The sequence below is a fragment of the Pseudomonas sp. RV120224-01b genome (assembly GCF_003208145.1).
In the GTDB taxonomy this organism is placed as follows: domain Bacteria; phylum Pseudomonadota; class Gammaproteobacteria; order Pseudomonadales; family Pseudomonadaceae; genus Aquipseudomonas; species Aquipseudomonas monteilii.
Window position 1 is genome coordinate 226432 of record NZ_QKMQ01000001.1, and the last position, 115343, is coordinate 341774.

88 protein-coding genes, 14 tRNA genes and 1 pseudogene (2 of these 103 only partly in view) are annotated in these 115343 nt (G+C 60.8%); 83 read left to right on the forward strand and 20 right to left on the reverse strand.

The genetic code is table 11. The features are described from left to right. A protein-coding gene (locus N436_RS01125) for a response regulator (RefSeq protein ID WP_110740216.1) crosses the window boundary here: on the reverse strand, positions 1-2247 show its 5' portion. It extends 111 nt beyond the left edge of the window; the window shows 2247 of its 2358 coding nt (coding positions 1-2247); it begins with the start codon at positions 2245-2247; the stop codon falls past the left edge of the window. A gap of 76 nt (positions 2248-2323) precedes the next feature. Between N436_RS01125 and N436_RS01130 the strand changes: the two genes are divergently transcribed. Continuing rightward, a complete protein-coding gene (locus tag N436_RS01130) occupies positions 2324-3211 on the forward strand; it encodes an ATP-binding protein (RefSeq protein WP_019099437.1) in 888 nt (295 codons plus the stop codon). Beyond that, entirely contained in the window at positions 3212-3694 is a 483-nt protein-coding gene (locus tag N436_RS01135; protein WP_060498725.1) for a GAF domain-containing protein, read from the forward strand. It begins immediately after the preceding gene. A gap of 136 nt (positions 3695-3830) precedes the next feature. Here N436_RS01135 and N436_RS01145 read toward each other — a convergent pair whose 3' ends face one another. Beyond that, positions 3831-4598: a hypothetical protein gene (locus N436_RS01145; protein ID WP_019099435.1), complete on the reverse strand. Its 768-nt coding sequence runs from the start codon at positions 4596-4598 to the stop codon at positions 3831-3833. Between the two features lie 273 nt (positions 4599-4871). Between N436_RS01145 and N436_RS01150 the strand changes: the two genes are divergently transcribed. From N436_RS01150 to N436_RS01170, 5 genes are all read left to right on the forward strand, one after another. Beyond that, positions 4872-4947 (forward strand) — tRNA-Glu (locus tag N436_RS01150). A 4-nt stretch (positions 4948-4951) separates the two neighbouring features. After that, a tRNA-Gly gene (locus N436_RS01155) sits at positions 4952-5027 on the forward strand. A 91-nt stretch (positions 5028-5118) separates the two neighbouring features. Then, positions 5119-5194 (forward strand) — tRNA-Glu (locus tag N436_RS01160). A gap of 4 nt (positions 5195-5198) precedes the next feature. Then, positions 5199-5274 (forward strand) — tRNA-Gly (locus tag N436_RS01165). Positions 5275-5359: 85 nt separating this feature from the next. Then, positions 5360-5435: transfer RNA gene (locus N436_RS01170), tRNA-Gly, on the forward strand. A gap of 107 nt (positions 5436-5542) precedes the next feature. Here N436_RS01170 and N436_RS01175 read toward each other — a convergent pair. The 4 genes from N436_RS01175 to N436_RS01190 form a co-directional block, all read right to left on the reverse strand. Beyond that, positions 5543-6616 (reverse strand): fimbrial protein, encoded by a 1074-nt coding sequence (locus N436_RS01175; protein WP_110740217.1) that lies wholly within the window; start codon positions 6614-6616, stop codon positions 5543-5545. Then, on the reverse strand, positions 6613-9174 hold the full coding sequence (locus tag N436_RS01180) for a fimbria/pilus outer membrane usher protein (RefSeq protein WP_177410863.1): 2562 nt from the start codon (positions 9172-9174) through the stop codon (positions 6613-6615). Before N436_RS01180 ends, N436_RS01175 begins: the two co-directional genes overlap by 4 nt. A gap of 232 nt (positions 9175-9406) precedes the next feature. Next, positions 9407-14551, reverse strand: coding sequence for an RHS repeat-associated core domain-containing protein (locus N436_RS01185; RefSeq protein ID WP_110740219.1), 5145 nt, complete (start codon positions 14549-14551; stop codon positions 9407-9409). Positions 14552-14562: 11 nt separating this feature from the next. Then, positions 14563-15009, reverse strand: a complete 447-nt coding sequence (locus tag N436_RS01190) for a hypothetical protein (protein ID WP_141099588.1) — start codon at positions 15007-15009, stop codon at positions 14563-14565. A gap of 261 nt (positions 15010-15270) precedes the next feature. Between N436_RS01190 and N436_RS01195 the strand changes: the two genes are divergently transcribed. The 7 genes from N436_RS01195 to N436_RS01230 all read left to right on the forward strand — a co-directional run bounded on the left by N436_RS01195 (position 15271) and on the right by N436_RS01230 (position 32322). Continuing rightward, the gene (locus N436_RS01195; protein WP_020424256.1) at positions 15271-17058 is read left to right on the forward strand and encodes a hypothetical protein; all 1788 of its coding nucleotides are present in this window, start codon (positions 15271-15273) and stop codon (positions 17056-17058) included. Between the two features lie 91 nt (positions 17059-17149). Beyond that, positions 17150-19606 (forward strand): hypothetical protein, encoded by a 2457-nt coding sequence (locus N436_RS01200; protein WP_110740220.1) that lies wholly within the window; start codon positions 17150-17152, stop codon positions 19604-19606. A 2-nt stretch (positions 19607-19608) separates the two neighbouring features. Beyond that, complete coding sequence (locus tag N436_RS01205) at positions 19609-22431, forward strand: hypothetical protein (protein ID WP_110740221.1); 2823 nt, start codon at positions 19609-19611, stop codon at positions 22429-22431. Positions 22432-22466: 35 nt separating this feature from the next. After that, positions 22467-26174: an RHS repeat domain-containing protein gene (locus tag N436_RS01210; RefSeq protein ID WP_110740222.1), complete on the forward strand. Its 3708-nt coding sequence runs from the start codon at positions 22467-22469 to the stop codon at positions 26172-26174. A 173-nt stretch (positions 26175-26347) separates the two neighbouring features. Beyond that, positions 26348-28387 (forward strand): hypothetical protein, encoded by a 2040-nt coding sequence (locus tag N436_RS01220; protein ID WP_146232404.1) that lies wholly within the window; start codon positions 26348-26350, stop codon positions 28385-28387. 179 nt (positions 28388-28566) lie between these two features. Beyond that, positions 28567-30756: an autotransporter outer membrane beta-barrel domain-containing protein gene (locus tag N436_RS01225; protein ID WP_105945374.1), complete on the forward strand. Its 2190-nt coding sequence runs from the start codon at positions 28567-28569 to the stop codon at positions 30754-30756. 48 nt (positions 30757-30804) lie between these two features. Next, positions 30805-32322 carry a hypothetical protein gene (locus N436_RS01230; RefSeq protein ID WP_105945373.1) on the forward strand — a complete coding sequence of 506 codons (1518 nt, stop codon included), beginning with the start codon at positions 30805-30807 and terminating at the stop codon, positions 32320-32322. Between the two features lie 8 nt (positions 32323-32330). Here the strand turns inward: N436_RS01230 and N436_RS01235 are convergent, their stop codons facing one another. The 3 genes from N436_RS01235 to N436_RS01245 all read right to left on the reverse strand — a co-directional run bounded on the left by N436_RS01235 (position 32331) and on the right by N436_RS01245 (position 34239). Further along, positions 32331-33059 carry a molecular chaperone gene (locus N436_RS01235; RefSeq protein WP_105945372.1) on the reverse strand — a complete coding sequence of 243 codons (729 nt, stop codon included), beginning with the start codon at positions 33057-33059 and terminating at the stop codon, positions 32331-32333. Between the two features lie 62 nt (positions 33060-33121). Continuing rightward, positions 33122-33661, reverse strand: coding sequence for a fimbrial protein (locus tag N436_RS01240; RefSeq protein ID WP_158261449.1), 540 nt, complete (start codon positions 33659-33661; stop codon positions 33122-33124). A gap of 173 nt (positions 33662-33834) precedes the next feature. Then, positions 33835-34239: a PA2817 family protein gene (locus N436_RS01245; RefSeq protein ID WP_110740224.1), complete on the reverse strand. Its 405-nt coding sequence runs from the start codon at positions 34237-34239 to the stop codon at positions 33835-33837. Positions 34240-34399: 160 nt separating this feature from the next. On the opposite strand from N436_RS01245, the gene N436_RS01250 reads away from it, so the two are divergent. After that, positions 34400-35917 carry a hypothetical protein gene (locus N436_RS01250; RefSeq protein ID WP_146232405.1) on the forward strand — a complete coding sequence of 506 codons (1518 nt, stop codon included), beginning with the start codon at positions 34400-34402 and terminating at the stop codon, positions 35915-35917. A 65-nt stretch (positions 35918-35982) separates the two neighbouring features. Here N436_RS01250 and N436_RS01255 read toward each other — a convergent pair whose 3' ends face one another. Then, positions 35983-38430 (reverse strand): acyl-CoA dehydrogenase, encoded by a 2448-nt coding sequence (locus N436_RS01255; RefSeq protein ID WP_110740226.1) that lies wholly within the window; start codon positions 38428-38430, stop codon positions 35983-35985. Positions 38431-38714: 284 nt separating this feature from the next. Between N436_RS01255 and N436_RS01265 the strand changes: the two genes are divergently transcribed. The 3 genes from N436_RS01265 to N436_RS01275 all read left to right on the forward strand — a co-directional run bounded on the left by N436_RS01265 (position 38715) and on the right by N436_RS01275 (position 41179). After that, positions 38715-39338: a glutathione S-transferase gene (locus N436_RS01265; RefSeq protein WP_110740228.1), complete on the forward strand. Its 624-nt coding sequence runs from the start codon at positions 38715-38717 to the stop codon at positions 39336-39338. Between the two features lie 132 nt (positions 39339-39470). Then, a complete protein-coding gene (locus N436_RS01270; protein WP_016715124.1) occupies positions 39471-40403 on the forward strand; it encodes an ABC transporter ATP-binding protein in 933 nt (310 codons plus the stop codon). Continuing rightward, on the forward strand, positions 40400-41179 hold the full coding sequence (locus N436_RS01275; RefSeq protein WP_105945367.1) for an ABC transporter permease: 780 nt from the start codon (positions 40400-40402) through the stop codon (positions 41177-41179). Before N436_RS01270 ends, N436_RS01275 begins: the two co-directional genes overlap by 4 nt. A 9-nt stretch (positions 41180-41188) precedes the next feature. On the opposite strand, the pseudogene N436_RS01280 reads toward N436_RS01275, so the two are convergent. Next, a pseudogene (locus tag N436_RS01280) lies at positions 41189-41695 on the reverse strand (DUF2062 domain-containing protein); the annotation flags it as partial. A 142-nt stretch (positions 41696-41837) separates the two neighbouring features. Here N436_RS01280 and N436_RS01285 point away from each other — a divergent pair. The 8 genes from N436_RS01285 (at position 41838) to murB (ending at position 48729) form a co-directional block, all read left to right on the forward strand. Next, on the forward strand, positions 41838-44054 hold the full coding sequence (locus tag N436_RS01285) for a DNA internalization-related competence protein ComEC/Rec2 (RefSeq protein ID WP_110740229.1): 2217 nt from the start codon (positions 41838-41840) through the stop codon (positions 44052-44054). Positions 44055-44190: 136 nt separating this feature from the next. Further along, the gene (locus N436_RS01290) at positions 44191-44826 is read left to right on the forward strand and encodes a MotA/TolQ/ExbB proton channel family protein (protein WP_016391244.1); all 636 of its coding nucleotides are present in this window, start codon (positions 44191-44193) and stop codon (positions 44824-44826) included. Continuing rightward, complete coding sequence (locus N436_RS01295; RefSeq protein ID WP_012271149.1) at positions 44823-45257, forward strand: biopolymer transporter ExbD; 435 nt, start codon at positions 44823-44825, stop codon at positions 45255-45257. Before N436_RS01290 ends, N436_RS01295 begins: the two co-directional genes overlap by 4 nt. Then, a complete protein-coding gene (gene lpxK / locus N436_RS01300; protein ID WP_110740230.1) occupies positions 45257-46258 on the forward strand; it encodes a tetraacyldisaccharide 4'-kinase in 1002 nt (333 codons plus the stop codon). Before N436_RS01295 ends, lpxK begins: the two co-directional genes overlap by 1 nt. A gap of 44 nt (positions 46259-46302) precedes the next feature. Next, positions 46303-46488 (forward strand): Trm112 family protein, encoded by a 186-nt coding sequence (locus N436_RS01305; RefSeq protein WP_003247142.1) that lies wholly within the window; start codon positions 46303-46305, stop codon positions 46486-46488. Continuing rightward, positions 46485-47249, forward strand: coding sequence for a 3-deoxy-manno-octulosonate cytidylyltransferase (kdsB, locus tag N436_RS01310; RefSeq protein ID WP_110740231.1), 765 nt, complete (start codon positions 46485-46487; stop codon positions 47247-47249). The genes N436_RS01305 and kdsB overlap by 4 nt, the downstream gene beginning before the upstream one ends. After that, positions 47249-47713, forward strand: coding sequence for a low molecular weight protein-tyrosine-phosphatase (locus N436_RS01315; protein ID WP_105945363.1), 465 nt, complete (start codon positions 47249-47251; stop codon positions 47711-47713). Before kdsB ends, N436_RS01315 begins: the two co-directional genes overlap by 1 nt. Then, on the forward strand, positions 47710-48729 hold the full coding sequence (murB, locus tag N436_RS01320) for a UDP-N-acetylmuramate dehydrogenase (protein WP_110740232.1): 1020 nt from the start codon (positions 47710-47712) through the stop codon (positions 48727-48729). Before N436_RS01315 ends, murB begins: the two co-directional genes overlap by 4 nt. Before the next feature lie 52 nt (positions 48730-48781). Here the strand turns inward: murB and N436_RS01325 are convergent, their stop codons facing one another. Both N436_RS01325 and rne read right to left on the reverse strand, forming a co-directional pair. Then, positions 48782-49570: a hypothetical protein gene (locus tag N436_RS01325; protein ID WP_110740233.1), complete on the reverse strand. Its 789-nt coding sequence runs from the start codon at positions 49568-49570 to the stop codon at positions 48782-48784. Positions 49571-49768: 198 nt separating this feature from the next. Next, positions 49769-53041, reverse strand: coding sequence for a ribonuclease E (rne, locus tag N436_RS01330; RefSeq protein WP_110740234.1), 3273 nt, complete (start codon positions 53039-53041; stop codon positions 49769-49771). Positions 53042-53837: 796 nt separating this feature from the next. Between rne and rluC the strand changes: the two genes are divergently transcribed. Genes rluC through N436_RS01350 form a run of 3 tightly spaced genes read left to right on the forward strand, consistent with a single transcriptional unit; the run spans position 53838 to position 56468 of the window. Next, on the forward strand, positions 53838-54794 hold the full coding sequence (gene rluC / locus N436_RS01340; protein ID WP_025754829.1) for a 23S rRNA pseudouridine(955/2504/2580) synthase RluC: 957 nt from the start codon (positions 53838-53840) through the stop codon (positions 54792-54794). Between the two features lie 3 nt (positions 54795-54797). Then, on the forward strand, positions 54798-55472 hold the full coding sequence (locus N436_RS01345) for an HAD family hydrolase (protein WP_105945359.1): 675 nt from the start codon (positions 54798-54800) through the stop codon (positions 55470-55472). A gap of 6 nt (positions 55473-55478) precedes the next feature. Continuing rightward, positions 55479-56468: a S49 family peptidase gene (locus tag N436_RS01350; protein WP_110740235.1), complete on the forward strand. Its 990-nt coding sequence runs from the start codon at positions 55479-55481 to the stop codon at positions 56466-56468. A gap of 123 nt (positions 56469-56591) precedes the next feature. Here N436_RS01350 and N436_RS01355 read toward each other — a convergent pair whose 3' ends face one another. Then, positions 56592-57170 carry a nucleoside triphosphate pyrophosphatase gene (locus N436_RS01355; RefSeq protein ID WP_110740236.1) on the reverse strand — a complete coding sequence of 193 codons (579 nt, stop codon included), beginning with the start codon at positions 57168-57170 and terminating at the stop codon, positions 56592-56594. A 96-nt stretch (positions 57171-57266) separates the two neighbouring features. Here N436_RS01355 and N436_RS01360 point away from each other — a divergent pair, with 96 nt between their 5' ends. The 17 genes from N436_RS01360 (at position 57267) to N436_RS01440 (ending at position 70973) form a co-directional block, all read left to right on the forward strand. Further along, positions 57267-57794, forward strand: coding sequence for a YceD family protein (locus N436_RS01360; RefSeq protein WP_012313431.1), 528 nt, complete (start codon positions 57267-57269; stop codon positions 57792-57794). A 13-nt stretch (positions 57795-57807) separates the two neighbouring features. Further along, on the forward strand, positions 57808-57990 hold the full coding sequence (gene rpmF / locus N436_RS01365; protein ID WP_003247154.1) for a 50S ribosomal protein L32: 183 nt from the start codon (positions 57808-57810) through the stop codon (positions 57988-57990). Between the two features lie 3 nt (positions 57991-57993). Further along, positions 57994-59004 (forward strand): phosphate acyltransferase PlsX, encoded by a 1011-nt coding sequence (gene plsX, locus N436_RS01370; RefSeq protein ID WP_016715138.1) that lies wholly within the window; start codon positions 57994-57996, stop codon positions 59002-59004. 127 nt (positions 59005-59131) lie between these two features. Next, positions 59132-60070, forward strand: a complete 939-nt coding sequence (gene fabD, locus N436_RS01375; RefSeq protein WP_016715139.1) for an ACP S-malonyltransferase — start codon at positions 59132-59134, stop codon at positions 60068-60070. Positions 60071-60085: 15 nt separating this feature from the next. Continuing rightward, complete coding sequence (gene fabG / locus N436_RS01380; RefSeq protein WP_016715140.1) at positions 60086-60826, forward strand: 3-oxoacyl-ACP reductase FabG; 741 nt, start codon at positions 60086-60088, stop codon at positions 60824-60826. Positions 60827-61028: 202 nt separating this feature from the next. Further along, entirely contained in the window at positions 61029-61265 is a 237-nt protein-coding gene (acpP, locus tag N436_RS01385) for an acyl carrier protein (protein ID WP_016715141.1), read from the forward strand. A 187-nt stretch (positions 61266-61452) separates the two neighbouring features. Then, complete coding sequence (gene fabF / locus N436_RS01390) at positions 61453-62697, forward strand: beta-ketoacyl-ACP synthase II (protein ID WP_016715142.1); 1245 nt, start codon at positions 61453-61455, stop codon at positions 62695-62697. Continuing rightward, positions 62697-63512, forward strand: coding sequence for an aminodeoxychorismate lyase (gene pabC / locus N436_RS01395; protein ID WP_110740237.1), 816 nt, complete (start codon positions 62697-62699; stop codon positions 63510-63512). Before fabF ends, pabC begins: the two co-directional genes overlap by 1 nt. 4 nt (positions 63513-63516) lie before the next feature. Continuing rightward, on the forward strand, positions 63517-64707 hold the full coding sequence (gene mltG / locus N436_RS01400; RefSeq protein WP_110740238.1) for an endolytic transglycosylase MltG: 1191 nt from the start codon (positions 63517-63519) through the stop codon (positions 64705-64707). A gap of 9 nt (positions 64708-64716) precedes the next feature. Then, on the forward strand, positions 64717-65349 hold the full coding sequence (gene tmk / locus N436_RS01405) for a dTMP kinase (RefSeq protein ID WP_110740239.1): 633 nt from the start codon (positions 64717-64719) through the stop codon (positions 65347-65349). Beyond that, the gene (locus tag N436_RS01410; protein WP_110740240.1) at positions 65342-66328 is read left to right on the forward strand and encodes a DNA polymerase III subunit delta'; all 987 of its coding nucleotides are present in this window, start codon (positions 65342-65344) and stop codon (positions 66326-66328) included. The genes tmk and N436_RS01410 overlap by 8 nt, the downstream gene beginning before the upstream one ends. 30 nt (positions 66329-66358) lie before the next feature. Beyond that, positions 66359-67141 (forward strand): TatD family hydrolase, encoded by a 783-nt coding sequence (locus N436_RS01415; RefSeq protein WP_016715147.1) that lies wholly within the window; start codon positions 66359-66361, stop codon positions 67139-67141. Positions 67142-67506: 365 nt separating this feature from the next. Continuing rightward, complete coding sequence (locus N436_RS01420; protein ID WP_003260720.1) at positions 67507-68142, forward strand: TetR/AcrR family transcriptional regulator; 636 nt, start codon at positions 67507-67509, stop codon at positions 68140-68142. 108 nt (positions 68143-68250) lie between these two features. Next, the gene (locus tag N436_RS01425) at positions 68251-69219 is read left to right on the forward strand and encodes a GTP 3',8-cyclase MoaA (protein ID WP_110740241.1); all 969 of its coding nucleotides are present in this window, start codon (positions 68251-68253) and stop codon (positions 69217-69219) included. Positions 69220-69285: 66 nt separating this feature from the next. Beyond that, complete coding sequence (locus N436_RS01430; protein ID WP_019098587.1) at positions 69286-69891, forward strand: DUF4823 domain-containing protein; 606 nt, start codon at positions 69286-69288, stop codon at positions 69889-69891. Between the two features lie 10 nt (positions 69892-69901). Next, positions 69902-70462 (forward strand): DUF1285 domain-containing protein, encoded by a 561-nt coding sequence (locus N436_RS01435; RefSeq protein WP_110740242.1) that lies wholly within the window; start codon positions 69902-69904, stop codon positions 70460-70462. Positions 70463-70571: 109 nt separating this feature from the next. Then, positions 70572-70973: a cupin domain-containing protein gene (locus tag N436_RS01440; protein WP_110740243.1), complete on the forward strand. Its 402-nt coding sequence runs from the start codon at positions 70572-70574 to the stop codon at positions 70971-70973. A gap of 57 nt (positions 70974-71030) precedes the next feature. Here N436_RS01440 and N436_RS01445 read toward each other — a convergent pair. Both N436_RS01445 and N436_RS01450 read right to left on the reverse strand, forming a co-directional pair. Further along, positions 71031-71106 (reverse strand) — tRNA-Asn (locus tag N436_RS01445). 62 nt (positions 71107-71168) lie between these two features. Next, complete coding sequence (locus N436_RS01450) at positions 71169-72365, reverse strand: amino acid aminotransferase (protein WP_016715151.1); 1197 nt, start codon at positions 72363-72365, stop codon at positions 71169-71171. Positions 72366-72652: 287 nt separating this feature from the next. On the opposite strand from N436_RS01450, the gene uvrB reads away from it, so the two are divergent. Further along, positions 72653-74668: an excinuclease ABC subunit UvrB gene (gene uvrB, locus N436_RS01455; protein WP_105945341.1), complete on the forward strand. Its 2016-nt coding sequence runs from the start codon at positions 72653-72655 to the stop codon at positions 74666-74668. A 159-nt stretch (positions 74669-74827) separates the two neighbouring features. On the opposite strand, the gene N436_RS01460 is transcribed toward uvrB, so the two are convergent. Then, positions 74828-76318, reverse strand: coding sequence for an MDR family MFS transporter (locus tag N436_RS01460; protein ID WP_177410866.1), 1491 nt, complete (start codon positions 76316-76318; stop codon positions 74828-74830). A gap of 49 nt (positions 76319-76367) precedes the next feature. After that, positions 76368-77423, reverse strand: coding sequence for an HlyD family secretion protein (locus N436_RS01465; protein ID WP_110740245.1), 1056 nt, complete (start codon positions 77421-77423; stop codon positions 76368-76370). 143 nt (positions 77424-77566) lie between these two features. On the opposite strand from N436_RS01465, the gene gltX reads away from it, so the two are divergent. The 10 genes from gltX (at position 77567) to N436_RS01515 (ending at position 83597) form a co-directional block, all read left to right on the forward strand. Then, positions 77567-79048, forward strand: coding sequence for a glutamate--tRNA ligase (gltX, locus tag N436_RS01470; protein WP_060498767.1), 1482 nt, complete (start codon positions 77567-77569; stop codon positions 79046-79048). A 280-nt stretch (positions 79049-79328) separates the two neighbouring features. After that, positions 79329-79404, forward strand: a tRNA-Ala gene (locus N436_RS01475). 72 nt (positions 79405-79476) lie between these two features. Continuing rightward, positions 79477-79552, forward strand: a tRNA-Glu gene (locus N436_RS01480). Positions 79553-79605: 53 nt separating this feature from the next. Continuing rightward, a tRNA-Ala gene (locus N436_RS01485) sits at positions 79606-79681 on the forward strand. 72 nt (positions 79682-79753) lie between these two features. Continuing rightward, a tRNA-Glu gene (locus tag N436_RS01490) sits at positions 79754-79829 on the forward strand. Between the two features lie 172 nt (positions 79830-80001). Continuing rightward, entirely contained in the window at positions 80002-80541 is a 540-nt protein-coding gene (locus N436_RS01495; RefSeq protein WP_016715158.1) for a TetR/AcrR family transcriptional regulator, read from the forward strand. 15 nt (positions 80542-80556) lie between these two features. Then, complete coding sequence (locus N436_RS01500) at positions 80557-81390, forward strand: alpha/beta hydrolase (protein WP_110740246.1); 834 nt, start codon at positions 80557-80559, stop codon at positions 81388-81390. A 69-nt stretch (positions 81391-81459) separates the two neighbouring features. Beyond that, the gene (locus tag N436_RS01505; protein ID WP_110740247.1) at positions 81460-81894 is read left to right on the forward strand and encodes a thioesterase family protein; all 435 of its coding nucleotides are present in this window, start codon (positions 81460-81462) and stop codon (positions 81892-81894) included. Between the two features lie 51 nt (positions 81895-81945). Then, positions 81946-82920: a tRNA-dihydrouridine synthase gene (locus tag N436_RS01510; protein WP_110740248.1), complete on the forward strand. Its 975-nt coding sequence runs from the start codon at positions 81946-81948 to the stop codon at positions 82918-82920. Positions 82921-83153: 233 nt separating this feature from the next. Next, a complete protein-coding gene (locus N436_RS01515) occupies positions 83154-83597 on the forward strand; it encodes an Hsp20 family protein (protein WP_051099848.1) in 444 nt (147 codons plus the stop codon). Positions 83598-83654: 57 nt separating this feature from the next. On the opposite strand, the gene N436_RS01520 is transcribed toward N436_RS01515, so the two are convergent. Then, positions 83655-86951: a PAS domain S-box protein gene (locus N436_RS01520; RefSeq protein ID WP_105945337.1), complete on the reverse strand. Its 3297-nt coding sequence runs from the start codon at positions 86949-86951 to the stop codon at positions 83655-83657. A 62-nt stretch (positions 86952-87013) separates the two neighbouring features. After that, a complete protein-coding gene (locus N436_RS01525; protein ID WP_105945351.1) occupies positions 87014-87889 on the reverse strand; it encodes a LysR family transcriptional regulator in 876 nt (291 codons plus the stop codon). Positions 87890-88019: 130 nt separating this feature from the next. Here N436_RS01525 and leuC point away from each other — a divergent pair, with 130 nt between their 5' ends. The 26 genes from leuC to N436_RS01655 form a co-directional block, all read left to right on the forward strand. Then, positions 88020-89453 carry a 3-isopropylmalate dehydratase large subunit gene (gene leuC / locus N436_RS01530; protein ID WP_105945336.1) on the forward strand — a complete coding sequence of 478 codons (1434 nt, stop codon included), beginning with the start codon at positions 88020-88022 and terminating at the stop codon, positions 89451-89453. Beyond that, complete coding sequence (gene leuD / locus N436_RS01535) at positions 89450-90094, forward strand: 3-isopropylmalate dehydratase small subunit (RefSeq protein WP_105945335.1); 645 nt, start codon at positions 89450-89452, stop codon at positions 90092-90094. Before leuC ends, leuD begins: the two co-directional genes overlap by 4 nt. Positions 90095-90234: 140 nt before the next feature. After that, complete coding sequence (locus tag N436_RS01540; protein WP_105945334.1) at positions 90235-90999, forward strand: class I SAM-dependent methyltransferase; 765 nt, start codon at positions 90235-90237, stop codon at positions 90997-90999. Positions 91000-91053: 54 nt separating this feature from the next. After that, positions 91054-92136, forward strand: a complete 1083-nt coding sequence (gene leuB / locus N436_RS01545; RefSeq protein WP_104835290.1) for a 3-isopropylmalate dehydrogenase — start codon at positions 91054-91056, stop codon at positions 92134-92136. Between the two features lie 63 nt (positions 92137-92199). Then, complete coding sequence (gene asd / locus N436_RS01550) at positions 92200-93312, forward strand: aspartate-semialdehyde dehydrogenase (protein ID WP_016715168.1); 1113 nt, start codon at positions 92200-92202, stop codon at positions 93310-93312. Between the two features lie 178 nt (positions 93313-93490). Continuing rightward, entirely contained in the window at positions 93491-93982 is a 492-nt protein-coding gene (locus N436_RS01555; RefSeq protein ID WP_105945333.1) for an RNA polymerase sigma factor, read from the forward strand. Positions 93983-94047: 65 nt separating this feature from the next. After that, positions 94048-95046, forward strand: coding sequence for a FecR domain-containing protein (locus N436_RS01560; protein ID WP_256589576.1), 999 nt, complete (start codon positions 94048-94050; stop codon positions 95044-95046). Positions 95047-95155: 109 nt separating this feature from the next. Beyond that, positions 95156-98290, forward strand: a complete 3135-nt coding sequence (locus tag N436_RS01565; protein WP_105945332.1) for a TonB-dependent receptor domain-containing protein — start codon at positions 95156-95158, stop codon at positions 98288-98290. Positions 98291-98372: 82 nt separating this feature from the next. Further along, complete coding sequence (locus N436_RS01570) at positions 98373-99131, forward strand: Slam-dependent surface lipoprotein (RefSeq protein ID WP_110740249.1); 759 nt, start codon at positions 98373-98375, stop codon at positions 99129-99131. A 92-nt stretch (positions 99132-99223) separates the two neighbouring features. Next, on the forward strand, positions 99224-100696 hold the full coding sequence (locus tag N436_RS01575; RefSeq protein WP_105945330.1) for a surface lipoprotein assembly modifier: 1473 nt from the start codon (positions 99224-99226) through the stop codon (positions 100694-100696). Between the two features lie 83 nt (positions 100697-100779). Then, positions 100780-101784, forward strand: coding sequence for an aspartate-semialdehyde dehydrogenase (locus N436_RS01580; protein ID WP_105945329.1), 1005 nt, complete (start codon positions 100780-100782; stop codon positions 101782-101784). Between the two features lie 71 nt (positions 101785-101855). Beyond that, positions 101856-104645, forward strand: coding sequence for a FimV/HubP family polar landmark protein (locus N436_RS01585; RefSeq protein ID WP_110740250.1), 2790 nt, complete (start codon positions 101856-101858; stop codon positions 104643-104645). 99 nt (positions 104646-104744) lie between these two features. Then, entirely contained in the window at positions 104745-105599 is an 855-nt protein-coding gene (gene truA, locus N436_RS01590; RefSeq protein WP_105945327.1) for a tRNA pseudouridine(38-40) synthase TruA, read from the forward strand. Between the two features lie 61 nt (positions 105600-105660). After that, positions 105661-106281 (forward strand): phosphoribosylanthranilate isomerase, encoded by a 621-nt coding sequence (locus N436_RS01595; RefSeq protein WP_110740251.1) that lies wholly within the window; start codon positions 105661-105663, stop codon positions 106279-106281. A gap of 214 nt (positions 106282-106495) precedes the next feature. Further along, a complete protein-coding gene (accD, locus tag N436_RS01600; RefSeq protein ID WP_110740252.1) occupies positions 106496-107389 on the forward strand; it encodes an acetyl-CoA carboxylase, carboxyltransferase subunit beta in 894 nt (297 codons plus the stop codon). Beyond that, positions 107389-108696: a bifunctional tetrahydrofolate synthase/dihydrofolate synthase gene (gene folC, locus N436_RS01605; protein WP_110740253.1), complete on the forward strand. Its 1308-nt coding sequence runs from the start codon at positions 107389-107391 to the stop codon at positions 108694-108696. Before accD ends, folC begins: the two co-directional genes overlap by 1 nt. Further along, positions 108680-109345, forward strand: a complete 666-nt coding sequence (locus N436_RS01610) for an SPOR domain-containing protein (protein ID WP_110740254.1) — start codon at positions 108680-108682, stop codon at positions 109343-109345. Before folC ends, N436_RS01610 begins: the two co-directional genes overlap by 17 nt. Before the next feature lie 244 nt (positions 109346-109589). Beyond that, positions 109590-110147: a CvpA family protein gene (locus N436_RS01615; RefSeq protein WP_012271205.1), complete on the forward strand. Its 558-nt coding sequence runs from the start codon at positions 109590-109592 to the stop codon at positions 110145-110147. A gap of 42 nt (positions 110148-110189) precedes the next feature. After that, complete coding sequence (gene purF / locus N436_RS01620; RefSeq protein WP_016715903.1) at positions 110190-111695, forward strand: amidophosphoribosyltransferase; 1506 nt, start codon at positions 110190-110192, stop codon at positions 111693-111695. A 16-nt stretch (positions 111696-111711) separates the two neighbouring features. After that, complete coding sequence (locus N436_RS01625) at positions 111712-112923, forward strand: O-succinylhomoserine sulfhydrylase (protein WP_060498788.1); 1212 nt, start codon at positions 111712-111714, stop codon at positions 112921-112923. Further along, positions 112920-113693 (forward strand): SDR family oxidoreductase, encoded by a 774-nt coding sequence (locus N436_RS01630; RefSeq protein ID WP_110740255.1) that lies wholly within the window; start codon positions 112920-112922, stop codon positions 113691-113693. The genes N436_RS01625 and N436_RS01630 overlap by 4 nt, the downstream gene beginning before the upstream one ends. Before the next feature lie 147 nt (positions 113694-113840). Further along, positions 113841-113916: transfer RNA gene (locus N436_RS01635), tRNA-Val, on the forward strand. 66 nt (positions 113917-113982) lie between these two features. Further along, positions 113983-114059 (forward strand) — tRNA-Asp (locus tag N436_RS01640). Between the two features lie 99 nt (positions 114060-114158). Beyond that, positions 114159-114235: transfer RNA gene (locus tag N436_RS01645), tRNA-Asp, on the forward strand. A gap of 140 nt (positions 114236-114375) precedes the next feature. Next, positions 114376-114452, forward strand: a tRNA-Asp gene (locus N436_RS01650). Between the two features lie 199 nt (positions 114453-114651). Further along, positions 114652-115343, forward strand: the 5' portion of a protein-coding gene (locus N436_RS01655; protein ID WP_105945322.1) for a DUF2242 domain-containing protein. 121 nt of this gene lie beyond the right edge of the window; 692 of the gene's 813 nt are visible here — the first part of the coding sequence; it begins with the start codon at positions 114652-114654; its stop codon lies beyond the right edge, outside the window.

Consider the following 115343-nt stretch of genomic DNA (forward strand, 5'->3'; position numbering starts at 1 on the left):
GGGCATGGCGTTGGCGGTGAGCGCAACGATAGGCAGGTGTGGCCAGCGCCCGCTCTGGCGGATGCGCCGGCTGGCTTCATAGCCGTCCATGACCGGCATGTTGCAGTCCATCAGTACCAGGTCGAATTCATCTTGCTCCAGCATTTCCAGGGCCTCGGCGCCCTGGGTGGCCAGCTGCACCTGGCAGCCGAGCTTGGCCAGCATGCCTTTGGCCACGAGCTGATTCACCGGGTTGTCTTCTACCAGCAAAATCCGCGCTCGCCCTTGCTCCAGGCTAATGGCCGGGGTGGCCAGTGGGTGTTCGGGCTCATGGCCTTGCAAGGTGCGGCGCAGCGTCTGGTACAGGGCGTTACGTGCCAATGGCCGAGCCAGTTGATGCAAGGGCGCCAAGGCCAGCGACTGCTCATTGGGCAGGAAGTTGCCGTAGGCGGTTACCAGCAGAATCGGCGTTTTCAGTGCCGGGCGCAGTTCGAACAGGTGGTCCACGTCGTCGGTGATCAGCAGGTCGATCGCTGTGGTGTCCAGCGTGGCGCTGCTGTCATGGCGCTGGTAGGCCAGGCCCCAGGCGGGCAGCAGGTTCTGCAACAGCTCATTGAGCCCGCTACCGGCTGCACTCAGCGCGGCCACCCGGCCATGCAGCGGTGTTGGCGGGATGGCTTCGGTGTGCACCGGCAGTGGCAGCTCGGCCGTGAAGCAGCTGCCGAAGCCCGGCTCGGAGCGAATGTGCAGGTGACCTTGCATGGCCTTGCACAGGTTGCGTGTCAGCGCCAGGCCCAGGCCGGTGCCACCGTACTGGCGGGTGATGCCGGCACCCGCCTGGGTGAATGGCTGGAAGATCCGCGCCTGGGCTTCTTCGGGGATGCCAATGCCGGTATCACGTACCTCCAGGCGCACGCCGCCGACGATCGTCACCAGGCGTATGTCGACACGGCCGAAGCGGGTGAACTTGAGCGCGTTGGACAGCAGGTTGCTGACGATCTGCCGTACCCGCGTGGGGTCGCCGAGCACGCTGCTGGGGAAGTCGCGGGCGATCAGGCAGGTCAGCTCTACGCTTTGCGCGGTGTTCTGCGACAGCAGGTTGGCGGTGTCTTCCACCATCGAGCCCATGTCGAACGCAATGCGCTCCAGCTCCAGCTGGCCGGCATCGAACTTGGACAGGTCGAGGATATCGTTCAGCAGTTCCACCAGCACCTTGCCCGAGTCGTGGGCAATCGCCAGTTGCTGGCGTTGCTCGCTGGGCAACGGGTTGTCCAGCGCCAGGGCGATCATGCCGAGCATGCCGTTGAGCGGGGTGCGGATTTCGTGGCTCATGTTGGCCAGGAAGGCGGCGCGTGCCTGGGCCATGTCCAGCGCGCGGCTGCGGGCCTGTTCCAGCTCCTGGTTGGACAGGCTCAGGCTGCTGTTGCTGGCTTTCAGCTCGTTGGTGCGTGCCGAGACGATGTCTTCAAGCTCGTTCAGGTACTGGGTCAGGCGGTTTTCTGCGGTGCGCCGTTGTTCGATCTCGGTGGCCATGCTGACGAACTGCTGGTTGGCGACCTTCACCAGCACGCCAATTTCGTCGTGTTCGTGCCCGTGTGGGCATTCAAGGCGGGTTTGCCGGGGTTTGCGCGGGTCGCTGCCGCTGAGTGCGCCGATCACCGTCACCAGTGGCTTGGTCAGCATCATGTAGAACAACGCCAGCAGGATGCCGGTCAGCACCAGGCTGCGGGCAAAGCCGTTGAGGAGGGTGATTCCGGCGCGGTCGAGGAAGCGGCTGCCGAAGGCGTAGGTGTCGACGTCCAGGTACAGGGTGCCGAGGTATTCCTCGGGCATGTGGGTGAGGTACAGGCGTTCCTTGAACTGGCGCTGTTCGCCGAACAGAAAGTCGCTCAGTGGCCGGTAGCGGTCCTCCAGCCTGGGCCGCTCGACGTCGGCCAGCACCGTTTCGTTGTTGTCGATCAGCCGCGCGCGGATGATGGCCGGCGACTGCAGCAGGCCACGGGTCAGCTCCAGCGCCAGTTCCGCGTCGATGTTGTAGGCGATGCGCGAGGCCGGGTTGTGGCTGATTTGCAGCAACGCGCGCACTTCGCGGTTGATGGACGCGTCTTCGCTGGCATAATCGATGCCGATCTGGATGAGACTGAGCAATGTTCCCAGGATGAAGCCGACCAGGACTGTCAACCGGGCTTGCTTGTATGACAGGCGATTGGTGAACTTGATATCCATGAGTCCCGAGCCGGTTTCACGTCCCTTGCGCTGCGCAAGCATAGCCGAATAGCCCCGGCAGCTGGCGGGCCTGTCACACATTCAGCTGGAAATCTCACCTGTCTTGTTAGGAGTCGTCATGGACGCTCGCTTGATTGCTTTCCTGGACCGCGCCGAATCGGTACTGGCGCGCCTCGAACCCCTGTTGCCGGCACAGCGCCCGAATATCGACTGGGGCGTCACCCTGGCCGCCCGCTGGCAGCGCGATGGCCGCAGTGGTTACCTGCTGCCGCTGGACGTCAGCCTGGATATCCGCCTGACCGACCTGATCGGTGTCGACAAACAGCGCGACCAGCTAGGCCGCAACACCCACCAGTTCATCAACGGCCTGCCGGCCAACCACGCATTGCTGTGGGGCTCGCGCGGTACTGGCAAGTCGTCGCTGGTACGTGCCTTGCTGGCCGAACATGCCGGCGCCGGCCTGCGCCTGATCGAAATCGAACGCGACCACCTGGCCGACCTGCCACGGGTGGTCGAGCAGCTGCAGAAGCTGCCGCAACGTTTCATCCTGTTCTGCGACGACCTGTCGTTCGAAGCGGGGGAGGGCGACTACCGGGTGCTTAAAAGCGTGCTTGACGGCTCGCTGGAACAGGCCCCGGACAACGTGCTGCTGTACGCCACCTCCAACCGCCGCCACCTGGTGCCGGAGAAAGAGAGCGACAACGAGAACTGGAAGCGCGTGGACGGCGAGCTGCACCCCAGCGAAGCCGTGGAAGACAAAATCGCCTTGTCTGACCGCTTTGGCCTGTGGCTGTCGTTCTACCCGTTTACCCAAGACCACTTCCTGAATGTGGTCGAACACTGGATCGGCCAGCTGGCGCGCCCTGCGGGCCTTGCCTGGCAGCGTACAGAAGAACTCGACATCCTCGCCGTGCGCTGGGCCACCGGCCGCGGTAACCGTAATGGCCGTTGTGCCTATCAGTTCGCCCGCTACTGGGTCGGGCTGCAATTGCTGGAGCAAAAGTAAATGATCGACCTCAATGCCAGTGGCGCCGGCCTCGACGGCTACAACCTGCTGGCGGCGCAAGTGCAGGCGCTGTTTGCCGACGAGCGTGACTTCATCGCCAATGCCGCGCAGTTTTCGGCGTTTCTGTACAACCAGGTGGACGACCTGAACTGGGCGGGGTTCTACCTCAACCGCAACGAAGAGCTGGTGCTGGGGCCGTTCCAGGGCCAGGTGGCGTGCGTGCGCATTCCGTTCAGCAAGGGTGTGTGCGGGGCAGCGGCGGCCACCCGGCAGACCCAGCGGGTGGAGGATGTGCATGCGTTCCCCGGGCACATTGCCTGTGACAGCGCGTCCAACAGCGAGCTGGTGATCCCGTTGGTGAAGGAAGGGCGGTTGATTGGTGTGCTGGATTTGGACAGCCCGAAGGTTGGGCGTTTCAGTGAGGCGGATCAGGCGGGGCTGGAGCGGTTGGCGGCGATCTTCCTGGAGCTGACTGACTGCTGATTGTTGTGGCCTGTACCGGCCCTATCGCCGGCAAGCCAGCTCCCACAGGTTTGTCTCAGGTCTGGAGGCTTGTGCAGTACCTGTGGGAGCTGGCTTGCCGGCGATAGGGCCATCAAACCCGACGCATGATTCAGGCTTAGTCGTACATCACCTTCTTCTTCCAGGTCTCTTCCTCATCGGTCTTGAGCCCGTCTGTCAGTGCGTTGTGCTCATCCTCCGCCGGTGCCATGCGGTCCAGCACCTGGGCGTTGGCCCGGGCCAGCAGTTTCTCCAGGTACGTCAGCTGCTCTTCATACACCTTCGGCTCCGGCTGCTTGCGCAGGTATTGCACGCCACGCTCGAACGCCAGGCGCGCCTGGCCCGGCTGGTTCTTTTGCAGGGCCTGCTGGCCAAGGTTGTTGAAGAACTCGATATGCAACAGCACCAGGATATGGCGGATTTCCTTGACCCAGTGCTTGGCCTCGGGTGCTGGCAGGAAGCCTTCCTGGGCGGCGCGGGTTACCTGGTTGTGCATCGCCTCCAGCAAAAAGCGTACATCCTTGGCCTTGACCTCGGTGTGGATCGGGTTGGGCGGGTTGTTCACCGGTATCTTGTCGCCCTGGGCAATCAACCCCTCCAGTTCGGCGATGCGCGCCTTCAGCTCGGGGTTGTGCTTGTCCACCGCCAGCTGGCGCTGGTTGAGGTTCAGCTCCAGGCGGGTCAGCAGCAATTTGAGGGCCGGGGTCATGAACTGCCCGGGGAAGGTCTCGGTGATTTCGCCACAGCGGCGCAGGCGGTCGGCCAGCTCGATCCTTGTCCGGACGCGTTCGATCTTGCCGTTCTCGACCACATTGTTGAGGTAGCCGATCACGATCAGCAACGCGATGCCCGCCACGATGAGCAGGGTGATCAGAAGTGGTGTCACCGTTAATGCCTCATTGAAGAAGAATTACAGCTTTGAGTGTAGTGAGTTCGCCGGAGGACGAACAGCGGCTATATGCCGGCACTGGCTTCTCTCTATATCGACAAGCCGCCCCGCATCTGCACCTCCACCCACCCGGAAGTCATTGATTTAAATAAATTTCTACAAAGGGGTTGACGCATCTCTGAACCATCCCTAGAATGCGCGCCACTTGCAGCGTAAAGCACACAGCGAAACGCGGCAGGGAGTGAAAGCAGGCAGCGATGCCAGCAGCGTGTCCCCTTCGTCTAGTGGCCTAGGACACCGCCCTTTCACGGCGGTAACAGGGGTTCGAGTCCCCTAGGGGACGCCAAATTGCGGGAATAGCTCAGTTGGTAGAGCACGACCTTGCCAAGGTCGGGGTCGCGAGTTCGAGTCTCGTTTCCCGCTCCAGTTTCTCCGGCAACGCTTAACGGCGGGGCAGGAAAAGAAAATCCAGGGTGAATCGTGAGGTTCAAGTCTGGTGCACTGAAAAGTGTTGTGTGTCCCCTTCGTCTAGTGGCCTAGGACACCGCCCTTTCACGGCGGTAACAGGGGTTCGAGTCCCCTAGGGGACGCCAAATTGCGGGAATAGCTCAGTTGGTAGAGCACGACCTTGCCAAGGTCGGGGTCGCGAGTTCGAGTCTCGTTTCCCGCTCCAGTTTAAATACTGTGGCGTCTATGCGGTGCAGTGGTGGTGAAGGTCTTCATGGTGCTTCACGCCGTTAGTGGTAAAGCTTCAAATTGCGGGAATAGCTCAGTTGGTAGAGCACGACCTTGCCAAGGTCGGGGTCGCGAGTTCGAGTCTCGTTTCCCGCTCCAAACATAGAAACGAAGAAAGGGACGAAAGTCCCTTTCTTCGTTTTTGCATGTCTGAATTTTTTCCCCGTCCATGCGCCCTATGCTGGGTAGGGCGCGATGGGGCGTGCTCAGCGGTAGCTGATGGTGAAGTGCAGAGCACCTTGGGCTAACCCAGGTGTTACCTTGGGGTCGAGTTGGTAAAATCGCGCCCTGAAGTCCAGCTGAGTAATCCCCACTTGCAAGGGTTTGACCGATACCACTTCCTGTAGGGGTAGCTGCCTGCCATCGCCATGCAGGATCTGAATGCCAAAGCCCGTTGCTGTGGAGCCGGAGCCAAGGCTGAAGATACCGTTCTTGGCATCCACGACAGTAGAGCCTTTTGTTCCATCCAGCTCGATGTGGGCGTAGGCTGTACCCGCTGCGCTGTCATCTTCGCAATCACTAAGCCGAATGCTGAATGGCGTGTCCGTGCCGACCGGGCCAGGGCCCGTGAAGTCGGCCAAGGTGTAGTCGCCGAGCTTTACCGGGTCGGCGCTAACGGGGTTGCCCAGCAGCGTGCATTGCGCTTGCTTGACTCTCGCCTTCAGGGTGTAGTCCAGAACCCGGCCTCTGTCATTGGTGACACCGTGGAACATCTGCTTGTCGACAATGTGTTCCCCAGGGGCTATTGACCCGGTCTTGACCAAGGTCACGCGCCCCCTCAGAACGTCGAGCGGCGCAGCGAAACCCGTACTGGTAAGCATGGTGCCACTGTAGGGCACGCTCTGCGTGCCATCGTCGGAGGTGAACGCATTGGGAGCAGACCCATCATAGGGGAAACCGAGGGTCAGGATGGCCCCGATGCCATCGACGTTGGTGCGTAGCACGCTATCGGCAGAACGTTGCGCGCGGACGGGTATTCCCGGTACCAGGGGGGTGGTGGGTATCATGCTCGTCGTGGTGGGAGGGGTCGCGTCGTAGAAGCACTGCAGCTTGCTGCCCTCACGGTTACGCACCGCCAATGGCAAGTCGGCAATGACTCGCCCTATTTCAGCATCACGAGGTACCCAAAGGCTGCCCAGATCGTGCTCGAACGTCATGTAGGTGGGCAGCCCGCCATCCCATTCGCACCGAGCGTACGCCGGGTTGCTCGACAGCCAGATGGCCAGGCTGCAAGTCACTACGGCAAGAGGCCGCAAGGCTGTGGGGGCGAATATGCTCATGATGCTGCTTCCTGATTCGTGCTTGTTTCAGAAGGTGTGCCGGCCTCGCGGGGGTGGCACGCCAGCGTTTGAATGCGATAGCCGTTGACTGCGGTGATGTTCTCGGGGGTCAGCATTACCTGGCACTCGCGGGTACCTTGGTCCAGCCATCGCGCCTGCAGTCGCTGCTCACCTTGATGTTCGGTGGCCACCAGTGCCTGACCGGCTTGCCCGACCACGGCCACCGCTTGCCCTTGTGCATCCGTCAGTTGTGTACCGAACGGCAGCGGGCGGCCGTCGGGCAGTTGAAGGGTGAGGACCAGGCGCATGACCTGTCGGCTTGGGAACGTAGCCTTGACGATGGCCCCTCGACGCGGTGCTACGCGCTGTACGGCATTGTCGATGATGAACTCGGGGGGCAAATCGTCGGTGCGCAGTACCAGCGGGTTCAGGCGGTAGGGCCGCAGGTTCGGTGCCAGCAGATAGCCGCCCTTGTTGGCCTGGCTTGCGGGTGCATTTTCCAGTGTGATACCGGCAGCATCCGGCACGTGGACCAATGCACTGGTTTCGCTCAGGTAGGGGCCCAGTACCAGGCCGCCGCCGTGGGCCAGCAGCGCGCCGCTGGTATTGAGCGATACGCTGCGGTAATCGGCACCTTCCGTGTAGCCGGCGCCATAACTGGCATTGGTGCCTTGGTAAGCGAGCGACAGTGCGCCGCTGCTGCGCTGCTGCTCGTCATGGCTGAGCGAGACCTGGTAGCCCAGCCGGTTGTTCATCAGCCCGCCGTTCAGGCTGGCCCGCTGGCTATTACGCCCGTCCTGGTGCTGCAGGTCGAAGGTGGTGTTGTGCCGTTGACCGAAGTCCAGTGGCAGTGAAAGGCTCAGGCCAAACAAACGGCTGTCCCCGCCACGTTCTGCCAATGCCTGGGAGGCGAACAGGTTGATGCCCAGGTCACCCCAGCGTGTGTTGTATTGCACTTGGTAATTTCGACGCTGGCCGCTTCTGTTCCAATAGTCATCCTGCGAAAGCGTAAGGCTCACCGAGCTTTTACCGAAGTTCTGGTAGATCGAAGCTTCCAGGCGGCTGCGGCGGTTGCCCAGGTAACGGTCCGACTGGTTGCGATCCTTCACCGCTTCATCGAAATCACGGTAGCCCTCGGTCGAGTAGCGGTAACCGGCAAAACGCAGGTTGGTGCCGGTCTGGAAGCTTTTGCCATAGCGCATGGCAAAACTGTGGCCTTGTACCTGGCCGGCCAGGCCGCCCAGATCGGTGCGTGCCTGGGTTGCATCGAGTGACAGCGCGCCCAGGCCGGCAAAGTCGCGGGCCACGCCAAGGGCGCCGGCGTGGTAGTAGTCGCTGGCGAACGCGCCACCGTACAGCGTACTGTCCCAGGTCCCCCCACGGGCCAGGGTCGCTTGCCAGAACACGGGCCGCTCAAGATCTTCGGCGCCGTTGTAGCGGCCGACCGTGGCGCTGTAGCGCCATACGCCTTCGCGCAGCAGGTTGGCCAATGACGAGTAGGGTTGGGTGAATCGCCGCACCTGGCCATCGGCCTCGGTCAGGATCACCTCCAGTTCGCCGTGGCCAGCGCCGACATTGAGGTCGTCGATGGCATAGGGGCCGGGGGCGACGTAGGTGGAATAGATGGGGTAGCCATTGTGCAGCACTTCGAGCTTGGCGCGCGTCTGGGCTACGCCGCGTATGACCGGGGCATATTGCTGCTCGGTATCGGAGTGCATGTCCAGGTCGGATGCCACCTGTGCGCCGATGAACGGGACGCTGCGAAACACCTCGCCACCGGTGAAGGTTTCACCCAGTGTGAGGTTGGCGCGCAACCCGGGGATATCACGCTGCGCATAGGTGTCGCTGCGGCTCCAGTCGGTCTGGCCATCGGCATTGTCGCGCAGCGCCTGGTTGCTGCGCAGTCGCCAGCCTGCGATGTTGATGCCACTGTTGAGGTACAGGTCGTGGCTGTTGCGGTTGCGGCCGTTGTGGCTTTGGTAATGTTGCGTGGACGCCTGGTAGTTGATGAAGGCGGCATTGATGCCGGCGTCCCATCGCGATTCGGCGATGGTGTCGGACGGTTGTCGGTGTAGCGCTATCTGTGGGATAGACACCGACAAGCGCAGGTTCGACGGGTCGAAGTCGGCGTAGGCGTGGGGTACCAAAGCGGCCAGGTCCAGGCAGCGATCGTCGCTGGGCAGGGGCGCTTCCAGCGCTTGCTCACGCAGGCCCAGGTCGCGCAGCAGGTCACCCGTCAGGCAGGCTTGCAAACCTTGGCCGTCGTTGTTGCGAATGTCCACTTCGCGTGCGTCCAGCGGTGTGTGGTTGACCAGTAGCTGAACGCGGTAACGCCCGGCCGCCAACGGTTCCTGTTCCGCCAGGGCCTGCAATGCCAGCGCGCCGGCGTCGCTGGCCAGGCCGGGTGCCTGGCGCATGAACTCGGCCTGGAAGCGAGGCGAAGAGGGGGTGGCGAGCGCGGGCGTGACTAAAAGCAAGATCAGCGGGCTGCCAAGCAGCGCGGATCGGGCGGGGCGCGGGCGTGACGACGCGGGCCTGCGCCAGTGAAGCTTAGGCATGGAAGGAGTCCTGGGGCGTTATCGCTTGCAGCTGGAGGCGCAAGGGAGGCTTGGTTGCGTGCTTAGGGTGGCGTGCGCCAGGCGCGTGGCTGACGGGGCCGTGTTGCGGGGGTAGATTAGGGGCGGGGGGGAGAGGGGGCTGTAGGAAGAGTCTTGATAACGGGCCGGTGGTTTCGATAGGGGTGATAGAGCTGGGGTGTCAGGCGACACCCCAGCGCGTGATCAGCTAAATTTACCCTTGATTGGGGTGATTCCAATCATCAGCAAGGAGCCTTCCATCTCCGGAGTAGTTGGTAGGAGTAGGCGCACTTGGAGTCAAGTCGGCGGTTAAAACATTCTGGGGTGGTGGTGAATATGCTTGCTCACTAAGTCTCCGGTTTCGATTCATCCCTGCAGCGATGTCAGCAATTTCATTGGCATTGTGCGAACCCCCTGCAGATGAGGCCTGTACGCTCTGGCCTACAGGCTGCGTGTTTGTTGGTACTGAGGCCGTGTTAGGCGTTGTGAATCTATTCAACACCTGCCTAGTCCATCCTCCCCCGCCCGTCGCGGCCTGTGCCTGGGTAGATCCCAACTCAGTCGTAGCTGCCATAATATTATTTTGGGATTGCATTGAAGTTCTGAACAACTCCCGCCACGACGTTTTAGCTGCCGCTTTAGCTGCCGCTTTAGCTGCACTGGCCGCTTTGCCTAGTCCCCAAAGTTTGTAGAGTGATGCCCCACCTACCATACCCGTTAAAACCTGAACCCCGTACCCTACGCCCGATAGCGTATTCGAAAGTTCTGGGTCACTGTTGTAGACAACTGCCGCACCTATCTGCAAACCCAGAGCAACAGCTTGCCCGATAACCGTGATTGAGGCTTTCACGAGGGTGGCGGTCGACGCGATCGCGGCCGCGCCCGCCGCCAGAGGCACTGCCATCATTCCGGCCGATACCAAAAGCGCAATCGCGGCAACACCCACCCCGATCCATGCTGCAATGGGCGTCGAGGCCTTAGGCGGCGGGTCCACGTAATCCGGTGGTACATCTCCACCGGCCACCGAACTAACCCTATGGCCGGTAGGGTCCCGCCATTTCACCGGGTTGCCCAGTGCATACACATAAGGATTGGGGCCTGATACCTCAGGTGGCAGCGAATCCGGGCTGTGGAAGCGCATCAGGTTGGGGTTGTAGGCACGATAGCCGCTGCCAAGCAGGTACCAGCCCAACCCCGCTTCACGCAGTTCACCATTGAACGCCAGCAGGTTGCGCAAGCCATTGTTTTCGGGCTGTTCACCGTACGCGCTGTAGCTGGCATGGCGGGTGCCATCACTGTCTACTTCTGCAATCACGCTGCCGGCAGTGTCGGTCAGCAGCAGCTGGTTGTCGTTCTGGTTCGCGCGTTGCACACCCACTGCCTGGCCATCACCGTACAGGTACTGGGTGAGCAGGTCATTTTCTTGTGTGCTGTCCAGGCTATTGCCCAGATAGCGCCTTTGCACCTGGGCCTTGCCAGCCTGCGTGGCGGCGAACAACTGGTCGTGGCCATCGTACAAGTACTTCATCAACTCGGTGTCGTTGGCATCCAGCACACGCTGCAAGCGGCCATGGCTGTCATATTCCAGCTTGCGCCCTTGTTCGTCGTTGAGCATGTTGCCCCGCGCATCGTAAAGGAACGTCTGCTCTGCGCGGTAATCTGCGAGTAAGGTATGGGTCACCTTGGTCAACTGGAAGCTGGAGTCCTCAGCGTAGGTGAAGCGCGCGGTATCACGTTCGCCATCGGCAAAATCAGTGCGGCAGCGGCTCAGGTTATCCAGTGCATCGAAGTCGAACGTTTGCGCAATGATCGAGCGGCCCGCTGCATTGCGCGGCAGTGCCTGCCAGCGTTCGCCGTCTGCTTCTTCACTGTCCCAGTCGCCTTCGTAGTCGTGAGTGGTCAGGCGGTCGAGTTCGTCATAACCGAACACTTCCTTGCGGATGAAAGCGTCTACATCGTCATCGTTGTCACGGTACAGGGTGCGCGACTCAAGGTTCTTGCCATCACGCCATTTCAGCACTAGCACCCTGATTTCGCCGTTGGCATTGAGCGTACGCCGATGTTGTCGGCCCAGCGGGTCGTAGGTCTGGGTTGTGCGCACATAACGCTCGGCATCGCGGGTGGTCGTGTGTTCCAGCAGCCCTTCGCTGTTGTACTCGAGTGTGCATTCCAGTTGGTCCTGGGAAATGGTCTGAAGCCGCCCAAGTGTGTCGTAGCCATAGTGGCAGGCAATACCGTCGCTGTGCTTGCGGTAAATCAACCGGCCATCCAGCGAGTGCGCATTGTGGATGTCGTACTGCGCTTGATCGTTCACCTTCCAATACTCATGGGCCAGGTAGCCTTGGTCGGTGTAACTGTAGGTACGGTTGCCGTTGCTGTTGGCAGCCGAGGAAATTTGCGCATCGCTTGGGAAGTAGTCGAAGCTGGACGCATCGGGCGCATGAGGCTGCGATACATCCTCGAACGTCGCTGCCACCTTGGAAGGTTGGGTGGTGAGGTTTGGCTTGTACTCGTAATGGGTGACGTGCGTGCGTTTGTCGGTGCCCTTGCTGTTACTGATGGAGCGCTTCTCGACCAGTTGTGTCAGCCCACGGTACTGGTATTTTTCCACGCGCGGTCCTACGGTCATACGGGTCAGGCGATCAAGCCCGTCATACTCGCGCGAGCATACGGGCTGCGCCGGATCACCGCGGGTATCAAGCACTTCCAGCAGGGTAGTCAACTCGCTGACGCTGTGCGCCGCGAAGGTACGCAGGAGTTTGCTGCCGTCTGCCCGAACGGTTTCGCACATGCGCCCCCAGTTATCGTAGGTGTACTCGGTGACCAACGGTTTCTGCTTGCGCGTCTGCGCGGGGCTGAAGGTTTCCTTGATGCAGCGGCTTAGCCCATCGTAGGTGTAATCGGTGCGGTCGATCTCAACCCACGAGATGCCTTTTGTTGCTTCGTCTTCCACCGGCAGCAGCAGGTACTCATACACGGGTTTTTCGGATGTGTTGTATTCCACGACGCGCAGTTGTTGTTTGTCGCCGGGTTTGTCGGGGCTTACGCTCCACATCGTGGTTTTGTTGCCCTTCTCACCGAAAGGCGAGAACTCGGTGATTTCTTTCACGAGGTCCGGGCGGGTGACCTCGCAGCGCTGCCCCCAGGCATCGTAAGCGTAGCTGGATGTCAGCTCGACCACGGTTTCTGCAGGGGTGTCGCTGTCGGGAGGCGCGGGGAGGTAATCGAACTGTGTTTCGCTTGCCACGCGCCCGATGGAGTCATATTGGGTTTTGGACGTTATGCGGGTAATTGTCTTGCTGGGGTCATTCAGGTCTTTCAGTGTGCGCTCCACACGTACCGAGCGTTCGAGCCCGTCATGATAGGCGCGGGTGATGACCTTGTTGGGGTCGGTGATCTGGGCATACCAGAGCGAGCGCTTGTCCTCAATGACCTGGCCATAGTCATAAGCAACTGTGGCAGCATGATCCGGGTCATCTGGCGCCACGGTCTGTTCAAGCAGCCGGTTGAGTGAATCATAGCGGTAACGGGTGACCACGCCGTTGGCATCTTCCTCTTCGATGGCGCGGTTACGCAGCGACGAGTGTACAGAGGCCGACGTTTTCTCGATCGTACCGCCGTGGGGCGAGAACGTGGTTGTGGTCTTCAGGTAAGTTGGTTTTCCCTGCTCGTCGTTTATTTTTTCATAATGCCAGCGGGTTTTCGACGTGCAGGCGCCCAGCGTGGCAGTCTTTAGATCGGAGCGCCCGTGCAGCAAGACATTGTCTGGCATGTTCAGGTGGCTCATCTCGACCCGGCGCAACCGTTGTTCGGTTTCTTTGCCATCATCTTCCAGGGTAACTTCGAGGGTCTCCTCGCTGTCAGCAACCAACCAATAACTTGCCTGCTGCAGCGAGGCTGTTGCGCTCAACACGTCCATCGCTTTGTAGGTGTACCGGGTGCGAGTGATCGTAGCGGGCTTCCCGGTTGCTGCATCGTCAGCCGGGTAAACGGTAATACTTTCAAGGTTGCGCTTGAACCCCTCCTGGTCCGCCGGGCAGCCGTCACTTTTGGTGGCGGGATAATAGGTGCGGACCATGCGTATGCCACTGGCAGTCCGTTCCTCCTCCAGGTTGCCTGCCTTGTCGTAAATGAAGGTGACGAACTCGTCACGGCGGTCGACGGGATTACCAGAAACCGTCCAGGTCTTGGTCATTTTGCTCGGTAGTTGCAGGCGTTCATCCTGTTCTGCAAAACCGCCACTGCGCTCGTGGTACTCGGTTTTCAACGTCTCGGTACAGCCGGACTCTTCGGTGACTTGCTCGGCCAACAAATGGAAGCGGTTGAATGTGCGCGTGACGGTGCGGAGTACCTTGCCTTCGTAGTGGTGCTTGACGGTTGATGTGTAGTTGAATGTACTGCCGGTAAATTTGTACAAGTGGTCCTGGTTGTAGTTTTCATCCCAGACTACACCCGACGCGCCATAACCCAGGAAGTTATTTTTGCTAAAGTCGTATTCGGTCTTTATAAAGGTTGTTTCATCAAGCCGATCGGGCTTCACAACAAGGCTGGTTGCATAGGGGACATACAGCTCCAGGCCGGGTAGTTGGTGCCCCTGTTCTTTGTAAACCAGCTCCTCTTCACCCCCCAGTGGGTTTACCAGTTTCTGCAGGCAACGCAAGGAACCGTAGGAAGTATAGTCAAACGTCCAGCTGTGCTGGTCGGTGGTGGGCATGACTAACGTGCGCAGTTCTTCACCCTCGAGCGCCAGGGTGAAAGACACATGCGCTTCAGTGCCAGGATGAAGGTCCAGCACGGCTTCATGGTCACCGTTGAACGTTACCGTAAGCAGTGTTAGCCCACTGTCGTCATGGATAGAAGCCAGCCGGCCTTTGCTGTCGTCGTAGGCCAATGTGATGCCGTGGCCCGATGGCGTCATGACCCGGGTTGGCAGGCAAACCCGGGGGGCGGCTTTCAGTGGCTCAAGTAGCTCTACCAGGCCCGCTTTATGGGCAATCCGGTAACGTTTGCCTTTATCGTTGCTAATATTCGCCACATGAAAGCTGTCAAATTTGCGCTCATGAACCACAACAGGTTCGTTCGGGCCGTTGTCAGCGATCGCAAAACTATCCCCCGTGTGCAGGTCCAGTACGCCACTGTCCAGGTCGTATCGGCTTAGTTTCAAAGACCAGCCAATACCGAAGCCTGCGTTCGATTCGTTCAAGGGGTTGAAATTCAGGCTCAAAGGCAGTTCCGGGCCCTGAAGGTCATTGGCGTTCAGGGGGGGGATTTCAATAGAAAATGTGTAAAGCCCCGTGCGGGGGTCGACACTACCCTGGGTGTAACTCATGAAGTTACAGGCATTGGACTGTATAGTCATGAATAGCGTCCTTATTCAGTGGTAGGTCGGCGGCCGGCCGATGTCTGCACGATGATTTTCCCCAGCGAGTCGCGTGTTGCCGGGTTTTCGGATTTGTCGACAACGAGGATGCCAAGTGCTGTAGGTATGAAGCTACCCTTGCCGTTGCGGTTTACATATTGGTCGATATCGTGCTGGTCGAGGTCAGAGGGTGCATGCGTTGTCTTCAGCTTAATCCACCACTTAGGTGTACCTCCTTCCATGGCCTTTGATTGCAGTTCAATGGTGGTGGCCGATGGGATATTGATCATGTGTATTTTGCGTGCTGAAAAGTCACCCATTTCAAGCACTTGCCTTTTGTCGCTTCCCGCGCCTTCGACGATCAATGCTTTGGAGTCGCCGCCTCCCTCGTTGCCCACTTTTTCATAAACAGTAATGGTGCCAGTTGCTGATGGTGAATGTTGGCGTGACATAGTCATTGGCTTCCACTTAATTGATTGATGATTGAGGTATGCACGCGTCAGCGTATAGCGTGTCCAGGCAGGGTATGACGATATGGGGTGCCAGGCACCTAGCAGAAATGCCAGGTCCCCAGGTGATGGGGTGCGGTGCTTAGGGGGGGGCGTCGGGGACCTAGTATTTTTGCTAGTTGTTTGGGTTCGGTACCCACTCTATAACGGTATGCACCCGTTGCCCGCTGAGCGCAGCGATGCAATCAATAGAGTAGAGGCCGACATTGCATGAAAACTAATGAAGTGGAGCTGGAGCAGCCGTTAATTTCAGGGCTGACTTCCAGTAACGAAATCGACCTGGATGAATTGGGTGCAAGTGATCTGCTTACGTATATAAAGTATACGGGTATGCAGCCTGACCATGAGGTGGTCATTAGCTGGTTAGGCGCCGACGCGGAAGGGACGGCGTTTGACGATGCAGGGTCAAAGTATTATGTCAGGCCGGAAGATCTTGAGAAAGGCGTGGAAGTAAAAATAGAAAATGCTGTTGTTCGAAGCGCCGAAGGTGGACAAGCTTTTTATTCATACGTGGTAACCACAGTTGGCCAGTCACAGCGCAGATTCTGCCTCGTGGGTATCAGGGAAAAGGGTGATGGTGAAGGTTTAGCGGTCATTCAAGCTGTTCAGTCGCATGACCTGGTCATTAAGCCCGATGAGCTGGACAGTGCTGGCGTCATGTTCATCGTTATGCCCTATCAGGCGATGCAAGTCGGGGACGTGATTAACTTCACGTTCCAGGGCTTTGATGAGGATGGTTATGAAGAGGACCCGGAAACCGAAAAGTTGACGGTTAAAAAAGAGCATTTCGATAATCTACCCTTAATGTTCACCGTGGGTAAGAATATTTTTCGCTTCATTGATCCGGGCACTGCTAAAGTTTCTTACAGTGTCGACTTTGCTGACAGCGGGTCCCTGGATTCTCCCGTTCAGGACTTTGTCATCGATTCTGAGGCCTCGCTGCCAACACCTCTCCCGGCTCCGCGTATTGTGGGGTATACCCCGGGAAAACCGTTGGATCCTGGTAACTTCCGGGATGGATTGACAATCCATATAGACGGTTACCCCGGGATGTCGATTTCTGATCACGTCACCCTGTACTGGCGTAGCCCGGTACGTGAGCTGTTTACACACGTTCGTGTCGATGCCAGCACGCAATCCGTCGGCACCATCGTACTGCATGTGCCTGTCGATTTCGTGCTGGAGAATCAAGGATTAAACGTCAGCCTGTCCTACCTCTTCAGCCGTGAAGGGGCAGGTTTGCAATCGCAGCCGCTGAACGTGGCCATCGCTACCACGCGGGTGTTGTCCGTCCCCCTGATCGACCGCGCGACACCAGACGAAGGCAAGGATCATGGCACCCTGCCTGGCGCGAACGGCGTTGGCGGTGTTCGTGTTCGTGTACCCGATGTGCTGTTGCCGGGCGAACGTGCTGAAGTGCTTTGGCGTGGGTGGCCGGTATTTGGTGAGTACGTTGCCAATACCCCCGAAGGGGCTGATCCGCTGGTTTTTCTTATACCAGAAGAATTCGTACCGGCAAACATCGGGCGCGGCTCGCGGGACCAGAGCAGGCGCTTTGAAGTGGCGTATCGCGTGATTGGCAGTGGTTCTCCGCTGGACTCGGCGCCTTACCATTTAAGGATTACCCCGCCCGTTCCCAGTGGAGATCCGCAAATCCAATGTGAAGGTGTAGTTGGGCAAGCCTTGTCGCTATCGAGGGTGCCAAGTGGGGGGGCCAAATTGACGCTGGGCACCTGGAGATTTGGCCGGGCTGGTCAACTTCTTCATATTTGGGTAAGCGGCGTAGGGCAAGAGGGAGATCTTTCTGAAGACCTGCGGACTGCATCTATACCCGTGACTGAAGGGGAAGCGGATATGGGCGTTGAGGCTAAGTTGCCAAAACTGTTTTTGGAACAATTAAAGCTGAACGAGCAGTTTACGTTGCATGTCGCGTTGAGCTTCGATGGCGGGACGCTATATAGAGTGTTTCCGGAAATGAGTATCACGCTGGAATCTTGAGTGAAGTGCTAGTTAGCGTATTGTCAATGCAGTGTGAGTGCTATTTGTGTTGAGGCTGCGTATTGTTAATTAATTTTGGAGTGTGATAGTGATGGCCAGGCCTACGTTTGAAAAATACATGAGATACCTCCGGGCAGAACCGCGTACTTTGGGGTGGGGGGCGCTACTGGTTTACGATCGATTCAGGGCTAACAGGCTGTTGGCGCAGGAGCATATTCAGCGTTTTGATGACAGTGAATGGCTGCCGCCTGTCAATTTCAGGGCAAGTACGGAAAGTGGTAGTTGGACCGAGGTTCGCGACCTCGTGATGGACAAGCCTCGGTTGTCGTTCGTGAATTCCAGTATCGCCAGTTCCAAGGCGCGCTTGAGCATGAACGTCGTCAGTGGCGTCATCACCCAGTTGCGCCAGTTGCCTGGAAGTGACCAGATGGAATTGGTGAGCTATACGGTGCTGAACCCTTTAGGTGGGCCGACGGTCCGGATGGACATAACCCTGAATGAAACCAACAGCGGCAGTATTGATGACGAAGGCCGCGTGACATTGGATCTTTCAACGGGGCAGGGGTACACCTTTGAAGTTTCCAGTTGGAAGGAAATGAACGAAAAGCTCGGTGAGGCAGTTAAAGCTGAGTTTGAAAAATGGCCGAAGGAGGCCAGGGTATGGGAGCTCAATATCATCAAGCCATTAGCGGGGGCGCTCAATCCTCAAGAATTTGCTGTTCGTACACATTCGCTGGCACGTTCACAACAGATTACCAATGCCACTCAAGAGGAGCAGGAGGAGGGCGCTGTTATCGTGGGGGTGTCGTTTGTTGAGGACAAGACAGGAACCTTTCCACCGAATGATAAGGATATGCCCTATCTGTTGCCGTCGCCGGTGGATGGAAACGATGGTCCGTTTACAATGAATGTTCTTTTTGCTAATGAAGTCTGGCTCAAGGATCAATTGTGGCAGTTGGTGCGTGACATCCCTGGGTTGACAAATGTTAATATGGATCGTGATCAAAGTGGCTTTTTTTCTACTGTGAAGGCTGATGTCGGATTTACGGTGCAAGGGCGCAGGGACACTACGATTCGTGATTATGAGCGTTATACGTTCACCACATACACATGGCCGAATCTTGATTTTTCGGGTTCTTTTAAAATTGTACATACTGATGATGTTCTGGTCGTTGAGTGGGCTGTGGAATGTCCCACTAAGGAGTTGGTTGTTATCTTTCACGACTCGCTTAGGGATTATCGTCATGATCCGGATTTCAATGTTTCTGTTTCGGTGCAAACAGAACTTCGAATTAAAATGGTGGGTGAGGGGGACAAGCGTGGTGATATAGAAATTGTGCCGGGCAAGGTGGAGGTCAACTATAATGCCCGGTTTTGGGGCGGCGATCACAGCTATATTAACGACTATGTTAAGGAATCGTTTGATGATTACATTAAGCCCCATATTGATCCCCTGGTGAATCAAATGGCCGACAAGGTTGCTGTCATGGCGTCAGGGATCAAACCATTTAATGCTCTACGCCTTAACAGCCTTTTGTTCCGCAGTGATGATGTTGCCACGCCACGGTTATTGGTAACGCCTGGGGAACTTTCGCTGTTAGGGGATCTGGCCCCCAAATTGACAACCTTCGCTGTAGAGCCGCTTGAAGAAAAAGTGAGCGCGGCCCCAGGTAACACGGTTAAGTTTCATCTCGACCCTGCCATTGGCGGGACGGTTAGCTGGAGTGTCAAAGGTTTGCCAGATGGCTCAACTGACCCCGAAAAAGTAGGCGCTGTTGTGGATGGGGTCTATACGCCTCCTGAAGTCGGGGCGCTAACCGACAGCTATAGGCGTGTCATCGTGACAGCCACGGCAAATGGTAACTCGAGCAGCGCATTGGTAACGGTCGTGGCGGACAGCGTTGCTATCTATCCCTATTTCCAAATTGCAAATTTCAAATCCGGCGATAACCGCCCACGCTACGTTTTGACAGGTGGCGATATAAAGGGTGACTTGAAATGGGCCATGACCAGTTCAAGCAAAGGCACCGTACGTGAAGTGGAAGCCGGTGATTCCGATCTGGATATTCCGGTAGACAAAAATGTGCGGATCTATGAATCCCCGGAAAAAGCTGTCGGTGAAGCCGGCACGGTGGACGCGCTTGTTCATCTGGACGGCGTGGAGGTATCGGCGGGCGGGCAGACGGAAGTGATCGATATTGTCATCCCCTGGAGAACAACTACGGCGGGGCTCAGAACTACCGCGCAAGCAGGAGGTGGCTTAAAGCTGGCGCTGTACTTCGATAATGAAGATACAGGAGAGGAGGACGAACTGACACCCGCAGAAACTCTTTGGAAAGTTTTCAAAGGCGCCGGTCAGATCAATCCCACTACTGGCATCTACACGCCAGGGCCGAACGAAGGCCCTTACATCATCGTTGCCGGTAGAGAAACACCAGCAGAGCGTACGCCCATCTGGAACTACGCGGTTATTCCGCTTTCGCGCGTCGAAGAATATGAAGCGTTCTGTGCGCATGTTCGTACCCATAATAAGCAAGGGGAGATTTGACCATGGCCACTCATTCCAAGCGCGAGTTGCTGGATGTTCTGAGCAAAGGCGATGCAATGTATGGTTGGGGGGCGATGCTTGCGCTCGGCCGTGATTCGGTCAACCAACTGCTTGAGGCGCGTTTCATTGAGCGTTTCAGGAACCAGGATTTTATCACACCCATCAGTGGCGAATATTACGGTGATGCGCAATCCACCGAGCTTGTGGTGCTGGATGGGCTGATGCTCGGCCCGCCCGCGCTGTCGTTCGAAAAGGCTTCGGGCCGCACCAGCACGGTGACCGTGGTCATGGAGCTGATTGCCGGCCGTTGCAGCGCGCAGGAGAAATCACCCGGAAGTGCCAGCCGCTTGCGCAGAAGCCATGAACTGACCCAGGGCATGGGTTACACGCTGCAGATGACAGCGAAGCTTGTGGTGGTACCTGTGCCAGGGAGCAATCAACAGCAACTGGCTATCGATCTTGGCCAGGCCACCGATCCGATCTGCAACCTTGCAGTTACCGATCAGGCAGCGCGCAAAATGGGCCAATTCATCCTGGGGCAGTTGCAGCAGCAACCGGCCTTCGAACCACTGTTCGGTTTTATCAATTTTTCCCCTATTGGCAACGATGTACTGACGATTGACAGGGTCGACCCTATTGCACAAAAGGCCCCTGAAGGCGCCGGGCAGGGCAGTCAGCCGCAAACAGACGGGGCAGTGCTGCTGCTGATGCAACTACGGGGTGACAGCGATGCGGGTGACATTCCGGATGCGTTTACGTATTTGCTGCCGCGAAAGGAAGCAACAGAGGTGAGCAACTACGGTGCCACGTTGTTGCTGGGCAAGCTAAGGGCAAAGTACAGCACATACCTTGCCTCCGGCCTGCTGGCGCAAGTGATCATGCCGGAAGGCTATATCGTCCGCTTCCTCGAAGATGAAGAGTTCGACCCGCATGACAAGGTCCTGTTTGGCGACATTCGGCCCGGTACAGGTACCTGCCAGCTTTTGCCCGCACTGAGCCATATCGGTGCTGGACAAGCCTTATCCTACCAGGTGAGTTGTGACACTGGCCTCTACGGCTGGCAGGCCCATGACATTATTAGCCCACGAGCAGCGGGTGCGATCAATAACGGAACCTACACTGCCAGGCCAAGAGGCCAGCTGCCGAGCGCTCAGCGTGTAGTGGTAGTGTCAGCGAAGGTTTCAGAGGAGGCAGATGCGGCTACCCGTTCAGCGTTGTTGATCGAATCTTCGGAGCCGCTGTCAATCTCGCCGCGGGTTGTTGTCTGGTATTCGGGCCAGGGCGCTATCACCTTTACCAGCAACGCTGCCGGTAATGTCGAGTGGAAACCGCTAGACGAGAAAATGGGAGAGTTGGTCAAGGATGCCGACGACCCCCGGCGGGCGGTGTTTACGCCAGACGAGGGTTCTGTGCCGCTGGTGCGTTTGCAGCGTGTGGAAGTCAGTGTTGGCGAGGCCAAGGGCCATGCAACGGTCGTGATGCTGCGCACGGAACCCAGATTGCAGGTCACGCCCCATTATGTACCCCGCCTTGCACCCGGCGCGGGCCGGCTATTTGCGCTTGATGACGACCCGGCAGATCGCTGGGAAGTGTTTGGGCCTGGAAACATCGACAAAGAGACCGGGGAGTATAAAGCGCCTGATCAGCCCGATGCTGAGGTCAGTGTAATCGCCGCGTTTTCCGGCCCCTTTGCGGGCGTTGCCATTGTTGAACATTACGCAGGCCTGTCTGCGCAGGCCATGGCATTGCAGGACCGTTGGAAAACACTCAATGAATTTAGCCTCAGCTTGAACAATAAAAAACGAAATATGGTGTTTGCAAATGGTTACCAGCAAGTAGGCATTGATATTGTCATTGGTACTCACAGTTTTACTGACCAAAACGGTGAAGACGTTTGGGACCCGGTCAGTAATGCTGAGCTGGCTACATTGGTGCTGCTTGACGAAATTGGCAATGAAATTCCTTATTTGACTGACGATCAGCATGGTATTCCAGGCGATAGTTTGGAAGTGTGGGCGGCGAAAAAGAAGCGTAACCATTTTGATTATTACCCCGTGGGCAGTTCGGATAGGGCGAGCGGGGTGCGAGGGGAAGAAGAGGGCAAGCGTTACGTCACTGTGTATGTGCATTCGAAGGTGGCGGAAGTGGCCAGGTTCACGGCCAAGTTTCAGGCTTATGATAGAGCGTGGAAATATTCGTACAGCGATGATAATCCAGACAAAGAGAAAGGTAAGATCGAATTGGAGGGAGTCAAGCTTCCCTTGCCTAACCTTGCCGCGTTCGTATGGCCAAACTCGGGCGGCAAACGGGTTTTTGAAGAGGATGGATCAAGTACGCCTACTGATACTTTCAATTACTGGCATCGCACCACAGACTATTGGTCACTGTCTGGAAACGGCATTCAATTGGTGGAGATGAATTTCGAATCCGCCTCGATGATTAAGTGGGAGTCGGAGCAGTTAGCGGAAAGTTTCGCCACTTATACCGGCATCGCCTTCAAGCCACGACGTCCTGAGGAGGCTCCCCTCATGCCAGAAGGCGTGCAGTATCAGGCCGAGCTGCAATTACTTTCTCAAGAGCCAGGTATTCAGGTGGCGCTTGATCCCAAATTCAAAGGGCAGGATAGGCCGTCTGAGGGGGCGATGTTGATCACACTGGACCGGGTTTCGAATTTCAATTACTGGTCTCCGGTAAAGTATCGAAATAAGCTCGATGGGGCAATGAACTTTACCGTAACCGATAATTACGGTACGACGCACAAGCTTAAAATTTTGTTTGGGGGCGGTACGAATGGTCGAAACTATCTGGAGCTGGACCTTCAGTAATTGCCAATTGACTTTTTGATAGCGAAGATCCGAAAATGACAACACAATCATTCATTCATTCCAACGCATTCAATTTCATGAGCTTTGTGCAGGGCGGCGTTGATGAGCGTACAGGGCAATACACGCTCAGTATCGAACTGCCTGAGCTTCCGAGTAATGCCTTGGTTGGCCCGAACCTGCCATTGCGCTTGAGCTTCAGCCCACTGAACAACGTCAATAGCGGCTTCGGTAAAGGCTGGACGCTTCAGCTCAGCCAGTACAACCTGAACGACAACAAACTTGATCTGCATACAGGGCAGAGTTTCAAAATTTCCGATAACGGCCCCGGTGAGCCTGCTCCTGTACCCGAACGCAAGCTTGAACTCTTTCACTTTGAAAACAGGAGTGAAGGCAACACCCATCGCTACCGGATCGCCCATAAATCCGGCATCGTCGAATGGCTGCAACCGCAGCCATCGGACCTGCGACTGGCATTGCCTGTACGTGTAGAAGCCCCCTCGGGCCATGGCATCACACTGGCTTATCACCCCACAAAAAAAGGGTGCCTGCAGTCAATCGTCGACGATGCCGGCCGTACGTTGTTGAAAATCGAATATGTGGGTGATAGCAAGGTGGAACTCACATTCTTGCCAAACTCAGCCGCTTCCTCGTTGTATTCATTGCTGATTTCCGGCGATCGATTGACAGGGGTGACACTGCCTACGTCGAACGGCGCGGGGTGGACCATCGATTATGCGCAAAAGGGTGAGTCACTGTGCATCACGCAATTGGATACGCCGCTTGGGGCTACCGAACTGATCGAGTATCAAGAGCGTGGGCATCTTTTCCCGGGTAGCACGGAAGAGAAGGGCCGGGCGCTCTCCTACGTGAATCGCCATGTCATCAAGCCCGGCGCCGGGCAGGCAGACATGGAAACGACCTACACGTATTCTGCAAGCAATTTCCTGGGATATGGCTCGCTGACCAGTTGGGCGGATAATGGCGAAGACAATCTCTACCGGGTGGCTGACCGCACATTTACGTATGGCGCCATTGCCACGTTACATCGCGATGGCGAGCCAGTGCGCACGGTGGAGAAAATTTACAATCGCTTTCACTTGATGACTGAGGAAATCACGCGGGAGCAAGCCTGCACCCGGCGTATCAAAACGAAGTACCATGAGCGCGACAACGATTTTGCAGAGCAGCCCAAGTACTTCCAGATGCCGGCAACGGTGACCACCTCATGGGAGTTCGACTGCCCGGAAGCGCCTGTGCATCCGCGTAGCGAAACGGTGACTACCGAATACGATGATTTTGCCAACAACACGCTGGAAGTTCAGCCCAGCGGTCTAAGCATCGAGCGCACGTTTTATCCCCAGGATGATGACCCGGAGAAGTTCGTACGCCATGTTGAACAGGAGATCGTAAAGCCGGCCGAAGGTTACGAAGCGGGTGCACAAACGCTTCGCACACATTATCGCTACGCGCTGCATCCCTCTGTAAAGGCTGACGGGCCGGGTTGGCTGGTTAACCGACATGAAGACAAGTACCAACTGCATGGCGATGGTTCGCAGACGGTGCAGCAGAAAATCGAACGCACTTATGTAAACGATGAGCCAATCGACCCCCTCACCCATGGTAGGCTGGAGCAAGAAATAACGACAAGAAATGGGCGACAGACGACGATCGACTATAGCTACTCGGATACTCCCGAAAAACCGACGACTCATCCGGTTCTGGTAACCAAACAAGTCATCACCGGTTTCGACCATGGTCCCAAACACCATGCCCGCAAGGAAATTACCTTGCAGCATTCGTTGCTGATTGGCGAGCCGTTGCTCAACCGTGATGACAACGATGTAGAGATCGAATACGAATATGATCTGTTGCGCAGAGTGATACGCGAAACCGTCGCACCGGGAACGGCTTACACCGCATCGCGCCATTATCATTACGCGTTGGTTTCCAGCCCGGGTGGCAAGGCCACTCAAGAGCAGATAGACGTCAAAGGGGTTTCAACCTTGAGTACTGTCGATGGCCTTAACCGGGTTGTCGAGGCCAAGCGCATCGATCGTGATTTTGTGCAAAAAGGCCAGGAGCCGAACTATCGTCCAACCTACAAGGCCATGTATGACGGGCTGGGCGATTTGATCGAGGAAGTTGAGTTCGACTGGCACAGGGACGAAGATGTACCGTTGAAGACCACTTTCAGTTATGACAACTGGGGGCAGCGCTGTAAAACGGTGGGCCCTGATAAGGTTGTGCATCATGACCAGGTCGACCCCATCGGCACACCGGAACGGCTGGGGCCGGTGCGGCGTACATGGAGTGAGTCCGAGGACGCAGTGCTTGGCAGCGGCCAAACCATCACGTTCATGAACCTGTTCGAAAAACCAGTCAGAGTCGAGCGTTTGACAGCAAGCAGAAAGCCTTACAGCGTTCATCAGTACTTCTACGATGGCCTTGGGCGTTCAGTCAGGGAAAAAGATGCCGAGCAGAATGAAACGTGGTTTAGCTACGATGCGTTCAATCGGTTGGTAGATCACACGCTTGCCGACCGTGCGCTGGTTCATCGCGACTATGCTTTGCACAGTACTGGAGACCTGCCGGAACTGATTCAAGTCACTCGGCGGGGCGGTAGCGAACCGAGCGTGCTGGGCTTGCAGCGGTTCGACGGGCTGGATCGTCTGGTCGAGTCGACAACGGGTGGCCGTCTGCGAAGCCTGGAGTATGAGCCAGGCCAGCGTAAGCCCAAGGCGGTGATTACGCCCAAGAAAAAGCGTATCGAATATAAATACGTGCCGCAGTTGGGTGAAGAGGCTGTTGAGCGCAAGCAGGTCGACGCGGGCATTACAGGGCATTTTGATTATGACCCACAGAATGCACGCTTGCTGTCGTGTTCAGAGCACGGGGTTGCCATGACACGTGACTATTTCAGCACGGGTGAGCTGAAATCAGAGACATGTTCATTTGACGGTGGCAAGCCTTACGAAATGAAGTACGTGCATAGCTTGCAGGGTAAGATGCTGTCTTACATAGATGTGCTGGGTGCTGAGCAATCCTACAGCTACGACGGGGCTGCTCGCTTGAAATCGACGAGCCTTGGCACACTGCACAGTAACTTTGAATACGATGACCTGGGGCGCAACGATTTCTTCGAGACGATTGACAATACGCCGGGCGAGCCAGCTCGGCGGCTTGGCACCCAATTGAAATTTGACGATTTTGATAGAGAAATCTCGCGTACATTCGATTTCGGGGATGCGAAGCAAACCTTGAGTCAGCGATATGACAAGGCGGATCGAATTATCGGCAAGGTGTTGCGTCAGGGGAAAGAGCTGCTGCGCAGGGAAGTGTTCGATTACGATGAGCGGGGCCGTTTGGTCGAGTATACATGCAGTGGAATCGATGAATATTTGCCTGTGGATCCTTATGGTAACCGTATACGTCGGCAGACGTTCAGGTTCGATGCGGTCGATAATATCACACGTGTGCTCACCGCACATGCTCAAGGCGAAGTAGACGTTGTCTACCATTTCGCGAATCTGGCCGATCCTGCACAACTCACTGGTTTCACGGTCAGGGGCATGTCCGTGCAACCTATCGAGGTGCGGCTGGAGTATGACGATGACGGAAATATGGTGGTTGATGAACAGGGGCGTCAACTAGCCTATGACGCCTTGGGGCGCCTGGAGAGTGTCAATGGCTTTGCCTATGGATATGACCCGCTGGATCGATTGGTCTCTCAAGAGCAGCCTTAAGTCATCCTGGTAGAGTACCTTTAAAATAGGGCCGCATTGCGGCCCTTTTTTCATGGCTGGAAACTCATGAGTTTGTCACCTGGTAATAGTGCTAGTTGTTCAGAATGCCGGGATGGCTTTGAATGCTTTCAGCAGCGCAGCTACCCGTCAACCTGATAAACCAGAGGCGCATCATGAGTGACTCCAAGGCGTACAGTGCTTCCGAACGCGTGCGTAAGGCGTACCTGCGTTCGCTTGCAGACCATAAGCCCCATCTTGATCCCCGAATTCATTCGGGTATGGAAGACTTGGTAATTGATGGGAGTATGCTGGCCGATCCACCCAGTGGATTGGTCTACAGAAAATTTACAATTGAAGAAAGCGGCGGTCCCGCTGACCCTGCATTGCCCTTTGTATTGAGCGTGCCACTCTGGGTGAGGACACGTGAAGACACGCTTCGCATTGAACACTCCAGGGATGGTGCCACGTGGACGACGGTTTACGAAAAGGTTGGCGATTTTCGCGAACCCGGTACGCCTGATCCATATCCCGTAGTAATCCCTAAAGATCAAGACGCGCTGCGAGTGGACGGCACCCACCATTTCAGAAGTTGGGTCATGAATATCAATGGGGATACTTCCTGGTCGGGACCCCTGACGCTGATTTTCGACCGAAATCCGCCCTATTCGCATGCGGCGCCGCCCAAGTTCCCTGATATCCCGGTTGTGACCGATGAATCGTTGAAAGTGGGTGCCAAGTTGAAACTACCCGCCTATTCCAGCTGGGCAGAAGGCGATCAGGTCTTGGTGTACTGGATGAGTCGCCTTCCAGACAAGGTTGAAGACCTTGATCCACCGATCGTGGCGCTACCTACGACAGGTGCCGATCAGGAGCTATCGATTCCTGAAGATAAAATCCGCGCCGTTGGGGATGGCGGGGTGTATGCCCTCTACCTGCTGGTCGACAAGGCCCTCAACATCAGTGCGTTGTCTGTCTGGACCAGTATTCCTGTAGCGTTGGGCGAACTGCCTGCTACCTTTGATGACCCTGTGGTGCCGTTGGCCACTGCGGCTGACGGTTTTTTGATTGACCAGGCTGACGCTCATTTGGGTGTGGAAGTATGGGTCCCTTGGCAGGAACATATGAAAGCCACCGATACTGTGGTGGTGAGTTGGGGTGGCATAGCGTTACCGGCTGAAACGGTTGGGTCTGCTACTAAAGAGAATATCCCGGTAAAAGTATCCGATGAGGTATTGCTGCGCGCTTACGGTAATAACAAGGGGCCCCTGCCCACCACTGTCAGCTATGTCCTGATGCGTGGTACCCATCCGGTGGGCGGCGCTGATACTGATATTAACGTAGACTTCGAAACCATGGACCCAGGTGGCCCCGATCCAGAATGGCCACTGCCCATTCATCCCGGTTTAAAAGAAGTTGTAGTCAAGGGCAGGGGAGGCACGAGTGACGACAATGAATTGAATGCTGATGATGCGGGTTTAATTGCCGATCTGGAAATTGAGCTCTACAGCTTCGTCGAGGAAGATGATGAACTTGAATTCTATTGGGCAGGTGAGCCAGCGGCGACTTACACCGTGTCAGGCACCGACAGCCCAGGTGACACGGTATCGGTAGAGGTGCCTTGGGCTGTCATCGAAAAGGGTGGCAATGGCCCGGCTATACTTGTCGATTATTTGGCCTCACGCCCAGGCGTGCATAACCCTGTGCGCTCGAAAGTTACGCCTGTCTCCGTTGATGCAATCACTATTACACCTGTTGCCGCAACATTCGAACATTTGGTAAATGGCAGGGTTACTTGTACTTCGATACAACGCAGTAACGATCATGCTGACGGGCCCGCTGTCGAGGTGTTGATTCCGGACCTCACTGAGTATTATCAGTTCTCTCCATTTACGCAGATTCAAGCAAAGTGGTGGGTGTACAGAGGCGAGAGTGATGATTTAGGTTTCGATGAAATTGACGCTGTCACATTAGACATTCCGATCGCTATAGATAGTGAGCATCCGATCACGGGCTTTACCTGGCGGATCCCCTACGAGACCAATGTGCTTCCCACACATGAAGGGAACTCGGACCCAAGGTTCAATAGCTCTCGCGCAAATGTGCAATATACACTAAAGACGGCCAAGGGAGACATACCTTCGATTGAAGCCAAGGTGGAGCTTTCCTTTATGCCACCCTCTGGTGTTTGTGATCCTCAAGGTGGTGGCATCTGAATTAACTTATGCTGCGCGAAAAGGATGTCGCGCAGCGTAGGGCTATTCGCGCTAGTTTGTAAGGCTTTTCCTATAGTGGCTGGATTTATTTCCTGTAGCTTGTTCGCGATCGGCACCGACTCATGTGTTTCATTCACTCATTAACGTGCCTGCTTCTAGATCTGCATGAGATTTTGGAAATGAAAAGTAACTTCAAGAAATTTAAAGTTCGCAATGGGCTGGTGTGTTGCATGGCGGCGCTGCCGTTAAGCTTGTATGTAGGGGATGTGGCGGTGGCGCAGGTCATCGTCGACCGTGACACGGTCATCGATGGCAGTAATTTGCCTGATAGTTATCAGGTTCAGGGCGGTGCAAAGCTGACGGGCAACGGCGCCAGCACGGACCAGATCTTCCTGCGTGAAAGTGGGGCGCTGGAACTCAACGGTAGCACGGTGACATCGGCCAGGGACGGTGTGTTGATGGAGGGGAGCGCGCGCGCTGACATCAATGGCAGTACCATCACCAGCGATGAGCGTGGCGTTGTCTTGGGCCGCAGTAATGGCGTCGGCTCGCAGGCGTGGGTTACGGGCAGTAACATCAGCGGCAGGAAGGGTGGTGCGCTCATTGCCAGTGACTCAGAACTGCACCTCAATGGCAGTACGGTACAGGGCATAGGGCAGGGCAGTGCCGGCGTGCGCATGCTCAATGGCTGGCTCCAGGCGCAGGGCAGCACGATCGTCGGCGCACAGGAAGGTATTTTGGTAAATACCGATGGCCGTGCCGGCGAGGCCCGTATCGATCTGGATGGTTCGCAAGTCGTCGGGAAAGACGGTTCGGCCATACTGGTGGATGGGGAGACCGAAGGGGGTGCCACAGCCAAAATCACGGTCAGCAATGGCGCACAGCTTAGCGCTAGCAATGGCAACCTCCTCGAAGTGCGCAACCAGTCGAGTGCCGACCTGGCTGTAGTGAACGCCAACCTGGTGGGCAACGTAAAAGTGGAGGAGGGGTCCAGTGCAGCCATATCACTGGATCGGCAAGCTACGCTCACGGGCCAGTTGGAAAATGTCGGCAAACTGTCTATTGGCGATCAGTCACGCTGGACGATGGTTGACGACGCCAAGGTCGGCGATCTGGTGCTCGCTGGCGGGACCGTGCAGTTTGGCCAGCCCGATGCATACCATCGGTTGACGCTGGACAACCTGTCAGGTGAAGGCACGTTTGAAATGGATGCCAACTTCGCCACCGGGGAAACCGATTTCCTTGATATCACTGGCACAGCCACGGGCAGCCATAGCTTGCTGATCGGCAGCAGTGGTGCAGAGCCGCAAGCAGAAAACCAGCTTCAGGTGGTGCATACGGGCGGGGGTGATGCCTCGTTCTCGTTGGTTAACGGGCCTGTGGACCTGGGGGCGTTTTCCTACGAATTGGTACAGCGTGGTGACGACTGGTTCCTCGACGGTTCGAGCAAGATCATCAGCCCCGGCACCCGCTCGGTATTGGCGCTGTTCAATACTGCGCCAACCGTATGGTACGGCGAGTTGACCTCTTTGCGCAGCCGCATGGGCGAGTTGCGTCTGGATGATGGCAAGGCCGGTGGCTGGGTTCGGACCTATGGCAACAAGTTTGATGTTGCCGCAAGTTCCGGTGTTGCTTACAAACAAACCCAACACGGGTTTTCCCTCGGTGCAGATGCGCCGCTGCCGGTTGGTGATGGTCAATGGTTACTGGGTGTATTGGCTGGTTACAGCCGTTCGGACCTGAACCTGGAGGGCGGCACCAGTGGTGAGGTGGACAGCTACTACCTCGGGATGTACACCACCTGGCTTGACCGCGTCAGCGGGTACTACTTCGACGGCGTAGTGAAGTTGAACCGCTTTGACAACGACTCCACGGTTGCCTTGAGTGACGGTGCACAAACCAAAGGCCACTACGGCAACAACGGTGTTGGCGTGTCGGCCGAGTTCGGTCGTCACATCGAGCTCGATCAAGGGTATTTCGTTGAGCCATTTACCCAGTGGTCCACCGCTTATATTCAAGGTAAAGACTATCACCTGGACAATGACCTGCAGGCCCAAGGCGACGCTGTCCGGTCCGTGCTGGGCAAGGCTGGTGCGACAGTCGGGCGCAACTTCGAGATGTCAGCGGGTGGCATTGTTCAACCCTACCTGCGTGCTGCCTACGCTCACGAGTTCATCAACAACAATGATGTAAAGGTCAACGAAAACCGCTTCTCCAACGATCTCTCAGGCTCCCGCCTGGAGGTGGGCGCCGGTGTGGCTGTTACCGTAGCGCAAAGCCTGCAGCTGCATGCCGATATCGATCACAGCCGCGGCGAACATATCGACCAGCCCTGGGGTGTGAACCTTGGCGTGCGGTATAGCTGGTAAGTACTCATCAGGAGGCCCTAGGGCCTCCTTTTTAGTGGGAGTCACTAAATGAGCCAAATGTCAGACAATGAGTCGTTACTAAACAAGTTGTTAAAGTGGTTACTAAAGCCGTGGTCGAAGCTGTTGTTCAAGGAGCTACTAGAGGCTGTCACGGTGACTGACTTGCTTGACGACATCCCGGGTGGCGACATCAACCTGCTCCCCATCAGCGCTACCGAGAAGGATCTGGAGGTGATCGTACCCATGTGGCCGGTCAGTGATCCACGCCCTGGCAGGCCGGAACTGCTGAAATTGCTCTGGGATGAGGTAGAAGTGGATCAAGGGTCCTGGGAGGCCCCTGTGCAGCCTGGGGATCTGATCCTGAGTGTTCCCAAGGACAAGCTGACTGACGGCCCCCATGTGCTGCGTTACGAAGTAACCAATGCCAACCTTGACACGAGCCTTTCCAAGACGCTGGAGGTATTGATCGACTTGCAGGCGCCTGTATTGGGGGCAGGCCAGGGCCTTCTGACGGTCGTTGAAGACCCGGAAGAAATCGAACGTGACGGGCTTACGGAGCGCTACCTGAGGAACCACGATCAACGCCTGCGAACCCAGGTGCCTGGATATATCACGCCCAAAGCAGGTGACACGGTTATCTATTATTGGGATACCGAGCCCTTTGCGGAAATGGAGGCCGGTAAACATGAACTGACATTTGAAGACACTATCAGGCCGGTCTACATCGATTTCCCTGGCGCATTGGTGCTTGAACGAGGAGACGGAGACCGCTATGTGTACTATGCCATCAAGGATCGAGCCGGCAATATCAGTGTGTTCCCCAGGCCTTTTAAACTGAGTGTGTCGGCTGGCTTGCGAGCGCTGCCATTGTTGAGCATCGAGCAAACCACGGGGGATCAGGAAAACCTGCATTTGGCACTCAATGATCTGGCTCTACCCCTTCTCATAAAGGTACCGGCTGAAGCAGTTGTTTACCCCGATGAAACATTACGGGTGGAATGGGGCCAGCCCGGAGACCCAGGGTATTACTCGACCTCTACCGAATACCAGGGACGTTCGCGTCAATTCGAAATTCCTGAAGACAAGGTGGCTGCACAGGGCGCAACGACCATCCAGGTCAACTATGTCGTCTCGGGCGACAAGCGTCACGATTACCCTTCGCCGCCAGTAGGCCTTACTGTTGGTTCGTTGAGCCGGGGCCTACCGGTCGTTCAACTGGCTGGCGTGAGGAACGGGATATTCAAGTTGTCCGATGCGGATGAGCGTAACCGGGTGACATTGGGAACCTGGAAGTTCATGGCGGAAGGGCAATGGGTCGATATCTGGGTGACCGGGACCCTGAGCAATGGCCAAGAGGCGGAGCCGCACCAAGTTTTGAAAAACTATGCGATTGAGGCGGACGATGTTGAAAACGGCATCGGCGCACGTAACGATGTGGTGGTGCTGAAGTCGTACCTGTCAACACTGTTGCTTAATAACCCGTTCACGGTACATGTCAATGTAAGTTTCAATCAGGGGTACAGTTGGGTAAATTTCCCTGAAATGAGACCTCAGTTGCAGTCTTGACGTGGTTATCATGGGCCGGAAACAGGAGCTCTCATTTCGGCAGTGGTGCCCCCAAAGTCGTTGATGGTTGTGAAAGTCACGTGCATTTTGGGGGTTATTGCAAACGCTTCTACGGGGTAGGCCTGAGTGCCACCTGGGGCAACCATTTTATGGGCTTCAATGCGCTTGCGTGTGCTGCCGTTTTCCAGGTGCGCCTGCCTGAAGGTGTAATGATAGGGTGAGGGATTATGCACAACCAGTTGAGTTTTGCCGTCAAGTCGCTGTAAGGACCATTGCAGTTTTTTCAGGCCATCCTCAAGGGGTTCCTGCAGTTCGGCGGGGCGGTAAAGTAGTTTGATTCGGGTGCGCAGGGCAATGGTCAGTGTGTTTGACGGGTCACCATCGGTTTGCGGAATTTCCTGTACATTGAAGTAAAACAAGGATTCCTTGTCCTTGGGCAGATTATTCGGGATTTGATTGATCTGAACAGTCTGCTCACTGCCCGGCGCAAGGCGGAATAGCGCGGGGGTGGCAATGAGTGGAACGGCGGTAATATTGTCGTCAGCTTCGGTGTTGACCCAACTCTGTGCGGCAAAGGTTTGAGTGCTGGGGTTGGCAACGATGATGGAACTGCTTTGCTTGTCACTTGCTTGAATGATGCGTGTAGTGCTGAGGGTAAGCGCGGCTTGGGCTGAGGCAATCATGCCGCTTGACAGGCCAGTGAGTAGAAGTAAACGGAAAATGAGTGAATTAGGCATTGAGGCAAGTCATGAATGAGTAAGAGAGCAAGCGCAGCAGGCTGCGCTTGTGCCATGGCGAGTTATCGAATATCGACCAGGAAGTTGACGCTGGTGGCAATGTGCCCTTCAGTTACCGACGCTGCAGTTGTGTGCAACTGGGCGGTAAAGTTCATATCGGTAACTTGTGTGTCGCTCAGTGCATATTCTACCGACTCTGCATCAGGGTCGAGCTGAGCGTTGCTCTTGTCAAAGATCGCCAAGGCCATACCGGAAGCATAACCGATGCCACTCTGCAGTTGATACAGTTTGCCGGATGGGTCAGCACCATAGTTGGCACTGTATGTGACTGCTGCAACGTCGCCAGCGGTGACGGGGCACTTCGCAGGGTCTACGCGAAGGGCAAACCTTTCGAGCCGGGTTTTTTGCCCGACTGCTGTGAAGTCTGAAGTTCTGAAGTCGCCCAAGTAGACTTTCGGCAGGCCAGGGCCGCCAGGCGTGACGACGTCGATCTGGCAAGTGCCGCCGGCACTTACAGTACCTTCGAAGTTGATGATACCCGTGTTGGCCATGGCTGAGCTGCAGCCAAGGCCGAAAGCCAGCAGTGCAAAAATACGTTTCATTGAGCGCTCCAGATTGAAGGTTAGTTGTTAGTTTTGTGCGCTTCAGCCGAGGCCATGGGGAGCGCCGGCTGATCGCGGAGAAGAGACTAACTGCGATGCGGAAACCAAATCTGTAGGTCAATTCGCTATAGAGTAGGGTGGAATGCGATTTTTGGGGGCTGCCACTCCCGTGATCAATCAGCCTGCCGCGAGGCGAGCAGTTGCTGTTTTTCCACGTTCCAGTCAAACGGCAGCCCGCGCTGCGTTGCTTCGTAGCGAAGCTCCTCCAGTTGCTGATACAGATCAAGCTCTGCGTCAGGCATGAAGTGCAGGCAGTCACCGCCAAAGAACCAGAGCAGATCACGAGGCACCAGATGAGCGATCTGGGGGTAACGCTGGATGACCTGGCACATCAGGTCTTGGCCAAGGTACTGGCTCTGTAACGGTTCTACGGGCAGCAGGGCAAGCAGTTCATCGAAGCGCTCCAAAAACAGCGCATGGCTTTCTTCAGGCACCTGCTCGGCGTTTTCAAGGGCTACGAGGATGCTGCGCACGTGCTCGAGCAGTTGCAGGTGATAGTTTTGGAAGGCGTTTGTCATGGATGTGTCCTTAGGCATGAGGCAATGCCGCCATTGTACCGCGTTGTGATCCAGCGAGCAGTCGCGGGGGCTGACCTGACATTTTTGCCAGTATTCAAGGCGGGCAATGCCGGTCATGCTGGCATCGGGAATCTGATAGGGATTACAGAGGAGACGGGCAATGAGTACTGAATCGCAATCACCAATGTTTCTTGGGGCAATGGAAATTGGGACGAGCATGCTCAATACGCTTTGGCATGATCGTTACCCTGCATTGTCCGATGCCCCAGGGGAAATGATCAATCTGGACAGGCAAACCGGCCCCGGCACCAAGAAATTCAAACAGTTACAGATGGGGCTGCCTAAGTTGGCATACAGAAGCTCTGGCGCTACCTTGTTCCTTGACCTGGAGCAGCGGGCGCTGAGAGAAACGGAAGTCACGCTCACTACAGACCCGGGCGCGAGCGCCCCCTGGATGAGCTATGTTCGGACAATGGAACGCCCCGGTCACTGGATGTTGACAATCAGCATCGCTTTTACAACTTACAATGAGCGCTTTAAAATCGTCTACTCGACACTGGCAGATAGAGCGGTGAGTCTGGTGTGGAACGGTGCAGTGGACTATACCTACAGCGGAAACGATAGCGAACAGCGGCTATTGGCTGAGCACTATAATGAGCAAAAAAAGGTAGTGCTTTATCACTTGCTTGCAGCTCCGGAAAACCCCTGGCTGCAAGATGTGGCATTAGTGCCCGCTGTTGCAATCTTGGAGGGTATCAATTATGGCCTTGTGTCGCCCTCAACCGCAGAGTTGGTGAGGGGCAGTGACATGTTGTCCACTGCCCTTGGATGGGGCTCCTTTCAGGGTTTTAGTGCTAGCAGCCTTGCTACGGCCTTTCCGGAAATCCTGATTCCGCAGCGCCCCCTTGACAGCGAGTGGATGGCGTCCTTGATGGTGCCGGAAGGAACGGCCCTGGTAGACCCATCCCATGATGAAGCGGCATCAATACTCTTTAACTTTGGATACAAGCGTAAGCGCAGTGCTGCCATGGAAGATGCTGATATAGGCGTTGCAGGTGATCCGGTATCAGTAAGCCCGTTGATGTGCATAGTCGGCGCGGGGTTTGAAAAAGAGCTGATGGAAATATCCGATTTGAAAAACGCCACGATAGTATTTGTTGGCGACCAGCATGGAGCGCTGGAGAAAAGCGATAGCGCTTGCTATTATGTGCCGCCGCCTTCTCAGGCGCCATCTGTAATATACGAAGATGTTCGGAAGACGTTGGAGAAGCCAGCGCAGGTGGAGACGGTCAGGGAACGAGCAGTGTTCGATGTCATCAAAGTAACGGTGAATGGTAATTCTGCCCTTTCTACATTTGTCACGTTATACGCCAAGCAAACGCACTATATTAAATACTCTGTTGTTAACGGCAAGTTGACCCTCCAGTTGTGGTACTACAATGTGGACGAAGGCAAGGATATGCCCGTGTCTGCTGGTGAAACGGAGTGGTCTACCCTCCATGGCGGCGGTTCGGTTTCCAACGCCGGGGTTTTCACCCCGGGAAACTCGGCCCCTTCGACCGTAAGCGTCATTGCAGGGCGCGATCTGAGCAGTAGCCGATTGTTGTACTGGGCGGTCACGGTTATTCCTGTCCCTCTATATTCAGCGACCCAAGCCGTTAAATTCTTCAATGACTGAAGCAGGCGTGCGAGCGCTGGCGCCAAGCGAGCACAGGGCCCGATTGGCGCCAAGTCAATTGATGTTTAGCGGATTCTGCCCTGTGTCAGCCTCAGCATTTCTTTGTCGAATGCATCCACATCGATCACCGCCCGTCGTGCCTGTTCCGCCGCATGCAACCGGTACCCCTCCTCAGCTTGCAGTGCCCCACTCGCGACGGCGGCATCGATCACTGACTGCCCGGGAGCTGGATAAACGTTGCTCTCCTTAATCGCCTGATGCAGCACTTTGTGCAGTGGCGTGGCTTCGTCCAGAAGGTCGCAGGCCCGCTGCAGTGCTGCTACCGGGTCGCCCTCGGCTTGTGGTCTAAAGCATCCGGCAAGCAACTCCTCCAGCGCCGGGTCGCCCTTGCTGCGGCCGATCAGTGCTGCCACCTCGGCATCCAGTTCATCGCTCGGCCCGGTATGGCGACGGCCAAAGGGGAACACCAGCACGCGCAGTGCGCAACCGACGAAACGGTTGGGGAAGTTGTCGAGCAGCCGGTCCAACGCCTTTTCCGCCTGGCCCAGGCTTTCTTCCAGGGCCCAGCGCAGCAGTGGCTGCATGTGCTCGGGTGAGCCCAGGTCGTGGTAGCGCTTGAGCGCGGCACTGGACAGGTACAGGTAGCTCAATACATCGCCCAGCCTCGCACTCAGGCGTTCGCGGCGCTTGAGTGCGCCGCCCAGCAGCATCATCGACAGGTCGGCGAGCAGGGCGAAGGCGGCGGCCTGCCGATTGAGGGCACGGAAGTAACCCTGGCTCAAGGCATCCCCGGGTACTGGCTCGAAGCGCCCAAGGCCCAGGTTGAACACCAGCGTGCTGGCGGCGTTACCGGCCGCGAACATGATGTGTTTCATCAGCAGGTCGTCGAATTCTTTCAGTGCCTGCTCCCGGTCATCACGGCCAGCCAAAGCCATTTCTTTCAGCACGAACGGATGGCAGCGGATGGCGCCTTGGCCGAAGATCATCAAGTTGCGCGAGAGAATGTTCGCGCCCTCGACCGTGATGAAGATCGGCGCCCCTTGCCAGTTGCGACCCAGGTAGTTGTTGGGCCCCATGATGATGCCCTTGCCGCCGTGCACGTCCATGGCGTGCTGGATACATTCGCGCCCACGTTCAGTGAGGTGGTACTTGAGAATCGCCGACAACACCGAAGGCTTTTCGCCCAAGTCCACAGCTTTGGCCGTCAGCAGGCGGGCGCTATCCATTAGCCAGGCATTGCCGCCGATGCGTGCCAGTGATTCCTGTATACCTTCGAAGGCTGCCAGCGGCACGTTGAATTGCTCGCGGATGTTGGCGTACTGGCCAGTGACCAGGCTGGTGTACTTGGCAGCACCAGTGCCCACGGCGGGCAGTGAGATGGAACGGCCAACAGACAGGCAGTTCATCAGCATCATCCAGCCCTTGCCGAGCATGGCCTGGCCGCCGATCAGGAAGCTCAGCGGCACGAAAACGTCCTTGCCGCTATTAGGGCCGTTCATGAAGGCGGCGCCCAGCGGCAGGTGGCGTTTGCCGATATCCACGCCGGGGGTTTCGGTTGGGATCAGTGCGAGGCTGATGCCCAGTTCTTCTTCCTCGCCCAGCAGGTGATCCGGGTCGTAGGCCTTGAACGCCAGGCCCAGCAGGGTAGCGACCGGCCCTAGCGTGATGTAGCGTTTTTCCCAGTTCAGGCGAAGGCCGATGACCTCTTCGCCGTTCCACTGGCCTTTGCAGATGACCCCGGTGTCGGGCATTGCACCTGCGTCGGAGCCGGCCAACGGGCCGGTGAGCGCGAAGCAGGGAATGTCATCGCCACGGGCCAGGCGCGGCAGGTAGTGGTTACGTTGTTCGTCGGTGCCGTAGTGCAGCAACAATTCGGCCGGGCCGAGCGAGTTGGGCACCATTACCGTGGACGCCAGGTCGCCGCTGCGCGTGGCCAGTTTCATCGCCACCTGGGAGTGGGCGTAGGCGGAGAAACCTTTGCCGCCGTATTCCTCGGGGATGATCAGGGCGAAGAAGCCATGCTGCTTGATGTGTGCCCAGGCTTCGGGCGGCAGGTCCAGGTCCTGGCCGATCTGCCAGTCGCTGACCATGGCGCACAGGTCCTCAGTGGGGCCGTCGATGAAGGCCTGCTCTTCCTCGGTCAGCTTCGGTGCCGGGTAGGCCAGCAAGGTGCGCCAGTCGGGGCGGCCGCTGAACAGCTCGCCGTCCCACCAGACCGTACCGGCGTCGATTGCCTCGCGCTCGGTTTGCGACATGGGCGGCAGGGTACGCTGGAACCAGCTGAATACCGGGCCGGTGAACACTTTGCGGCGCCAGTCCGGCAGTGCCACCAGGGCGATTTTCAGTGCCAGCACCACCCAGATCAGGGCCAATAGCCAGCCGGGCGCACTGCTGAAAATGCCCATCAGCAGCACATAGGCCGCCATGATGCCCAGTATTTGCAAAGGCGCGAGGCGCCGGTGCGTGAGATATGCCGCGCCGATTACCAGCACCACCAACCACAACAGCAACATAATCGGTCCTCCTTGGAACCAGGGGGCTTTAGCCGTCCCAGACAGCTTAGACGCAACGCTGTGAACGGCAGCTTCAGAACAGTGACAGGGTGTGGCTGCCGGAGTTTCAGTTCTTTGTTTGCCTGTACCGGCCTCTTCGCGGGCACGCCCGCTCCCACAGGATCATCACAATCTTCAAGCCAACGGTATTCCTGTGGGAGCGGGCTTGCCCGCGAAAGGGCCGGTACAGGCGGCGAATGTCTGGAGTAGACTGCACCACCTCCGCATTCATTAAGGACGTTGCCATGCTGAAGATCTGGGGCCGCAAGAATTCGAGCAATGTGCGCAAGGCGCTGTGGATCGCCCACGAGCTGGGTCTGGACTTCGAGTCCATCGACGCCGGCGGTGCTTTCGGCGTGGTCAACGAGCCGCACTACCGCGCCCGCAACCCCAACGGCCTGGTGCCCATGCTCGAAGACGGCGACCTGACCCTGTGGGAGTCCAACACCATCGTCCGCTACCTGTGCGCCGAATACGGCGCCGAGCAGGGCTGGTACCTGGAAGACCCACGTCAACGCGCCCTGGCCGACAAGTGGATGGACTGGACCACCTCATCCTTCGCTGCACCGTTCCGCCCGTTGTTCTGGGGCCTGCTGCGCACCCCGGAAGACCAGCGCGACTGGGTGGCGATCAACGCCGCGCACAAGCAATGCGCCCAGTTGCTGGCCATCGCCGACGAAACCCTGGCCAAACAGCCTTACCTGTCCGGTGACCAGATCGGCATGGGCGACATCCCACTGGGCAGCTTCATCTATGCCTGGTTCGAAATGCCCATCGAGCGCCCGGCCATGTACCACCTGGAAGCCTGGTATGAGCGCCTGAAACAGCGCCCGGCCTATCAGGCCGCGGTGATGACAGCGCTCACCTGACCCTGCTTCGATAGTCATTATCAATAGATGTGACTGTACTTGTGCGGCCTGGCCTTGCACCATGGCCGCACTCACTGCGCCAGTGACTTTACCTGGCGTGTCCTGCACCTTTTTTTCGGTAAGTGACCCGCTATGAGTTCCGCCCTGTCCATCCGACAGCTCACCAAGACCTACGGCAACGGCTTTCAGGCCCTCAAAGGCATCGACCTTGATGTTGCCGAAGGCGACTTCTTCGCCTTGCTCGGCCCTAACGGCGCCGGCAAATCCACCACCATCGGCATCCTGTCCACCCTGGTGAACAAAACCAGCGGCACGGTCAATGTGTTCGGCCATGACCTGGACCGCGAGCCTTCGGCGCTCAAGCGCTGCCTGGGCGTGGTGCCGCAGGAATTCAACTTCAACCAGTTCGAGAAAACCTTCGACATCGTCGTGACCCAGGCCGGCTACTACGGCATCCCACCCAAGGTGGCCAAGGAGCGCGCCGAACAGTACCTGACCCAGCTGGGCCTGTGGGACAAGCGTGATGTGCAGTCGCGTTCGCTGTCGGGTGGCATGAAGCGCCGCTTGATGATCGCCCGCGCACTGATCCACGAGCCGCGCCTGCTCATTCTCGACGAGCCCACCGCAGGTGTGGACATCGAACTGCGCCGCTCGATGTGGAGCTTCCTCACCGAGCTTAACCAGAAAGGCATCACCATCATCCTCACCACCCACTACCTGGAAGAGGCTGAGCAGCTGTGCCGTAACATCGGCATCATCGACCACGGCACCATCGTCGAGAACACCAGCATGCGCCAGTTGCTGGGCAAGCTGCATGTCGAAACCTTCGTGCTCGACCTCAAGCAGGACCTGGCCAGCGCGCCGGTGCTGCAAGGCTACCCGTGCCGGCTGCTGACCCCGCACACCCTTGAGGTGCAAGTGGAAAAGGACATTGGCATCACCGCACTGTTCGGCCAGCTGGCGCTGCAGAACATCGAGGTGCAAAGCCTGCGCAACAAAACCAACCGGCTTGAGGAGCTGTTCGTGTCCCTGGTGGAAAAAAACCTGTCGAAGGTGGCCGTATGAGTGTGGAACTGCGCACCAACTGGGTCGCCCTGAACACCATCGTCTACCGCGAAGTGCGGCGGTTCTTGCGCATCTGGCCGCAAACCTTGCTGCCGCCAGCCATCACCATGGTGCTGTACTTCGTCATCTTCGGTAACCTGATCGGTCGGCAGATCGGCGACATGGGCGGCTTTACCTACATGCAGTACATCGTGCCGGGGCTGATCATGATGTCGGTGATCACCAACTCCTACGGCAACGTGGTGTCGAGCTTCTTCGGCAGCAAGTTCCAGCGCTCGATCGAAGAACTGATGGTGTCGCCGGTATCGCCGCACACCATTCTCGTGGGTTATGTGCTGGGTGGCGTGCTGCGCGGGCTGGCGGTGGGGGTGATCGTGACCCTCCTGTCGATGTTCTTCACCGACCTGCAGGTGCATCACCTGGGCGTGACCGTGGCTGTGGTGCTGCTGACGGCCACCATCTTCTCGCTGCTGGGCTTCGTCAATGCGGTGTTTGCGCGCAACTTCGACGATATTTCGATCATCCCCACCTTCGTGCTGACGCCGCTGACCTACCTGGGCGGGGTGTTCTACTCGATCAACCTGCTGCCGCCGTTCTGGCAGACCGTGTCGCTGGCCAACCCGGTGCTGCACATGGTCAACTCGTTCCGCTACGGCATTCTAGGGGTGTCGGATATCAGCATTGGCACGGCGATCACCTTCATGTTGGTCGCCACCGCAGTGCTCTATGGGGTGTGCGTTCGCTTGCTGGTCAGCGGCCGCGGCATGCGGGCCTGAGGCCTTGCACCGGCATTGGCGACGGCGCCACTGCCGGCCCACCCACCAGCGCCAGTACAGCATGGTGGCGAAGTAGCCGGCGATGCCCAGCACCACGCCGCACACCACCGAACCGAGCAGGAAAGGTTGCCACAGCGTCGACAGCTGGTCGGTGATCCATTGGAAGGTCAGCTCGTCGGGCAGGGTGCGCGGCGGCACCTGCATCAGCCAGGCGCCGGTCATGTAGGTGACGAAGAACACCGGCGGCATGGTCAGCGGGTTGGTCAGCCACACCAGGCTGACGGCAATCGGCAGGTTACCGCGCACCGGAATGGCCAGCGCGGCGGCCAGCAGCATTTGCGCCGGCATCGGGATCAACGCCGCAAACAGGCCCACACCCATGGCCCGTGCCACTGAATGACGGTTCAGGTGCCAGAGGTTCGGGTCGTGCAGCAGCTTGCCGAAAAAGCGTAAGGACTTGTGTTCCCGAATGCTGGTCGGGTCCGGCATGTAGCGTTTGAAAAGTCGGCGCGGCATGTAGGCTCCCGGAGCGTTGATCCGGGCAGTATGCCTTGATTCGGATTCAGCCTCGTTTAGAGTTTGTGACAATTGTTGAGCAAGGGTTGCCGGCAATTGGGCTATGCCTCAGAGGGTGATTTGCCTTCTGGAGCTCTACCTCATGCGCACAGGGATGTTTGCGCTCGCGCTCGGGCTGTTGTGCCTGGGCTTTCTCCCCGCATTGCCATCGGTCGGATGGTTGATCGCGCTGGCTGCCTGCGCTGTCGCCAGCCTGTTCACCCGCGTGTGGCCGTTGGGCTGCTTTCTGCTGGGCCTGTGCTGGGCTTGCGGGTCTGCCCAGCAGGCCCTTGATGATCGCCTGGCTGCCGGCCTGGATGGCCGCACCTTGTGGCTGGAAGGGCGGGTGGTCGGCTTGCCGGCCCGAACGGCACAAGGCGTGCGCTTCGAGCTGGACGCGGCACGCTCGCGGCGGGCCGAGCTGCCGCAGCGCCTGCAACTGAGCTGGTTCGGCGGGCCGCCTCTGCGGGCGGGCGAGCAGTGGCGGCTGGCCGTGACCTTGCAGCGTCCGGCCGGGCTGTCGAACCCGCATGGGCCAGACCGCGAGGCGCAGTTGCTGGCGCGGCGGGTGGGTGCCACGGGCACGGTCAAGGCGGGGCAGCTGCTGGCGCCAGTAACCGGTGGTTGGCGCGATGCGCTGCGTCAGCGCTTGCTCGCAGTCGAGGCCAATGGCCGAACGGCGGCGTTGGTGGCGCTGGTGTTGGGTGACGGGGCGGGCCTGGCCCGGGAAGACTGGCAGACGTTGCAGGCCACCGGCACGGTGCACCTGCTGGTGATTTCTGGCCAGCATATCGGCCTGGTCGCCGGTTTGCTGTATGGCCTGGTTGCCGGGCTGGCGCGCTGGGGGTTGTGGCCTGCACGGCTGCCCTGGTTGCCCTGGGCGTGTGGCCTGGCCATGACCGCAGCACTGGCCTACGGTTGGCTGGCCGGTGCGGGCGTGCCGGTGCAGCGCGCCTGCCTGATGTTGGCCGTGGTGTTGCTCTGGCGTCTGCGTTTTCGCCACCTCGGTGCACTGTTGCCGCTGTTGCTGGCGCTGGTCGTGGTGTTGCTGGTCGAACCGCTGGCGGCGCTGTTGCCGGGGTTCTGGCTGTCGTTTACCGCAGTCGCCACGCTTATCTATTGCTTCAGTGCCCGGCTAGGGGGCTGGCGGCCCTGGCAAGCCTGGACACGGGCGCAATGGGTCATCGCCATCGGTTTGCTGCCAGTGTTGTTGGCGACTGGCCTGCCGGTGAGCTTGAGTGCGCCGTTGGCCAATCTGGTAGCGGTGCCGTGGATCAGCCTGGCGGTGTTGCCGATGGCGCTGCTGGGCACGGTGCTGCTGCCATTGCCCGGGGTAGGGGAGGCGTTGTTATGGCTGGCGGGCGGGCTGCTGGACCTGTTGTTCCGAGGGTTGGCGTTGGTGGCGCAACAGCGCCCGGCCTGGATGCCGGCGGCATTGCCAGTGTGGGCCTGGTTACTGGTTTGCCTGGGGGCGCTGTTGGTGCTGCTGCCTCGGGGCGTGCCGTTGCGTGGGTTGGGGGGCGTGATGCTGTTGGCCCTGTGGGTGCCGAGGGAGGCGGTGCCGCTTGGGCAGGTCGAAGTCTGGCAACTGGACGTCGGCCAAGGGCTGGCAGTGCTGTTGCGCACCCGCCATCACAACCTGCTTTACGATGCCGGGCCGGCCAAGGGTGACAGTGACCTGGGCGAGCGGGTGGTGCTGCCGACCCTGCGCAAGCTGGGGGTGGCGGGCCTTGACGTGATGCTGGTCAGCCACGCCCATGCTGATCATGCGGGCGGCGCTGCCGCCATCCAGCGAGGTCTGCCGGTGCGGCGGATAATCGGTGGGGAAGCGCTGAACGATGTTCCGTTGCAACCTTGTGTCAGCGGCGAGCGATGGGACTGGGATGGCGTGCGATTTTCGCTATGGCGCTGGGCCGACGGACAGAGCAGCAATGACCGCTCATGCGTGCTGATGGTCGAGGCGCAGGGCGAGCGCTTGCTGCTGGCGGGGGATATGGAAGCCGGTGCCGAACGGGCCTGGCTGGCTGCCGCCGAGACGCCGAGGGTCGACTGGTTGCAGTCGCCACACCATGGCAGCCGCAGCTCGTCCAGCGAGGCCTTCATCCGTGCCACGGCGCCGCGCGGGGTGCTGATTTCGCGGGGGCGCAACAATAGCTTCGGGCACCCGCATGTGCAGGTGGTCGAGCGCTATCGGCGGTATGGGGTGGCGATACATGATACGGCGGTGGAGGGGGCGTTGCGGTTGGTGCTGGGGCGGCAGGAGGGGGTTGAGGGTGTGCGCAGGCAGCGGCGATTCTGGCGTGATGTTGGCGGTGGCTGACAGGGCCCTTTCGCGGGTAAAGGCACCTGAAAGCTCAAGTCAGAAACCGAGGCAGGCCAATTCCCTGACCTCCGGCAGATGAGCCCTCGGCGCGCCTATGGTAGAGTGGCGGCCTTTTTCCGAAGGGGCGTTTACTGTGTGGGAATTGGTCAAGTCCGGTGGTTGGATGATGCTGCCGATCATTCTGAGTTCCATCGCTGCCATGGCTATCGTCGTCGAGCGCCTGTGGACCCTGCGCGCCAGTCGCGTCACCCCGCCGCACCTGCTGGGCCAGGTGTGGATGTGGATCAAGGACAAGCAACTGACCAGTGACAAGCTCAAGGCCCTGCGCGCCGATTCGCCGCTGGGCGAAATCCTCGCCGCTGGCTTGGCCAACTCGCGTCACGGTCGTGAAATCATGAAAGAGTGCATCGAGGAAGCCGCCTCGCGCGTCATCCACGAACTGGAGCGCTACATCAGCACCCTCGGCACCATTGCCGCCATGGCCCCGCTGCTGGGCCTGCTGGGCACCGTGCTGGGCATGATCGACATCTTCAGTGCCTTCATGGGCTCGCAGATGACCGCCAACGCCGCCGTACTGGCCGGGGGGATCTCCAAGGCCCTGGTGACCACCGCTGCAGGCCTGATGGTCGGTATCCCGGCCGTGTTCTTCCACCGTTTCCTGCTGCGCCGCATCGATGAACTGGTGGTCGGCATGGAGCAGGAAGCGATCAAGCTGGTGGAAGTGATCCAGGGCGACCGTGAAGTGGAAGTGGCCGGAGGCAAGGCGTGAAGTTCCGGCGCAATCGCCAGCGGGAGAACGTCGACATCAACCTGGCGTCGCTGATCGACGTGGTGTTCGTCCTGCTGCTGTTCTTCGTGGTTACCACCACCTTTACCCGCGAGACTCAGCTGCGTGTCGAGCTGCCCGAAGCCGCCAGCGCCGAGCAGGCGCCGGCCGACCAGGGCAAGCTGGTGGAAATCACCATCAGCGCTGAGGGCGTGTATTCGGTGAATAATCACCTGCTGCCCAAAAGCGACCTGGCCACCTTGAGCGAAGCCATCGAGCGTGAATCGGGCGGCGACAACAAGCTGCCGCTGGCCATCAGCGCCGACGGCAAGACGCCGCATCAGGCTGTGGTCACTGCAATGGATGCCGCCGGCAAGCTCGGTTTCAGCCAGTTGCGCATGACCACCGTCGAGGCGGCCCAGGGCACGCCTTGATGGCTTTCGCCGACCGTTTGCTCGCCGCCTGGTACGCCGGGCACCCGGCGCTGGCGCTGCTGCGCCCGCTAGAGGCGCTGTACCGCCGCGTGGTCACACGTAAACGGGCGCGTTTTCTCAGCGGTGAAAGTGCCAGCTACCGGGCGCCGGTGCCGGTCATCGTGGTGGGCAATATCACCGTCGGGGGTACCGGCAAAACGCCAATGATCCTCTGGCTGATCGAGCACTGCCGTCAGCAGGGGCTGAAGGTGGGTGTGGTCAGCCGTGGCTATGGCGCCAAGCCGCCGCAGTTGCCCTGGCGTGTGCAGGCTGACCAGGCCGCCGAGCAGGCCGGTGATGAGCCACTGCTGATCGTGCAGCGCACTGGCGTGCCACTGATGATCGACCCCGACCGTTCCCGCGCCGTGCAGGCGTTGTTGGCCAGCGAACCGCTCGACCTGATCCTGTGCGACGACGGCATGCAGCACTACCGCCTTGCCCGTGATCTGGAACTGGTACTGATTGATGCCGCACGGGGCCTGGGCAATCGCCGTTGCCTGCCGGCCGGCCCCTTGCGCGAGCCCGCAGAACGCCTGAACGACGCCGACGCAGTGCTGTTCAATGGTGCCAGCACAGACCGCGCCGAGGGTTTTGGCTTTTGCCTGCAACCGTCCGCGCTGGTCAACCTGCGCAGTGGCGAACGCCGGGCGCTTGATCACTTTCCAGCCGGCCAGCGTCTGCACGCGGTGGCCGGTATCGGCAACCCGCAACGTTTCTTCAATACCCTGCTGGGGCTAAACTGGCAGCCGGTACCGCACCCCTTTGCCGACCATGCGCAGTTCAGCGCCCAGAGCCTGGCGTTCAGCCCGCCGCTGCCGTTGGTCATGACCGAGAAGGATGCGGTGAAATGCCGGGCCTTCGCCGCTGACGACTGGTGGTACCTGGCCGTCGAGGCGCAGCCCACCCCGGCGTTCAGCGCCTGGTTCGACAGCCAGCTGCAGCGCCTGCTGCGCAAGCCCTGAGCCCGTTTTCAATTTCCGGCCGACTGGCCTAAAGGAAGCCTCCAATGGACACCAAACTGCTCGATATCCTGGCCTGCCCGATCACCAAGGGCCCGCTCAAGCTCAGCGCCGACAAGACCGAGCTGATCAGCAAGGGCGCCGGCCTGGCCTACCCGATCCGCGACGGCATCCCGGTCATGCTGGAAAGCGAGGCGCGCACCCTGACCGACGACGAGCGTCTGGACAAATGAGCCTGGACTTCACGGTAGTGATTCCCGCCCGGTTGCGCTCCACGCGCCTGCCGGGCAAGCCGCTGCTGGCGATTGCCGGCAAGCCGATGGTGCAGCATGTGTGGGAGCAGGCGCGTAAAAGCGCTGCCAGTCGCGTGGTCATCGCCACCGACGACGCCAGCATCCTCGAAGCGTGCCAAGGCTTTGGTGCCGAAGTGCTGATGACCCGCGCCGACCACGAGTCGGGCACCGACCGCCTGGCCGAAGTGGCCGCACAGCTGGGCCTGCCGGCTGACGCCATCGTGGTCAACGTGCAGGGCGACGAGCCGCTGATTCCGCCGGTCATCATCGACCAGGTGGCCGCCAACCTGGCGGCGCATCCAGAGGCTGGCATCGCCACCCTGGCCGAGCCGATCCATGAGCCGGAAACCGTGTTCAACCCCAACGCGGTCAAGGTGGTCAGTGACAAGAACGGCCTGGCCCTGACCTTCAGCCGTGCACCGCTGCCCTGGGCTCGCGATGCCTTTGCCAAGGACCGCAATGTGCTGCCGGAGGGCGTGCCGTATCGCCGCCACATCGGCATGTACGCCTACCGCGTTGGCTTCCTGCAGGACTTCGTCGGCTGGGGGCCATGCTGGCTTGAACAGACCGAAGCGCTGGAGCAGCTGCGTGCCCTGTGGCATGGCGTGCGCATTCACGTCGAGGACGCCATCGAGGCGCCCGCCGTGGGTGTGGATACCCCTGAAGACCTGGAGCGCGTACGGCGCTTGCTGGAGGCCTGATGCGCGTCCTGTTCGTGTGCCTGGGCAACATCTGCCGTTCGCCCACTGCCGAAGGCGTGCTGCGCCATCAATTGCAGGCCGCCGGGCTGGCCGACAAGGTGCAGGTGGCGTCTGCCGGCACGGGTGACTGGCATGTGGGCAAGGCGCCTGACAGCCGTACCTGCAAGGCGGCGCTGGCGCGTGGTTACGACCTTTCGCAGCAGCGTGCCCAGCAGGTCAAGGCGGCGCACTTCGCCGAATATGACCTGGTCCTGGCGATGGACGAGAGCAACCTGCGCGACCTGCGCGCCCTGCGCCCGCACAACGCAGTGGGCGAGCTTGACTTGTTCCTGCGCCGCTATGGTGCTGCGCTGGATGAAGTGCCAGACCCGTATTACGGCGGCGCAGACGGCTTCGAGCAGGTGCTGGACCTGGTCGAGGCGGCGTGCCAGGCGCTGGTGCTGGAAATCAAGGGGCGGCTATGACAGTGCAGTGGCAGGAGCAGATATCGCTCAAGCCTTACAACACCTTCGGCATCGACGTGAAGGCTCGCTACTTCAGCCAGGCGCAGGATGACCAGCAGGTACGTCAGGCGCTGAGCCAGGCGCATCAGCAGGGCCTGCCGGTGCTGGTGATCGGCGGCGGCAGCAACCTGCTGCTGACCCGTGACATCGATGCGCTGGTGCTGCACATGGCCAGCCGTGGCCGTCGTGTGCTCAGCGACGATGGTGAACGTATCGTGGTCGAGGCCGAGGCGGGTGAGCCATGGCACCCGTTCGTGCAGTGGACGCTGGCGCAGGGCTATTGTGGGCTTGAAAACCTCAGCCTGATCCCTGGCACTGTGGGCGCCGCGCCGATGCAGAACGTGGGCGCCTATGGGGTAGAGATCAAGGACGTGTTTGCCGGCCTGACGGCGCTGGACCGCGAGACAGGTGAGCTGCGTGAGTTTGGTTTGGCGGACTGTGATTTCGGTTATCGCGACAGCGTGTTCAAGCGCAACCCTGGTCGCTGGTTGATCTTGCGTGTGCGCTTTGCCTTGAGCCATACCCTGCAGGCCCATCTCGATTACGGCCCGGTGCGCCAGCGGCTGACGGAGCAGGGCGCGACCGAGCCGACTGCCCAGGCAATCAGTGATGCCATTTGCAGCATTCGCCGCGAGAAGCTGCCAGACCCTGCGGAGTTGGGTAATGCCGGGAGCTTCTTCAAGAACCCGGTGGTGTCGGCCGCGCAGGTCGAGCGTATTCGTGCGCATTGCCCTGGCGTGGTGGCTTATCCTCAGGCCGAAGGCCAGGTGAAGCTGGCGGCGGGCTGGTTGATCGAGCAGGCGGGCTGGAAGGGGCATCGCGAGGGGGATGCCGGTGTTCATCGCTTGCAGTCGCTGGTGCTGGTCAACTACGGCCAGGCGAGCGGGGCGCAGATGCATGCGCTGGCGCAACGCATTCAGGCTGACATCCTGGAGCGGTTCGGGGTTGAGCTGGAGATGGAGCCTAACCTCTACTGATCGAGGGGCTGCGGAGCAGCCCCGACGTGCATGTTAGCGGGCAAAACCGCTTCTAGAGCAACCCCTTCAGTTGTTTGGTCCACTCGAAGTCTGTGGCTTGCAATGTGTCATCACCCTCAAGCACACCGTCACGGTCCACGGCGTAGGAGAAGATGCCGCCCTTGCGCCCCTGGCTTGGGTTCCAGGCGGCATAGGCGTGAGCAGTACTGCTTTCAAAAGGGACCTTCACATCGCCCCAGCGAAAGCCGCGTTCTTCATAGAATGAGAAGCCAACCAGAAACTTCGACGGCGCAAGAAAGTCATTGAACATTCGGTCAAAATGCTGTTGTACGCTGCCTGGATTCTGGCCATAGGCCTGGAAAAGTACGTAATCCAGCTGAGGTTCCAGTGAGCGAAGCAGGCTGGCGTCGCCCCGCTCAGTGGTGTCGTAGATGAACAACCGGTCTGGGCCTAGCAGTTGTTTCAGTTCTCGGGAAATGGCTTCGGCCTGATTGCGTTGAGTTTCTGTCAGTGTGCGTTCGATATCGATATCGAGGCCGTCCAGGCCATTCGTCGATGAAAAGAAGCGCTGGAAGATGGCATCGGCTGTTGCACCAAGTTCGATCAGTTCGTCAATGGCGACTGTGCGAACGACTTTGATGTTTTTCTGGTGCAAGGCCGGAATGATGTCCGACTCAAGCGTCTTCCAGTAAGTGGCTGGTTCGTTGCCGTCAGGAAAGACGAAAGCGATATCCACCTCGGCCGGTAGATCACGCATGGATACCTTGTTTTCCGGGGCGCCAGTCGCAATGTCGCGCCAGGAGCGGAAATAGCACGCCATGATGCTTTGTTGGTTTTTCATAAGGTTTCTCGGCGAGCAAATGAGTTCGAGTGAGTCCCGACGGTATCACCGGGCTAACGCAGCCACTACTGGCAAATCTGCTAGGTCTGTCAGGTTGGGCACTGTAGAGGCGTATCGAACAAAGCGACCATTTCCGCTTGACCAAGAAAAAGCCCCGCCAGTTCGCACTGGCGGGGCTTTTTCATTCAGCCTTGGCTATCAACCGTGATGAGGCTTGTGCTCATCGGCGGCTTCCAGGGCTGGCTCCTCGGAGGCAGCAGCAGCTTCCTGTGCAGCTTTGGCGGCAGCCTCGGCCTCACGCTTGCGGCGGCGCACTTCACGCGGGTCGTTCGGCGCACGGCCGTTGGCCAGCATGACAGTAGCAGGCTCTGCCGCTACCGGGGCTTCGACCGGCGCAGGCTCGACCGCCACAGGTGCCGGCTCGGCCACAACTTCTGGTTGGGCTTCAACAACCGGTGCAGGCTGCTCGACAACCGGAGCGGCTTCGACCACGGCCGGGGCCTGTTCGATTTCACCGGCTTCGACCACCGGGGCCTCCACTGGCGCCTCGGCAGCCAGGACCGGCTCGGCAGCAGGGGCTTCCTCAACGGCTGGCTGCGGGGCGACTTCGACCACTGGCGCGGCAGTGACTTCGGCCACGACCACCGGCTCGCTGACAGGCTGCTCGACCACTGGGGCCACGGCAACTTCCTCGGCCTTGGCGACCGCTTCGGCCTGCTCTACTTTTTCAGCCTGTTCAACTGGCTGGGCGGCTTCGCTGTTGTCGGTCTCTGCAACGACGGCAACTTCAGCGGTAGCACGCTCGGCCTGCTGATTGGCCTGGGCCTCGGCGTCGGCGCTGATGTTGCTGCTGGCGACAGCAGCAGTTACCGCCAGGCCAGCGGCCAGTTCGGCACCCAGCTCGGTGGCCTGGTGCTGTTGTGGCTGCTCTTCGCTGCCTTCTTCTTCGCCGTCGATCAGCTCGCCATTGGCGTTGCGCTGACGCTCGCGACGGTTGCTGCGACGACGCTGGCCACGGGAGCGGCGGCGCGGGCGCTCGCCATCGGTGCCTTCCTGCTCGTCTTGCAGCAGTTCTTCGTTTGGCAGTTGCTCTTCGGCCAGTTCGGCAGCCTGCTCAGCTGCTTCTTCGGCTACCCGTGGCTGACGCTCTTCGCGTGGTGGGCGTGGAGCACGCTCCTCGCGTGGGGCGCGTTCTTCACGAGGTGCGCGTTCTTCGCGTGGGGCACGCTCTTCACGCGGAGCACGTTCTTCGCGTGGGGCGCGCTCTTCACGCGGCGCACGTTCTTCACGTGGTGCGCGTTCTTCGCGCGGTGCACGTTCTTCACGTGGCGCGCGCTCTTCACGGGCTACACGTTCTTCGCGTGGCTGACGCTCTTCGCGTTCGGCTGGCGGAGTGGCATCCAGCGGCTCGCGCAGTTCGCGCACGCGCTCTTCGCCACGGTTGCTGCGGCGGTCTTCGCGCGGCTGGCGTGGTGCGCGTTCTTCACGCGGTGCACGCTCTTCGCGTGGGGCGCGTTCTTCACGTGGCGCACGCTCTTCGCGCGGAGCGCGTTCCTCGCGTGGCTGGCGTTCTTCGCGTGGCGCGCGCTCGGCACGCTCTTCACGCGGCTTGCGCTCTTCGTCGCGGCGGCCGTTGCGGTTGCGGCTTTGCTGGCGGCCGTTGCGGCGCTCTTCGTTGCGCGGGCTGCGTTCGGCAGCCGGTTTTTCGGTGGCGGTGGTAACGACCGGTGCGGCAGCAGGCTCGTCCTTGCCGGCGAACAGGCTGACCAGCGACTTCACCAGGCCCTTGAACAGGCTTGGCTCCGGAGCGCTCGGGGCAGGGGCGACCGGTGCTGCAGGCTGCTGCTCTTCAGCGGCGGCGGGTACTGGCGCATTGGCGCGGGCCGGAGCGGTCTTCACCGCGGCTTCCTGGCGTACCAGGGTGCGGGTGGCGGTCGGCTGCGGCGCTTCTTCGGCCTCGGCGGCGGCGATTTCGTAGCTGGACTGGTTGTTCAGCACTTCCGGGTTGTCGTCGCGCAGACGCTGGACTTCGAAGTGCGGGGTTTCCAGGTGGTCGTTCGGCAGGATGATGATGCGCGCACGGGTGCGCAGTTCGATCTTGGTGATCGAGTTGCGCTTCTCGTTGAGCAGGAACGCGGCTACCGGGATCGGGACCTGGGCGCGGACTTCGGCGGTGCGGTCCTTCAGGGCTTCTTCTTCGATCAGGCGCAGGATGGCCAGCGACAGCGACTCGACGTCACGGATGATGCCGGTGCCGGAGCAGCGCGGGCAGACGATGCCGCTGCTTTCGCCCAGCGACGGGCGCAGGCGCTGACGGGACATTTCCAGCAGGCCGAAGCGCGAAATGCGGCCAACCTGCACGCGGGCGCGGTCGGCTTCCAGGCATTCGCGAACGCGCTCTTCCACGGCGCGCTGGTTCTTCGCCGGGGTCATGTCGATGAAGTCGATGACGATCAGGCCGCCGATGTCACGCAGGCGCAGCTGGCGGGCGATTTCTTCGGCCGCTTCCAGGTTGGTCTGCAGGGCGGTTTCTTCGATGTCGCTGCCTTTGGTGGCGCGCGCCGAGTTGATGTCGATGGACACCAGGGCTTCGGTCGGGTCGATCACGATCGAACCACCGGACGGCAGGTCGACCACGCGCTGGAAGGCGGTTTCGATCTGGCTTTCGATCTGGAAGCGGTTGAACAGCGGCACGCTGTCTTCGTACAGCTTCACTTTGCTGGCGTACTGCGGCATCACCTGGCGGATGAAGGTCAGGGCTTCTTCCTGGGCGTCGATGCTGTCGATCAGCACTTCACCGATGTCCTGGCGCAGGTAGTCGCGGATGGCGCGGATGATGACGTTGCTTTCCTGGTAGATCAGGAACGGCGCGGCGCGGTCCAGGGACGCTTCCTTGATGGCGGTCCACAGTTGCAGCAGGTAGTCGAGGTCCCACTGCATCTCTTCGCTGCTGCGGCCAAGGCCGGCAGTGCGCACGATCAGGCCCATGTCGCCCGGCACGGTCAGGCCGTTCAGGGCTTCGCGCAGTTCGTTGCGCTCTTCGCCTTCGATGCGGCGGGAGATGCCACCGGCACGCGGGTTGTTGGGCATCAGTACCAGGTAGCGGCCGGCCAGGCTGATGAAGGTGGTGAGGGCGGCGCCTTTGTTGCCGCGCTCTTCCTTCTCGACCTGGACGATGACTTCCTGGCCTTCGCTGAGCACTTCCTTGATGTTGACGCGGCCTTCGGGGGCCTTCTTGAAGTATTCGCGGGAGATTTCTTTCAGCGGCAGGAAGCCGTGACGTTCGGAGCCGAAGTCGACGAAGGCGGCTTCGAGGCTGGGTTCGATGCGGGTGATCTTGCCTTTGTAGATGTTGGCCTTTTTCTGCTCGCGCGCACCGGACTCGATGTCCAGGTCGTAGAGACGTTGGCCGTCCACCAGGGCTACACGCAACTCTTCGGGTTGAGTCGCGTTAATCAGCATTCTTTTCATGTTGTACCGTCGGTTTCCGGGCTGCCGGAAACGGCGTTCGGCACACACGACGTCTCATGGTCGGTGCCAAGGTGCGCAAAGGGTGGCCGGGCCACCCCCGTGTCGAGCGACGTTCGGCACCAGCCGGTTGCCCAGCCTGCCGTTGTCGCGACGACGCGTCCTGTTTGCTGCGGTGCCAACAAGGCCCCGGTGGCTTCGAATAGGAATCCGAATCAACCAAGCGGGCCTTGTGCACTCAGTCAGGAGGAGGAATCAACCGTCAGCCGTGGACGCCCGGGGGCATCTGTTCAGGACCTTATCCGCTCGCCAGCCGTCAGTGGGCTGGTGGCCGGACGCGGTGCTACACGGTCCGAGGGCTGTGCATCTCCACCCTGCACGTATCCCTGATAATTCGGGTGCTGCCGCGCGCTGAATCCGCAACGGGTTGCATTTTTCGCCACTGCAGGTACTGCACTGGCGCCATTCATGTCCAAGGCAGGTATTTCCGAAGCATTCGCCGTGCGTTGCGTGGAAGCGACGGGGCGGGCAGAGGTGCAGCGAAAAGAATCGGGTAAGCAGGTGAAACACCGCACTTGTCGTTTTTTTTCGGTCTTCTCTACACAGCGCTGGTGGCGATTCCAGGCAATTCGGTAAACTGGCGAAAACCCCGTAGGACGGCCTCGCGTCCTGGAGAATTGCGTTGGTCAGGGCCGGCAAAGAGCCTGGTGCCGCTGGCCTGCCGCTTTTGGCGGCGTTCGCGACTATAGCAGCAATGATTAAGTGCTTCAATTCCATAAAAAATTGTTATGATCCCGCCATGACGACCAATACCCCTCCGACTTCCGGCGTTCAGCTGATCGAAGTCGCGCCGGAGCTTGCCGGCCAACGCATCGACAATTTCCTCATCACGGCCCTCAAGGGCGTGCCCAAAACCTTGGTCTACCGCATCCTGCGCAAGGGTGAAGTGCGGGTGAACAAGGGGCGGGTCAAGCCGGAGTACAAGATCCAGGCTGGCGACATCGTGCGGGTGCCGCCCGTCCGCCTGCCGGAGCGTGACGAGCCGGCGCCGGTGGCCCAGGGCCTGCTGCAGCGCCTTGAGGCCGCCATTGTCTACGAAGACAAGGCGCTGATCGTGATGAACAAACCGGCTGGCATTGCCGTGCACGGCGGCAGTGGCCTGAGCTTTGGTGTGATCGAGGCGCTGCGCCAACTGCGCCCGGACGCCAAGGAGCTGGAGCTGGTGCATCGCCTGGACCGCGACACATCCGGCCTGCTGATGATCGCCAAGAAGCGCAGCATGCTGCGCCACCTGCATGCCGCACTGCGCGGCGACGGTGTCGACAAGCGCTACATGGCGCTGGTGCGCGGCCACTGGCCCACCTCGAAGAAGCAGGTCAATGCGCCCTTGCTCAAGAGCAACCTGCGCTCCGGCGAGCGCATGGTCGAAGTGAACGAGGAGGGCAAGGAGGCGCTGACCCTGTTCCGCGTGCTGCGCCGCTTTGGCGAGTTCGCGACCATTGTCGAGGCGCGCCCGATCACCGGCCGCACCCACCAGATCCGCGTGCACACCTTGCATGCCGGGCACATGATTGCTGGCGACAGCAAGTACGGTGACGAAGACTTCAGTCGCGAGATCCGCGAGCTGGGTGGCAAGCGCCTGTTCCTGCACGCCTACGCGCTGACCGTGCCACTGCCGGACGGTGGTGAGCTCAAGCTTGAAGCGCCCGTGGATGAAGTGTGGGCGAAAACCGTTGAGCGTCTGAGTGCGTCCTGACCTATGAAAAAAGGCTATGAGCTACTGATCTTCGACTGGGACGGCACGCTGGCCGATTCCATCGGGCGCATCGTCGAGGCCATGAATGCCGCTGCCGATCGCGCCGGCGAGGCGCAAAGCAGTGACGAGGCGGTCAAGGGAATCATCGGCCTGGCCCTGGGCGAGGCCATTCATACCCTGTACCCGCACCTGGCGCCTGCGCAGGTCGAAACCTTCCGTCAGCACTATGCCGATATCTACATGGCGCTGGACCAGCAGCCTTCGCCGTTGTTCGATGGCGTTGTCGAGTCGCTGGACGCCTTCCGTGCCGAGGGTTACCGCCTGGCGGTGGCTACCGGCAAGGCGCGTCGCGGCCTGGACCGGGTGCTCAAGGCCAACGGTTGGGAGGCGTTCTTCGATATCACTCGCGCCGCCGACGAAACCCGTGGCAAGCCGCATCCTTTGATGCTTGAGGAAATCCTCGGCCATTGCGGCGTCGAACCCGGGCGTGCGCTGATGGTCGGAGATTCGGCGTTCGACCTGCAGATGGCCAGCAATGCCGGTATGCATTCGGTGGCGGTGGGCTATGGCGCCATGTCGCTGCAGGCGCTGGCCGAATTCGGCCCGCAGGTAAGCATCAATCACTTTTCCCAGTTGCGCGAGTGGCTGGCTGGTTCCGCAATTCCACTTCCAAGGTAGGTAAACATGGCAGACGAATGGAAAGCCCCCGAGGCCGAGCCCGAGGAGCGTGAAGAGCGCAAAAGCTGGAAGCTGCTGGAGAAGACCCTGCTGGCCAGCGTGCAGGAGCAGCGTCGGTCGCGGCGCTGGGGCATCTTCTTCAAGCTGCTGACCTTCGTCTACCTGTTCGGCATCCTGGCGTTGTTCACGCCGCTCATGGACATGGACAAGGCAGCATCGCGCAGTGCCAGTCATACCGCGCTGGTCGAAGTGCGCGGGGTGATTGCCGACCAGGAAGCCGCCAGTGCCGACAATATCGTCAAGAGCCTGCGCGAGGCGTTCAAGGACAGCAAGACCAAGGCTGTGGTGATGCGCATCAACAGCCCAGGTGGCAGCCCGGTGCAGGCAGGCTATGTGTATGACGAAATCCGCCGCTTGCGTGCCGAATACCCGGCCATCAAGCTGTATGCGGTCATTGCGGATCTTGGTGCGTCCGGTGCCTATTACATCGCCAGTGCGGCGGATGAAATCTATGCCGATAAAGCCAGTCTGGTCGGTTCCATTGGTGTGACGGCGGCCGGCTATGGTTTTGTCGGCACCATGGAGAAGCTGGGCGTGGAGCGGCGTTCTTACACGTCGGGTGAGCACAAGGCGTTTCTTGACCCGTTCTCACCGGAAAAGCCTGATGAAACCCGGTTCTGGCAGGGTGTGCTGGACACCACGCACAACCAGTTCATTGCCATGGTCAAGCAGGGCCGTGGCGAGCGTCTGAAGGACAAAGAGCATCCGGAGCTGTTCAGCGGCCTGATCTGGTCGGGTGAGCAGGCCAAGGCGCTGGGGTTGGTGGACGGGCTGGGCAGTGCCGGCTATGTGGCGCGTGAGGTCGTTGGTGAGAAAGAGTTGGTGGACTTCACCGTTCAGGAGTCGCCGTTCGACCGCTTCTCCAAGCGCGTGGGGGCCAGCGTGGCTGAGCACCTGGCGATGTGGATGGGGTTCCAGGGGCCGCAGTTGCGCTGAGTACCTGTTCCGGCCCTATCGCCGGCAAGCCAGCTCCCACCTCGATCGCGTTGCTTTCAGGGGGTGTGCGGTACCTGTGGGAGCTGGCTTGCCGGCGATGGGCCGCAGAGCGGCCCTAAAATCTCAAGGGATAATTACCCCTTCTTTGGTCAGCATATCCACCAGCCGGATCAGTGGCAGCCCGATCAGGCTGGTTGCATCGCACCCATGGGTGCTCTGGAACAGGCTCACCCCCAATCCTTCTGCCTTGAAGCTCCCTGCGCAATCCAGCGGCTGTTCCGCCGCAACATAGCGCTCCACGCGCTCGCGGCTCAATTCGCGCATCGTCACGGTAAACGGCACGCAATCCACCTGGCATTGCCCGGTGGCGCTGTTCAGTAGTGCCAATCCGGTCAAAAAGCTCACCTGCTGCCCGCTGCACTCCAGTAATTGCTCGCAGGCCCGCTCGAAGGTGTGTGGCTTGCCCAGCACCTGTTCGCCCAGCACGGCCACCTGGTCCGAGCCGATAATCAGGTGCCCCGGGTGGCCGCCCGCCAGGGCCTCGGCCTTTTGCCTGGCCAGGCGGCGAACCAGCTCTACCGCCGGTTCGTCGGCCAGGCGCTGCTCGTCTATATCGGGGCTTGCCCAGGTGAAGGGCAGGCGCAGGCGTGCGAGCAGTTCGCGGCGATAGGCAGAGCTGGAAGCCAGTAGCAAAGGAAGCATGGTAGACTCCTGAATCAGTTAAACAAATTCTATCACGCACGATGCCGCCTAATTTCCTTTGACAGGGGCGGGGGGCATCCCTATTATGCTGCGCCTATGTTGAATGACCCGATTCCACCTCACGTTGACCCGCGCAAATTAGCCGATCGTGGCGTAACCCTTAACGGTTCGCTGCAACTCGCTGATTTGGAAAGACTCTGCGACCCGCTTTCCGACAATGTCGGTACGGTGCAGGCGAAGTTCGATTTTGAACGAGATGAACAGCACGTGGTGGTTATCCACAGCGAGCTGGACGTCGAAGTCAAGATGGTTTGCCAGCGTTGTCTTGAGCTGGTCACCCTGCCGATCCACAGCGAATGTACTTACGCCGTGGTGAAGGAGGGTGCGAATACCCAGTCGTTGCCGAAAGGCTATGACGTGCTGGAACTGGGCGAAGATCCTTTGGATCTGCAGGCATTGATCGAGGAGGAGCTTCTGCTCGCCTTGCCAATCGTGCCTGCTCATCATCCGGAAGAATGCCAGCAGCCGGCGGGCGCAGACGAGCCCGAATCGAGCAAGGACGAGGTATCGCGGTCCAACCCGTTCAGTGTTTTGGCGCAGTTAAAGCGTGACCCAAACGTTTAGGAGTTAATCAATTATGGCTGTTCAGCAGAACAAAAAATCCCGCTCTGCCCGTGACATGCGCCGTTCGCACGACGCCCTGTCGGAAAACGCGCTGTCGGTAGAGAAAACCACCGGTGAAGTTCACCTGCGCCACCACGTTTCGCCAGAAGGCGTATACCGTGGTCGCAAAGTGGTCGACAAGGGCGCTGACGAGTAATCCTTGTCCGCTCAGATCATCGCGATCGACGCAATGGGCGGGGACTTCGGTCCCCGCAGCATTGTCCAGGCTAGCATTGCCTGCCTTTCTGCTACCCCCTCGCTGCACCTGACCCTCGTCGGTCAACCCTCCCTTCTGGAAGATCTTGTCAGCGGCCTTGCGGCTGCGGATCGCGCGCGCCTGCAGATTGTCGCCGCCAGTGAGGTGGTCGGCATGGATGAGCGGCCCTCCCAGGCATTGCGGGGCAAGCCGGATTCGTCGATGCGCATCGCCCTCGAACTGGTGCGTGACGGCAAGGCCCAGGCCTGCGTCAGTGCCGGTAATACTGGCGCGCTGATGGCGCTGTCCCGTTTCGTGCTCAAGACCTTGCCAGGTATCGACCGGCCCGCCATGGTGGCGGCGATTCCGACTCAGGCGGGTTACTGTCAGTTGCTCGACCTGGGTGCCAATGTCGATTGCAGTGCCGAAAACCTCTACCAGTTTGCCGTGATGGGGTCGGTGGCTGCTCAGGCCCTGGGTGTGCATCGCCCACGGGTGGCGCTGCTGAACATCGGCACCGAGGACATCAAGGGCAATCAGCAGGTCAAGCTGGCTGCCAGCCTGTTGCAGAATGCCCGTGGGCTTAACTACGTGGGCTTTGTCGAGGGTGACGGGCTGTATCGTGGTGAGGCCGATGTGGTGGTGTGCGATGGGTTCGTCGGCAATATCCTGCTCAAGTCCAGCGAGGGGTTGGCGACGATGATCGCTGCGCGCATCGAGCAGTTGTTCAAGGGTGGCGTGTTGTCGCGGGCAGCCGGGGCGGTGGCCATGCCGCTGCTCAAGCGTCTGCAGGCCGACCTGGCGCCGGCGCGGCACAATGGTGCCAGTTTCCTGGGGTTGCAGGGCATTGTCATCAAGAGCCATGGCTCGGCGGGCGTGCAGGGCTTTCAGAGTGCCATCCAGCGGGCGTTGATCGAGATACAGGAAAACCTGCCGCAGCGCTTGCATGGGCGCCTCGAAGACCTGTTGCCTTAGGCATTTTGCCCATGAAGTGCTTAAATGTGACCGCTTGGTCTGTGTATCCATCCAAGTTTTCAGATTCCGCGCCTGGCCCAGGGCCTGGCGCACCCTATCCGACGACAAGATCATAAGGGCTTGTTCAATGTCTGCATCTCTCGCATTCGTCTTTCCCGGTCAAGGTTCCCAGTCGCTGGGCATGCTCGCCGAGCTCGGCGCCGAGAAGCCAGTGATCATCGAAACCTTCAAGGAAGCGTCCGAAGCACTGGGTTACGACCTGTGGAAGCTGGTCCAGGAAGGCCCTGAAGAGCAACTCAACCAGACCGACAAGACCCAGCCGGCCATCCTCACCGCGTCCATCGCGCTGTGGCGCCTGTGGCTGGAAGAGGGCGGCGCGCAGCCAGCCTTCGTTTCTGGCCACAGCCTGGGCGAATACAGCGCCCTGGTCGCTGCGGGCAGCATCACCCTGAAAGACGCTGTTCGCCTGGTCGAGCGCCGCGGTCAGCTGATGCAGGAGGCCGTACCGGCGGGGCATGGTGCCATGGCTGCCATCCTCGGCCTGGACGATGCTGTGGTCGTTGAAATCTGCGCCGAAGCCGCTGAAGACCAAGTGGTCAGCGCCGTCAACTTCAACTCGCCAGGCCAGGTGGTCATCGCTGGCAATAAAGCTGCCGTGGATCGCGCCATGGAGCTGTGCAAGGCCAAGGGCGCCAAGCGTGCCCTGCCGTTGGCGGTCAGCGTGCCGTCGCACTGTGCCCTGATGAAGCCGGCGGCCGAGCGCTTTGCCGAGTCGGTCAACGCCATCGAGTGGAAGGCCCCGCAAATTCCAGTGGTGCAGAACGTCACGGCTGCTGTTGCTGCCGACCTCGATGCACTCAAGCACGACCTGCTGGCGCAGCTGTACCAGCCTGTGCGTTGGGTGGAGTGTGTGCAGACCCTGGCTGCCAATGGTGCGGTCAACCTGGTCGAGTGTGGCCCGGGCAAGGTCCTGGCTGGCCTGAACAAGCGTTGCGCCGATGGCGTGACCACTTACAACCTCAACACCCCTGATGCCGTTGCCGCCACCCGCGCGGCACTGGCCTGATTTGGAGAAGCTTGCATGAGCCTGCAAGGTAAAGTTGCACTGGTCACCGGCGCCAGCCGTGGCATTGGCCAGGCCATCGCCCTCGAGCTGGGCCGCCAGGGCGCGACCGTGATCGGCACCGCCACTTCGGCGTCCGGCGCCGAGCGCATCGCTGCCACCCTGAAAGAGCACGGCATCACCGGTACCGGCATGGAGCTGAACGTGACCAGCGCCGAGTCCGTTGAAGCGGTACTGGCCGCCATCGGCGAGCAGTTCGGCGCACCGGCCATTTTGGTCAACAACGCCGGCATCACCCGCGACAACCTGATGCTGCGCATGAAAGACGACGAGTGGTTCGACGTGATCGACACCAACCTGAACAGCCTCTACCGTCTGTCCAAGGGCGTGCTGCGTGGCATGACCAAGGCACGTTGGGGCCGTATCATCAGCATCGGCTCGGTTGTGGGTGCCATGGGTAACGCCGGCCAGGCCAACTATGCGGCCGCCAAGGCTGGCCTGGAAGGCTTCAGCCGCGCCCTGGCGCGTGAAGTGGGCTCGCGTGGCATCACCGTCAACTCGGTGACCCCGGGCTTCATCGACACCGACATGACCCGCGAGCTGCCAGAAGCGCAGCGCGAAGCCCTGCAGACCCAGATTCCGCTGGGCCGCCTGGGCCAGGCCGACGAAATCGCCAAGGTGGTTTCGTTCCTGGCATCCGACGGCGCTGGCTACGTGACTGGCGCTACCGTGCCGGTCAACGGCGGGATGTACATGTAACACTGCAACTCAATGTGACGGATTTCGTAAAAAAAGAGTCATACTACGAGCCTAAAATCCGTTATAAAGCTGCAACCAGATTCCAGGCAGCGGGTGGGGTGGCTAGCTTGAAGGTGCGTTTCGCTTGAAAAGCGAACGTCTTTCTATAAAATTAGCCACCGGCCAGCTGCCTGACATATATCCATTAGGAGTAAACCTAGGTATGAGCAACATCGAAGAACGCGTCAAGAAAATCGTCGCCGAGCAACTGGGCGTCAAGGAAGAAGAAGTGACTCTCGAGAAGTCCTTCGTTGATGACCTGGGTGCCGATTCGCTTGACACCGTTGAGCTGGTGATGGCTCTGGAAGAGGAATTCGAGACCGAAATCCCTGACGAAGAAGCCGAGAAGATCACTACCGTTCAAGCTGCTGTAGACTACGTCAAAGCCCACCAGGCCTAAGACGCTTTAGTCGACGCTTCTTGTCGGGGAAAACCGCACTGCCTTCGCTGGCGTGCGGTTTTTTCTTTGCGAGCGCCCCGCATTTTCAAGGCTGCTTCGTTCACCGCGCACCAAGAGCCTGTTGCCATTCCATTCCTGCGCTTGAATGCAATGGCAAGAGACTCTGTTATTAGAAAAGGAGAGTACTGTGTCGCGTAGACGCGTCGTGGTCACCGGTATGGGTATGCTGTCGCCACTGGGTACCGATGTACCGAGCACCTGGCAGGGCATTCTGGCTGGCCGCAGTGGCATTGGTCCGATCGAACACACGGACCTGTCTGCCTACTCCACCCGTTTTGGCGGCTCGGTGAAAGGCTTCGAAGTCGAGCAATACCTGTCGGCCAAAGAGGCCCGCAAGCTCGACCTGTTCATCCAGTACGGCCTGGCGGCCGGTTTCCAGGCGGTGCGTAATGCCGGCCTGGAGGTCACCGACGCCAATCGCGAGCGTATTGGCGTGGCCATGGGCTCGGGTATCGGTGGCCTGACCAACATCGAAGAAACCAGCCGCACCCTGCACGACTCGGGGCCGCGCCGCATTTCGCCGTTCTTCGTACCGGGCTCGATCATCAACATGATCTCCGGGTTCCTGTCGATCCACCTGGGTCTGCAAGGGCCGAACTACGCCATTGCCACCGCCTGCACCACCGGCACCCATTGCATCGGCATGGCCGCACGCAATATCGCCTACGGTGAGGCCGACGTGATGATCGCCGGTGGCGCCGAAATGGCCGCTTGCGGCCTGGGCATGGGCGGTTTCGGTGCTTCGCGCGCGCTGTCCACCCGCAACGACGAGCCAAGCCGGGCCAGCCGCCCCTGGGACAAGGGCCGTGACGGCTTCGTGTTGTCCGACGGTGCCGGTGCCTTGGTGCTCGAAGAGCTGGAGCACGCCCAGGCGCGTGGTGCGACCATCTATGCCGAGCTGGTTGGCTTTGGCATGAGCGGCGACGCCTACCACATGACCTCGCCGCCCGACACTGGCGAAGGCGCTGCCCGTTGCATGGCCAACGCCCTGCGCGATGCCGGCATCAAGCCGGAAGAAGTCAGCTACATCAACGCCCACGGCACTTCGACCCCTGCGGGCGACGTGGCCGAAGTGGCTGCGATCAAGCGCGTGTTCGGTGAGCATGCCTACAAGCTGGCGGTCAGCTCGACCAAGTCGATGACCGGTCACCTGCTGGGTGCTGCCGGTGCGGTGGAGGCGATCTTCAGCGTGCTGGCCATCAACAGCCAGATGGCACCGCCCACCATCAACCTGGACGAGCCGGACGAAGGTTGCGACCTTGACTTTGTGCCGCACCAGGCGCGCAGCATGCCGATCGACGTGGTGTTGTCCAACTCGTTCGGCTTTGGCGGCACCAACGGCTCGCTGGTGTTCCGCCGGTTCGCCGGTTGATGCACAGCTGGATCGATGGCCAGCCGGCGGCTGCACTCAACCTGCAGAACCGTGGCCTGGCCTACGGCGATGGCCTGTTCGAGACCATTGCCGTGCGCGGCGGTCGCCCCAGCTTGCTGGACGGCCACCTCGCACGCCTGGCGCTGGGCTGCCAGCGCCTGGCGATCACCGCCGACCTGGCGCTGGTGCGCGACGAACTGCTTCGCTATGCCAGCCAGCTCGGTGAAGGCGTAGCCAAACTTATCCTCACCCGTGGCGACAGCCAGCGTGGCTATGCCCCGGTAGCCGGTGCCGCGCCGCGGCGCATCCTGCAGGGCAGCCCGTTGCCCGGCTATCCTCTTGAGCATGCCGAGCAAGGTGTGCGGTTGTTCCCGTGCCAGACCCGGCTTGGGGAACAACCGCTGCTGGCCGGGCTCAAACACCTCAACCGCCTGGAGCAGGTGCTGGCCCGTGCCGAATGGCAGGACAGCGAACACGCCGAAGGCCTGATGCGTGACGGGCAGGGCAGGGTAATCGAAGGGGTATACAGCAATCTGTTCCTGGTGCGCGACGGCGTGCTGTTTACCGCCGACCTCAGCCGTTGTGGTGTGGCCGGGGTGATGCGTGCGGCGTTGCTGGAGCAGGCCGTACTGCTGGGCATCCCGGCGCAGGTCTGTGACCTGCCGTTCGAGGCGCTGGAGCACGCAGACGAAGTATTTGTTTGCAATAGCGTTTACGGCATTTGGCCCGTACGTGGCGTAGCCGCGCTAAACTGGTCGCCTGGCCCGCTCACCCGTAAACTGCAGGCCGTTGCCCGTACGTTACTGGAAACCTGAATTCGTGAGACGTAAATTCCTGCTGCTGCTGGAAATGGGCTTGATCCTCGCCGGCCTGGCGCTTGGCTGGTCGGCCTGGAAGGTCAACGCCGTCCTGGAGCAGCCCTTGCACGTCACGCAGGAGCGCCTGCTCGATGTGCCCAATGGCACCACCCCCAACCGCATGTTCTATCGCATGCAGAGGGAAGGGTTGCTCGACGACGCCGTGTGGCTGCGCTTGTACTGGCGCTTCAACATGGCTGGCACCCCCCTGCACACCGGTGAGTACCGCCTTACCCCGGGCATGACCGTCGAGCAGCTGTTCGATGCCTGGCGGCGTGCTGATGTGGTGCAGTACAACCTCACGCTGGTCGAAGGCTGGACCTTCCGCCAGGTACGCTCGGCCGTGGCCAAGCATGAAAAGATCAAGCACACCCTGGACGGCCTGTCGGACTCCGAGGTGATGGACAAGCTCGGCCATACCGGCGTGTTCCCGGAAGGGCGCTTCTTCCCGGACACCTACCGCTTCGTGCGCGGCATGAGCGATGTCGAGTTGCTACAACAGGCCTACATGCGTCTGGACGAAGTGCTGGCCAAGGAATGGGCCGAGCGCACCACCGACCTGCCATACCGCGACCCTTACCAGGCGCTGATCATGGCTTCGCTGGTGGAAAAGGAAACCGGTATCCCCCAGGAACGTGGGCAGATAGCCGGCGTGTTCGTGCGGCGCCTGCGCCTGGGCATGATGCTGCAGACCGACCCGACGGTGATCTACGGCATGGGTGAGCGCTACAACGGCAAGATTACCCGCGCCGACCTGCGCGAACCGACGCCCTACAACACCTATACCATCACAGGGTTGCCGCCGACCCCGATTGCCATGGTCGGTCGCGAAGCGATTCACGCGGCGCTCAACCCGTCGAATGGTACCAGCCTGTACTTCGTCGCCCGTGGCGACGGTAGTCACGTGTTCTCCGACGACCTCGATGACCACAACTCGGCGGTGCGCGAGTTCCAGCTCAAGCGCCGTGCAGACTACCGCTCCAGCCCCGCCCCGCAGCAAGAGGCACAACCGGCTGCTGAAGACGCCCAGCCCGAGGTGCCTGCGGCGGATGAGCCGGCAGCGCAGCCGGAACCCGATGAGCCCCCTGTGCAGGACGCCCCTGCCGGTGGCGCGCAAGCGGCCGAACGGCCGACGCCTGACGAACAACATTAAGGACTGCCTGTGAGCGGCTTGTTTATTACGCTGGAAGGCCCCGAAGGCGCGGGCAAGAGCACCAATCGTGACTACCTGGCCGCGCGCTTGCGCGAGCATGGCCTGGACGTGGTATTGACCCGGGAGCCTGGCGGTACGCCCCTGGCCGAAAAAGTGCGCGAACTGTTGCTGGCTCCCAGCGATGAAACCATGGCAGCCGACACCGAGCTGCTGCTGGTATTCGCTGCGCGCGCCCAGCACCTGGCACAGGTCATTCGTCCGGCATTGGCCCGCGGGGCCGTCGTGTTGTGTGACCGCTTCACGGACGCCACCTATGCCTATCAAGGGGGTGGCCGTGGCTTGTCTGTCGAGCGTATCGCTGTCCTGGAGCAATTTGTACAGGGCGACCTGCGCCCAGACCTTACCCTGGTGTTCGACCTGCCGGTCGAGGTAGGCCTTGCCCGCGCCGCCGCCCGCGGTCGCCTGGACCGTTTCGAGCAGGAAGGCCAGGCCTTCTTCGAAGCCGTTCGCCAGGCGTATCTGCAGCGGGCCCAGCGCGAGCCGCAGCGCTACAGCCTGCTGGACGCCGCGCAATCCCTTGAGGCTGTGCAGCGGGCCATTGACGTGCTGCTGCCCGGCATCGTGGAGCGTTGCCGTGGCTGAGGCCTACCCTTGGCAGCAGGCCCTCTGGCAGCAGCTGGCCGGCCGAAGCCAACATGCCCATGCCTATCTGTTGCACGGGCCACAGGGTATCGGCAAGCGGGCCTTGGCAGAGCGCCTGATGGCCCGTCTGCTCTGTCAGCAGCCTCAAGGGCTGGACGCCTGCGGTGGGTGCAAGTCTTGCCTGCTGCTCAAGGCAGGTAGCCACCCGGACAACTTCGTCCTCGAACCTGAAGAGGCCGATAAGCCGATCAAGGTCGACCAGGTGCGCGAACTGGTAGCCTTCGTGGTGCAGACGGCCCAGCTGGGCGGGCGCAAGGTCGTCTTGATCGAGCCGGTGGAGGCGATGAACGTAAATGCCTCCAACGCACTGCTCAAAAGCCTTGAAGAGCCCTCTGGCGATACCGTGTTGCTGTTGGTCACGCACCAGCCTAGCCGCCTGCTGCCCACCATCAAGAGCCGCTGTCAGCAGGTCGCCTGCCCGCAGCCCGGCTTGGCCCAGAGCCAGGCGTGGCTGGCCGAAGCGTTGCCCGACAGTGATCAGGCCGAACGTGACGAGCTGCTGACGTTGGCGGCCGGTTCGCCATTGATGGCAGTCAGCCTGCAGGCCCAAGGCGTGCGTGAGCAACGTGCGCTGGTTACCGATGGGGTGAAGAAGCTGCTCAAACAGCAGCAATCGCCCAGTCAGTTGGCCGATGCCTGGAACGGTGTACCGTTGTTGTTGCTGTTCGACTGGTTTTGCGATTGGTCGCACCTGATCCTGCGCTACCAGTTGACCCAGGACGAGGAAGGTTTAGGCTTGGCCGATATGCGCAAGGTGGTGCAATACCTGGCGCAGAAGAGCCGCCAGGCCAAGGTGCTGGAGGTGCAGGCATGGATCCTGGAGCAGCGCCAGAAGGTGCTGGGCAAGGCCAACCTCAACCGCGCCCTGTTGCTAGAGTCGCTGCTGGCTCACTGGCTGCAATTGCCGGGCGCCCGCTGATTTCCCATTGTTCATGTGTGCTGTTATCCCATGCTCGTAGATTCCCATTGTCACCTCGACCGTCTTGACCTGAGCGCCCATCAGGGCTCCCTCGATGCTGCCTTGCAGGCGGCGCGTGAGCGTGGGGTGGGGCACTTCCTCTGTATCGGTGTCAGCGCCGAGAACGCCGGCGCGGTGAAAGCCCTGAGCGAGCAATACGCCGATGTTGATTGCTCGGTAGGTGTGCACCCGCTGGACCTGGCGCCGGGTGAAACCCCTGCGCTGGAGTGGCTGCTGCGCGAGCTGGCCCACCCGCATGTGGTGGCGATTGGCGAAACCGGGCTGGATTATCACTATGAGCCCGAAGCTGCCGAACTGCAGCAGGCTTCGTTCCGCCTGCACCTGGAAGCCTCGCGGCAGACTGGCAAGCCGGTGATCGTGCACACCCGGGCGGCACGCGCCGATACCCTGGCGTTGTTGCGCGAGGCCAACCTGCCGCAGGCCGGCGTGCTGCATTGCTTTACCGAAGACTGGGACATGGCCAGGGCGGCGCTGGATTTGGGGTATTACATTTCCCTGTCTGGCATCGTGACGTTCCGCAATGCCGAAGCCCTGCGTGAAGTGGCGCGGCAGGTGCCGGTCGATCGGCTGCTGGTGGAAACCGATTCGCCGTACCTGGCACCGATTCCGCACCGGGGCAAGCCGAATTTGCCGCAGTATGTGCGCGAGGTGGCGGAGTACGTGGCCTCGTTGCGGGGGGCCAGTTATGAGCAACTGGCGGAACAAACCACGGCGAACTTCAAGCGGTTGTTCCCGTTGGCGCGAGTGCGCTGATCGCTCGAACTTTATCCCCAGGCCAGTCCATCCTGCGGGCCACACAAAAAAAACCCGGGTTCTGGGGGGGGAATCCGGGTTAAGACCATTAGGAGTAAAACAAAGGTACGCGGTCCCTGAGCACCTTTATCGGCGCGCCACTTGGGGGGGATGCGCCGCGCCAACACTTCAAGTATTGGTCAGGTTTGGCGCAGTGCCAGTGCATATTGGTCGTTTTTTAAACAGATTTGGAATACGCCGAGGTTCCATTCCTCCCGCAGCGCATGGCCATATGCATCGTGAAACACAGACATGCTTGGATGATCCGTGCAATTTCCCGCAAGTTAGGCATAATAAACCGCTTCGATTGTCATCCAGTCCTTCCCATGCAGAAAGAACCTCGTAAGGTCCGTGAGTTTCGCCGTCGCGAACAGGAAATCCTCGACACCGCGCTCAAGCTGTTTCTCGAACAGGGTGAAGACAGCGTCACCGTCGAGATGATCGCCGACGCCGTGGGCATCGGCAAAGGCACGATCTACAAGCACTTCAAGTCCAAGGCGGAGATCTACCTGCGCCTGATGCTCGACTATGAGCGTGACCTGAACGCGCTGTTGCACTCGGCCGACGTCGACCGCGACAAGGAAGCCCTGTCGCGTGCCTACTTCGAGTTCCGCATGCGCGACCCGCAACGTTACCGGCTGTTCGACCGCCTGGAAGAAAAGGTGGTCAAGGGCAATCAGGTGCCGGAAATGGTCGAGCAACTGCACAGCATTCGGGCCTCCAACTTCGACCGCCTGACCCAGCTGATCAAAGGCCGCATCAGCGAAGGCAAGCTTGAAGACGTACCGCCCTATTTCCACTACTGCGCCGCCTGGGCACTGGTGCATGGCGCCGTGGCGCTGTACCACTCGCCGTTCTGGAGCAATGTGCTGGAGGACCAGGAGGGCTTCTTCCAGTTCCTGATGGACATCGGCGTGCGCATGGGTAACAAGCGCAAGCGCGACCCGGAACCCTCGAACTGAAGCGCAGCTTCGTTCGCTGCTGATACCCGGTATGAAGCGGGGGGCTTGCAAAAACCTGATTTATGAGTCAGGTTTTGCCAGCCCTCATCATCCATGCCGGAGTCATTCATGATTGTCGATCGTCAAGGCAGGCGTTTTCGCAACCTGCGCGTCAGCCTGACGGCTGCCTGCAATTACGCCTGCACCTACTGCGTACCAGACGGCAAGCGTCTGGTGGCGGCGCATGACGAATTGTCGGCGGATGCCCTGGCCCGTGGCGTGGCCTACCTGATCGAAGCGGCCGGTATCGAGCGGCTGCGCATCACGGGCGGTGAGCCGCTGGTCAGCCCACGCCTGGATGCCTTTCTGGCCGCTGTGGCCAAACTAAGCCTCGATGATATTTCGTTGACCACCAATGGCCAGCTGTTGGCGCGCAAGTTGCCCCAGTTGCAGGCAGCTGGCATCCGCCGCCTGAATGTTTCACTCGACACCCTTGACCCTCAAGCCTTCCGCCGCATTGCGCGGGGTGGTGACCTGGCCAATGTGCTGGCAGGCATGGAGCAGGCCAGTGCGATGGGGATGCGCATCAAGGTGAACATGGTGCCGATGCGCGGGCAGAACCTCGACCAGGTAGTGCCGCTACTGGATTACTGCCTTGAACGCGGCTTTGAGCTTCGCTTCATAGAGCTCATGCGCATGGGCCACCTGGCGCGTGACCGCAATACCTTCCTGCAACAGTTCCTCGGCCTTGACCCACTGCTCACGCTGATTGGCAGCAGGCACACCTATGCCCAGGTCGATGCGCCAGTGGACGCCACGGCTTTGCGTTATGAAATACCTGGACGTGGGCACTTCGGCGTCATTGCCAACGAAAGCCTGCCGTTCTGCCGCACCTGCTCGCGTTTGCGCTTGTCCTCGACAGGCTGGTTGCATGGCTGCCTTTCGTCCAGCAATCGCCACTTCGTCGGCGATCTGCTGGATAAGCCACGCCATCAGGCATTGCCGGCCCTGCAGCGCTTGCTGGTCAAGGCCTTGGCTGACAAGCAAGAGCAAGCGTTTTCCGGGGATGTGATGGTGATGAAAGTGATCGGTGGCTGAAGCTGGCGCAAAAGCTGCATCCGCCGGCTATTCGCCGGTTTTTCGTCACCGGCCACTGGAGGAAAGATGCGTAGCCTGGTCTTGCTGCTGGCGCTGATGGCGCTGGGCGGTTGCATGAATGTCAGCGATATGGGCGAGGGCGTTCGTTATCACATGAGCGATGCCGGTCTGCTGGACCACAGTGATACCCGTCGCACCCTGTCGATCCGTCTGCAGCCCGATTCGTTCATCTTCATCGGCCAAGGCGCGTTCGTGCCACCAGGCAAGGGGCCAGTGCCTCGGCAGAACGTGGTGGCCGAGCAGGCCTTCAAGAGCTTTGTCGAATATTTCCCGCTGGTGCGCCGCGCCCAAGGCCCGCTGGGCCTGGAAGAAGCCGTTGCCCAGGCGCGTTCGGTAGGTGCGGACTACGTGTTGTACACCCGCTTCGCCCGTACCGACGACCGTATCGGCAATGGCGACGAATGGTATGACGAACAGGCGGTCGACCGCTTGGGTTGGGACAGTGGCGTGGTGCAGATGATGCTGATCGAAACCAATACCCGCTACCTGATCGATACCGCACGCATCAAGAGCCGTGGCGGTTTGTTGACGTTCCACGACAATACCCCCGAGGATTTGCTTGGCGCCCCGATGCGCGAGTACGCTCGTAGCCTTCTGGGCATGAGCGAATGAGGCAGGTGTGATGAGCGATTCCGGCAAGGCCAATGATCTTCTGGCGCAGATCCCCAAGGCCAAGGGGTTGCCGCCGGTGCATCTGTGGAACCCGGACTTCTGCGGCGACATCGACATGCGGATCGCTCGCGATGGCACCTGGTACTACCTGGGTACGCCGATCGGGCGCAAACCGATGGTGCGGCTGTTCTCCACCATCATCCGCCGCGATGGCGATGACTACTTCCTGGTTACCCCGGTAGAAAAGGTTGGCATCCGCGTGGATGACGCGCCGTTCGTGGCGGTGGCGCTGGAGGTGCTGGGGGAGGGCGAACAGCAGGTGCTGCGCTTTACCAGCAATGTCGAGGACCAGGTGGATGCCGGGCCGGACAGCCCGCTGCGTGTGGTGATCGACCCGGTGACGCAGGAACCGTCGCCCTATGTGCTGATGCGCAGCAACCTTGAGGCGCTGATTCATCGCAACGTGTTCTACCAGCTGGTGGAGCTGGCGGTGCCGCGTGTGATCGAGGGCGAGGAGTGGCTTGGGGTGTGGAGCCAAGGGGCGTTTTACCCGATCGGCCGGAGTAGCTGAGATCGCCGGGGCTGCGAAGCGGCCCCCTGTTTTTCCTGCGGATTGGCCATTTCGCTTCCGTGGGCCTGGGCCTAACCTGCTGGCAACCGCCATCCAGGAGAAGCCCACCATGAAACCCTTAGCCTTCGTTCTTTTTGCGCTGCTCGCCGCCCAGGCCCCTGTCTGGGCGCACGGCAGCGTTGCCGATCAGGTCAAGGTCCTGCAACAACAGCAGCCTTCAAATGCCCCCGGCAAAACCGCCGTCATGCTCACTGTGAGCTACGCGCCCGGCGAAGCATCCCCCGCGCACCAGCACCCGGGCGCGGTAATGGCCTATGTGCTGGAAGGGAGCGTGGTATCGAAACTCAACAACGAGCAGGAAAAGACCTACAAGGCCGGCGATTACTGGTATGAGGCGCCTGGTACCGTGCACAGCGTGTCCCGCAATGCCAGCAAGACCCAACCCGCCAAGCTGCTGGTCTGGAGCCTGGTGGACGAGGGCAAGCCGGTGACCGAGGTGCTGGGCCAATAAACCCGGCGCATAGAAAAAGCCCCCGGTTGCTTGCGCACCCGGGGGCTTTTCAGTGTTTGGCTCCGCGACCTGGACTCGAACCAGGGACCCAATGATTAACAGTCATTTGCTCTACCGACTGAGCTATCGCGGAATCTGCGCGTATCTTACTGATTGCCAAGAGGATGTCAAGCTACCCCTTGGCAAAACAATGAGTTACAGCACTTCCACGATGGCCTTGGTGACCACGTGGATGTTGCTCTGGTTCAGCGCGGCCACTGCGATGCGGCCGGTGTCCAGGGCGTAGATGCCAAAGTCGTTCTTCAGGCGGGCAACCTGTTCAACGGTCAGGCCCGAGTAGGAGAACATGCCAACCTGACGGCCAACGAAGCTGAAGTCGCGGTTGGCGCCATATTCGGCCAGCAGCGAAACCATCTGCTTGCGCATGCCGTGGATACGCTCGCGCATTTCGGCCAGTTCGGTTTCCCACATCTGGCGCAGTTCGGCACTGTTCAGTACGGTGGCCACGATGGTGGCGCCGTGGGTTGGCGGGTTGGAGTAGGTGGTGCGGATCACACGCTTGACCTGCGACAGCACGCGGGTGCTCTCGTCCTTGGACGCGGTGACGATCGACAGTGCACCCACGCGCTCGCCGTACAGCGAGAACGATTTGGAGAACGAGCTGGAAACGAAGAACTCCAGGCCCGACTCGGCGAACAGGCGCACGGCGAAGGCGTCTTCGGCGATGCCGTCACCAAAGCCCTGGTAGGCCATGTCGAGGAACGGTACGTGGCCTTTGGCCTTGACCACTTCCAGGACGTTTTTCCAGTCATCCAGGCTCAGGTCGACGCCGGTCGGGTTGTGGCAGCAGGCGTGCAGCACCACGATCGAGCCGGATGGCAGGTTGTTCAGGTCTTCGAGCATGCCGGCGCGGTTGACGTCGTGGGTCGGCGCGTCGTAATAGCGGTAGTTCTGCACCGGGAAGCCGGCCGATTCGAACAGGGCGCGATGGTTTTCCCAGCTTGGGTCGCTGATGGCAACCACGGCGTTCGGCGAGATACGCTTGAGGAAGTCGGCGCCAATCTTCAGTGCGCCGGTACCGCCGACGGCCTGCACGGTAACCACGCGGCCAGCGGCCAGCAGTGGCGACTCGGCGCCGAAGATCAGTTTTTGCACAGCCTGGTCGTAGGTGGCGATACCGTCGATCGGCAGGTAGCCGCGCGAGGCGTGCTGGGCGGCACGCTGGGTCTCGGCTTCGATCACGGCGCGCAGCAGCGGAATGCGGCCTTCCTCATTGCAGTACACGCCTACGCCCAGGTTGACCTTGTCGGTACGTGGGTCGGCGTTGAATGCTTCGTTGAGGCCCAGAATAGGGTCGCGGGGTGCCAGCTCGACAGCGGAAAACAGGCTCATTGTTACCTTGGCTCTGATTGGAGAGTGATAGGACGTACACGCTCCAGCCGAATGCACTGAAGCGGTGCACAAACGGGGAGTCAGTATAGTGATACCGACCGGTCACTGCGACACTCTGGCACAGCTTTTCCGGCTATTTGCGCAAATATTTTTCGACCATTGGTCGAATTGCCGGGTCCACCGTTACACGCGCTCACAGCTACGCCTTGAAAGCGCCCCCGGGCGGGCGCATTTGGGTATAGACTACTGGCTAAATTTACAGTTGCTGCAGCACCGCGAGGTCCGTCATGTCCGAGTTCCAGCTCGTCACCCGTTTCCAGCCGGCCGGCGACCAGCCCGAGGCCATTCGCCAGATGGTCGAAGGCATCGAGGCGGGGCTGTCGCACCAGACGTTGCTCGGGGTGACCGGGTCGGGCAAGACCTTCAGCATTGCCAATGTCATCCAGCAAGTGCAGCGCCCGACCCTGGTGCTGGCGCCGAACAAGACCCTGGCCGCGCAGCTGTACGGCGAATTCAAGGCGTTTTTCCCCAACAATGCGGTGGAGTATTTCGTTTCCTACTACGACTACTACCAGCCGGAAGCCTACGTGCCGTCTTCGGACACCTTCATCGAGAAGGACGCCTCGATCAACGACCATATCGAGCAGATGCGCCTGTCGGCGACCAAGGCGCTGCTGGAGCGGCGCGATGCGATCATCGTGACCACCGTTTCGTGCATCTATGGTTTGGGTAGCCCCGAGTCCTACCTGAAAATGGTCCTGCACGTAGACCGTGGTGACAAGCTCGACCAGCGCGCATTGCTGCGCCGTCTGGCGGACCTGCAATACACCCGCAACGAAATGGACTTTGCCCGTGCCACGTTCCGCGTGCGCGGTGATGTGATCGACATTTTCCCGGCGGAATCGGACCTTGAAGCCATCCGCATCGAGCTGTTCGATGACGAGGTGGAAAATATCGCCGCCTTCGACCCGCTCACCGGCGAGGTCTTCCGCAAGCTGCCGCGTTTTACCTTCTACCCCAAGAGCCACTACGTCACGCCGCGGGAAACCCTGCTGGAGGCGGTGGAGGGTATCAAGGAAGAGTTGAAGGAGCGCCTGGAGTACCTGCACAAGGCCAATAAGCTGGTGGAGGCGCAGCGTCTGGAGCAGCGCACCCGCTTCGACCTGGAGATGATCCTGGAGCTGGGCTACTGCAACGGCATCGAGAACTACTCGCGCTACCTGTCTGGCCGCCCGGCCGGCGCGCCGCCGCCCACCTTGTACGACTACCTGCCGCCGGATGCGCTGCTGGTGATCGATGAATCCCACGTGAGTGTTCCGCAGGTCGGCGCCATGTACAAAGGCGACCGTTCGCGCAAGGAAACGCTGGTCGAGTACGGCTTCCGCATGCCCTCGGCGCTGGACAACCGCCCCATGCGTTTCGATGAATGGGAGGACGTCAGCCCGCAAACCATCTTTGTGTCCGCTACCCCTGGCCCCTACGAGGCTGAGCACGCCGGGCGCGTGGTGGAGCAGGTGGTGCGCCCGACCGGCCTCGTCGACCCGCAGGTCGAGGTGCGCCCGGCACTGACCCAGGTGGACGACCTGTTGTCGGAAATCCGCAAGCGTGTGGCCCAGGGCGAGCGGGTGCTGGCCACCACGCTGACCAAGCGCATGGCTGAAGACCTGACCGACTACCTGGCCGACCATGACGTGCGGGTGCGCTACCTGCACTCGGACATCGACACCGTGGAGCGGGTGGAAATCATCCGCGACCTGCGGCTGGGTACTTTCGATGTGCTGGTCGGTATCAACCTGCTGCGTGAGGGTCTGGACATGCCGGAGGTGTCGCTGGTGGCGATCCTCGATGCCGACAAGGAAGGGTTCCTGCGTTCCGAGCGCTCACTGATCCAGACCATCGGGCGTGCTGCGCGAAACCTGAATGGCCGGGCAATCCTTTACGCTGATAACGTCACGGGCTCGATGCAGCGAGCGATAGACGAAACCGAGCGCCGCCGCGAGAAGCAGATCGCGTTCAACGAAGCCAACGGCATTGTGCCCAAGGGCGTGGTCAAGGACATTACCGACATCATGGAAGGTGCCACCGTCCCTGGCGCGCGCAGCAAGAAGCGCAAGGGCATGGCCAAGGCGGCGGAGGAGAGCGCCCGTTACGAGGCCGAACTGCGCACGCCGGGCGAGATCACCAAGCGTATCAAGCAACTGGAAGAGAAGATGATGCAGTTTGCCCGCGATCTGGAATTCGAGGCGGCGGCGCAGTTGCGTGATGAAATTGCCCAACTGCGCGAGCGGTTGATTACCAGCTGAAGCCTGCCGCCGGCTCTGTGGGAGCGGCCTTGTGTCGCGATTGGGCCGCGTAGCGGTCCCCGGATTTCAGCTTTAAAGCAAATAATGCCGGGGCCGCTGTGCGGCCCAATCGCGACACAAGGCCGCTCCCACTGGGGCTGCGCAGAACTTGAAAGTTGTTTAGTGGGCTTCCCCGGCTTTCAAGCCTTCCGGCAACTTCCGGGTCAGCAACACCGCCACCATGCTCACCGCCAACCCGATCCCGACGAAGTGGAACGCATCGTTGTACGCCATGATCAACGCCTGCTGGTGGGTAATCTCGCTCAGCTTCCCCAGCGCCGCATTGTCATTCCCCAGCCTTTCGGCCAGTTGCGCCAGCCGCTCCGCCACCTGCGGGTTGCTCGGCACCACCGCCTCCCGCAGGTAATCGAAGTAGACCTTGGTCCGCGCATCCAGCAGGGTGGCCAGCAAGGCAATACCAATCGCTCCGCCCAGATTACGCAGGATATTGAACAGGCTCGAAGCCGACCCGGCATCCTGCGGCTGGACATAGGCCGTGGCAATCAGCGAAATGGTCACCATGATCATCGGTTGGCCCAAGGCGCGGATGATCTGGATATGGTTGAACTGCGGCCCGGCAAAATCCGGGTTGAGCACCCCCGAGCCGAAACTGGCCGCACCGAACAGGCAGAACCCCAGCGCACACAGCACCTTGGGCGATATCACCTTCATCAATTGCGGCACCAGCGGTATCAGGAACAGCTGCGGAATCCCCATCCACATGATCACCTCGCCGATCTGCAAGGCGTTGTAACCCTGCACCTGCGCCAGGTACAGCGGTAACAGGTAGATCGACCCGTACAGCCCCACGCCCATGCCCAGGCTGGCAATGCTCGACAGGCCGAAATTGCGGTTGCCCAGGATGCGCAGGTTGATCAGCGGGTGTGGCTTGGAAAACTGCAGGATGACGAAGGTGATCAGGCTGACCAGGGCGATGCTGCCCAGGCCCACGATGAGGTGCGATTCCAGCCAGTCCTTGCGGTGGCCTTCCTCCAGAAACACCTGCAGGCAACCCAGCCCCAGGCCCAGGGTGACGATGCCGGCGTAATCGGTGCTTTTGAGCAGTTCCCAGTGCGCTTCCTTCTTTTCCAGCCCGTACAGCAGGCCGGCGATCATCACCAGCCCCGGCGGGATGTTGATGTAGAAGATGTACTCCCAGCCCCAGTTTTCAGTCAGCCAGCCACCCAGCGTGGGGCCGATGGACGGGGCGAAGGTGGCCGTCATGGCAAACATGGCCATGCCTTTGGCGCGGTGGTGCTCAGGCAGTTTGATCAGGGTGAGGGTGAAGGCCAGCGGGATCAGCGCGCCGCCAGTAAAGCCTTGCAGGGCCCGGAACAGGATCATGCTCTCCAGGTTCCAGGCCATCGAGCACAGCAGTGACGACAGCAGGAAGCCTGCGGATACCCACACCGCCAGGCGACGGGCGGACAATAGCTGCACCAGCCAGGCGGTTAGCGGGATCATGATGATTTCCGCCACCAGGTAGGAGGTGGAAATCCATGAACCTTCTTCCAGCGTGGCCGACAGTGCGCCCTGGATGTCCTTGAGCGACGAGTTGGTGATCTGGATGTCCAGCACCGCCATGAAGGCGCCGAGCATCACGCTCATCACTGCGATCCAGTCGCGTCGGGTGGGCTCGGCTGTAGGCCTGAGCAGTTGATCACCGGCCATCGTGGCCTTCGTTTTCGCTGCGCAGGTCGACGGTGGCGGTTACCGACATGCCGGGGCGGATGCGCCCGTGCAGCGGGTTGTCGGCGCGGAAGGTGAGTTTTACCGGGATGCGCTGCACCACCTTGGTGAAGTTGCCGGTGGCGTTGTCGGGCGGCAGCAGGCTGAATTGCGCGCCCGACGCGGCGAACAGGCTGTCGACCCGGCCTTCGATGGGCGTGTCGGGGTAGCTGTCGAACAGCAGTTCAGCGCGCTGGCCGGGCTGCATGTGGCCAATCTGCGTTTCCTTGAAGTTGGCCTGCACCCAGATGTCTTCGTCTGGCACGATCGACAGCAGGTAGGCGCCGGCCTGCACCACCTGGCCATTGCGCGCACTGCGCTGGCCGATGGTGCCGCTGATTGGTGCGCGGATCTCGCAGCGGGTCAGGTTCAGCTCAGCCTGGGCCAGGTCGGCGCGGGCATTGGCGATTTGCGCATCGAGGCGTTTGAGGTCGGCGTTCAGCGCGTTGACTTGCTGGCGCTGGCTTTGCAGGTCGGCGCGGGCCTTGTCGACCTGGGAGCCGGCGACGTGGCTGTCTGCCGACAGGGTGGTGACCCGTTCTTCGGATACAAAGCCAGGCTTGCGCAGCTTCTCGGCGCGGCTCAGGTCCAGCCGTGAACGGTCGAAAGTGGCCTGGTTGGCCGCCACCTGGGCCTGGCCGGCAGCAATCAGGCTGCCTTGCTGGGTCAGGCGGCTTTGCGCCTGTGCGTACTCGGCTTCGCGGGTGGCGAGGGCGGCGTGGGCGCGCTCAACCGCCAGCTCGAAGTCAGCGGCTTCCAGGCGCACCAGCAGGTCGCCCTTGTTGACGTGCTGGTTGTCCTCGACCGGCACCGTGTCGATGCGGGCGCCCAGCTGGCTGGAAATGCGCGTGATTTCGCCCTGCACGTAGGCGTTGTCGGTGCTCTCGTAGAAGCGGCCTTTGAAGTACCAGTGGGCCAGGAAGGCGAGGGCGATGAGGGCCACGAGGGTGAAAAAGACCAGCAGGCGGCGTTTGAGTTGGGCGGGCATGGGGACTATCGTTCCAGAAATGTAAATAAATTTAACAGCGGCACAGGGCCTGTCGACAAGTGACGTTCGCGCCATTGCTGGAGCCCGGTGCCTGCCTCCTGCTAACATCCCGCCTTTGTTTCATCTTTCGTTCGAGACCTTCCATGACCACCGTACGCACGCGTATCGCGCCATCGCCTACCGGCGACCCCCATGTCGGCACTGCCTACATCGCCCTGTTCAACTACTGCTTTGCCAAGCAGCACGGCGGTGAGTTCATCCTGCGCATCGAAGACACCGACCAGCTGCGCTCCACGCGCGAGTCGGAACAGCAGATCTTCGACGCCCTGCGCTGGCTCGGCATCGAATGGAACGAAGGCCCGGACGTCGGCGGCCCGCACGGCCCGTACCGGCAGAGCGAGCGTGGCGAGATCTACGCCAAGTACGCCAAGGAACTGGTCGACGCCGGTCACGCCTTCTACTGCTTCTGCACCGCTGAAGAGCTGGACCAGATGCGTGCCGAGCAGCAAGCCCGTGGCGAGACCCCGCGCTACGACGGTCGCGCACTGCTGCTGAGCGCCGAGGAAGTAGAGCGCCGCCTGGCCGCTGGCGAGCCGCATGTGATCCGCATGAAGGTGCCGAGCGAAGGCATGTGCGTGGTCCCGGACATGCTGCGCGGCGATGTCGAAATCCCGTGGGACCGCATGGACATGCAGGTGCTGATGAAGAACGACGGCCTGCCGACGTACTTCCTGGCCAACGTGGTCGACGACCACCTGATGGGCATCACCCACGTACTGCGTGGCGAAGAGTGGCTGCCGTCGGCACCCAAGCTGATCAAGCTGTATGAGTACTTCGGCTGGGAACAGCCAAAGCTGTGCTACATGCCGCTGCTGCGTAACCCGGACAAATCCAAGCTGTCCAAGCGCAAGAACCCGACCTCGGTCACCTTCTACGAGCGCATGGGGTTCATGCCCGAGGCGATGCTCAACTACCTGGGCCGCATGGGCTGGTCGATGCCGGACGAGCGCGAGAAGTTCTCGCTGGCTGAAATGGTCGAACACTTCGACCTGTCGCGCATCTCGCTCGGCGGGCCGATCTTCGACATCGAGAAGCTGTCCTGGCTCAACGGCCAGTGGCTGCGCGAGCTGCCGGTCGAGGAATTCGCGGCACGCCTGCAGAAGTGGGCATTCAACAGCGACTACATGATGAAGATCGCCCCGCACGTGCAGGGCCGTGTGGAAACTTTCAGCCAGGTTGCCCCGCTGGGCGGGTTCTTCTTCGAAGGCGCGCTGAAGCTGGATGCCAAGCTGTTCGAAAGCAAGAAACTGTCGGCTGACCAGGTACGTCAGGTGATCCAGCTGATCCTGTGGAAGCTCGAAAGCCTGCGCCAGTGGGAAAAAGAGCGCATCACCGGCTGCATCCAGGCCGTGGTCGAGGCGCTGGAACTGAAGCTGCGTGACGCCATGCCGCTGATGTTCGCCGCCATCACTGGCCAGGCCAGTTCGGTGTCGGTACTGGACGCCATGGAAATCCTTGGCCCGGACCTGACCCGCTACCGCCTGCGCCAGGCCCTGGACTTGCTGGGTGGCGTGTCGAAGAAAGAAAACAAAGAGTGGGAAAAGCTGCTGGCCTCGATCGCCTGATTCAGCTTTACGCCTAACCTGTGGGAGCGGGCGTGCCCGCGAATGCGATGGTAAATTCAATACCGCATTCGCGGGCACGCCCGCTCCCACAGGTCCATGTAAGCCCCAAAAACCGGGGCAGGGCGGTAAGTTATTGTTATCTGTGAAAAAACTTTTGAATATTTTCGAAATTTCGTTTGACAGCCCGGCAATCCGATCTTAATATGCGCCCCGTCCACAGCGATGAACGAAAACGAAACGCCAGCCACCCAGTCAGCGATTCTGTTCAGAGCGACATTGTGGGGCTATAGCTCAGCTGGGAGAGCGCCTGCATGGCATGCAGGAGGTCAGCGGTTCGATCCCGCTTAGCTCCACCAAATTCCGCTTGGCAGCCAAGGCTGTCGAGCAAGACCGGGTCCAGCAACCGGGTCTTGAAGGTAAGAAGGTTCGTCCCCTTCGTCTAGTGGCCTAGGACACCGCCCTTTCACGGCGGTAACAGGGGTTCGAGTCCCCTAGGGGACGCCAGTTTTGCACAAGCGATGTTTCACGATGTCGCTGGGCCGCGAGGCTAAAAATCCGGGGCTATAGCTCAGCTGGGAGAGCGCCTGCATGGCATGCAGGAGGTCAGCGGTTCGATCCCGCTTAGCTCCACCAAATTCCGCTTGGCAGCCAAGGCTGTCGAGCAAGACCGGGTCCAGCAACCGGGTCTTGAAGGTAAGAAGGTTCGTCCCCTTCGTCTAGTGGCCTAGGACACCGCCCTTTCACGGCGGTAACAGGGGTTCGAGTCCCCTAGGGGACGCCAAATTTACCCGCGTTTTGCGGGACCTTTAAGGCTCATTCGATTATTGAATGGGCCTTTTGTTTTTCTCCCTCCCGAAAAATTCGCAACCGACAGGCGGCGAGAAATTCTGCTTGCCAAAAAATATGATGAGAATAATATTTCGATCATCATATTTCGTCCGGCGAATGTTCAGATGAGCGACAAGAAGAGCAAAACCCGCGAACGCATTCTGGAAGCCGCACGCAGTGCGCTGATCCAGCACGGCCCGGCCGAGCCCAGCGTTAGCCAGGTAATGGGCGCCGCAGGCCTGACCGTCGGTGGTTTTTATGCCCACTTCGACAGTAAGGACGAGCTGATGCTAGAGGCGTTCCGCCAGCTGTTGGGTGAGCGCCGCGCCTTGCTCGCCCAGATCGACCCCAGTCTCGATGGTGCGGGGCGGCGGGCGCTGGCCAGTGCCTTCTACCTGTCGCGTAAACACCGGGATGCCGAAGTGCACGCCTGCCCGCTGCCTAATTCGCTGGGCGAGATGCAGCGCCTGCCGGAAGTCTTCCGTGAGGTATTGGCCGAACACATCGAGCTGATGACCGCTGCCATGGTCGATCGCCCCGAGGATGCCGACAAAGCCTTGGCCGATCTGGCGTTGATGGTCGGTGGCCTGGCCCTGGCCCGCGCCCTGGGTACCAGCGAGTTGTCAGACCGTATTCTGCGCGCCGCCAAATCGGCGGTGCTTTAACCCTGGAGCATGACAATGACTACCCTGAGCTGGATTCGTGGTGTCAATGGCACCCTGGGCCGCCTGGCCCCCGAGCATGTCGCGGGCAGGATGCGCCGTGCCTTCATGACGCCGCGCAACTTGCCGCCGCGGGATTGGGAGTTGCCCGTGTTGGTCAGTGCCGAGCGCATTACCCTGCGCTTCGGCTTGTCGGCCCTGCGCTGGGGTAATGGGCCGACCGTGCTGCTGATGCACGGTTGGGAAGGGCGCCCGACCCAGTTTGCTGCGTTGATCGAAACCTTGGTCCAGGCCGGGCACACGGTGGTGTCACTGGAGGGGCCGGGGCATGGGCGTTCGCCTGGCGAGCAGGCCAATGTGGTGCTGTTTGCCCGGGCCCTGCTGGAGGCCGCCGCCGAGCTGCCGCCGCTGCGTGCGGTCATTGGCCATTCCATGGGCGGTGCCAGTGTGTTGCTGGCCTTGCAGATGGGGCTGCGTACAGAGGCTGCGGTCAGCATTGCGGCCCCGGCGCGGCTGTTGGGTGTGTTGCGTGGTTTTGCTCATCGCCTGGGGCTTCCGGCACGGGCGCGGGCGGCGTTCATTCGGCAGATTGAGCGGGATGTGGGGATGCAGATAGCCCGGCTGGATGTGACCGGTTATCAGCTGGAGTTGCCGGGGCTGGTGGTGCATGCCGCTGATGACGCCTTGGTGGCCGCCGATGAGGCTCAGGTTATCCATAAAGCGTGGTTCGACAGCCGCCTGATGCTGCTGGAGGCGGGTGGGCATCAGCGTGTACTGTCCGACCCGCGGCTGGGTGAGGCAGTGCTCGAATTGCTCGCCCGCGCTGCTGCACCGGCGCGTCAAAGCGCCTGAGTGGCAGCAGGGCTGGACATTCCCTCACTCGTCACGGCTAAATTCACTTTTTCCGCCAAGGAAGCGAACATGAGCTGGGACCTGGCAACACCCTTCGTCATCGACCTGCGCGTCGGCAGCGAGGACATTGATGGCCTCGGCCACGCCAATAACGCGGTGTACGTCACCTGGCTGGAGCGCTGTGCCTGGCGCCACTCCCAGCGCCTGGGCCTGGACCTGGCCGAATACCGTCGGCTAGACCGCGCCATGGCGGTAGTGTGTCACGAAATCGACTACCTGGCCGCTGCCTACGAGGACGATGAACTGCAACTGGCCACCTGGATCATCGATTGGGACCAGCGCCTGCGCATGACTCGCCGTTTCCAGCTCAAGCGCCCGCGTGACGGCGTGACCCTGCTGCGTGCGCAAACCACCTTCGCCTGCATCGAGCTGTCCAGCGGTAAGCCCAAACGCATGCCGGCAGAATTCCTTGACGGTTACGGCCCGGCGCTGATCGGCGCCTGAAACCCCGGCAATTTTTGTTAGACTGCCGGCTTTTTCCGCCGAGACCCCGACATGCAAATTGCCCTGGCCCCCATGGAGGGGCTGGTCGACAACATCCTGCGCGACGTACTGACCCGCGTGGGCGGCATCGACTGGTGCGTCACCGAGTTCATTCGTGTGTGCGACCGCCTGCTGCCGCCTTCTTCGTTCGACAAGCTGGCGCCCGAGCTGCGCCAGGGCGCGCGCACGGCTGCCGGGGTGCCCATGCGTGTGCAGTTGCTGGGTTCGGACCCGGTATGTCTGGCGGAAAACGCCGCGCTGGCCTGCGAGCTGGGCGCACCGGTGATCGACCTGAACTTTGGCTGCCCGGCCAAGACCGTGAACAAGTCGCGGGGTGGTGCCGTGCTGCTCAAAGAGCCGGAACTGCTGCACGCCATCGTGCGCGAAGTGCGCCGTGCCGTGCCGGCCGATATCCCGGTGACCTCGAAGATGCGCCTGGGCTTCGACAGCCCTGATGGTGCACTGGAGTGTGCCACGGCGCTGGCCGAAGGCGGCTCGGCGCACCTGGTGGTGCATGCACGGACCAAGGTCGAAGGCTACAAACCGCCGGCGCACTGGGAGTGGGTGGCGCGGGTGCAGGATGTGGTGAAGGTGCCGGTGTTCGCCAATGGCGAGATCTGGACTGTCGATGACTGGCGGCGTTGCCGTGAGGTCAGTGGGGCCGAAGACATCATGCTGGGCCGTGGGCTGGTATCGCGTCCCGACCTGGGTCTGCAGATTGCGGCCGCGCGTGACGGGCGCGATTATCAGCCGATGAGCTGGGACGATTTGCTGCCGTTGCTGCGCGAGTTCTGGCGTCAGGCTCAGCACAAGCTGTCGCCGCGCTATGCGCCGGGGCGGATGAAGCAGTGGTTGGCGATGCTGACCCGCAGTTACCCGGAGGCGGTGGTGCTGTTTGCCGAGTTGCGCCGGGAGGATGATTGCGCGCGGATCAGCCGGTTGCTGGGGGTTGTTGAGGCTCAAGCTCTGGAAGCCTGTGTAGCCTGATCCGGCCCTATCGCCGGCAAGCCGGCTCCCACAGGAACACCGCAGCCTTTGAAACCTGTGCAGTACCTGTGGGAGCTGGCTTGCCGGCGATAGGGCCATCAGATCCAGTGCAAAAATCAGATTTTTTCTCCTTGCCCCTTGAAAGCATTTCCCTCGGCCATATCTCTTGAGTACGCGATGCCGAAGTCGGGTCGCGTAATGACTTACTTGCTGAATCTCAGGAGTTTATGACCATGACCACCGCTTTCTCTCTCGCACCCCTGTTCCGCCATTCCGTAGGTTTCGACCGTTTCAACGACCTGTTCGAATCTGCGGCACGTAACGAGGCCGGTAGCAGCTACCCGCCCTACAACGTGGAAAAGCATGGCGATGACCACTATCGCATCGTGGTTGCCGCAGCCGGTTTCCAGGAGCAGGACCTCGACCTGCAAGTCGAAAAAGGCGTCCTGACCGTGACCGGTGGCAAGCGCGACAATGGCGCCGCTGAAGTGACCTACCTGCACCAGGGTATCGCGCAACGCGCCTTCAAGCTGTCGTTCCGCCTGGCCGACCATATCGAAGTGAAGGCCGCCGGCCTGGCCAATGGCCTGCTCAGCATCGACCTGCTGCGCATCGTGCCTGAAGAAGCCAAGGCCAAGCGCATCCCGATCAATGGCGACAAGCCAGCGCTGAACTGATCGCGCTGCAGTGAAGAAGGGCACCCTCGGGTGCCCTTCTTGCGTTTGCAGGCCGGATCAGTAACCCGCCGGCGCCTCCAGCAACATCTGCCGAAACTCCGGCAACGGCAATGGCCGGCTGTGCAGGTAACCCTGGTACAAGTGGCAGCCCAGCCGTTCGAGGAATTCCAGCTGTTCGGTCAGTTCTACCCCCTCGGCAATCACGGCCAGGTCCAGGCTGCGGGCCATGGCAACGATGGCGCGCACGATTTCCGCGTCGTTGGGGTCGACCGGCGCGTCGCGCACGAAGGTCTGGTCGATCTTCAGCGCATCCACCGGCAGGCGCTTGAGGTAGGTGAGTGAGGAATAACCGGTGCCAAAGTCATCCATGGCAAAGCTCACCCCGAAGCGCTTGAGTTCGCGCATTTTGCTGATGGTGTCTTCCAGGTTCTGGATCACGATGCCTTCGGTGATTTCCAGCTTGAGCATGTGCCGAGGCAGGCGATAGTCGTCCAGGCTGCGCAGCACGCGCCCGACAAAGTCGTTCTGACGGAACTGCCGCGGGCTGATGTTCACGCACAGGCTGAAATCATCCGCGTCGATCAGCCCGTCGGTCAGCATGCGTGCGCAAGCATCGCACGCTTCATCGAGGATCCAGCTGCCAACTTCCAGAATCAGGCCGCTTTCCTCCAGCACCTGGATAAACTGCCCGGGTGGTTGCTGACCCAGTTGCGGGTGGTGCCAGCGCAGCAGCACTTCAGCCCCGACGATGCGGTTGTCGCGGGCATCCACCTGGGGCTGGAAGTGCAGGGCCAGTTCGCCACGGGCCAAGGCCAGGCGCAGGTCGTTTTCCATGCGCAAGCGCTCGCTGGCGGCCTTCTGCATGGTGGTGTGGAACAGCTGGGTGGTGTTACGCCCGGAGTCCTTGGCCCGGTACAGGGCAATGTCGGCACGCTTGAGCAAATCGGCCGGGGTAGCGCCGTGGTCAGGGATCAGCGCCACGCCGATACTGGGCGTTACCTGCAGCCGCTGGCCATCCAGCGACATCGGTTCGGCCAGCAGTTCGCGCAGGGTGTCGGCCAGTTCGCGCACTTTTTCCTCTACCAGTTCGCGGCTGCCTTCCAGGCCGCTGAGCAGTACCACGAACTCGTCGCCCCCCAGCCGCGCCACGGTGTCTTCCAGGCGCACGCTGGCCTCCAGGCGGGCGGTGATGATCTTCAGCACCGTGTCGCCCACCGGATGGCCCAGCGAGTCGTTGATGTGCTTGAAGTGGTCGAGGTCGAGGAACAGCAGGGCGCCGCGCAAGTTGTGGCGCTTGAGCAGGGCGATCTGCTGGCTCAGGCGGTCCATCAGCAGGGCGCGGTTGGGCAGGTTGGTCAGCGGGTCGTGGTAGGCCAGGTGGCGAATCTGCGCCTGGGCATTCTTCAGCTGGCTGACGTCACGGGCGGTCAGCAGCAGGCAGTCCACCTCGTTGAGGGTGATCGGCTCGACCGAGACTTCCACGGTAAGGATATCGCCGCGCTTGTTGCGCCCGAGCATTTCCCGGTGATGCACGCGGCCGCGCTCGCGTAACTCGGCCAGCAGCGCGCTGCGCTGCTTGTCGTCCGCCCAGATACCGATCTCGTACACCGTGTGGCCGACTACTTCGGCTGCGCTGTAACCCGTCAGGCGGCAGAAGCCATCGTTGATTTCCAGGTAGCGTCCGCTATGGCGTTCGGTGATGGTGATGGCGTCGGGGCTGGAGTGGAAGGCCTTGGCGAACTTCTCCTCGCTGGACTTCAGTGCGGCTTCGGCGCGTTGCTGCTGGGTAATGTCGCGCAGGGTGGTCACGCTGCACGGCTGGTCATCGACGGTGATCAGGCGGCTGGAAATCACGCACGTCAGGGGGGCGCCATTGCGGTGGTTGACCACCACGGCGACGTTGCTCAGGGCCTGTTCGCGGATCACCCGCTCGATGCGTTGCGCACGCTCGATGGACTCGGCCCACAGGCCGATTTCCTCTGCGGTGCGGCCAAGCACCTGCTCGCTGCCCCAGCCGAAGGTCTGGGTGAACGCGGGGTTGATCTCGATGAACTGGCCGGTGTCCTGGCGAGTGACGCAGATCGGGTCGGGGCTGACCTGGAACAGGCTGGCGAACTTCTCTTCCGAGGCGCTCAGGCGCTGCTCGCGCTCCACCTGGTCGGTGATGTCGAGCAGGGTGCCGGCCATGCGCAGCGGGTTGCCTTGTTCGTCGCGGTACAGGCGTGCGCGGCTTTCGATATAGCGCGAAATGCCGTTTTCCAGTTGCACCCGGTAGGTGATCTGGTAGTTGCCGGCGGGCCCTTCGCGCAGGCTGCGGTAGGCCTGGCGCATCGAGTTGCGCTCCTGCTCCGGCACCCCCTCGAAAAAGGCATCGAACGACTCATGAAAGGGGATGGGCGGTAGGCCGTGCAACTGCGCGGCCCGGGCAGAGCCGTAGAGCATGCCGCTGGGGATATGCCAGTCCCAGGTGCCCAGCTGCGCCGAATCCAGGGCCAGGTCCAGGCGCTCCTGGCTGTCCTTCAGGGCCTGCTCGGCGCGCTTGCGCTCGGTGGTGTCGACGAAGGTGCTGATCAGAAAGGTCACGCCTTCCAGTTCGATGCCCTGGGTACAGAGGATGCCGTCATGCACCTTGCCGCTGGTGGCGCGGAACTGCACCTCCATGATCAATGGGCCGCCGTTGGCGCGGGTTGACTCCATCACCTGGTGGCGTTGTTCGGGGTTGACCCACAGGCCCAGCTCCAGGCTGGTCTTGCCGATCACCTGGCTGCCAGGCCAGCCGAACATGTCTTCGAAGTGCTGGTTGACCTCGAAAATCATGCCGTCGTGGCGGCGGGTGAGCAAAATGGCGTTGGGGCTGAGGTGGAACAGTGTGGCGAAGCGCTTTTCCGAATTGATCAGCGCGGTTTCCCGCTCGCGCTGGCGGGTGATTTCGCGGATTACCCCGATCATCTGCGGCCGGCCATGCGGGTCGTGGGTCAGGCTGCCGTTGATCTCCAGCCAGTGCAGGCTGCCGTCCGGCCAGCGGATGCGATGACGCATGGCCTGTTCCACCGGCTCGCCGTTGAACACCGCCTGGAACACCTGGCGCGTGCGGGCGCGGTCTTCTTCGGGCAGCAGGTCGAGGTAGTCGACATCGGCAGGCAGCGGGCGCTGCGGGTCGAAGCCGAACAGGGCCTGGGTGCCCCGTGACCAGCTGACACGGCCGCTTTCAATATCCCACAGCCATGCCCCCAACCGGGCGCCGTTCAGCGCGGCCAGCAGTTGTGGGGCGTTCTGCCAGGCCTGTTCGGACTCCTGGGGGTCGGCCGCAGGAATACGCGGCAGGCGCAAAAAGCGGTTTGCTGATTTGGGCATCGGTACCAGACCTTTGGCGTATGACGCGTCCTTGGATTCGGAAATACCTGGCTGACGGCCGGTCAGGCGGGCCCCGCGTGGCTGTCGAGCAGGGCCATGAATGCCCTGGCCGCGTTCGATAGCGTACGCTCCGTGTGCAAAATGTAGCCTAGCTGGCGCGACAGCTGTATGCCGGGCAAAGCGATGGGTGCAACCTGTTCGTCGAGCATGGTGCGCGGCAGCACGCTCCAGGCCAGGCCGATCGACACCATCATCTTGATGGTTTCCAGGTAGTTGGTGCTCATGGCGATGTTCGGCGTGAGGCCCTGGCTTTCGAACAGGCGCTGGACGATGTGGTGGGTAAAGGTGTTGCCGCCGGGGAAAACCGCCGGGTGACGGGCCACATCGGCCAGGCCGACCGCATTGTTGGCCAGCGGGTGCTCGGGGGCGGCGACAAAATCCAGGGCGTCGTCCCACACGGGCACTGCCTTGACCAGGTGATGCGGCTCGGGCGCCAGGGTGATCACGGCGATTTCGGCGCGGCCATGCAGAATCTCGTCGTAGGCCTGTTCTGAATCGAGAAACTGAATATCCAGCGCCACGGCCGGGTACTGGCGGGTGAACGCCCGTAATAGCGGGGGCAGGCGGTGCAGGCCGATGTGGTGGCTGGTGGCCAGGGTGAGGCGACCGCTCACTTCCCCCGACAAATTGGTCAGCGCACGTCGGGTATCATCAAGGACGTTGAGGATCTGGTAGGCCCGGGGCAGCAGGGCGCGTCCGGCCTCGGTCAGGGTGACCTCGCGGCCCAGGCGGTCGAACAGGCGCACATCCAGCTGCTGCTCCAGCCCGGCGATGCGCTTGCTGATGGCGGGCTGGGTCAGGAACAGGCGTTCAGCCGCCCCGGAGAAGCTGCCGGTTTCGGCAATGGCGATGAAGGCGCTGAGGTTGGCCAGGTCCAAGGGTTGCATTCCTCTTGGTTATCCAAAGGATAAAAATTATGAATTTGAGTTATTCAATCTAACCCCATAGCATCGTCCGTACAAGCCAAGGGGTCTTTGGCATAGAAAGACGCTGATGAGGAACAGTCTGATGGCTGGCAAAACGCTCTACGACAAACTCTGGGAAGCCCATGAGGTCAAGCGCCGTGATGACGGCTCGTCCTTGATCTACATCGACCGCCACATCATTCACGAAGTGACGTCGCCCCAGGCCTTCGAAGGCCTGCGCCTGGCCAACCGCAAACCGTGGCGCATCGACGCCAACATCGCCACGCCCGACCACAACGTGCCGACCACGCCAGAGCGCAAGGGCGGTATCGAGGCCATCGTCGACCAGGTGTCGCGCCTGCAGGTGCAGACCCTCGACGAAAACTGTGACGAATACGGCATCGTCGAATTCAAGATGAACGACGAGCGCCAGGGCATCGTTCACGTCATCAGCCCGGAGCAGGGTGCCACCTTGCCCGGCATGACTGTGGTCTGCGGCGACTCGCACACCTCCACCCACGGCGCCTTCGGTGCCCTGGCCCATGGCATCGGCACCTCTGAAGTCGAGCACGTGCTCGCCACCCAGTGCCTGGTCGCCAAGAAGATGAAGAACATGCTGGTGCGCGTGGAAGGCCAATTGCCGGCCGGCGTAACCGCCAAGGACATCGTGCTGGCCGTGATCGGCAAGATCGGCACCGCCGGTGGCAACGGCCACGCCATGGAATTCGCGGGTAGCGCCATTCGCGAGTTGTCGATGGAAGGCCGCATGACCATCTGCAACATGTCCATCGAAGCCGGTGCCCGTGTGGGCCTGGTGGCGACCGACGCCACCACCGTTGCCTATGTCGAAGGCCGCCCGTACGCGCCGAAGGGCGAGCAATGGAAGCAGGCAGTCGAATCGTGGAAAGACCTGGTGTCGGATGACGACGCCGTATTCGACACCGTGGTCGAGCTGGATGCCAGCCAGATCAAGCCGCAAGTCAGCTGGGGCACCTCGCCCGAGATGGTGTTGGCCGTAGACCAGCGTGTACCGGACCCGGCTGCCGAAGCCGACCTGGTCAAGCGTGGTTCGATCGAGCGCGCCTTGAAGTACATGGGCCTGACCGCCAACCAGGCGATCACCGACATCCAGCTGGACCGCGTGTTCATCGGTTCGTGCACCAACTCGCGTATCGAAGACCTGCGTGCCGCGGCGGAGATCGCCAAGGGCCGCAAGGTGGCCGCGACCGTCAAGCAAGCCATCGTCGTGCCGGGCTCGGGCCTGGTCAAGGCGCAGGCCGAGCGTGAAGGCCTGGACAAGATCTTCCTCGAAGCCGGTTTCGAATGGCGTGAACCAGGCTGCTCGATGTGCCTGGCGATGAACCCGGACCGCCTGGAGAGCGGCGAGCATTGCGCGTCCACCTCCAACCGCAACTTCGAAGGCCGTCAGGGCGCCGGTGGCCGTACCCACCTGGTCAGCCCGGCCATGGCCGCCGCCGCTGCGGTAGCCGGCCACTTCATCGATGTCCGCGAGTTGATCCAAGGGAGCGCAGCATGAAAGCCTTTACCCAGCACACTGGCCTCGTCGCGCCGTTGGACCGTGCCAACGTCGACACCGACCAGATCATCCCCAAGCAGTTTTTGAAGTCGATCAAGCGCACCGGCTTTGGCCCTAACCTGTTCGACGAATGGCGTTACCTGGACGTGGGCCAGCCCTACCAGGACAACAGCAAGCGCCCGGTGAACCAGGAGTTCGTGCTCAACCACGAACGCTACCAGGGTGCCAGCGTGCTGCTGGCGCGGGAGAACTTCGGTTGCGGCTCCAGCCGTGAGCACGCACCTTGGGCGCTGGACGAGTACGGTTTCCGCAGCATCATCGCGCCGAGCTTTGCCGACATCTTCTTCAACAACAGCTTTAAGAACGGCTTGCTGCCGATCATCCTCAGCGATGAAGAAGTGGACGAGTTGTTCAAGCAGGTCGAAGCCAACCCGGGCTACCAGCTGACCATCGACCTGCAAGCGCAGGCGGTGACCCGCCCGGACGGCAAGGTGCTGCAGTTCGAGATCGATGCGTTCCGCAAGCACTGCCTGCTCAACGGCCTGGACGACATCGGCCTGACCCTGCAGGACAGCGATGCGATCAAGGCCTTCGAAGGCAAGCACCGCGCCGGGCAGCCTTGGCTGTTCCGGGATGCCTGAGTGATATAGCCGGCATTTGCACTGCCAATGCCGGCCTCTTCGCGGCTAAAGCCGCTCCTACCTGGATACGCGCTCTTTGTAGGAGCGGCTTTAGCCGCGAAGAGGCCGGTACAGGCAGCAAAAAACATAAGGATTGAGACATGACCAGCACCCAGCACACCGATGTGGTCCAACGCCAGTTCGGCGAACAGGCCAGCGCCTACCTCAGCAGCGCCGTGCATGCCCAGGGCAGTGAATTTGCCCTGTTGCAGGCCGAGCTGGCAGGGCAGGGCAATGCCCGCGTGCTGGACCTGGGCTGCGGTGCCGGTCATGTCAGTTTCCACGTCGCCCCGCTGGTTGCCGAAGTGGTCGCCTACGACCTGTCGCAATCCATGCTCGACGTGGTCGCCAGTGCCGCCGCCGAGCGCGGCCTGGCCAATATCACCACCGAGCGCGGTGCCGCCGAACGCCTGCCGTTCGCCGATGCCTCGTTCGAATTCGTCTTCAGCCGCTACTCGGCCCACCACTGGAGCGACCTGGGCCTGGCCCTGCGCGAGGTGCGCCGGGTACTAAAGCCGGGTGGCGTGGCAGCGTTCATTGATGTGATGTCACCGGGCAGCCCGCTGCTCGATACCTACCTGCAAACCGTCGAAGTGCTGCGCGACACCAGCCATGTCCGTGACTACTCCGCCGCCGAATGGCAGCGTCAGGTCAGCGAGGCTGGCCTGCATGTGCGCAGTCACACCCGCCAGCCCTTGCGCCTGGAGTTCGGCAGCTGGGTGGAGCGCATGCGCACCCCCGAGCCAATGCGCGTGACCATCCGCCAATTGCAGCAAGCCATGGGCGAAGAAGTACGGCAGTATTACCAGATCGAGGCCGATGGCTCGTTCAGCACCGATGTGCTGGTGCTGTGGGCCGAGCGTTAAGCACTTTTCGGTGGGGCCCGTTTGGCCGCACCGCGTGAATGGATAGAGGAAAGCATGAGCAAGCAGATTCTGATTCTCCCAGGTGACGGTATCGGCCCGGAAATCATGGCCGAAGCGGTCAAGGTGCTGGAGCTGGCCAACGACAAGTTCCAGCTCGGCTTCAGCCTGGAGCACGACGTGATCGGTGGCGCCGCCATCGACAAACACGGCGTGCCGCTGGCCGACGAAACCCTGGAGCGTGCGCGCAAGGCTGATGCCGTGCTGCTGGGCGCCGTGGGCGGGCCGAAGTGGGACAAGATCGAGCGTGACATCCGCCCGGAGCGTGGCTTGCTGAAAATCCGTTCGCAGCTGGGCCTGTTCGCCAACCTGCGCCCGGCCATCCTCTACCCGCAACTGGCCGATGCCTCGTCGCTGAAGCCGGAAATCGTCTCGGGCCTGGACATCCTCATCGTCCGTGAGCTGACCGGCGGCATCTACTTCGGTGCCCCGCGTGGCCAGCGCGAGCTGGAAGGTGGCGAACGCCAGGCCTACGACACCCTGCCGTACAGCGAAAGCGAAGTGCGCCGCATTGCCCGTGTCGGCTTCGACATGGCCCGCGTGCGTGGCAAGAAGCTGTGCTCGGTAGACAAAGCCAACGTACTGGCTTCCAGCCAGCTGTGGCGTGAAGTGGTCGAAGACGTGGCCAAGGACTACCCGGATGTGGAACTGAGCCACATGTACGTCGACAACGCCGCCATGCAACTGGTGCGTGCACCCAAGCAGTTCGACGTAATGGTGACCGACAACATGTTTGGTGACATTCTGTCGGATGAAGCTTCCATGCTCACCGGTTCCATCGGCATGCTGCCTTCGGCGTCGCTGGATGCCGACAACAAGGGCATGTACGAGCCGTGCCACGGCTCGGCACCGGACATCGCAGGCCAGGGCATTGCCAACCCGCTGGCGACCATCCTGTCGGTGTCGATGATGCTGCGTTACAGCTTCAATCAGTCGGCTGCCGCCGAAGCGATCGAGAAGGCCGTGAGCCTGGTGCTGGACCAGGGCCTGCGCACCGGCGACATCTATTCGCAAGGCTGCCGCAAAGTTGGTACGCAGGAAATGGGCGACGCAGTAGTCGCAGCGCTGCGGAATCTGTAATCTCTCTGGCCCGCCACCCCAAATTCCCGGTGGCGGCCCACTTTTAGCAAAGGTGTAGTTGCGATGAAACGTGTAGGTCTGATCGGTTGGCGCGGTATGGTCGGTTCCGTGCTCATGCAGCGGATGCTGGAGGAGCAGGACTTCGACCTTATCGAGCCGGTGTTCTTCACTACCTCCAATGTTGGCGGCCAGGGCCCGAACGTGGGCAAGGATACAGCGCCGCTCAAGGACGCTTATTCGATTGAAGAACTCAAGACCCTCGACGTGATCCTGACCTGCCAGGGCGGCGACTACACCAACGAGGTCTTCCCCAAGCTGCGTGAAGCCGGCTGGCAGGGTTACTGGATCGACGCCGCTTCGTCCCTGCGCATGCAGGATGACGCGGTCATCATCCTCGACCCGGTCAACCGCAAGGTCATCGACCAGCAGCTGGACGCGGGCACCAAGAACTACATCGGCGGCAACTGCACCGTCAGCCTGATGCTGATGGGCCTGGGCGGCCTGTTCGAGGCCGGTTTGGTGGAATGGATGAGCGCCATGACCTACCAGGCAGCCTCCGGTGCCGGCGCGCAGAACATGCGCGAGCTGATCAAGCAGATGGGCGCCACCCACGCCGCCGTGGCTGATGACCTGGCCAACCCGGCCAGCGCCATCCTCGATATCGACCGCAAGGTTGCCGAGACCATGCGCGGTGATGCATTCCCGACCGAGAACTTCGGTGTGCCACTGGCGGGCAGCCTGATCCCGTGGATCGACAAGGAACTGCCGAACGGCCAGAGCCGCGAAGAGTGGAAGGCCCAGGCCGAAACCAACAAGATCCTCGGTCGCTTCAAGAGCCCGATCCCGGTCGACGGCATCTGCGTGCGCATCGGCGCCATGCGCTGCCACAGCCAGGCGCTGACCATCAAGCTGAACAAGGACGTGCCGCTGGCCGATATCGAAGGCATGATCAGCCAGCACAACCCTTGGGTGAAGCTGGTGCCGAACCAGCGTGAAATCAGCATGCAGGAACTGACCCCGACCAAGGTCACCGGCACCCTGAACATCCCGGTTGGCCGCCTGCGCAAGCTGAACATGGGTTCGCAGTACCTGGGCGCGTTCACCGTGGGTGACCAGCTGCTGTGGGGCGCGGCAGAACCGCTGCGCCGCATGCTGCGGATTCTGCTGGAGCGTTGATCGTTCTGCTGTAATTAAAAACCCGCGCTGGCGACAGCGCGGGTTTTTTTATGGGTGTAATTACGGATCAGCCTTTTTGTAACAGCGCCAGGAACAGTGGCAAATTGCCTAGATTAACGAGAAATATTCTCATTATAATCGGGTTCCCCAGTTTGCCTGAGCATAGGAAAGTGCTGACGTGCTGGAACAACTCTTCAACGAACACGCCTCCGCCTTGCACCGCTACCTGCTGCGCAAGAACTGCACGCCAACCCTGGCGTCGGACATCGTCCAGGAAACCTTCCTGCGGCTGGCGCAGATGGACGGGGTAGAGCGGCTGCTCGCCACCCCGGCCTATCTGTTCCGCGTTGCCCACAACCTGATGATCGACCATCATCGGCGTTATGGCAGCAAGCGCTACGAGGCCGAACCGGCCAGTATCTTTGATGGCCTGATCGATGAAGCCAGTTCGCCAGAAGACCAGGCCTTGGGGGCTCTGGAGCTTGAGCGCCTGCACGCAACCCTGGAGCTGCTGCCCGAGCGCACCCGCGACGTGTTCCTGCTGTGTCGGGTGGAGGGCATGACGCACAAAGAGGCCGCCCAGTATTTACGGATTTCCACCAGCTCTGTACAAAAACACCTGGCCAGTGCGCTGGCCAGGATCGGCCGAGGGCTTGAACCTGACCAGTAGACCAGGCGCAAGCGCTGACCTGGCCGGGCTACCAGAAAAACACCAACAGGCAGCAACACCGTACCGTGAACCCCTCAGAACCTGTTGACCCGATCGAGCGCAAAGCCGCCGATTGGGTCATGAAACACCGTCAAGGTCGCCTCGGCCCCGCCGAGCAAGCGGCCTATCGGCGTTGGCTCGAAGCCGACCCCCGGCACGCTGCCGTCGCCCAGCGCCTCGACCGCGCCTGGCAGGCCAGTGCGGCGCTGCGCCAAGGGTATGTGCGGCCGCCACGGCCGGCCCGTGCTGCTGGGCCGTTGGGTTGGCTACAGGCTGCATGGCAACGGCCGTGGGCCAGTGGTGGTGCGCTCAGCGGGTTGGCCATGGCCTGTTGGCTGTGGCTGGCGCCGCCGTTCTGGGTGCAAGGCCTTGGCGCCGACTACCAGACCGGCTATGGCGAGGTACGCCATGTCACGCTGAATGACGGCAGCCAGGTCGAGCTCGGCAGCCGCAGCATTCTCAGCATCGCCTATGACGGGCAACGACGGACTGTGCACCTGAAACGCGGCGAGGCGGTGTTCAGCCCGTCACCGGTAGGTGAGGCGGAGCCACGGCCATTCACGGTCAGCACGCCAGGCGCAACCGTGACTGCGCGCGGGACCCGCTACCTGGTCGCGGTCGATCAGGACGAACGCTCCGGCTGGGTGGGCGTGCTGCAGCACAGTGTCGAGATCAACCTGATATCCCATGGGCTGAACGATGTATCGGCTTCTGCCGTATTGCAGGAAGGCGACAGCCTGTACTTCGGCCCGCATGCCGGGTTGAAGCCACTCGAGCAATCCCCTGAGGAGTTGGCCAGCTGGCAGGAGGGCAGGCTAGTACTGCGCCAGAAAACCCTGGCTCAGGCGGCCGAGCAGTTGGGCCGTTATCGCGCGGGCCTGACGGTGGTGCGCGGCGAAGCGCTGCGGCGCTTGCCGGTGAGTGCCGTGGCACGGATCGACCACGTCGATGACGCCCTCAGGCAACTGGCCAGCCAGGCGCACGCCCGGGTACTGGAGCTTCCAGGTGTGCTGCTGATTTACTGATCTAAAAAATATATTTAATAGATCATATCGCTCTACTGTGTTTTCCAGCTTCGCACGTTACTGAATGCAAATAACTCTTATTTGTCTTTAGCTAGGGTGCTTGGAAACGATGTCAAAGGGAGCTTCAGGGCGTTTCGCCCCTCAACGTGGCAAGCTGAGCCTGGGAATTCAGCTGGCACTGTTGGCCTGCTGCGGTGCCACGGCGGCACTGCCTGCCATGGCCGCCACCGACTCGGCTGCCGCCGCGCGCAGCCAGCCTGGCCAGTACCATCAGTTCGATGTGAAGGGCGGGGCGCTTGAAGGTGCCATGTTGCAGCTGGCGCGCCAGGCGGGCGCCGAGCTGTACCTGACCGGCGATGCCTTCAACGGCCTGTACGCCAACCCGGTGCAAGGCCGTTACTCCCTGGAAGGTGCGCTGCAACAATTGCTGAGCGGCCTGCCGGTCAGCTTCAGCCTGAGCGGCGGGCCCGACCGCCCGGTGATCCACCTGCAATCGGCTACCAGTGCCGGCAGCGATGACCTGCACCCAACGTACGTATACGGCCAGCGTGATGGCCGTTCGCGGGACGAGAAGGGCTACAGCGACATCTACGACCAGGACATTTCCACCGTTTACGCCGGCAAGGAGCAGATCGAGCGCTACAAGGGCGCCGCCCCTGCCGACGTGTTCAAGGGCATGCTCAACGTCTACAGCGGCGACGCCCGCAACAGCGGTGCACTGGACCCGAACGTACGCGGCATTCAGGGCCCTGGCCGGGTGCCGCTGACCATCGACGGCACCGAACAGGCACTGACCGTTTATCGCGGCTACATGGGCGCCAACAACCGCAACTACATCGACCCCAACCTGATCGGTTCGATCAAGGTCATCAAGGGGCCGAACCTGGAGCGCAATGTCTACAGCGGCGTGGGTGGTGCGGTGGTGGCCAATACGCTGAGCGTCGATGACATCCTCAAGGAAGGCGAGGAATTCGGCGGCGAGTTCAAGATCGAGGGCAGCAACAATTCGGTTTCGCCGAAGCTGCCGACCTTGTTGACCGGGCAGATGCCCGGCGCGGATTACCAGTACATCCCGATCAACTCCTACTACGACCCGTCGCTGTACAAGCACCCGCGCACCAGTAGCAGCAACGACCTTTTGTCGAGCGACGACAAGGCTTACCGGTTGGCGCTGGGGACGCGTCAGGAGCATTTCGACCTGATGGGTGCATATGCCTATCGGGAAAAGGGCAACCATTACGCGGGCAAGAACAAGAGCAGTTATTACTCCAGTGGCGAACTGGTGGACGGCAAGTGGGACTATGTGCCCAACCTGGCGCGTATCTACAAACCGGGCGATGAAGTGCCCAACAGCTCCAGCAAGATGGAATCGTGGCTGGCCAAGGCCACCTGGAAAATTGACGAAGGGCAGAGCCTGGAGTTCGGCTACCGCGCTACCGACTCGTTGTATGGCGAAATCCTGCCTTCGCGTATTTCATTCTTCACGCCGGGTAGCACCTATGATGCCGCGACCTACGGCGTGCCGCAGTGGCCGCTGAGCCATGTGGACAGCAAGGCCTATAACGTCGAGTACAAGCTCAATCCCGAAGACAATCGTTGGGTCGATTTCTACTCGAACCTGTGGATGACCCGGACTGTCAGCGATACCTACAGTTCGGGTGGCGTGCCCAACGAAACCACGGCGCAGAACCGCGAGTTTCGTAATACCGCTGTGGCCAACGCCAAGCATGACCGGGCAGGCCTGACCGTCAGCAACAAGCTGAAGTTGCTGGACAGTCTCGACCTGACGCTGGGGGGCAGCTACCAGCATGAAAAACTGAGTTCGGGTGACGGCATGTTAGACCCGAGCACGTTTGGGGCAACGCGACTTTTTCCAAGGGCAGGGCGTCGCGAGGAGCAGGAATACAACTTCAACTTTGATTGGCAGCCGGTTTCCTTTGCACGCTTTACTGCGGGCGGGCGCTATTCCTCGTACTGGTCGTTCGATGACTTTCTCAAGGAGCGGCAACAAGAAACAGGCGTGACGACACAGAGCATACAAACAGGCAAAGAGGTGACGTACTACACGCGCAAGCAATTGTCGCAGGACGAGTGGCGCGAGGCTGTGAACGCCAACATAGAATCACAAAAGATATTCTGGGAATTGTTCGGGTACACCGAGGCCGAGAAACAGGAGTCCATAGCGCTGGTAGAGCGTGAGACGCCGCGAGAAATCGAGACTCAGCACATCGCTGACTGGAAGCACGATGGCAAGGGCCGATACCAGCGTAGTAACAATCCTTGCATCGCCGCAGCGGCGGCAGGGGAGGTATACAATTGCTCTGCCACTTTCTACGACGGTTCACCGGGGTACGTTGACAGCGACGGTAATCTGGTTAATCAAACCGTCGACACGTCGGCAAAGCATCGCAAGGACCAGGGCTGGGTCCCCAATCTTTCCGCTACGTTCTTTACCTCGGAAAACGGCCGGTTCTACTTGCGTTACAGCGAGGCAATCCGTTATCCGAGTATGTTTGAAAGCACCATTGGTTTTTCCGCTTCGCTGACGCCTTGGCAGTTGGAGCCAGAGCACGCTCATAACTATGAAGTTGCGTATATCCATAACCTGAGCGGCTGGCTGGGCAGTGAACAGGCAGATGTAAAGCTTACCTACTATCACAACACCACGGATAACGTGATCGAGCGCAGTCCGCAGTTGGTGTTCACCAATGTGGACAAGCAGACAACGGCAGGTATCGAACTGCAAGGTCGCTACGACAACGGTGGTTTCTTCACCGACTTGAGTGTTGCGCATGTGCTCAAGAATAAAGTATGCGATGAAAACTCAGCCATGCAACTGGATGCCAGCGGCGGTATCGCCAACTGCGTTGATGACGGTTTTATCGGTGGCTATCTGGTGGGCATGGCGATGCCCGAATGGTCCGCCAATCTGGGGTTGGGGGCGCGCTTCTTTGATCGTCGTCTGGAAGTGGGTGGGCGTGTTGTTTATTACAAAGGGCATGATAGCAAGTTCCACAGTAATTACAGTGGCAACCCAATGGTTACCTATTACCTGAATACCCCGTTGTCTTGGGATGACATCGTAACCTATGACGCCTATGTCAATTACAAGTTTACCAAGGACGTGAGTGTCGAGTTGGTGGGTACGAACCTTTCCAATCTTTATTACCTGGATCCCCTGACACGTTCGGCAATGCCTGCGCCAGGGCGAACTTTGAAAATCGGTCTGACTGCAAATTTTTAAGGGGTATAACCATGAACGGGTGAGTGCATCGCGGTTGGCTGTATGTGCTGGATATATTCTCAATTTATCAAAGGATCATGAAATGAAAGTGTTGAATGTTTCGGTAGTCGCAGTAGCTCTTCTGGGTCTTGCCGGTGTTGCTCAAGCTGCCAGTGATTCCGGGCTAAGCTATGATAATGCCATCAAGGTGGGTGGTTCGCTTGGGAGCACCCCCAACCATACCGGTGAAGCGGGTACTCCATCCGTTGGTGTGGTTGCATTCTATGGCGGCACCAAGGTGGGCTTCAGCAACCTCAAAAGCATGGTTCCGGCCGATGGCAATGGTGTGACCACCATCACGCCCGCAATGATGCCTGCCTCCCACGCCGCCTTGGGCAACTTTGATTTCAAACAGGTATCGACCCAGCAAGTGTATTTCGGCGAATGGTCGCAGAACGGTACCAACAATGATCCAACCCGAGCTGTCTACTATTCCGGCGACACTACTGGCCGCGTACTGCCGACCACGAATGTTTCCTATGCTGTCCAAGGCATCAGCAATTACTCCGGTGCCAACCTGTTGTCGGGTAACCTGACCGCTACCTTCGGTGCGGCCACTCCAACTCTTACCGGCAACCTGGCCAACGGCGCGCTGAAAGTCCAACTGGCGGCGAATATCGACAAATCGACAGCGGCCTTCTCGGGCGCGGCGGCAGCGTTCAACCCGACCACCAACGCACAGCTTTCGACTGGTACCACCCAAGGTAGCTTCTTCGGCGCCGGCGCTACCGCCTCTGTGGCCGGCATCGCCAAGTTCGCCAATCGCAACTACGACACCGCTTTCGGCGGTGTGAAGCAGTAAGCCGGCCTGCTTGATGCTGGTCAGTTAAGTGCAAGCAGGGTTGCCACGCAGCCCTGCTTGCAGCTATTTCAAGGCACCCCGAGAGCCGAGCAATGCCCCAGCCTTCACGCCTGCATTACCTGTTGCTGCTTTACCTCCCGTTTACCTTCCCCTCCATTACCCAGGCCGACCAGGACACCAACCTGCGCCTGAACCAGAGCATCGAATACCGCGCCAACCGCCAGGAACGCGAACTGCTCAAGGACGAAATGGCCGGTACCACGCTGGTCATCGATGGCCAGGCGTACCGGGTGGAGAACAACCTCAACGACCTGGGCCGCGCCCTGTATGTCTCGGTACAGCGTCAGCAATGGGCCGATGTAACCGCGTTCCGCGCCCGCTACGTTGCACTGCCAGGTCACGATCCGATGCTGTTGGCCTACGCCGATGGCGCACTGGCCCGCTCTCGCGGCGATCTGGATCAGGCTGAGGCTCATTACCGACAGTTGCTGACGCTACAGGGCGACTTCCTGCCCGGCCAACTGGAACTGGCCCGGGTATTGTTCGAAAACCGCAAGGACCGCGAATCTACCGAAGCCTTCCGCCAGATCAGCCAAAGCCTGGGCCCGGCCGATGCGCGCAACCAGGGCCTGGCCAACACCGTCGACAGCTTCGTCGAGGCGCTGGACCACCGCGAAAGCTGGCAAGGCTCGCTGGCCGTCGGCCCGACCTGGAACGACAACCTCAACCAGTCCTCGGAAAGCACCACCCATTACCGCCTGGAAACCAGCGACGGGGTGTACCTGGTCGAGCGCAAGATGCCCAAGGCCGTATCGGCACAGGGCATCGACTACGAAGCCACATTGAACAAGCGCGTTGCGCTGTCCGGCCATCATGGTGTGTTCGGACGGGCGCTGGCCTATGGGCAGGCTTACGACAAAGAATCGAAGTACAACGAAGACACCTTCATCGGCAACGCCGGTTACAGCTACCAGGACGGGCGCAACCAGTACAGCCTGGGCCCGCAGTTCGAATACAACCGCATTGGCAGCGACCCGATGTACTCGGCCTGGGGCCTGCGCGGTGAATGGATGCACACCCTCTCGGCCACGCGCATGCTCAAGCTGGAAGGCGAATACAAGGACATGGCCTACCGCCGCCAGGCCGCCGACACCTATGACGGCAGCGCCGCCTCCGTGTACGCCACCCTGTGGCAAGCCCTGCCACAGCAGTGGGTGCTGTTCGGCGGTTTCGACCTCACCGACCGCAACACCCGAGACACCACCGAAGCCTACTTCCAGCGGGGCCTGCGCCTGGGCGTCGCCAAGGACTTCGACATTGGGCTGAGCACCGTGCTGTTCGCGTCCTGGCGCACCCGCCAGTACAACGCCTACAGCGCCTTGCTCGATGACCGGCGCCATGAGGAAGAGCAGGGCTATACCTTTATCGTGCGCGCACCCGGCCTGGCCTTCCACGACCTGGTGCCCAGCCTTACCTTCAAATACAACAAGGTGAACAGCAACGTCGACTGGCTGTACAGCTGGGAACGCAACAGCGTCAGCCTCAAGCTGGAGAAGCAGTTCTGAAGGGCGGCACATCGGCGGCGTTGGCCTCGCCCGGGCAATGCGAGTAAAGTGCCGCTCCCGTTTCGCCAGAGGCAGCCTGCAGCATGAACCCTACATTCGATATCGCCGTCGTCGGCGCCACCGGCAGCGTCGGTGAAACCCTGGTACAGGTGCTCGAAGAACTGGCGTTCCCGGTCGGCACCTTGCACCTGCTGGCCAGCATGGAGTCGGCGGGCAGCAGCGTGATGTTCGCCGGCAAGAAGCTCAAGGTGCGCGAGGTGGACAGCTTCGACTTCGCCCAGGTCAAGCTGGCCTTCTTCGCCACAGGTGCCGCAGTCAGCCGTAGCTTTGCCGGCAAGGCACTGCAAGCAGGCTGCACCGTCATTGACCTGTCCGGTGGCCTGGACGATGCCCTGGCCCTGGTACCTGAAGCCAACGCCGAACGCCTGGCTGGCCTGGCGCTGCCGGCACGCATTGTCAGTCCGTGCTCTGCCGCCGTTGCCGTGGCTGTCGCGCTGGCACCGCTCAAAGGCCTGCTGGACATCGAGCGGGTTCAGGTAATGGCATCGCTGGCGGTGTCTGCACAAGGCCGTGAGGCGGTCAGCGAGCTGGCCCGTCAAACGGCAGAGCTGCTCAATGCCCGGCCGCTGGAGCCGCGCTTCTTCGACCGCCAGGTGGCTTTCAACCTGCTGGCCCAGGTTGGCGCGACCGACGAACAGGGCCACACGGCGCTGGAGCGCCGGCTGGTCAACGAGTTGCGCGTGCTGCTGGGCATGCCTGAGCTGAAGATTTCCGTGAGCTGCGTTCAAGTCCCGGTGTTTTTCGGCGATAGCTTCAGTGTGGCCGTGCAGAGCCGTCGCCCGGTCGACCTTGAAGCGGTCAACCAAGCCCTGGAGGCAGCCGAAAGCGTCGAGCTGGTAGAACGTGACGATTATCCGACGCCGGTTGGTGACGCAGTGGGCCAAGACGTGGTCTATGTTGGTCGTGTACGTCACGGTGTTGATGAAGACCAGCAGCTCAATCTCTGGCTGACCACCGACAACGTGCGCAAAGGCGCCGCGCTCAATGCCGTGCAAGTGGCGCAATTGTTGATTAAACACATGCCGTAAAAGATACTGGCGAGCACTTTTGTCCTGCTCCGCATGCAGGTTTCGGGACGATTCATACAAGGGAAGAGGTCATGCTTCGAATTCGCAAACTGGTTCTGGCCATGGCTGCAGCATCGGCGCTGTCGTCTGGCATGGCGAATGCGCTGGGCCTGGGGGAGCTGACCCTGAAGTCGGCACAGAATCAGCCGCTGGACGCCGAGATCGAATTGCTCGATGTGCGCGACCTCAAAGCCGCCGAAGTGGCGCCTAGCCTGGCGCCACCGGAAGAGTTCAGCAAGGCCGGGGTGGCGTTTCCGACCTACCTCGAAGACCTGACCTTCACACCGGTGATCAACCCCAACGGTAAAAGCGTGCTGCGGGTTACCTCCAGCCAGCCGCTGCCGGGGCCGGTGGTCAAGTTCCTGGTTCAGGTGATGTGGCCGCAAGGCCGCCTGCTGCGCGACTACAGCGTGCTGCTTGACCAGGCCAAGGCCCAGGGCGACAAGCCGGCTGCAGGCAATGTGACACCGGCCACAACCGGTGCCAGCAGCTACACCACCCAGCGCCGTGACACCTTGTGGCAGATTGCCGCGCGCAACACGCAGGGTGGCTCGATCCAGCAGACCATGATCGCAATCCAGGCGCTGAACCCGGATGCCTTCATCGGCAACAACATCAACCAGCTGAAGGTGGGCCAGGTACTGCGCCTGCCCGACCAGCAGCAGATCCAGAACATTCCGCAGGGCGAGGCCAACAGCGAAGTGGCCGAGCAGTATGCCGCCTGGCGTGAAGGCCGGCGCCTGGGCCCGCGTGCCCGCCAGCTTGACGCTACCCGCCGTGGTGCCGCCGAGGCTGCGCCGGCGCGCATCGCCCAGGGCGACAACTTGCGCCTGGTCAGCCCGGGCAACCAGGCCGGCCAGACCAAGGCGTTGAATGACAAGCTGGCGGTGGCCCAGGAAAGCCTGGATACCAGCCGGCGCGACAACGAAGAACTGAAAAGCCGCATGTCCGACCTGCAGAGCCAGTTGGACAAGCTGCAGCGTCTGATCGAGCTGAAGAATGACCAGTTGGCCCGCCTTCAGGCCCAGGGTGTGGCAGCGCCGGCTACGGCTGCCGCTGCCGCCAAACCGGCTCAGCCGGCGGCAACTGCCCAGCCGGCGGCCAAACCCGCACCGGCTGCCGTCGATACCGCGCCCAAGCCGGTGCCGGCAGCCAAGCCTGCGCCTGTCGGCCAGCCGAATGGCGCGCTCGACCAGATCCTGGGCAACCCATGGCTGATCGGCATAATTGCCGGCTCCAGCCTGCTGGTGCTGGCACTGCTGCTATGGCTGCTGGCGCGCAAGCGTAAAGCCCAGCAAGAAGCTGAAAAGCACCTGCGCATGGCGCGGGCGCTGGAGGAAGAGCAGGGCACAGGCTTCGACACCGATACCGAGAGCCTCGATGGCGTCGAAGTTTCGGAGCCGAGCGTTACCCTGTCGCCAGCCGTGGTCGCCGCTTCAGCCGCCGCTGCCGTTGCTGCGGAAAAAGTGGCTGAGCCTTCTGCCGAGTCGGCGCCGGAAGCTGAACCGCAAGCCGACCCGCATGCCGCGCTGCTGGCGGAAGTTGACCAATGCCTGGCCGAAGGCCGCCTGAACCGCGCCACTGACCTGCTGGAGCCCGCCGTGGCTGGTGCGCCGGAGCGTGACGACCTGCGCCTGAAGCTGATGGACGTGTACGCCCGCCAGGGTGACCAGAGCGCGTTCGCCGAGCAGGAGCGCAAGCTGCCGGCCAGCGAGCAGAACATTGCCGAAGTCGCCGGGTTGAAAGAACGTTACCCTGCCATGCTCGGCCTGGCCGCTGCCGGGCTGGGCGCGGCGGCACTGGCTGCCGAGATGGATGAGCAGTACGTGCAGGAGTTGCTGCACGATGAGGCCGAGGCGCCAGTGGTTGCCGACGTGGTGCCTGAAGAAGTGCCTGAATTCGAGCCGCAAGTGGAGGCTGAGCCAGAGGTCGTCGCGCAAGCGGAGCCTGAAGCCGTGTTCGAGCCAGAAACCGAGCTGGATGCCTTCGATGATGTGCCGACCCTTGATGTATCGGGCCTGGAAGCGCATGGCCTCGATGAGCAGGATCTGGACAGTGCCTTCGACTTGAGCCTGGGTGAAGACCTGCCCGAAGAAGACCCGCTGGCCGCGCCGCTGCTGGACGAGTCTGTGCAGCAGGAGCCTGTACCTGACGAGTTGGTCATTGCCGAGCCTGTGCTGGATGAGCCTGCGTTTGAAGAGGCTCAGCCAGAAGAACCGCCGTTTGCCGTGGATGCCGAACTGCAAGCCGACGCTGACGCTGATTTCGAGGCCATGCTGGACCAGGCTGAGCCGCAGCCAGCCGTGGACCTGTCTGACTTCGACCTTGATGTCAGTGAGCCGGTCGCCCCGGCCGCTCCAGATGCCGTTGAAGAGGCTCCGGTGGATGTTGCCGCCGAACTGGCTGCCTTCGACAGCGAGCCGGCATTCGACCCGGCCTCCGACTTCGACATGCCGTCGGACTTCGACTTGTCCCTTTCGCTGGAAGACGATTCGCCGGCAGCCAAGAGCTTTGCCTCGGAGCTCGACGACGTGAACGCCGAGTTGGACAAGCTGTCGCAGAGCCTGGAATCGCCCTCTCTGGAGCCGCATTTCACTGCAGAAGACGCGGTTGCGCAGCCGGATCCCGAGCCGCCACTGGACGACCTGGACTTCGACTTTTTCTCCGGCAGTGACGAAGTGGCCACCAAGCTCGACCTGGCCCGCGCCTACATCGACATGGGCGACAGCCAGGGTGCGCGCGACATCCTTGATGAAGTGGTCAAGGACGGCGACGACGGTCAGCGCCAGGAAGCCGAGGACATGCTCTCTCGCCTGGTTTGACATAGCCCTCAAATGAAGCGCACATCAACGGCAGCCCTACACGGCTGCCGTTGTCGTTATAATCCCCGCCATTCCGTACACCCCACAGGTTTCAAACGCTTGGACATCATCGACACCGCCACCACCGAATCCGCGGCCGAAGGCTACTCCCGCATCGCCCTGGGCGTGGAATACAAGGGCGCGCGCTACCGCGGCTGGCAGCGCCAGGCCAGCGGCGTGCCAAGTGTCCAGCAGGCCCTTGAGCAAGCATTGTCCAAAGTTGCGAACGAGCCGATTTCGGTGATCTGCGCCGGGCGTACCGACGCCGGTGTCCACGGCTGCGGGCAGATCGTGCACTTCGACACCCGCGCTGTGCGCGATGAGCGCGCCTGGACCATGGGCACCAACTTCAACCTGCCGCACGACATCAGTGTGGCCTGGTCGCGGCCGATGCCGGCCGATTTCCATGCACGCTTCAAGGCTTGTGCCCGGCGTTATCGCTACGTCATCTACAACGACCCGATCCGCCCGGCGCACCTGGCCGAGGAAGTCACCTGGAACCACCGCCCGCTGGATGTCGAGCGTATGGCCGAGGCTGCGCAGTTCCTGCTCGGCACTCACGACTTCAGTGCCTTCCGCGCCAGCCAGTGCCAGGCCAAGTCGCCGGTCAAGCACATCTACCACCTGCGCGTTACCCGCCATGGCCAGATGATCGTGCTGGACGTGCGCGCCACTGCTTTCCTGCACCACATGGTGCGCAATATTGCCGGTGTGCTGATGGCCATCGGTGCCGGCGAGCGCCCTGTTACCTGGGCGCGTGAAGTGCTGGAAGGGCGCGACCGCCGTGAAGCCGGGGTCACGGCCCATCCATACGGGCTGTACCTGGTGCAGGTCGAGTACCCCGAGGAATATGCACTGCCCCAGCGTTACATCGGCCCACACTTTTTGACCGGCTATGAGGCGTTGGCAGACTGACGGGCGAAAAGTCATTTGCTAACATCCGGCCTTTCACCGGAATAACCAAGGTTCGCTGTCCATGAGCAATGTTCGCAGCAAAATCTGTGGGATCACCCGTATCGAAGACGCACTGGCCGCTGCCGAAGCGGGTGCCGATGCCATCGGTTTCGTCTTCTATGCCAAGAGCCCTCGCGCCGTGGACGTGCGCCAGGCGCGTGAGATCATTGCCGAACTGCCACCGTTCGTGACCACGGTCGGGCTGTTCGTCAACGCCTCGCGTTGCGAGCTGAACGAGATCCTCGAAGTGGTTCCGCTGGACCTGCTACAGTTCCACGGCGACGAAACACCACAGGACTGCGAAGGCTATCACCGCCCCTGGATCAAGGCCCTGCGTGTTCGTCCGGGTGACGACCTGGAGGCGGCCTGCCAGCAGTACGCGGGCGCGCGCGGTATTTTGCTGGATACCTACGTGGCGGGTGTGCCGGGGGGAACCGGAGAGGCGTTCGACTGGTCTCTGGTGCCGGAGCGCCTGAGCAAACCGATCATCCTGGCGGGCGGGCTGTCGGCCGATAACGTCGGCCAGGCCATTGCCCAGGTGCGGCCTTACGCGGTGGATGTCAGCGGTGGCGTCGAGCAGGCCAAGGGCATCAAGGATGCCGCGAAGATCGAGGCGTTCATGCGGGCCGTTAAACAGGCGTGATGGCAGATGTGACGGCTGGCTGCGCGCCATCGTCCATAGCTTTCGCAGCCCTGCTGGGCAGCTGCCTGCACAGGCGGCAGAACAACACATTAGCGGTGGAGCGGTGCGCTGGAAGCCCCGGCGGCCGGTCCACCATCGTTTGATAAAAGATTTTGAGCTCAAGGGCAGGGCCGGCGACACCGGCCCCCGCCTGCCAATACTGGAGAAAGAAAGCATGAGCAACTGGTTAGTCGACAAACTGATCCCTTCGATCATGCGTTCCGAGGTGAAGAAGAGCTCGGTGCCTGAAGGCCTGTGGCACAAGTGCCCGGCTTGCGAGGCCGTGCTGTATCGTCCGGAGCTGGAAAAGACCCTGGATGTCTGCCCCAAGTGCAACCATCACATGCGCATCGGCGCACGTGCGCGCATCGACATCTTCCTCGACGCCGAAGGCCGTGCCGAACTGGGCGCCGAGCTGGAGCCGGTCGACCGCCTGAAGTTCCGTGACGGCAAGAAGTACAAGGACCGCCTGGTCGGCGCCCAGAAGCAAACCGGCGAAAAAGACGCCCTGATCTCCATGAGCGGCACCCTGATGGGCATGCCGATCGTGGTCAGCGCCTTCGAGTTCTCGTTCATGGGCGGTTCCATGGGTGCCATCGTCGGCGAACGCTTCGTGCGTGCGGCCAACTACGCCCTGGAGCACCGCTGCCCGATGGTCTGCTTCTCCGCTTCGGGCGGTGCACGCATGCAGGAAGCGCTGATCTCGCTGATGCAGATGGCCAAGACCTCGGCCGTGCTGGCGCGCCTGCGCGAAGAAGGCATCCCGTTCATCTCGGTACTGACCGACCCGGTGTACGGCGGCGTTTCCGCCAGCCTGGCGATGCTCGGCGACGTCATTGTCGGTGAGCCAAAAGCCCTGATCGGCTTCGCCGGCCCACGCGTGATCGAGCAGACCGTACGCGAAAAGCTGCCAGAAGGCTTCCAGCGCAGCGAGTTCCTGCTGGAGCACGGTGCCATCGACCTGATCATCTCCCGTGGCGAACTGCGCCCGCGTCTGGCCCGCCTGCTGGCGCAGATGACCGGCCAGGACACCCCGGAGCAAGCGCGTGAGGCGGCAGCCGTCGCGTGATGAAACAACGATCCCTGGGCGAGTGGCTCGCCTACCTCGAGCAGTTGCACCCCTCGGCCATCGACATGGGCCTGGAGCGGTCGCAGAAGGTGCTTGCCCGGCTGGCGCTGGGCAAGCTGGCGCCACGCGTGGTGACGGTAACCGGCACCAACGGCAAGGGCTCCACCTGCGCCTTCGTGGCCTCGCTGCTGCGTGCCCAGGGGCTCAAGGTCGGCGTGTACAGCTCGCCGCACCTGTTGCGTTACAACGAGCGGGTGCTGATCGATGGCCAAGAGGCCAGCGATGAGCGCCTGTGCGACGCCTTCGCCGCCGTCGAGGCGGCGCGGGGCGACATTTCCCTGACCTACTTCGAGATGGGCACGCTGGCTGCGTTCTGGTTGTTCTACCAGTCGCAACTGGATGCTGTGGTACTGGAAGTAGGTCTTGGTGGCCGCCTGGACACCGTGAACGTGGTGGATGCCGACCTGGCCCTGGTGACCAGCATCGGTGTCGACCATGTCGACTACCTGGGTGATACCCGTGAGTTGGTGGCTTTCGAAAAGGCCGGCATCTTCCGTCCGGGCAAGCCGGCTCTGTGCGGCGACCTGGATCCGCCACAGCCATTGCTGGACAAGGCCGCCGAATTGGCTGCGCCTCTGTTCCTGCGCGGTCGTGATTTCGACCTGACCACTACCGATAGCGCGTGGAACTGGCGGGGTACCGCAGCAGATGGCGCGCAGGTAGAGTTGCGTGAATTGCCATTGCTCGATCTGCCCATGGAGAACGCCACGCTGGCCCTGCAGGCCTACCTGCTGATGGGCCTGCCCTGGGATGCAGGGCAGGTGCGCCAGGCGTTGCTGGCTACCCGCATCACCGGCCGTCTCGACCGCCGTGTGCTGCAGTGGCAGGGCAAGTCGGTAGAATTGCTGCTGGATGTGGGTCATAACCCCCATGCAGCGGAGTATCTGGCCCGTCGGCTGGCGGCTCGCCCGCTCAGGGGGCGCCGTCTGGCAGTGTTCGGCTTGCTCGCCGACAAGGACCTGGACGGCGTTGTTGCGCCGCTGAAGGGCTTGGTCGATGACTGGGCTGTGGCGCCGTTGGATACCCCACGTAGCCGCCCGGCTGCAGAACTGGCCACGGCCTTGACGAACCTCGGCGCTGCGGTGAAGTCTTATGCCAGCGTCGACGCGGCCCTTGAGGGGCAATGCGCGCAGGCGACGGCGGATGACCAGATCCTGCTGTTCGGTTCGTTTTTCTGTGTCGCCCAGGCGCTGGAATGGCTGCAGCGGCACACCCAGGAGGGTGAAGTAGATGGCAGTGCTGGATAAAGGGATTAAACAGCGCATGGTGGGTGCGCTGGTGCTGGTGGCGTTGGCGGTGATTTTCCTGCCGATGCTGTTCACCCGCGAGGACGAGATGCGCCAGGTGCATGTCGAAGCCCCGCAGGCGCCGGCGATGCCCAGCCTGCCCGAGGTGAAGGTGGAGCCGGTTGCCGTGCCGGAGCCGCAGGCCATCCCGGAAGAGCCTCAGCAACCACCGGTGGTGGTTGACGAGTCCACGGCGCCGGCCAGCACACCCAGCCAGCCGATCACGCCATCGCCGCAGACCCAGGCGCAGGTTCAGCCGGCCAAGCCGCAGGCGCCAGCGCCCAAGGTCGAGCCGAAACCTGTGGCTACGCCTGCGCCAACCGCAGCTGTGGCAAAACCGGCTGCGCCCTCGAAGATCGACGTCAATGGCCTGCCGGTCAGCTGGTCGATCCAGTTGGCCAGCCTGTCCAACCGCGCTGGCGCTGAAAAGTTGCAGCAAACCCTGCGTAGCCAGGGCTACAACGCCTATATCCGCTCGGCAGGTGGGATGAACCGGGTATACGTGGGGCCGTTGATCGAGCGGGCCGAAGCCGAGCGCACGCGTGATGCCATCAACCGCCAGAACAGCCTCAAGGGTTTTGTGGTGCGCTTCCAGCCTGAGCGCAGCTGATAAAGCCGGGGCGGCTTTGCCGCCCATCGCCGGCAAGCCAGCTCCCACCTTTATCGCATCAACTTTGATTCATGTGCAGTCCTGTGAAGGCAACTGTCATGTGCAAAGCTTCAAAGCGTGTGCGATCCCTGTGGGAGCTGGCTTGCCGGCGATGAATCCAACACCAATCCACCTGACATTCCGCTTACCCAACCCCCCGCTGCTCTGGTAAAATGCGCCGCCTCAAACGTCTGCAGGCAGCACCGTGGCATTTACCTTGGTTGATTGGGCGATCATCGCGATCATCGCCGTCTCCACACTGATCAGTCTCAAGCGCGGCTTCGTCAAGGAAGCCTTGTCCTTGCTCATCTGGATCATTGCCGGTGCGGTTGCCTGGATGTTCGGCGGTTCGCTCTCGGTGTATCTTGAAAGCTATATCCAGACGCCCTCCATGCGCGTCATCGCGGGCTGCGCCATTCTTTTCGTCGCCACCTTGCTGGTGGGGGCCATGGTCAACTTCCTGGTCGGCGAGCTGATCCGTGTGACCGGGCTGTCCGGCACCGATCGTTTCCTGGGCATGGCCTTTGGTGCCGCGCGCGGGGCCTTGCTGGTAGTGGTGGCCATAGGCCTGATCAGCCTGGGGCCGGTTCAACAAGACACCTGGTGGCAGGAATCACGCCTGATACCACAATTTCTCTTGGTCGCCGACTGGTCGAAAAACCTGATTCTGGGTTTCACCGGCCAGTGGTCGCCCAGTGGGTTGATCAGCGCTCCGGCTGATCTTCCGTTCAAGGAACAGTTGCTCGGGCCATCCAAGCCCTGAGCGCTATTCACTCAAGTTTCGTCAAAGTAGGGGTTGCGTCGCATGTGTGGCATCGTCGGTATCGTCGGTAAGTCGAACGTCAATCAGGCGCTGTATGACGCGCTTACGGTCCTCCAGCACCGCGGCCAGGACGCTGCCGGTATCGTGACCAGCCATGACGGCCGGTTGTTCCTGCGCAAGGATAATGGCCTGGTGCGCGATGTGTTCCAGCAGCGCCACATGCAGCGCCTGGTGGGCAGCATCGGCATTGGCCACGTGCGCTACCCGACAGCGGGCAGCTCGACCTCGGCCGAGGCCCAGCCGTTCTACGTCAACTCGCCGTACGGCATCACCCTGGCACACAACGGCAACCTGACCAACGTCGAGCAGCTGGCCAAGGAGATCTACGAGTCTGACCTGCGCCACGTCAACACCAACTCCGACTCGGAAGTGCTGCTGAACGTCTTCGCCCATGAGCTGGCGGTGCGCGGCAAGCTGCAACCGACCGAAGAAGACGTGTTCGCTGCGGTTTCCCACGTGCACAGCCGCTGTGTCGGCGGTTATGCCGTGGTGGCGATGATCACCGGCTACGGTATCGTCGGCTTCCGCGACCCCCATGGCATCCGCCCGGTGGTATTCGGCCAGCGTCACACCGACGAAGGCGTGGAATACATGATCGCCTCGGAAAGCGTGGCCCTGGACGTGCTCGGCTTTACCCTGATCCGCGACCTGGCACCGGGCGAAGCGGTGTACATCACCGAAGGCGGCCAGCTGTTCACCAAGCAGTGCGCCGAAGCGCCGACCCTGCAGCCGTGCATCTTCGAACATGTCTACCTGGCCCGCCCGGATTCGATCATCGACGGCATCTCGGTGTACAAGGCCCGTCTGCGCATGGGTGAAAAGCTGGCCGACAAGATCATGCGTGAGCGCCCTGAGCACGATATTGACGTGGTCATCCCGATTCCGGACACCAGCCGCACCGCCGCGCTGGAGCTGGCCAACCGCCTGGGCGTCAAGTTCCGCGAAGGTTTCGTCAAGAACCGTTACATCGGCCGTACCTTCATCATGCCTGGCCAGGCTGCGCGCAAGAAGTCGGTGCGCCAGAAGCTCAACGCCATCGAGCTGGAATTCCGCGGCAAGAACGTGATGCTGGTGGACGACTCGATCGTGCGCGGCACCACCTGCAAGCAGATCATCCAGATGGCCCGCGAAGCCGGTGCCAAGAATGTCTACTTCTGCTCTGCAGCCCCTGCAGTGCGCTACCCCAACGTCTACGGCATCGACATGCCGAGTGTTCACGAGCTGATCGCCCACAACCGTACCACCGAACAAGTGGCCGAGTTGATTGGCGCCGACTGGCTGGTCTACCAGGACCTGCCTGACCTGATCGATTCGGTCGGTGGCGGCAAGATCAAGATCGATCACTTCGATTGCGCGGTATTCAACGGTGAATACGTCACCGGCGATATCGACGCGGCCTACCTCGACCGCATCGAGCAGGCCCGTAATGACCTGGCCAAGGTCAAGAACCAGGCCGTCAGCGCGATCATCGACCTCTACAACAACTGATTCAGGGAGCGACGGCATGACGGATCAATGGGATGCCGGGCGACTGGACAGCGACCTCGAGGGTGTCGGTTTCGACACCCTGGCGGTGCGCGCCGGTCAACACCGTACACCCGAGGGCGAGCACAGCGAAGCGCTGTTCCTGACCTCCAGCTACGTGTTCCGCACGGCGGCCGATGCTGCTGCGCGCTTTGCCGGTGAAACGCCGGGTAACGTTTACTCGCGCTACACCAACCCGTCGGTACGTGCCTTCGAGGAGCGCCTGGCGGCGATGGAAGGTGCCGAGCAGGCCGTGGGCACGTCCACCGGCATGGCGGCGATCCTGGCCGTGGTGATGTCGCTGTGCAGCGCCGGTGACCATGTGCTGGTATCGCAGAGCGTATTCGGCTCGACCATCAGCCTGTTCGAGAAGTACTTCAAGCGCTTTGGCGTGCAGGTGGACTACGTGCCACTGGTCGACCTAGCTGGCTGGGAAAAGGCCATCAAGGCCAACACCAAGCTGCTGATCGTCGAGTCGCCGTCCAACCCGCTGGCCGAGCTGGTCGACATCACTGCGCTCAGTGAAATCGCCCATGCCCACGGTGCCATGCTGGTGGTGGACAACTGCTTCAGCACCCCCGCGCTGCAGCAGCCGCTGAAGCTGGGTGCCGACATCGTGTTCCACTCGGCCACCAAGTTCATCGACGGCCAGGGCCGTTGCATGGGCGGCGTGGTTGCCGGCCGTGCCGAGCAGATGAAGGAAGTGGTGGGCTTCCTGCGGACCGCAGGCCCGACCCTCAGCCCGTTCAACGCCTGGATCTTCACCAAGGGCCTGGAAACGCTGCGCCTGCGTATGCGTGCGCACTGTGAAAGCGCCCAGGCCCTGGCCGAATGGCTGGAGCAGCAGGATGGCGTGGAGAAGGTGCATTACGCCGGCCTGCCTAGCCACCCGCAGCACGCACTGGCCAAGCGTCAGATGAGCGGCTTTGGTGCGGTGGTCAGCTTCGAGGTCAAGGGCGGCAAAGAGGGCGCCTGGCGCTTCATCGATGCGACCCGGGTGATTTCCATCACCACCAACCTGGGGGACAGCAAGACCACCATCGCCCATCCGGCCACCACCTCCCACGGCCGCCTGTCGCCGCAGGAGCGCGAAGCTGCAGGCATCCGCGACAGCCTGATCCGCGTTGCCGTGGGCCTAGAAGACGTGGCCGACCTGCAGGCAGACCTGGCACGCGGACTGGCGGCACTGTGATCGAAATCGGCGGCAGTGTGCCAGGCCACAACGGCCGGGTAGCCCTTGTGACCGGTGCCGCGCGCGGCATCGGCCTGGGCATTGCCGCCTGGCTGATCTGCGAAGGTTGGCAGGTGGTACTCAGCGACCTTGACCGCCAGCGCGGTGCAAAGGTGGCCAAGGCCCTGGGTGACAACGCCTGGTTCATCACCATGGACGTTGCCGACGAGGCTCAGGTCAGTGCCGGAGTGTCCGAGGTGTTAGGGCAGTTTGGTCGGCTGGACGCGTTGGTGTGCAATGCGGCGATTGCCAATCCGCACAACCAGACGCTGGAAAGCCTGAGCCTGGCGCAGTGGAATCGGGTACTGGCGGTCAACCTCAACGGGCCGATGCTGCTGGCCAAGCATTGCGCGCCGTACTTGCGTGCGCACAATGGGGCAATCGTCAACCTCACCTCTACCCGGGCGCGGCAGTCCGAGCCCGATACCGAGGCCTACGCCGCGAGCAAGGGTGGCCTGGTGGCCTTGACCCATGCCCTGGCGATGAGCCTGGGCCCGGAGATTCGCGTCAATGCGGTGAGCCCGGGCTGGATCGATGCCCGTGACCCGTCGCAGCGCCGTGCCGAACCGCTGACCGAAGCCGACCATGTCCAGCACCCGACGGGCAGGGTAGGGACGGTGGAAGATGTGGCAGCCATGGTTGCCTGGCTGCTGTCGCGCCAGGCGGCGTTCGTGACTGGCCAGGAGTTTGTGGTCGATGGCGGCATGACCCGCAAGATGATCTACACCTGAGACCGGCGTTATAGGAACGGGGACCGAAAGGTCCCTTTTCTGTTTTTACCTTTTTTGAAAAAAATTCAATGGGGCTATTGACTTAGCTTCGCCACCTGCGTAAATTTCGCGGCCTCAGCGAAGCAAACGCAACAAGCAACATCGCGAGGGTGATTAGCTCAGCCGGGAGAGCATCTGCCTTACAAGCAGAGGGTCGGCGGTTCGATCCCGTCATCACCCACCACTTCCTGAGATGTTCCTGACGCTTCAGGTTTCGTAAGAAACCGAAAGCCAGAGAGGAACGCACTGCGCAGCGGTAGTTCAGTCGGTTAGAATACCGGCCTGTCACGCCGGGGGTCGCGGGTTCGAGTCCCGTCCGCTGCGCCATTTTTCAGTAACAGATGGGTGCCTGGCACCGGTCTGAAGCCACAAGGCAAAAACCTTGGGCTGATCCCAGTTTCAATCAGGCGCAAGCCTGAACGATACGCAGCGGTAGTTCAGTCGGTTAGAATACCGGCCTGTCACGCCGGGGGTCGCGGGTTCGAGTCCCGTCCGCTGCGCCATCTTCGCTTCAAGGTCCCTAGAACACCTTGAAGCAACACAAGAGAAGCGATCATGTTATCGCTTTTTTTGTGCCTGCCCTGAGGCCAATGCGCCGGAAGGGTAGACTCAGGTTTCAATCGGGCGCAAGCCTGAATGATACGCAGCGGTAGTTCAGTCGGTTAGAATACCGGCCTGTCACGCCGGGGGTCGCGGGTTCGAGTCCCGTCCGCTGCGCCATCTTCGCCTCAAGGCCCCTTGAACGCCTTGAAGCACAAAAAAGCGACCTTCGGGTCGCTTTTTTCGTTTCTGCGGGCAAGCATTCCCGGCCTTTACCCACATTTACACCAACCTGACAGGTTCTTCACCGACCAGTGGTTCCTGTGCCTGCCTGCTGTGTTGCACAATAGGCACCTTCTCGACATACCCGGAATTCGCAATGACCAGATCTTCCGTCTTTGGTGCGCTCGGGCTGGCCCTGGTGCTGGCGGGCGTGACCGGTTGTTCCTCGAAAAAGGCCGCCATCTACGAGCACGAGAACTTCGACGACTCGGGCACCTTCTCGCGCAGCTTCCCTGTGAGCGATGCCGGCTCTTGCGAGGCCGCGCGGCGTGCCTTGCTCAGCCAGGGGTACATCATCACCAGCAGTGGCGCCAACCAGGTGGTGGGTAACAAAAGCTTCCAGCAGAACAGCGAGAACCACCTGCAAATCAGCTTCAACGTTACCTGTGCACCGGATGTGAGCGACGAGCAGCGCTCGACCATGTTCGCCAACGCGCTGCAGGACCGTTATGCGCTGAAAAAATCCAACACCTCTGCCAGCCTGGGGGTGGGCGTGCTGGGTTCGGTGTCGATGCCGATTGGCTCCAGTGACGATTCAATGGTCAAAGTGGCCAGCGAGACGGTAACGGCCGCGCAGTTCTATGACCGCTACTTCGCCCTGGTGGAGAGTTACCTGCCCAAGCCGAAAAAAGTTGCCAAGGCAAAGGCTGAGGCGCCCAAGGTCGAAAAGCCCGCAGTTGATCTGGGGCTGCCGGAACAGGCCGCCGCTAACCCTGTGGCCCCGACACCCGCACCGGCGACTGAGGTTGCGCCCGCGCCAGCGGCCGTTGCCCCGGCCAATGAGGCGGT

Excerpts from the sequence above, each read along its gene's own strand:
- N436_RS01130 (WP_019099437.1), top strand. The coding sequence starts at position 2,324 with ATGGACGCTCGCTTGATTGCTTTCCTGGACCGCGCCGAATCGGTACTG.
- N436_RS01135 (WP_060498725.1), top strand. The coding sequence starts at position 3,212 with ATGATCGACCTCAATGCCAGTGGCGCCGGCCTCGACGGCTACAACCTG.
- N436_RS01175 (WP_110740217.1), bottom strand. The coding sequence starts at position 6,616 with ATGAGCATATTCGCCCCCACAGCCTTGCGGCCTCTTGCCGTAGTGACT.
- N436_RS01180 (WP_177410863.1), bottom strand. The coding sequence starts at position 9,174 with ATGCCTAAGCTTCACTGGCGCAGGCCCGCGTCGTCACGCCCGCGCCCC.
- N436_RS01185 (WP_110740219.1), bottom strand. The coding sequence starts at position 14,551 with ATGACTATACAGTCCAATGCCTGTAACTTCATGAGTTACACCCAGGGT.
- N436_RS01190 (WP_141099588.1), bottom strand. The coding sequence starts at position 15,009 with ATGACTATGTCACGCCAACATTCACCATCAGCAACTGGCACCATTACT.
- N436_RS01195 (WP_020424256.1), top strand. The coding sequence starts at position 15,271 with ATGAAAACTAATGAAGTGGAGCTGGAGCAGCCGTTAATTTCAGGGCTG.
- N436_RS01200 (WP_110740220.1), top strand. The coding sequence starts at position 17,150 with ATGGCCAGGCCTACGTTTGAAAAATACATGAGATACCTCCGGGCAGAA.
- N436_RS01205 (WP_110740221.1), top strand. The coding sequence starts at position 19,609 with ATGGCCACTCATTCCAAGCGCGAGTTGCTGGATGTTCTGAGCAAAGGC.
- N436_RS01210 (WP_110740222.1), top strand. The coding sequence starts at position 22,467 with ATGACAACACAATCATTCATTCATTCCAACGCATTCAATTTCATGAGC.
- N436_RS01220 (WP_146232404.1), top strand. The coding sequence starts at position 26,348 with ATGAGTGACTCCAAGGCGTACAGTGCTTCCGAACGCGTGCGTAAGGCG.
- N436_RS01225 (WP_105945374.1), top strand. The coding sequence starts at position 28,567 with ATGAAAAGTAACTTCAAGAAATTTAAAGTTCGCAATGGGCTGGTGTGT.
- N436_RS01230 (WP_105945373.1), top strand. The coding sequence starts at position 30,805 with ATGAGCCAAATGTCAGACAATGAGTCGTTACTAAACAAGTTGTTAAAG.
- N436_RS01235 (WP_105945372.1), bottom strand. The coding sequence starts at position 33,059 with ATGCCTAATTCACTCATTTTCCGTTTACTTCTACTCACTGGCCTGTCA.
- N436_RS01240 (WP_158261449.1), bottom strand. The coding sequence starts at position 33,661 with ATGAAACGTATTTTTGCACTGCTGGCTTTCGGCCTTGGCTGCAGCTCA.
- N436_RS01245 (WP_110740224.1), bottom strand. The coding sequence starts at position 34,239 with ATGACAAACGCCTTCCAAAACTATCACCTGCAACTGCTCGAGCACGTG.
- N436_RS01250 (WP_146232405.1), top strand. The coding sequence starts at position 34,400 with ATGAGTACTGAATCGCAATCACCAATGTTTCTTGGGGCAATGGAAATT.
- N436_RS01255 (WP_110740226.1), bottom strand. The coding sequence starts at position 38,430 with ATGTTGCTGTTGTGGTTGGTGGTGCTGGTAATCGGCGCGGCATATCTC.
- N436_RS01265 (WP_110740228.1), top strand. The coding sequence starts at position 38,715 with ATGCTGAAGATCTGGGGCCGCAAGAATTCGAGCAATGTGCGCAAGGCG.
- N436_RS01270 (WP_016715124.1), top strand. The coding sequence starts at position 39,471 with ATGAGTTCCGCCCTGTCCATCCGACAGCTCACCAAGACCTACGGCAAC.
- N436_RS01275 (WP_105945367.1), top strand. The coding sequence starts at position 40,400 with ATGAGTGTGGAACTGCGCACCAACTGGGTCGCCCTGAACACCATCGTC.
- N436_RS01285 (WP_110740229.1), top strand. The coding sequence starts at position 41,838 with ATGCGCACAGGGATGTTTGCGCTCGCGCTCGGGCTGTTGTGCCTGGGC.
- lpxK (WP_110740230.1), top strand. The coding sequence starts at position 45,257 with ATGGCTTTCGCCGACCGTTTGCTCGCCGCCTGGTACGCCGGGCACCCG.
- N436_RS01305 (WP_003247142.1), top strand. The coding sequence starts at position 46,303 with ATGGACACCAAACTGCTCGATATCCTGGCCTGCCCGATCACCAAGGGC.
- kdsB (WP_110740231.1), top strand. The coding sequence starts at position 46,485 with ATGAGCCTGGACTTCACGGTAGTGATTCCCGCCCGGTTGCGCTCCACG.
- N436_RS01315 (WP_105945363.1), top strand. The coding sequence starts at position 47,249 with ATGCGCGTCCTGTTCGTGTGCCTGGGCAACATCTGCCGTTCGCCCACT.
- murB (WP_110740232.1), top strand. The coding sequence starts at position 47,710 with ATGACAGTGCAGTGGCAGGAGCAGATATCGCTCAAGCCTTACAACACC.
- N436_RS01325 (WP_110740233.1), bottom strand. The coding sequence starts at position 49,570 with ATGAAAAACCAACAAAGCATCATGGCGTGCTATTTCCGCTCCTGGCGC.
- rne (WP_110740234.1), bottom strand. The coding sequence starts at position 53,041 with ATGAAAAGAATGCTGATTAACGCGACTCAACCCGAAGAGTTGCGTGTA.
- rluC (WP_025754829.1), top strand. The coding sequence starts at position 53,838 with ATGACGACCAATACCCCTCCGACTTCCGGCGTTCAGCTGATCGAAGTC.
- N436_RS01345 (WP_105945359.1), top strand. The coding sequence starts at position 54,798 with ATGAAAAAAGGCTATGAGCTACTGATCTTCGACTGGGACGGCACGCTG.
- N436_RS01350 (WP_110740235.1), top strand. The coding sequence starts at position 55,479 with ATGGCAGACGAATGGAAAGCCCCCGAGGCCGAGCCCGAGGAGCGTGAA.
- N436_RS01355 (WP_110740236.1), bottom strand. The coding sequence starts at position 57,170 with ATGCTTCCTTTGCTACTGGCTTCCAGCTCTGCCTATCGCCGCGAACTG.
- N436_RS01360 (WP_012313431.1), top strand. The coding sequence starts at position 57,267 with ATGTTGAATGACCCGATTCCACCTCACGTTGACCCGCGCAAATTAGCC.
- rpmF (WP_003247154.1), top strand. The coding sequence starts at position 57,808 with ATGGCTGTTCAGCAGAACAAAAAATCCCGCTCTGCCCGTGACATGCGC.
- fabD (WP_016715139.1), top strand. The coding sequence starts at position 59,132 with ATGTCTGCATCTCTCGCATTCGTCTTTCCCGGTCAAGGTTCCCAGTCG.
- fabG (WP_016715140.1), top strand. The coding sequence starts at position 60,086 with ATGAGCCTGCAAGGTAAAGTTGCACTGGTCACCGGCGCCAGCCGTGGC.
- acpP (WP_016715141.1), top strand. The coding sequence starts at position 61,029 with ATGAGCAACATCGAAGAACGCGTCAAGAAAATCGTCGCCGAGCAACTG.
- pabC (WP_110740237.1), top strand. The coding sequence starts at position 62,697 with ATGCACAGCTGGATCGATGGCCAGCCGGCGGCTGCACTCAACCTGCAG.
- N436_RS01415 (WP_016715147.1), top strand. The coding sequence starts at position 66,359 with ATGCTCGTAGATTCCCATTGTCACCTCGACCGTCTTGACCTGAGCGCC.
- N436_RS01420 (WP_003260720.1), top strand. The coding sequence starts at position 67,507 with ATGCAGAAAGAACCTCGTAAGGTCCGTGAGTTTCGCCGTCGCGAACAG.
- N436_RS01425 (WP_110740241.1), top strand. The coding sequence starts at position 68,251 with ATGATTGTCGATCGTCAAGGCAGGCGTTTTCGCAACCTGCGCGTCAGC.
- N436_RS01430 (WP_019098587.1), top strand. The coding sequence starts at position 69,286 with ATGCGTAGCCTGGTCTTGCTGCTGGCGCTGATGGCGCTGGGCGGTTGC.
- N436_RS01435 (WP_110740242.1), top strand. The coding sequence starts at position 69,902 with ATGAGCGATTCCGGCAAGGCCAATGATCTTCTGGCGCAGATCCCCAAG.
- N436_RS01440 (WP_110740243.1), top strand. The coding sequence starts at position 70,572 with ATGAAACCCTTAGCCTTCGTTCTTTTTGCGCTGCTCGCCGCCCAGGCC.
- N436_RS01450 (WP_016715151.1), bottom strand. The coding sequence starts at position 72,365 with ATGAGCCTGTTTTCCGCTGTCGAGCTGGCACCCCGCGACCCTATTCTG.
- uvrB (WP_105945341.1), top strand. The coding sequence starts at position 72,653 with ATGTCCGAGTTCCAGCTCGTCACCCGTTTCCAGCCGGCCGGCGACCAG.
- N436_RS01465 (WP_110740245.1), bottom strand. The coding sequence starts at position 77,423 with ATGCCCGCCCAACTCAAACGCCGCCTGCTGGTCTTTTTCACCCTCGTG.
- gltX (WP_060498767.1), top strand. The coding sequence starts at position 77,567 with ATGACCACCGTACGCACGCGTATCGCGCCATCGCCTACCGGCGACCCC.
- N436_RS01495 (WP_016715158.1), top strand. The coding sequence starts at position 80,002 with ATGAGCGACAAGAAGAGCAAAACCCGCGAACGCATTCTGGAAGCCGCA.
- N436_RS01500 (WP_110740246.1), top strand. The coding sequence starts at position 80,557 with ATGACTACCCTGAGCTGGATTCGTGGTGTCAATGGCACCCTGGGCCGC.
- N436_RS01505 (WP_110740247.1), top strand. The coding sequence starts at position 81,460 with ATGAGCTGGGACCTGGCAACACCCTTCGTCATCGACCTGCGCGTCGGC.
- N436_RS01510 (WP_110740248.1), top strand. The coding sequence starts at position 81,946 with ATGCAAATTGCCCTGGCCCCCATGGAGGGGCTGGTCGACAACATCCTG.
- N436_RS01515 (WP_051099848.1), top strand. The coding sequence starts at position 83,154 with ATGACCACCGCTTTCTCTCTCGCACCCCTGTTCCGCCATTCCGTAGGT.
- N436_RS01520 (WP_105945337.1), bottom strand. The coding sequence starts at position 86,951 with ATGCCCAAATCAGCAAACCGCTTTTTGCGCCTGCCGCGTATTCCTGCG.
- leuC (WP_105945336.1), top strand. The coding sequence starts at position 88,020 with ATGGCTGGCAAAACGCTCTACGACAAACTCTGGGAAGCCCATGAGGTC.
- leuD (WP_105945335.1), top strand. The coding sequence starts at position 89,450 with ATGAAAGCCTTTACCCAGCACACTGGCCTCGTCGCGCCGTTGGACCGT.
- N436_RS01540 (WP_105945334.1), top strand. The coding sequence starts at position 90,235 with ATGACCAGCACCCAGCACACCGATGTGGTCCAACGCCAGTTCGGCGAA.
- leuB (WP_104835290.1), top strand. The coding sequence starts at position 91,054 with ATGAGCAAGCAGATTCTGATTCTCCCAGGTGACGGTATCGGCCCGGAA.
- asd (WP_016715168.1), top strand. The coding sequence starts at position 92,200 with ATGAAACGTGTAGGTCTGATCGGTTGGCGCGGTATGGTCGGTTCCGTG.
- N436_RS01565 (WP_105945332.1), top strand. The coding sequence starts at position 95,156 with ATGTCAAAGGGAGCTTCAGGGCGTTTCGCCCCTCAACGTGGCAAGCTG.
- N436_RS01570 (WP_110740249.1), top strand. The coding sequence starts at position 98,373 with ATGAAAGTGTTGAATGTTTCGGTAGTCGCAGTAGCTCTTCTGGGTCTT.
- N436_RS01575 (WP_105945330.1), top strand. The coding sequence starts at position 99,224 with ATGCCCCAGCCTTCACGCCTGCATTACCTGTTGCTGCTTTACCTCCCG.
- N436_RS01580 (WP_105945329.1), top strand. The coding sequence starts at position 100,780 with ATGAACCCTACATTCGATATCGCCGTCGTCGGCGCCACCGGCAGCGTC.
- N436_RS01585 (WP_110740250.1), top strand. The coding sequence starts at position 101,856 with ATGCTTCGAATTCGCAAACTGGTTCTGGCCATGGCTGCAGCATCGGCG.
- N436_RS01595 (WP_110740251.1), top strand. The coding sequence starts at position 105,661 with ATGAGCAATGTTCGCAGCAAAATCTGTGGGATCACCCGTATCGAAGAC.
- accD (WP_110740252.1), top strand. The coding sequence starts at position 106,496 with ATGAGCAACTGGTTAGTCGACAAACTGATCCCTTCGATCATGCGTTCC.
- folC (WP_110740253.1), top strand. The coding sequence starts at position 107,389 with ATGAAACAACGATCCCTGGGCGAGTGGCTCGCCTACCTCGAGCAGTTG.
- N436_RS01610 (WP_110740254.1), top strand. The coding sequence starts at position 108,680 with ATGGCAGTGCTGGATAAAGGGATTAAACAGCGCATGGTGGGTGCGCTG.
- purF (WP_016715903.1), top strand. The coding sequence starts at position 110,190 with ATGTGTGGCATCGTCGGTATCGTCGGTAAGTCGAACGTCAATCAGGCG.
- N436_RS01625 (WP_060498788.1), top strand. The coding sequence starts at position 111,712 with ATGACGGATCAATGGGATGCCGGGCGACTGGACAGCGACCTCGAGGGT.